Raw genomic sequence first — 112143 nt, forward strand, 5'->3', positions numbered from 1 at the left:
CCGCCAGCACACAGCACACCGCCAGCCCCAACCAGCCAACTGATCAACCCAGCTCAACACACCAGACACCGATCAAGAAGAACGAACGGCGACACCACCGAGCGCTAGGTCGGGCTGGTCGCCACTACACCGAACGCCCGTTCATTCCAGCCGGGCCCTGCTGCTCCGACCTGGGATAGATCTCCTGGCCCGGGCCGGAGTGGCAGGCCGGCGTCGTGGTCGAGCCAGAGGATGGCGTTCGGATTGGCGGCGAGGTAGTCGCGCAGGGCGTCAGCGACGCGGTGTCCTCGTACGGGTCGGCCTGTTCCTGTGCGGATTGCCGGGTGTAGAGGGCCCGTACGAGGCGGGCGCTGTTCTGGACGCAGCGGGCGGTGCCCTCCAGCGTGGCTGACAGGCGGCCGTCGGCTTCGCGGAGGACGACTTCTGCGAGGGCGCCGCGGCGGTCGCTCTTGGGCAGGTGGTTCCTTATGGTGCGTCCCGTCGACCGTATTGCCAGGCGCCTGCGGCGCCGATCGCAACGGTGAACACGGCATACACCGCAAGCCCGGTCCAGGGGCCGAGCCCGCTGCCCAGCAGCGTCTGCGTGAGCGCGGCATCCGTACCATCGCCAGCGTCTGGGGTGCCTGACATGGCTGCTCTTGCGGCTGCGAAAGGCAGGAAGCCAGGCAGAGCGTTAGCCCCCAGGAGCCCGCTCAGGAGAAGGCCGAAGGCGCGCTCTGGGCGCGCGGGATCCGTTGTTCGGCTGACGACTACCTGGGGGGAACAGTGCCTTCAGTGGCAGCGCACACACAACGAGACCGACCGGCACGAATACCGGAGGTCGACGCCCTGCGCGGCTTCGCGCTCATGGGCATCTTCCTGGTCAACGCGCTGATGATGGCCGGTCCGTACAGCCTCGGAGCCATCACCGATCCGAGTGCCTCTGCACTCGACCGGACCGTCGAGGGCGTCGTCCAAACCTTCGCGGTCGGCAAGTTCTACCTGATGTTCTCGTTCCTCTTCGGCTACAGCTTCACCCTGCAGCTGGCCTCCGCCGAACGCGCCGGCACGAGCCCCGTTCCCCGCCTGCTGCGCCGATCACTCGGCCTGCTCGTCCTGGGAGTCCTGCACGCCGTACTCCTGTACACCGGCGACATCCTCACGACATACGCGGTGCTCGGCCTGATCCTCATCGCCGCACGCAACTGCACACCCGGCGCGGCACTGCGGGCCGCCCGGGTCCTGTACGGATGTCTCAGCGCGTTCCTGCTCCTTCTGGGCTTGGGGACCCTGCTCATGTCGGACGCGGAAACAGCCGAAGCGGACGCCGAACTCGCGGAAGCCCTGCCCGTGCTGGTCGCCGGCTACCGCCGCGACGCCCTGTCCGTCGTGCGGGCCAACATCGGCCAACTGCCCGACCAACTCCTCGCCGCGCTGCTGATGAGCGGCTTTGTCATGGCGGCCTTCCTGGTCGGGCTGCACTGCGGCAAGCGGCGTCTGCTCGCCGACACGGGGAACCACCGCGCTCGTATGCGCCGCATCCTCGTGATCGGTGCCGCCGTGGGCCTGCCCGGGAGCCTGTTCATGGCCCTGGCCGTCAGCGGCCCGCTCGGTCCCCGATGGTCACTCTTCGGTGAGATGGTGGGAACAGTCACGGCCCCCGCCCTCACCGCCGCGTACATCTGCGGGATGCTCCTGCTCATGAAGACCGCCCGCGGCGCGCGCATCGCAGCGCTCTTCGCCCCCGCCGGCCGAATGGCCCTGACAAACTACCTGAGTCAGTCCCTGGCCATGGCCCTCGCCTTCACCGCCTACGGCCTCGCCCTGTACGACCGCCTCAGCCCAGCCGTCGTCATACTCGGCGCACTCGCGCTGTACGCCATCCAGCTCGCCCTCAGTTCCCGACTGATGGCACGACACCGCTACGGCCCCGTGGAATGGCTGCTGCGCACGATCACCCTTGCACGACTCCCGCACGACCACGACCGGTCAACAGTCACACAATGACGCACACCCGCTGACCCGCGCCGCACGCTATTGATCCGAAACGGTTTGGGTTCTGGGTCGTGGGTGGGGTGTGAGCGATCTGGTGGGGGACGCGCGGCATCTGTCGCCGGCGGCGCAGGAGGCCCTGCGGCTGCGGGCGGTGGCCGCGTTGGTGGCGGGGCGGGACCGTGAGGACGTTGCGGCGGTCTTCGGGGTGTCGCTGAAGGCCGTCGACGGGTGGGGCAGGCGGGCGGCCGGGAGGCGCTGGTCGTACGGCCGCGGGGCAAGCCGGTCGGGGTGCACCAGGTGCTCGGAGAAGCCGAGCAGGGCGCCGTGCGGCAGGCCGTCCTCGACCATCGACCCTGTGACGTGGGCTTGAGCGGGCAGCTGTGGACGCGGCGGCTGGTGGGCGAGCTGATCGCGAAGCTGTACCGGCTGCGGCTGACCGAGCCCGGGGTGGGCAAGTACCTCAAGCGGTGGGGACTGTCCTTCCAGCGTCCGGACAAGCGGGCTGTGGAGCAGGACCCGCAGGCCGTGCGCCGCTGGCACGACCTGGCCGGCGATCCGGGCAAAGGCGAAGAAGCGGTGAGGTCCTCTTCGCCGACCAGGTCGGCATCCGCTCCGACCAGGTCACCGGCCGCACCTGGGGCGAGAAGGGGAAAACTCCCGTCGTGCGGCGGACTGGCAACCGGTTCTCGGTGAACGCGATGTCGGCTATTAGCACCACGGGCCGGATGCACTTCATGGTCTTCACCGAGAGCTTCACCGCCGAGGTGATGTGCCGCTTCCTGGACCGGCTCGCCGGCCACTTCGACCACAAGATCCATCTCGTGGTCGACGGGCACTCCGCCCACCGCTCGCGGAAGGTCCGCGACTGGCTCGCCGCCCACCCCGACGCCATCGAGCTGCACTTCCTGCCCCCGTACCCGCCCGAGCTGAACCCCGACGAGCTGGTCAACGCCGACCTCAAACACAGCCTGCCCAAGCAGCACCGGGCCCGCAATCAGGCAGAACTCGCCGCTGAGACCCGCCGCTTCTTCCGCAGACGCCAGCGTCAGCCTCACATCGTCCGCGGCTACTTCGGCGGCCCACACGTCCGCTACGTCTTGAATGAGAACCCCATGAGTTGCTAATCAATAACTCGCGGATTCTGTCGCGGAGTTGTCCGGAGGTGTATTCCGATCCGCAGTCGCTGTGGATCACACAGCCGGGTTCCAGGCGGCCCAGTGCGGCGGCCATGTCCAGGGCGTCGACGACGAGGTCGGCGCGATGGTGGTCGGCCATCGAGTACCCGATGATCTCGCGTGTGGACAGGTCCAGCCACGAGGCGAGGTAGAGCCAGCCCTCGGCCGTGGGGATGTAGGTGATGTCCCCGACGATCTTCGTGCCGGGGCGGGCGGCGGTGAAGTCCCGGCCGATCAGGTCCGGCGACGGGGCGGCCTTGGCGTCGGCCTTGGTCAGGCTGCGGCGGCCCGTGCGCCGGCTGTTCCCGGCGATGCCGTTCTCCCGCATGACCCGTGCCACCCGCTTGTGGTTGACCGGCCGTCCCTGCCGGCGCAGTTCGGCGGTGACGCGCGGGACGCCGTAGTTCCGCCGGGACGCGATATGGATCACCGTGATCTGGTGGGCCAGGGCCTCATCGGCCCGCCGCCTCGCCTCGCAGGCCTCGGCTCCGGCCACCCACGCGTAGTACGTGGAGCGGGCGGTCTTCATCGCCTTGCACAGCAGCACGACCGTGAAGTTCGCCTTCTCCGCGTGGATGAACCGGCATATCTCGGCTCACCGATCGCTCTCCTTCGCGAAGAAGGCGGTCGCTTTTTTCAGGATCTCGATCGCCTTCGCCTGCTCGGCGGTCAGCTTCCGCAGCCGCTTCAGCTCTTCGTCCCGGTCGGCGGCACTCTGCCCGGCCCGCCCACGATCCTGCCTCCTGGGTGGCACGGGCCTTCTTCACCCAGCCCCGCAGGGACTCCGAACTGATCCCGAGCTCCCGGGCGACCTCGGCCACCGTCCGTCCTGATGAACGAACGAGATCGATCGCGTCCCGCTTGTACTCGTCCGAGTACCGCTTCGTGTACTTGCTTCCCACCTGGCACTGCTTCCTCTGGGCTCTCACGTCCCAGTCTCCAGGTGTCCACGATCAAGGGGAAGCTTCAAGTACATCGTCACCCTCAACACCGACACCCTCAGCACCGCCGCCCAACGCGGATTCAACCCCGAACCCCACATCCGCAGCCCCCGCCTCACCGACGACGAAGAGGGCGGCCTCTTCGGCTTCCGCTTCAAAGCCGCAGGCAAAGCGTAGCCACTCCCATAACGCGCGCCCGGCCCCGCTGCTCCACCTGCGGCTGTGGCCGGGCCCCCGCCGAACCGGGGCACGTCCTCCGTGCTCGCGTCCAGACGCAGACGCACGTACCGGATGGGGTGCCTGTAGACGCCTCTTATCAAGGACCCTGGCACTCTGCCCCTCATGCAGCATGTAGACCCCATCGACCAGGCGCGACGTCTCGTCCGCAGCCGGTTCCCCGAAGCGCTCTCCGTCGTCCTCGCAGGCTCCACGGCTACCGGAAGAGTCACTGCCAGCAGCGACCTGGACATCGCGGTGCTCATCGAGGATGGCGGCGTGACCTGCCGGGAGACGATCCGGTTTGAGGAACGTGTCGTAGAACTCTTCGTCCACACCCGTACCGGTCTCCTGGAGCTCTTCGCCGCAGACGTCGCCGCACGGCGGGCGGTGCTTCAGAACATGTATGCCTCCGGTCTCGTTCTGGTCGACTCCAAGGGTGAGGCCGGGCGCGCTCGCGCGCTGGCCGAAGCGGACCTTCGTGAAGGTCCGCCTGCATTGGAATCCGAGACAGTCGATACGAAACGCTACGGTCTGACGGATGCGCTGGACGACCTCGCTGACGCGAGGGACCCCGTCGAGCGTCTGGCCGTGGCCGGGTACGTGGTCAGCGCCGCCGCCGATCTGCTCTGCGACCACCATCACGCGTGGATCGGCGGCGGAAAGTGGTTCCCCCGCCGCCTGTTGGAAGCCGACCCAGAGCGCGGAGCCGCCCTTCTCGAAGGACACCACCACTTGTGCGGCTCAGGCGAGCCCACAGCGCTGATCAGCGCAGCGTCAAAGGTGCTCGACCTCGTCGGCGGCCCCCTCCGCGAGGGCTACCGCAAAACCTGGCACGGCACCATCGACTCGGTTGCCGCGACGCGCTAACGCAGACTGCAAACACCGCAGCGGACATCGGACAGCTGGCGACCCCGTCTGCCCCCTCTTCCGCGTTGCCGTCGCCGACGACGCCCGTGGGCATCGCGGTGGAGTCGGGGCAGGGTCACGAAAGAGGCGCCTGGCGGGCCGTCGGCCCGCCAGGCGCCTCGGTGCGCTGTCAGCGGTTCAGCAGGCGATCGTGGATCCGTCCAGAGCGGACTCCACGGTCACCACGTACTCCTTCGGCCCGTCGGCCCCCACCCGGAGCAGCGCCGGCTGACCGGCCACCTCCTTCTGGAAGCACATACCAAAGCCGCTCCGGAGCCGGTCTGGGGCCTGGGCCCGGGTGCCGACCGCCTTCCATCCTTCCTTGCCTGCGGTGTCCCAGTAGTGGGCGGCCAGAGACTGGGCGTCCAGGTCGTGGGTGTAGCCGCTGTCCGCTGCGACCCAGGGATCGCCGCTGTCGTCCATGCACTCCACGCTGGTCCGTTCTGCCACGGGCGTGGCACCGGCCGGGGCGGCGGGCGCCGCGGCCGAGACCTGGGCCATGCGCTCGGCCGCCCTCGTCTCCTCGCACGAGCCTTCCGACCCGTAGAAGAGCACGTACAGCAACCCTGCCAGCAAGGCGAGGCCGAGGGTGGCGGCCAGGCCCAGATACATCCCGCGACGCGGGGATTGTGTCGTGCTCATGGGGTTTATGGCCATCTCGTCTTCAGGGCGCGCTTGTCGATGTATACGAGCGCATAGTAGTAGAGGTTCCACCAGAAGGTGCCTGAGTAGTACCACCGCAGCATGCTCCACCAGTTCCGCACGGCGAAGCTCCGGGCGACGCTGTTGTTGTGCTGGTCGATCTTGGTGTCGTCACCGCTTTCGCCCCACTCGTGCGCGTCTCCCAGCCGCTTGGCCGCTCGCGCGCCGAAGAAGAAGGTCAGGCTGGTCTGCCACATGAAGTGCCGGATCGCGTTGTTGACCCGGCCCTTGCGGAAGGACGCGAGCAGCATCCCCGAGATCGCTGTGGCCAAGGCGCAGCCGCGCCATCCGAGCGACCTGCAGGCGTTGGCCTCGATGATCTTCTTGCGCCAGGACTTGGAGATCCGGCCGTCCAGGTCCTGCTGGTTGACCGGGTCGGCGTTGGCGTACTCGTACGCGTTCGCGCTGCCGCCGTAGACCGGGTCCGCGGAAAGGAAACGGCCGGTGGACGGGTTGTAGAGGCGGGCGCCCATCAGGGTCAGACCGCTGGGCGTCTCGCCGGAGCGCTGGTGACCGCCGAGCCAGCCGTAGCGGGCCGAGGCCTGTCCCGTACGGGGCTTGCCGTACTCGTCGGTGTCCAGCACCAGGGGCGGCTGGCTGGCGGTCAGCGGGAGCTGCATGGCGACGGAGCCCTGGATCGTCGTCAGGTGCAGGACGACGTCCCCCGTCTTGCTGGTGGTGGTCAGGCCGCCGGCGGAGGCCACGTTGCGGGTCACCGCACCGGTCGCGGTGTCCTCGACGATCCAGCGCGGGTTGTCCGTGTCGTCGCCGTAGTGGTTGACCCGGGACGCGGTCTGGGTCCAGGCCGAGCCGTTGTACGACTCCTTCGTCCACCCGCGGTAGCGCTGGGCCGCGTCGAGGCCCCAGGTCTGCCGCTGGTTGGACAGAGTCTGCTGACGGGTGCGGTCGCTGTTGTAGTAGGCGATGCTCCCGTGGCCCGGAACGGTGGTGGTGCGCCCGAACTCGTCGTAGGCGTAGCCGCTGTCGACGATCCGGTCGGCGCTGTCGTAGGTGTGGGTGGTGGTGGTTCCGCCGGTGGCCGGGCAGTCGGCGCCCGGGGCGCCGACGGCCGTGGTCAGGCCCGTGCGGTTCGAACGCCCGTCGAAGGCGTAGGTGCGACGGGTGCAGACGGTGTCCGCCGTGTCCTCGACGGAGGCCAGGCGGCCCGCCGTGTCATAGCGGAACCGCTGGTCGGAGATACCGGAGTGCGTGGTGATCTGGCCGTGGACGGATTCGTTCACGGTGTCGCTGTAGACGACGGCCGAGTCGCTGTCGCGCACGTAGCTGCGCTTCGTGGCGTCACCGCCCGGGTCCGTGCTGATGTTGAGCGTGTACCCGCCGGGCAGCTTCTCGCTGCGGACGGCGCCTGCCGCGTCGAACGACGGCCGGAACTCGCCGGCGACCGAGTCGGTGGTCTTCGTCGGAAGGCCTCGGGGTTCGGCGGCGTGGTCGTAGGTGAAGGTGACGGTCGATGGCACGTTGTCAGTGATCTTGGTCGGGCGGTCGAGCAGGTCGTACTCGGTGGTGGTGACACCGCCGTCGGCATCGGTGTAGGAGATCGTCCGGCCGAGCTTGTCGAACTGCTTGACGATGGTCCCGCCGGTGGGCGAGGTGTTCTTGAAGGCCCGGCCGGTCACCGCGTCGTACTCGGTGGTGGACTCCGGAGCGGCCGTGCCGATGGCGCCGGTCGTGGTGACCTTGGTCGTCCGGCCGGCCGCGTCGGACTCGGTGGTGGTGGTCCGCGTGGACCCGTTCACCGTCTCGATCCGTTTGGCCGGGCTGCCCCACCAGTTGTACTCGGTGGTGATGGTCGCAAGCTTGGCCGGGTTCGACCCGCCTCCGGTGATGTCGCCGGCCGGACCGACCGTGCAGACCAGGTCGGCCCACTCGGGGCGGCCCTGGCAGGTGCCGGTGCCGGTCGCCGACCAGTACGTGGTGACGCGGGTCGAGGCGTCGCTGCCGTTCGATCCGTGGAGGAGCTGCTTGGAGACCCGGTTCTTGGCGTCGTACTCGGTCGTCTCCGTGATGGCCAGGCCACCGGGGTCCCTGACGGTCCGGATCGGCAGGCCCCTGAGCCAGTCATAGACGGTCTCGGTCGCGCGGGGCTCACCGAGTACTGTCGGGTGCTCGCGGACCTGGGCGCCGACGGTGGCCTTGGTGACCTGGTCCTTGACCCTGGCGGTGCCGTTGGTGGGCCGTCCGGCGTCGTATTCGAGGATGGACCGGTCACGGGCGGTGACCGAGGTGCCGGCCGGAACCAGCAGGGTCGCTCCGTTCTTCAGGTCGGCGGTCAGGTCTACACGCCGCAGCGGGCCGAGCCTGCCGAGCTCCCGCACTCCGGCCGCGTCGAACGTGGTCGCGGTGCTCAGCTGGTGGGCGCGCTCTGCGCTGGTGAGCTGGCCGATGCCCAGGTTCGCCTGTGCGGCCTGGTCCGCGGGGCTCGTGCCCAGCGCCAGGGCCCGGTTGGCGGCCGAGAGCTCGCGGACGGTGTTTCCATACCGGTCGTACTCGGTGGTGGTGATGTGACCGCCGGGCGACGCGCTGTTGACAGGCCGACCGGAGGCGCCCAGGTAGGTGACAGACGCCCGCGTGTAGGCCGAGGCGGCGAGTGCCGAACCGGAGTGGGACGAGGGGACTGCGTCGGCGGGGAACAAGGCGGTCGCGTCGGTGGGTGCGCTGGTCTGCCCCCATGCCTTCACGTCGGCCGTGCCCATCGGGTACGGGGCCGCGCCGCCGGTGAGCGGGACGCCGTAGACCACGCTGGTGGCCGAGGTGCCCTGCTCCTCGCCCGCCGTGCCCGGCTTCAGACCGGCCCGGGAGGCCTTGAGCAGCATGCCGTCACCGGCCGTGGGCGAGGATCCCGCCTGGCCGTACGTGAATGACCAGGGCAGTTCGGACTTGGTCTGCAGCCAGTCGATGCGGTCCGCGGCGTTGTACGCGTACTGCGCCTGGGTACTCTGCGCCAGGTTGGGGTCCCACTGCTGGCGGAGGTTGCCGCCTGCGTCGTAGCGGTAGGTGGAGACCGCCTTCGAGGTGGCATTCGCGGCCCCGGGCTCCGTGGACCACAGCCGGATCTCCTTCACCTGGCCAGCGAAGTCGCCGAAGTCGGCGGAGGTGCTGTATCCGGTGGCGGTGGTGGCAGTCGCGTAGACGAACTCCAGCGAGCGGCATCCCTTGGTCTGCGGGGTGGTGGCGCAGACCGACGTGGTCACGGCGGAGGTCGGAGCGATGACCCGCTTGGGGCGGGCCAGCTTCTTGGTGTCGACGGTGACCGTTTCCGAGACCACGGTGGTGGTCGAGTTCTCGACTCCGCTGACCAGGGTGCTGGAGACCTGCCAGGTGGTCATCGCCGGGTCGCCACGGGTGAACTCGGTGACCGTGCCGCCGTCGTCGGTCAGCGTGAACGAGCCGCTGAGGCCACCGGTCAGCGTTATGCTGCCGGCGCCGGGCTCGGAGACCCAGCCGGTGCGTGCCGCGTTGGCGGTGAAGTGCAGCGCGTCACCCGAGGTGGTCACGACGTCCACGGCCGTGTCCGAGACCCGCGCGACGTGCGAGTAGTCGGACTGGACGATCTCGGCCGCCGTGCCGGAGGCCCACTCCTGGCCGAAGATCGCGGCCTGGCCCTCCTGCTTGATGCCCTTGTGAGGGTCGCGCGAGGACGTGGTGCGGGAGACGGACATGCCGAAGGCGGACACGTCGGTGGCCGACACCTCGTAGTCGCCGGTCAGCAGGTTGAGCGTGCCCGGACCGACCGGACTGGTGGCGGCGCCGCTCGCGTTGCGGTCGACGACTACGGCGAGGGGCTGGGTGGCGCCGGTGGCGCTCGCCGGGCCGGTGAAGTCGGCCTTGATCTGGACGCTGCCGTCCGGGTCGACCGTGTCGGTGGTATTCCAGACCAGTGCGGGAGTGCGCCCCGAGGTCATGGACACGGGCCAGGCCGTCAGCGGCGTGCCGCCGTTAGTGACGTGCCCCGGCGGAATCTGGACCCAGGGGTCGGCCTCGGAGCGGCGCCAGGAGAAGGACGCCGCGTTGAAGGCGGCGCCGTCCGCTTCGGCGGTCAGGGGAAGCCGTCGGGCCGTACGCTCGCCGTCCTCAGGCTGGACGAAGCCGCCCGGCCCGGCGTGGAACTCGTACTCGACGGCCTCCGACTCGTTGTCGGCCTTGTCGACGGTGCGCACATGGAGGGTGTGGGTTCCGTTCGACGGCGGGGTGACGGACAAGGTCCGGGTGCCGGCGGCGCCGTCGGTGGGCACGCGCGTCCACTCGGCGGCGTCCAGGGACCATTCGAGCCACTGGTGGTCCGTGCCGGCGGGCGGGGAGACGGTGAAGTTCCCTGCCTGCCCGGCGCCCTTGACCCAGGCGTTGGACGGGTAGTCCGTCGAGATCAGCCCGGTGGGGGCGGAGGGGGCGGTGGTGTCGACGGTGAACGTCTTCCAGGCCGACCAGCCAAGGTTGTAGTGGGTTCCGTCGTACGGGTTGGAGCGGAACTTGTATGTCTTGCCGTTGGTCAGCACACCTGCCGGAACGGTGACCGAGGCAGCCTCGCCGGAAGCGACGAAGGGCGACACGACGACGTTGCCGACCTGGGTGTTGGTGGCCGAGTCGAAGATCTGGAAGGTGCCGTTGACCTGGTCACCATTGGCGTCGACGAAGGTGTCGCGCAGGGTCGGGGTCAGGGTGTTGACGGTGTAGGCGCCGCCGTAGGAGAAGAACGGCGGGCCGGCCTCCTGCTTGGTGCCCGTCCGCGGCCGGTAGTTGTAGGTGACGGTCAGCTTAGGGACATTGGAGGCGGCGTTGGAGGAGTTCACCCGCTTCCACTGCTTGATGTTGTTCTCGTCCGTGGCCCGCAGGCCCATGCCCGAGACCGCCCACTTGTTGTTGGACCAGTGCTGGACCAGGCTGGTGACGTCGGCGTTGATCCAGCCGTCGGGCTGGGTGGCGCAGCCCGGGTTGCCCTTGGTCTCGGTGGAGGTGGCCATCTTGGTGACCATCGCCGGCTGATTGGTCCAGCGGGAGGCGGTGGAGGCGTTGTTGGCGGTCCACACTTCCCAGGGCTGAGCAGTGCAATCCGTGTTGCCGGAGTGGAAGTTCCACAGCGACAGTTTCGCGTCCGAGATCAGCGCGTCGGCGACCGGGGCGGTGTTCCAGGTGATGAAGGAACGCGCCGTGCGCCAGGTTCCGTCACCGTTCTTGGTACCGGGGTTGCCGAGGTCCAGCTCGGTGTCGTTGGACCAGTCGACGGTCTCGCCCTGCTGGACGTAGGTGTCGAAGAGGTTGCCCAGCGAGGACGTCGAGGGGTCGACGGTGACAGGGTACTTCGTCGCGGGGTCCGCGAGGAAGGCCGCGTCGGGGGTGATGACCAGGTCGACGCCGTCCTTGGTCTTGACGACCTTCATGCCGACCTTCGCCCGCCGGGTGTGCTCGCCGGAGGCGGCGTCGACGGTCGCGTCCCACATGACTGGGGCCGGCATGGTCGCGGCCTTCTGCGACTTCTTGTCGGTGAACAGCACGCTGCCGTCGGGCTGCTGCTCGACCTTCAGGCCCATGGTCTTCAGGGGCAGCGTGTAGCCGAAGCCCGCCTCGGGCTTCGCCTTCAGTTCGACGAACTGCTCGAAGCCGGTACGGGTCGCCTCGACGATCAGGTCCGCACCCGGCACGGCGCCTTCGTACGTGGCCTTCGTGCCGTCCAGCTTCGGGGCCGGCAGGCCGCCGCGCCACTGGAGCGTGATCGCCTCGTCGCCGGTGCCCAGTGTCACCAGGTCCGCGGCCGCCGTCGTGTCGCCGGCCGGCGGGGCCGACTTCAGGAAGGGCACCTTCGAGGCGGTCTTCCCGGACAGGCGCAGGCCCTGCGGGTGGGCCTTGGAGGCGACCGAACCGTCGGGCCCGGCCGCGAGGTTCACATCGACGTCGCGCCACTGGCCCGTGGCGGGGTCCTTGAACCGGATCGGGCCGGCCGCGATCTCGGTGGTCAGCGACCCGTCCTGGTTGACATACGTCGTGGACGTCTCGGAGCGCTCCGAGAGCGCCTCCACGCGGTGCTTGTACAGACGCGCGGCCACCCGGGCGGACGGTATGTCCGCCGCGGACTGCGCGGTCTGCGGGGCCTGCTTCGCCTTGTCAGCGCCGGGGGCGGGGGCGGCGATGGCGGCCTCGGCTCCGTAGATCGTCGACACGGTCATCACGACAGCCAGCGCGGCGGCCGTGGCACCCAGCCCGGCCGGTGCCCTGAACGGCGACCGGGCGCGCCCCGCAGGCCCGTCCGCTCTTCTTCGGTAACGCAAGATCCCCCCAGGGGATGACGATTCGACCACCTGCACATCGCAAATGATCACTGCCTTGAAAGTAGCCATCCCTACAAGGTCTAAAATCGTCACCAACTGCGCGAAGTGATTCTTTCCCGTGAGCGGAATGACATCTCATTTCGGCCACGAGGCGCCTGTTCGACCGAGTCGCACCTAACCCACTCAAAGTTACTGCCTGGTAAGCCCTCCGGTGCGCCGAACGGCCCACCCGAGCCCGCCTCTTGACTCCCAGGCAATTGACTCCGCCAGGGCCGGGCGACACCGGCGAGGCAGCAGGTTCTGGGGGCCCACGCTCGGCCCGAGGCCCATATCCGTCCACGCAAGCGAGGCCGATTTCCCGTGTCCGCGAGCCTGATCGGCAGCATCGCCCGTTCCGCCACGCCGCGGGCGACGCTGCGACGCTTCCTCGCTCTCGACTCCCGATCAGGGTGCAGTCCGGCCCGATCTCCGGATACACCTCCGCCCCGGCCGCTTCAAAATCATCATGGGGCGGGGCCCCGGAGGGAGATCACGCTCCCGGCGTTGGGTGTACGATGCAATCACCCCGGCGCCGAACACCCGCGAAGCACCCCAACGCCTCTGAGGCGAGTGGGGAAGGCGGGCGGGGGACCTGCACGCCGGGCGCGAGGCATCGGCGGAGCGGGCTCCGCGCGAGGCGCTGGAGTGGTAACAGCCATTCTGCGGAACTCTTCGCACGAAAGTCCGTAACTCACACACATATCACACACTGCGGCAGGCCCATGCCCTCCGGCGCCGGATGGTGGTGCAACACAGCCGGCAAGACCGGTCCTTGATGGCTGTGGGCTCGTGTTTGCGCAGGTCAGGGGACCAACGCGCAGGCATGTTGCAGTGCCGGTGTTGCACGGCCGAGCGGGACGGCAGTCTGGCTTCGTCGTAGGTCGGCGTGTTCGAAGATGAGGGCCCGTCCGGTGGGGCCCGGCGGATATCGCGTGGCGGACCAGTACCCGGGTCGGGCAGGGTGCCGGGTGATGAACGACGAGTACGAGATGTCATATGCCCTCCCTGACTCTGTGGAGGGTTTGCTGCAACGGGGGCGTGGCCTGGGTGCGGTGCGGGCGCTCCGGGAACCGCAAGGGTCTGCCGTGTCCGTGTATGACGGGATCCGCCGTGACTGGCGGTGGGACCAGTCCGACGAACGGTCTCTGTATCTGGCGCGGCTGGTCCGTGATCTGGACCTTTCTCTCATGCCGATCGTGGGCCAGCTGGCGGAGGACGAGGAGGCCTGCCTTCGGGCCTGCGAGGTACTGGAACTGTTGGCTCTAGCCGGATCGGGCGACGCCAGGGAAGCGCTTCGGGCGTATGTCGCCAAAGGCGAGCACTGGGTCCGCGTGTTGGAGTCGCTGTCAGCCTGCTGGCCACCGGAGTGGTGGGAAGACCTCGGTGACGTCGCGCGCGCCCGGATCGGCGCGGAGCCGGAGCTTCCGTGGTGCTCCGAGCCATGGACAAGGTTCGGGATCGAAGCCCAGAGCTCGCCGTTCGTTCCGCGGCCGTCACAGAACGGGCTCAGCACCGCAGAACTCCTCGGTCTGCTCGCCGACACCCGCATCGAAGGCACCACGAAGGTCGACGCGCTGCGCGCCCTGAATGCCCGAGAGCCTGCTGAGGAGCTGATCCCGCTGGTGCCGTTGTTGGGCATGTCCAACGGCCGGCGCCCCTTGCCCCTGCTTGGACGGGCCGTTGCGCGCCTGGGCACCCTCGCCATACCGGCGGCGCGCGGCTGGGCACAGGAGGACCTCCCCTGGCTGGCTCTGCTGGGTGCTGACGTCCTGGCCGACCATCCCGGCCCAGAGGCTTTGCCAGGGCTCGTGAACGAACTCGCCGAACAGTGGACGGCGCGGGCCTGGTGCGGTCCCGACCGGACGGCCCGGCGGCTGGCCCGGTTCGGACCAGGCGCCGCCGGGGCAGTTCCCTATCTGCGGCGCTTTTGGCTGCACACCCCGCACTCGTACGAGCGGACCGCGTACTTGGAGGCACTGGCCGCTATCGACCGGGACGGCCTGGAGCAGATCTACACCGAGTCCCTCTGGGATTGCGAGGAAACGACGCGGCTGTTGGGGATCACCTCGGCATCCGCGAGCCCGGAGACCCTGGGCCGGATCGCCGTACTGCGCGATGACCCGATGGAAACGACCGAGGTGAGAGCCGCGGCCCAAACGCGGCTGGCGGCCCCTTCGGCCGACTGTCCTGACCCTGTTCGAACGAGCAAGTCCGACCTTTCAGCGCGCCTCCCATTCTCGTGAACAACGGCCTCGGCCTGATCGGGGCGCCTCCCGAGCCGCTGAACAAACGCTGTCGAGACGGAGCGAGAGCGTTTGTCACCCAAGGGCAGGAACACCCCGTAGACAAGACAGACGATGTAGCCGAGTTTCAGCAACGCCCGGTTGCTTGACTTGGCCCTGATGTTGTGCGTTCCCGTGGCTGCGTGCCGCGGCTGGTCATCGTATGCACGACGGGCAAGGGATGGGGCGGCAGGATGACGCGGTGTCTGACTCTCTCCGTGAACTGTGGCTGCGCGGCATCGCCTTCAATCCGGCGGCGCCCTCCGATGTACTGATACGCCTGCTGGATCGGGCTGCCGGTGAGGCAGGCCAGCTGATGTGTGAGGGCCGTGACCTGCCCGCTGCCGTCATCGACGCAGCCCTGCAGCACCCGGCCATGGCGATCCGCGGCCGACTCGCCCGCAACCAGCACGTCGACCCCGCACAACTCGCCCCTCTGGCAACCGACCCGTCGGGGATCATCCGCGCTGGGCTTGCCGGAGGGTCCCGCCACCCCCGGCCCCGATGGGTCCGACCGCTGCCGGACGACATCCTCGTCACCTTCATGACCGCCCAGGACGGGGGCGAGGACGGCATGCTCACCGAGCACGAGATCACCTAGGAGCTCAGTTTCTCTCGGCAGATCCCTCTGTCCTTCTACCGAGCCATGGCCGGGCACGAGCACCCCGAAATGGCCGCCGCCAATCCGATCCTGACGCCCGAAGTCCTGGAGGCCCTCCTCCCCGACCCCCGCACCGCAGAGGGCGCTGCGGCCAACCCATCCCTTCCCGTCCCCCGCATGCACGCGCTCCTCGACCACTGCCTGAACAGCGCTGCCCTCCCGCCCGCGGCGGGATGCTGAGAAACGATGCCCGCGTAGCGATCACAGGCAGGGCAACCTGCGCCCGCCATCGGTCGACGCCGACGTGTCAAATAGGCGTTTCCAAGTCTCGGTTCTGGCACAGATCTTGGGGAGTCGTCGCGGAGCGTTACGGCGATGTTCGATTGTGAGGAGTCGGGTCCGCGTGAGACCGCGTACGCCTCGGCGTTGGACGGTCAGAATTGACGCTCCCTCAGGTGCCTGTCGACAGCTGATGCGGTCGGTTGTGGACGGTGATGGTGCTGATCATGCAGACCGATGCACCGTTCTGGGACTCGCTGGTGTTCGATGGAATCGACGAGGTGGATGTCGAGGCGGTCACGGCTGCTTTCGGCACGGTCGAGGTGGTGGCGAGGGGCCGCGCGGCCGGGGCGGCATGTCCGGACTGCGGCCGCTTCTCAGACCGAGTCCACGACCGTTACCAGCGCAGGCTGAAGGACCTTCCACTCGCTGAACAGGGCCTGGCGATCCGGCTGACGGTCCGACGCTTCATCTGCGGGTCGGCGGACTGCCCGCGCCGGACGTTCGCCGAACCGTTCTCCCAGCTGACCGCCCCGTACGCACGGTTCACCACGCGGCTCAACCAGGCCCTGGAGCGAGTGGGGCTCGCCCTTGCCGGGCGGGCCGGCGCCCGGCTGGCCGCCCAGCTGGGCTTCGGCGCCGGAAGGATGACCTTGTTACGCAGGGTCATGGCATTGCCCGATCCTCAGTTCAGCACGCCGCGCGTGCTGGGCGTGGACGACTTCGCGATCCGCCGCGGCCAGACCTACTCCACCGTCTTGACCAGCGTCGAAGACCATTGCGTGGTCGATGTGCTCCCGACCCGTGAAGCCGGGCCGCTGGCCGCGTGGCTGATCCGCCACCCCGGCGTGGAGATCATCTGCCGGGATCGGGCGGGCGCCTACGCCGAGGGTGCCCGCCGCGGCGCCCCCGACGCTCTGCAGGTCGCCGCCCGGTTCCACCTGTGGCAGGGCCTCGGCCGAGCCGTGGAGACCTGCGTCGCCGCCCACCGCGACTGCCTACACAACCCGTCGCCCAACGGCATGCTGCCGCAGGACACCCGCCCAGCCCCCGGCCGGTCACAGGACGACTCGGAGCCCGTCGGCCGGCGGGCCGAGCGGAAGAAGGCCGCGCACGCCCTGGTCCACGAGATGCTCGCCCAGGGCCACTCACGCCGCGCGATCGCCCGGCACCTGGGCTGGGGCCTCAACGCCGTGCTCCGATACGCGAGCGCCGCACGCTGGCAGGACACCTTCCGCGAGAACCGGCCCCGACCAAGCAGACTGGACCCCTACAAGCCCTACCTGGAAGGACGATTCGCCGAGGGATGCACCAGCGTCACCCGACTCCACGGCGAGCTGATAGCCGAGCAAGCTCCTGTCACCTACGGCATGGTCCGCGCGCACATCGCCACTTTGCGCGGGGCCCTATCCGGGGCGCCGCCCCGGCCGCCGACGGTGCGGCAGGTGACCGGCTGGATCACCCGGCACCCCGCGACCCTGAACGAGGAAGACCGCGCCGGCCTGAAGGAAGTCCTGGCGCGCTGCCCCGGGCTGGACAAGGTCGGCGAACATGTCCGCGGCTTCGGCGAGATACTCACCGACCGCCTCGGCGTCACGCTCCCCACCTGGATCGACGCAGTCGACGCCAGCCAGCTGCCCGGCCTCACCGGCTTCGCCGTCCATGCGCCGGGACCTCGACGCCGTGACCGCCGGGCTCACTCTCGACTGGAGCTCCGGCGGCGTCGAGGGCGCCGTCAACCGCATCAAGAAGATCAAGCGGCAGCTCTACGGCCGAGCCGGATTCGAACTACTCCGCAAGATGATCCTGCTTCAGTGACTCTCCGCGATCGTGACGTTTCGTCAAAAACGCCTTCTGCCCCCACTCGTCAGAAGCGCGGCCCGACACTGGGATGTGACGCCAAGGCACAGGCCGCGATCTGCAGTTGCGCTTTCCATGCCACCTCGTCGAGCCCCAGCGTGTACTCGATGCAGCACGCGCATGGCGGGAGTAGCGCCACGAATGCTTGCTCCTCGGCGGTCTCGACCTCCATTTCCGACCACTCGTCCGATGCCAACTCGGCAAGATCCACCTCCCCTGCGCTGAATCGCGAGGCCAGCCTGCGCAGCGCGTATCGTCGGGCCACGTGGTGATCGGGCAGAATGATCCCCAATTCTTCAAGGGCCTGCTCGAATGTGTCACGGATGTCCCGGGGGTCCGCATGACGCGGCAGACCGGCGAGCTCGCACAGGGTCGGCGTGTCCATTCCCATCGCGAGCGCCTGGGCAGCGGTCATCGGCAGGTCTTCCGGACACACCTGATCCGCCTGATACAGCCACGCTGCCTCCACCAGGGGCGGATAAGCGCCGCGGACAGGGCTGTCGGGTTCGGATGTGTTGTCTATCGCTGCCATGATTCATACGATGCCAGCACGGCTCGCGAGAGTGCCCGGAAATTTCGACTGTCCCGGCAAACCGCCCTACGGGCTGACCCAACCCATGCTGTTGCCCCGGTGACACTCCGCGACGACTCCCCAAGATCTGTGCCAGAACCCAAGTCTCATCAACATTCCGGGCACCAGCGACAAGCGACTGCTCCTGCAACTCGTCTACAAGCGTTCTCCGTTTCCGCCTACGCAGCCAGTCTTAATCGAGTGCGAGAGTCCCGGTCCGGGTGATACAAGGTCCGCGTGACTGATCATCTCTACTTCCCCACCCTGCTGCGGATGATTGACGAGCGTTCCGCCGCGTTCCGCGCCGCCGTCGCCGCGGCCCCCAGCCTCGACGCCGACGTCCCGTCCTGCCCGGGCTGGACCCTGTACGACCTGGCGAACCACCTCAGCGAGGGGGACCGCTTCTGGGCCTACATCGCGCTGAACACCGCGCCGGGCGACGAACGGCCGAGCAAGGACGGGCTGGCGGCGCCCAGGGAGCGCGAGGAGCTCATAACCTGGCTGGCCGACTCGACGGAGCAGCTGCTCACTGCTCTGCGCGAGGCCGGCCCGGAGCGGGGCTGCTGGGCCTGGTGGGAGCCGCTGGCCTCGCCGCACACGGTGGCCGCCGTGGCCCGGCGCCGCGTCCCGGAGTCGCTGATCCACACATACGACGCCCAGCTGGCCTCCGGTACCCCGCAGGAGCTGCCGACGACCGAGGCGGTCGACGCCATCGAGGAGTTCCTCGCCACCGTCTGCACCGGCACGGTCCCGTGGCCGGGCGAGCCCGCCACCATGGACTACCACGCAGCCGAGGCCGGCTCCTGGCGCCAGACGGTGGACGCCGCCGGTTCCCGCTTCACCCGCCTCACCGCGGCGGAGGCCGCCGAGAGCAAGCCCACCGCCGCCATCTACGGCACGGCGAGCGAGATGGCCCTGCTCATGTACATGCGCATCCCGGCCGGCTCGCTGCGGATCGAGGGCGACGCCAACCTGCTCCAGCAGCTGCAGGACTGGGGCTGAGGCCGACCGGCAGATGGATCACTTGAGGCGTCGGGTGGTGGGGCGGCCGTCCCAGCGGTAGCGGCTCGTCGAGCGTCGGATGAGCATGCGGAGCCTGACGAGAGTGGCGGCGAGGTAGAGGTGGAAGTCCACGACGCGTAGCCGGAGCCGTGGACCAGCGCGAGCACGATGTACTCGAAGACGGTCCGGTCTGGAATCCGTCGCCGGTGGCAACCCAGCGGATGGCTCTCGGCGTATCCCTTCCGCACGGCAGCAGAGCGGCGAAGTGGTCCCACAGGAGTTCCGAAAGGCATGCTGGGACCGCAGGCACGAGCCCTACGGGTGATCACAGAGCGTCAAGAACTCCATGATCCCTCAGGCTCGTGCCTGCCTTGCGTTCGGGCCCGCCTGGGCTGCCCCACCCACCATTTGCCGGTCGGTCTAAATCGAACACGTGCTTCACTTGGGGTGTGAGGCCACCGTTCCGCTTCCCCGAGGACCTGATCACGCTCCAACGGGCGTGGCAGCAGACCTACGCCGAACTCGCCCAGGCCCCTGCCGGGGCCGGCACGACCGCGCTGCGGCGCAGGCGGATCACCCTCCCCGGGACCCTGTGCATCCATCCCCACTGGGCGGCCCCCGCCGCCTGGCGGGCCGGCAGCGTCGAGCTGCGGCGCGCCGCCCGCACCCACACCTCCGCACCGGCAGAAGGGCAGGCAGCAGCATGAACGAGCAGACCACCAAGCCCCGCCCGCAGCCGCGCTGCGCTGCTGGTGCCGCTGTCGGGGGGTGATGGCGGCGGTCTGATGTCGGGGTGGCAGGGCGGTGTCCGCTGGATTTACGCGTTCACGGATGAGGAGGCGCTGGCTCGTTTCGCGGTGGCGCGCGGTGCCAGCGCTGGTGCCCGTGAGTGGGAGTACCTCTCGATCCTCGGAGCCCGCCTCGTTGACGCAGTGATTCCCACGGTCGACGGTCCGACTGGTGTGGCCGTCAATGTTGCGGATGAGGACGGTTCGGTGCTGTTCCCGCCGGTCGTGGGCATCGTGCCCGCCGCGTATGCCGTGGACGCCGAGCCCGACCGTGCGGAAGCCGTCTGATGGCGGGCGACGCGGACCTCGAGGTCTCGCCGGCAGCGGTCAAGAACATCCAGGACGGTCTGCGCAAGGCCATCGCCGAGTTGCGCGAATCCGGGGACGCGGCCGGTGCCTCGATGGGTGCCGGTTTCAGTGATCTGTCGATGACGGGAATGGAGGCCGGACACATGGGTCTGGCCACTGACTTCGAGGACTTCTGCGAGCGCTGGGAGTGGGGCGTGCGCAGTCTCGTGCAGAACGCCAGCGCCCTCGCCGGGAACCTCGGGATCGCGGCGGGGACGGTGTGGGAGGAAGAGCAGTACATGCAGGGGGCGTTCAAGGTCGTCGCGAACGCCGCGTACGGGAATCCGCACGCGAGCGAGGACGAGATCGAGCAGAAGAGCTGGGACGACATCTGGCGGGCGGATGTCTACAAACCGGACTACAGCGATGAGTCCTTCGAGAAGAGCGACGCGGACATCAAGCAGACCTGGTCGGACACCGGCGACAAGCTGACCTCCAGCGGGTATATCGGCTCGCTGAAGGACCTGCTGGACCAGGCCTGCGGGGGCGGTAACTGATGGGCTGGCGGGACCTCGTACCGGACTCGGCGGAAGACTGGGCCGAGGACGCGGCCAAAGAGGTCGGCGACGCCATCGAGTGGGGCGGTGACAAAGTCGCCGATGTGGCGGAGGACGTCGGTCTCGACAAGGCAGGCGACTGGGTCCGCGACAAGAGCCGCTCCGCCGCCAACCAGCTCGGCGCGGACGTCTCGGAGCTGGAGCTCGGGCAGACCGAGGACCCTAACAAGCTGGTCTACGGCAGCGTGTCGAAGATCCGCGCGCAGGTCTCGCACCTGAACGACTTCAAGTCCTCCTTCACCCTGGTCGGCAACGGCCTGAAGGGCCTGGAGGACGACGGTCTGAAGGCGGCGTCGGCGGACGCGTTCCGGGAGGCGATAGCCAAGGAGCCGCCGCGCTGGTTCAAGGCGGCGGAGGCCTTCGGCAAGGCCGCCGACGCGATGGGCCGCTTCTCCGAGACCGTCGATGGGCGCAGGGCCAGGCCAAGGAAGCCCTGGAGGAGTACAACAACGCCAAGAAGGTCTCGCAGGACGCGCGCACCGCCTACGACAAGTCGATCACCGACTACAAGGCCACGGTGGAGGCGAAGAAGGACACGCTGCCGCCGAGGCCGTCGGACGATTTCACCGACCCGGGTGATTCGCTGATCAAGGCTGCCCGGGACAAGCTGGCCACCGCGCGCACGCAGCGCAACGAGGTCGCGGAGACGGCCCGCACGGCGGTCCGCGCGGCCCGCGACGCGGCCCCGCCCAAGCCCTCGTACTCCGAGCAGTTCGGCGACGGCATGGACTACCTGGAGCTCGCCGAGACCCACCTGGCGGGTGGCGTCCTCAAGGGGACGGCGGGCCTTGCCAACTTCGTCCGCGCGGTCACCCCGTTCGACCCGTACAACCTGACCCACATCTGCGCGGGCTCGTGAACGCCCGGCCGCGCGATGGAAGACGCCCCCGCACCCTTTCGCCGAGGACCGGCCAGAAGCATCACCACCCGTACGACACCTGCTGACCCACCTCACCAAAGCGCTCACCGCCGGGGGCCGGTGTGGCGCGGAACAGCGACCACGATGCCCCAGGCCGCCCTGGCCCTCACCGAAGACCGCCGCCGCTGCACCGGCGAATCCCACCAAGCCCTCCATGCACTCCTCCCGCACACCGACCAGCCGCTCACCATCCCCGCGGCTCGGCACCCGGAGCAGGCACAGCTGGAGGCCGCGGTCTTCCTCGCCTGCTGCAAGATCGGCGGACTCTCTGAACACCCCCTGGGCATCGTCCAGGTACATCCGGAGGAGGAGCAGCTCACCCTCCGGCTCCTCGACGAGCCGTACGTCGTCCACCACTGGGCCGAGTTCCTCCTCCCCGCCTGAACGACGTGGAGAGCGACCACCCCCAGGACTGTGTCGCGGGGGTGGCCGGCCTCCGCTACCGCCGCGAGGGCGGCGGCATCATGCTGCACCGCCCCGGCATGCCAGCCCGAATTTTCCTGACCGGCTTCAACCCGCGCTGGTGGGAGCGGATGGCAGAGCGGCTCACCACTGACTACGGCCTGCTCCAGAGCGAGCAGGACTGGACACCGACGGAACGGGCCGCGTACACCGCAGCCGTGAACGCCCCATTCGAACCGCCGTCGCTCTTCTCGCCCCTGCTGCGACGTATCCGGGCGACCGCCGGCCCCGGCCCGTTCAATGGCACCGACGCCTGGCACTCGGTCGGCGGCTCCTTCCGGCTGGAGACCACCGACGGCCCGCCGTGTCCCGAACTCACCCGGCTCCTCGCCGACGGACCCACCGGGCTGGGCTGGAAGATCGATCACAAGAGCTGTACCTGCCTGTGCGACCACACCCATTCCGGCATGGGCTGCACCATCGACTTCCTCGAACCCACCACGGGTCAGTTCGTGTATTACTCCAACCTCAAGTGGGGCCGCGCCCATAGCGACCGCCGCAGCCAGACCGTCACCGACCTGAATCGACTGGCCTTCGCCTGATCCCGCCAGGCCCGCGCCCGGCGATCAAAGCCACTCACCGGCCGCCGTTTCCAATGGAAACGGTGGCCGCGCCCTTCGCTGCGCGACCCTCAGGCGAGGGCGTCACCGAGCAGCCAGCGCGGGGCGCCGTCCAGATGCTGGTGGAGCAGCCGGGCGCGGGAGTGCACCAGGCCGCTCCGGTAGGCGGGCGGTAGCCGGTCGTAGACGGCGGCCGCCATCGCGGCGGCCTCGCCCGGATCTCCGTCGACCCGCAGGCAGGCGGCGGTGTCCATGGCGATCAGGGCGCGGGTCATCACCGACGGCGAGACCGTCAGGGCCAAGGCGTCGTCCTGTGCCCGGTACGCGGCGCGGGTGTCGCCGAGCAGCGTGTACGCCTGGGAGAGGTGCACCTCGTGTTTCTGGGGCGGGTACCCGAACCAGGTGTCCGCCGCCTCCGGGCCGTCGAGCTGTTCGACCAGGGTGCGGACGTCGTCCACCGCCCGCCGGGCGCCGGGCAGGTCGCCGCCGGCGGCCAGGGCGCGTGCGTTGACGGCGGCCGCCAGTGCGGCCGCCCCGGACGGGCGGGTGCCGGCCTCCCGTCGGGCCTGCGCGGCGATGCGGGCGGCCTGCCCCGGGGCGCCGTAGTTCAGGCCGACCATGGCGTGGCGGCCGAGGACCCAGGCGGTCATCCGCCGGTCCCCGGACTCACGGGCCGCCCGCGCGGCGGTGGCGAACCAGCGGTGCGCGTCGGCCTGGTCGCCGCGGTCGTGCTGGACGATCGCCACCAGGCCGGAGATCCCCGCGGCCGTACGCGCCAGCTCGGTCCGGTCCCGCGCGGGGTGGGGCCGACCCCGGCGACGTCGGTGCTCATCCAGGACGATGTGCTTCACCGTGCCGGTGCGCCGAAGAAGGTGACGCCGCCCAGGGCAACGGCGCAGGCACTGCTGCCGAAACGTCCATGGCGTCCACTGGCGGTGGAGAAGTGGCGGAGTCCAGAGGCGAAGCACATCACGAATGAGTCACTGTGGCGAGAATTATGCCCTCGTTACCCGTTTCTGGGCGAGAACTGCCTGGTCAGGGCGCTACGTTGCTCCTCTCGTACCTTGATCATCGGGTACTCGCAGAAAGACCGAGGAAGTATGGCTACTCGTTTCTCCGCGGCAAGACGCCGTGGAAGAGGGCCCTGGGGGACCACCCACTGGATAGCGGGCGGAGCGGCACTCATCGTGACCGCCACCCTGATCCAGAGCTCGCACCCCGCCGACGCAGCCCCGGCCGCGGCCGCCGGGACCAAGCCCGGCGCGGTGACCGAAGAACTGAATCTCGCGCGGGCCCGGGTGGCCGCGCGGACGGCGGGACACCGCGTGGAGGCGGTCTCGGAGCGGTCCGAGACGTCCACGACGTGGGTGAACCCGAACGGCACGCTCACGACCGAAGTGGCCGCCGGGCCGATCCGCTTCTACGACCAGCAGGCGCGCGGCTGGCGCACCGTCGACGTGACCCTGGGCCACGCCCCGGACGGGTCCGTGGCGTCGAAGGCCCACCCGCAGGGCCTGAAGCTGGCCCCGGGCAGCCTCCCGCGGATGGCCAAGGCCGCGCCCAAGGCCGCGCCCAAGGCCGCGCCGGCCATCGACTACATCAGCACCGACCTCGTCACGCTGGGCGAGGGCGACCAGCAGATCACCCTGAAGTGGAAGGGCGCGCTGCCGTCCCCGAAGCTGGACGGGGCTCGCGCCGAGTACACTGACGCCGTTCCCGGCGGTGACGTCGTCATCGAGGCCACGCGCAGCGGCTTCGAGCAGTTCGTCGAGCTGAAGCAGCGCCCGGCCGACGGGAACTACGCGTACACCCTGCCGCTGGTGGCCAAGGGCCTGAAGGTGGAGCAGCAGGCCGACGGCAGCGTGCAGTTCACCGACCGCAAGAGCAAGAAGACCGCGGTCATGCCGGCGCCGGTGATGTGGGACTCCACGGTCGATCCGGTCTCCGGCGAGCACACCCGCAAGGTGCCCGTGGCGATGAAGGTCTTCCAGGGCCGGGGCACGGTCGACCTCGTCGTCACGCCGGATGCGAAGTTCCTCGCGGACCCGGCCACCAAGTACCCGGTGACCGTGGACCCCTCGACCTCCTCGCTCGGCAACGTTTTCGACAACTACGTCCAGCAGGGCGAGACCGTCGACTGGTCGGCCGACACCGAGCTCGACCTTGGCAACCCCGGGACCAAGAACGCGAACGGTACCTTCCGTACCGCGCGTTCGTTCATCACGTGGAACACGGCGCCGATCGCGGACGCGCTGGTCTCCGACGCCAAGCTGTCCCTGTGGAACTTCCACTCGGGCAACACCGACTGTGTCGCGCAGCCGTGGGAGGTGTGGGACTCGGGCACCCCGAGCACCGCGTCGCGCTGGACGAACCAGCCCGCCATGGGCACCAAGTACGCCACCTCCACCGAGACCCGCGGCAACCCCGGCTGCGGCTCGGCACCGGACGGCTGGATCAACGCCGACGTGACCACCCTCGTCCAGACGTGGGCGTCCGCGAAGGCGCCGCTGTCCAGCATGGGCCTGCGCGCCACGTCGGAGTCGATCGTGGGGCAGTGGAAGCGCGTCAACTCCGCGAACGCCACCTCCAACCCGCCGAAGCTGACGGTGACCTACAACTACCGTCCGCAGACCGGCACCAAGCAGGAGGCCGGTCCTCCGTTCGTGCAGGACAAGACCCCCGCCTGGCGCGTCGAGACGACGACGCCGACGCTGCGGGACACGTTCGCGGACAAGGACGGCGACACGGTCAACGGCACCTTCCAGATCTTCGACGCGGCCACGAACGCCCAGGTCGGGAACAACCTGGTGTCGCCGTTTGTCCCCGCAGGCACCCCTGCGTCGGTCGTCGTCCCGGCAGGCGTGCTCCAGCACGGGCGCACGTACCGCTTCCGCACCTCTCCCTACGACGGGACGCACTACAGCAACAGCTGGTCGCCGTGGTCCAACTGGACCACCTTCACGGTCAGCCCGCTGCCCGACACCCCGCAGGACATCCAGGCCGGGGCCCAGCAGACGCTGACGCCGATCCTGTCCGCGGTCGTCACCACTCCGTCGCAAAGCCGTGTGAACGCCGAGTTCTCGGTGAAGGACTCAGTCGGGAACCCCCTCCCCAGCTTGCCCTTGCCTCCCGTGTCGGTGGAGAGCGGCAACCGGGCCGCTCTGCAGATCCCCGAGGGCAAGCTCGTGGACGGCGGCACCTACCGGTGGTCCGTCCGTGCCTGCACCGGTGTCGGGTGCTCGCCCTGGTCGGCCGAGCAGAACCTGACGGTTCGGGTCCAGCCCCTGCCCCCGATGCCCGCAAGCCAGTCCCTGGTCATAGGCGACGCCGCCTTCGCGGGTGTGTCGGCCGCCACCGACTGTGACGCGCCGGGCTGTGCCACGCCGCCGAACGGCCGGCTCCGGGTCGGCACGGCCGACGGGCACCTGTGGGCCACCCATCTGAAGGCAGACCTCGGGGCCCTCCCGAAGGGGGCGCGGGTCACCTCCGCCAAGCTGTCGCTGACCAGGTCCGACTGCACCACGTCGTGCGTGGTGCAGCAGCCGGACGTGTACGAGCTGTCGACTCCATGGACCCCCGCGCAGAGCGGCAAAGACCTTCTCACCGCCGCCGGCAATGAGACCTACGTGTCCGGCACCGCGCTGACCGAGATCGACTTCGGCCAGCTGGTGCAGTCCTGGATCGACCGCGGCGGGAACGAGGGCATGGCGCTCACCGTCCCCGGGGCGGCAGCCGGAGCGGAGTACCACTCGGGCGCGGCCTCGGACGCCTCCCAGCGTCCCAGGCTGACGATCGACTACCTGCCGCCGACGGCCCCCGGCGCGGTCGCCGACGTCGTCGCCGCAGCCGGTGATACCGGCCTGCTCGCCACGTGGAACGCACCCCTGGACGGCGGCGCGAACAGCGACGTCACGTATGTGGTGAAGGCCGAGAAAGGCGACGGCACGGTGGCTGGCACCTGGGAGGGCACAGCGCTTCGCGCCGTCTTCACCGGGCTCGACAACGCGGTCTCCTACCGGGTCGCGGTGACGCCGAAGAACGGCGTCGGCAACGGCCCGGTGTCACGGTCCGCACTGGTTCAGGGCGCCGCCGTGGCAGGGGGAGCCGCGCGCTACAACGACTACATCCAGGCGTACCTCAGCGCCCGCAACAAGGTCGTCACGGGGGTCAGCCCCACCACAGCCGACGCTGCCGCCGAATCCCCGTACGGGGCGGTCTTCAGCGAGGTCCTCGACACGCAGGAAGCCGCCATCGTGGCCGGCGCCGAGACCCTGGCGACCAAGGGCCAGTCGTACGTGGGCGCCTCTTCGGCCCTGGTGGACACCATGGCCGCCAACGGTGCCAACGGCCGCGTCCTGGTCCGGACCACTGTCGTGCAGACGGTGACCCTGCGGGTCGATGGCGTCGACCAGGTCTCGGAGGACCGGTACTCCAAGCGGTTCGTCTTCGCCGTCTCAGGCGGGGCCGTGAAGCTGGAGGCCGAGTCCGACGACGCCGAGGCCGGACAGACCCTGTCCGCAACGGCCTCGGCGGGAGCCCAGGTGGTCGCCGTACCGGCCGACAGCACGGGCGCACCGGCCGATGACGCCGGATCCATCGTTCTCGGCGAGGACGGCTTTCCCACGTCGGAGGCACCCGCGGAAGGCATCCGCACGGCCGCGTACGTCAACGGTTCGGGCACCGCCAGCTGGGCCTACAACAACGCCGGCAGGATCCGGAAGGAGTACGGCAGCAACGACTGCACCAACTTCGTGTCGAAGGCCATGTACTACGGCGGCGGCATGAAGATGCGCACCGGTTGGTACACCAAGGACAGTGTCTGGTGGCGGAACCCGACCTTCAGCTGGGTCCCGAAGAACAGCTACACCTGGGCGGCGGCCGACAACCTGCGCAAGCACTTCGACTACCGCCAGAAGTACTACATCAACCAGACCTACAACCTCCGCGCGGGAGACATCCTGCTCTTCAAGTGGCGAGGCGCGGCGCGGTACGACCACGCGGCGGTCGTGACCGGCAACAACCAGGGCGCCGTCAGGATCGCCCAACACGGTTACAGTGCCCATGACACGCTCAGCTCTGTCATCGTCAGGAACCGGTCGAAGGGCACGCCCATCAGCAGCATCATCGCTATCCGGCCTGTGGGCGCGTAGTGAGGCCGGTACCGGCCCTGCGGGCCCTCATCGCCTCCGCGCTGGCCTTCGGCGTACTGACCGGCTGCTCGGACTCGGACTATGACGCCGACGACGTGCGGTACGCCACCGGCTACGGCTCCCACGAACCGCTGGCGGTGGTCGGGTACCCGACCACCGGATCGCTGGGGATCACCCAAGAGGTGGTGTGGCAGATCGCCGACGGGAACGCCGGCGAACTGACCGACCTCGCAGCCGACAAGGACGTCAGTTCTCCCGAGAAGACCGCCGAGAACTGGATCACGGCGTTCGGCAAGGGCGCCCGCGGGAAGGTGACCGCGGAGTTCTACGACGAGGGATCGGTCCGGCAGGCGGTCGTGCTCTACTTCCACGACACCGGTCAGATCAAGCAGATCCAGGTCCGGGTCACGAACGGCGGGAACAAGGACAAGTGGCGCGTCGTCATGGCCGAGCCGGACCCCAAGGAAGCCGTCGCCGTGCTTCCTTGGGTACCGAAGAAGCCCGGCGAGCTCGGTTCGAAGACTCCGCAATGAGCTGACCGGTCCCCGCACGCTGAGAGGGGCGTCGCCCGCGTGGGAAACCACGGGGGCGGCGCCCTTCGCGCTGCCGGCCCGGCCGGGCCGGTCGTCTCCTACGGATGGTCGGATCCGCGCCATGAGGTATTCGCCGTCCTCAACGAGCGGTCCTCGGGCCAAGGGGCCAAACCGCCTGCCAGACCGTCTCCGGGCCGTGGCCACCGACCGGGGCCTGCCCGGGTGGGTGCGCGAAGTGCCGGCGGACCTTCCCGCCCAGCCTCCCCCGCGTCACCAGCGGTACCCGGGTGCCCGCCGGGGCCTCAAAACCGTGGAAGCAGTAGAAGCACACCAGCTGACCCGTGCCGCCGTACCCGAGGCGCTTCCAGCGCTCCGGTGGCCCCTCGGCGATGTGTACCTCCCGACGGCTCTCCAGATCGAACCCGAACAAGTAAGTCGTCCTGCACGCTCCGCCCCTCCCCTTCGGCTGCCCCCAGGGTTGCTGCCGTCGCCGGAGCCGGTGGAAACACGCCGCCCCGCAAGACGTGCCACACCGGCCGGAGTCCTCCGCGCGCTCCTCCGCTAGATGAATGAGTCCGATGCCTTCAGTGGTCATAGGCGATCAGGGAGCGTTTGGCTGCGGCGCCGGTGGTCCAGTTGTGCCAGATGCCGGCGGCTAGGGCGAGGAGTCGTTGTCCGGTGCGGGCGAAGACGCCGGACGGGGTTCTGCCGCCGTGCTGTTCGAGGCTGAGCTGGCCTTTGAGGGTGTCGATGACGGCCTCGATCCACTGGCGGACCCGGGCGGTCTTCCCGTGTCGGGCCGGCTCGTCCTTGCGGTCCGGTCGCACGAGGTGGGCGCCGAGGCGCTCGCTGACGAAGGTCTCGAACTCCTTCCCGGCGAAGCCCTTGTCGGCGAAGATCACCTGGCCTTGGCGGATGAGGTGGTGGTCGCGTTGCAGCAGCGCGGCCATCACCTCCCGCTCGCCGATCTTGGGGTTGGCCAGGCACCAGGTGACGGGCATGCCCTCGGCGGTGGTGACCAGGTAGAGGCGAAAGCCCCAGAAGAAGCGGGAGTGACTGCGGCAGTAGCCGTAGCCGCAGTGCCCTGCCAGGTCGGAGCGTTTGACGGTCTCGCGGGAGGCCGCGCAGGGCAGCGGGGTGGAGTCGATCAGTCGCAGGTCATCGTTCCAGGTGGGCACCTGCCGGGCCAGCGCTTCGATCACGCGGCTGATCAGGGGACCTGCGGCGTTCAGGCGCTTGTTGTAGGCGGATTGCTGGGGCAGGTAGCGGAAGAGGTGGCCCAGTCGTGCGTGGGCGAAGCGGATCCAGTGCCGGGCTGAGGGAAAGCCGAGTAGGACCTGGGCGACGGCCAGGCACAACAGTTCGGCGTCCGTCAGTTTCGGGGGTCGCCCGATCCGGCGGCAAGGCGCCACGTGGTCGTCGATGAACACGTACAGTGCCGCCAGAAGGGCGTCCAGGTTTGTCTTCACACACTGACCAACGGGCGCCCTTCGCCATGGTCGCGACCAGCACGGACATCGGACTCATTCATCTAGCGGGCGTAGCCGGGCAGCGCGACAAGGAACATCGGCTCCACGGCCCGGTTCAGGCCCCCTCCACCGTGCCCTTCAGGCGCGGGGTGTAGGAGGGCAGGTCCTCGACGGTGACGTCGAGGGCGTTGAACGCGGCGGTCACCGTCCTCGACAGGAAGTCCTTGCCCCGGTCCACACGTACCTTCTCCGGGAGCCCGCCCTGCGGCCCGAACGGCTCCTCGCGCACCACCGCGGCGCGCAGCGCGGCCAGGACCGACTCCCGCGACAGATGCCCCGGGGTGACAGCCACACCCATGATCGTGTTCGACGCACAGTCCCCAAACCAGGTGACCCACGGCCTGCGCGCGGCCCTCGACATCGACCAGGACCGGGGCCTGAACGTGATCGGCCTCCCAGACCTGGTTCCGCCAGCCCTGCGGCCGGGCCAGAACACATCATGCTTGCGGGCTGCGCGCTCACCACCGGCAAGCCCCGCCCGCTCCCCCGGCGTCAGATCACGCCGGATCCCGCGGCCCGGTGGTCGTTCACCCACCGCCGCCGCCCCGGCCCGGAGACATTGACCAGCAGGCGGCGGAACTGCGCCCAGGCGTCCGCCGGTGCGAGCCGGGCCACCAGGTCCCGCACGTACTGCCGCCGTGTCAGTCCACGGGATCGGGAGGCCGTCAGGCCGCGACGAGTTCGTCCGCGAGGAACTCCTCCACGAACTTCCGTGCCCGGCGGTCGAAATCGGTGTACTGCGCCTCCCGCTCGGCGCCGGCGACCGCTTCGCCGACCAGCAGGTTGCCCTCGGCGTCGATGCGCTGCGGTCGCTCCTCCGCGTCCAGGAGCAGGCCTACGGTGGAGCGGGAGAAGCCGCAGTAGTAGGCGATGCCGTCGCTCAGGTTGGCCTCGAGGACGGACTGCATCGACTCCGCGATGGGGTCGTCGCCGGTGGCGCCGGCCAGGGCCAGCCACAGCATGCGCTTGCCCGCCAGGCGGGGCTTGCTGCGGCCGTAGGCGAACCCGTAGTTCCATACGCGGTCGATCCATCCCTTGAGGACGGCGGGCACGCTCTGCCAGTACACCGGGAAGACGGCGACGACGACATCGGCGTCGAGGATCCGCCGCATGTGGGCGTGCGTCTCGTCCGAGTACGGCTTCTCCCGGTTGCCCCAGTCCGGCTGGTCCTCCACGTTCATCCGCGGGTCGAACCCCTCGGCGTGCAGGTCGAGCAGGTCGATGCGGTATCCGGCGGCCTCGAACTGGGCAGCCGCGCGGCGGGCGGTGTGGGCGGTGAGGGAATCGCTGCGGTGGTGCGCGACGACCACGAGGGCTGTCCTGGTGTCACTGCTGTGCTGCGGCACGGTGTCTCCCGAGGGCTCGATCTGTGCAGTGAGTCCAGTACAACCGCGGCACCGTAGATGATCCATGGGAGAAACTCTCCAGGACATAGGAGATCGTCTACGATTGCGGCGTGGATCCTCTGAGTTCACTGCTGAGCGGCATCCGGGCCGAGGGCTCTGTCGTCAGCCATGCCGTCCTGACGGCGCCCTGGAGCATCACCTTCGCCGACGATGCTCCGCTCACCATGGTCAGCGTGCTGCGCGGGGGCGGCACGCTGCTGCTGTCCGACGGCACCGAGCGGGCGATCGGCGCGGGCGACACGGCCATCGTCCGGGGCCCCGCACGGTTCCGCCTCGCGGACGAGCCTGTCACTGTCCACCGCCCCCACACCGCGTACGAGATCAACTGCTTCACCGCGGACGCCGCGTGCACCGGCCAGGAACTCGACGGCATCCACTGGGGCACCGGCCCGGAGGGAGCGACCGCGCTGATCGTGGGCGCCTACCGCGCCTCGGGGCACCGCCACGAACGGCTCCTGCGCGCCCTGCCGCCCGTCCTGGTCATCGCCGAGGACGCCGAGGTCTGTGCCTGGCTGGAGAACTCCGCCGCCGACGCCGCCCGGCTCTCCGCCGGTTCGCAGGCGCTGATGGACCGGCTCCTCGACTGGGCTCTGGTCTGCACGCTGCGCACCTGGTTCGACCGGGCGGGCGCCGACGCGCCCGGCTGGTACCGCGGCCTCGCCGACCCGGTCCTCGCCCCCGCCCTGCACGCCTTCCACGGGCGGCCCGCCGAGAGCTGGACGGTCGCGTCGCTGGCCGCTCAAGCCGGCGTCTCCCGGGCACTGTTCGCCCGGCGCTTCACCGATCTGATGGGCCGTCCGCCCCTCACCTACCTCACCGAGTGCCGCATGGACGACGCCGAGGCACTCCTGGCCGACACCGACCTCAGCATCGCCCAGATCGCCAAGACCGTCGGCTACGCCGACGCCTTCGGCTTCAGCACCGCCTTCAAACGCCACAAGGGCCTCAGCCCCAGCACGTTCCGCACCACGGCGGCGTGAGTCACGGCACGCGGCCGCATAGACACGGGCCCCGCGCTCCGGACCTCAACACGACTACGGCTTTCTTCCGGTGTCCGCGACGACGGTCAATCGGTAGGCAAGTCGGTGGCATGCCTGTGCGAGTTCGGGCGGGTGGAGGTCGGTGAGTTCGGTATCGAAGGTGGCGAGGATCCCGGCGATGCCGGCCCAGGACCAGGCGCCGAGGGTGAGCCGGCAGTGCTCGGTGTCGAGGTGTTCAACGACCGAGCCGCTTGGTGCCCAGCGGGCGACGACGCCGGCCGGCAAGTTGAGCCGGGCACTGCCGGTGCACTCCCAGGCGGCGGGGGCATCGCCGCGCTCGTGACTGCTCATGACGAAGTGAGCGAGGTCGTCATAGGGGAGCTGGCGAGGACTGAAGCGGTGTGTCGTGGGACGGGTGCGGAGCCGGTCGACACGGTGCACTCGCCACTGGTGGTCTCCAAGGTCGTAGGCGACCAGGTACCACCGGCCGGCCCAGACGACCAGATGGTGGGGCTCGATGCGGCGGGCGGGCAGGAAGTCGTCGTCGCCGGCTTCGAGGCGTGAGCCGTCGGCGCGCAGCGTCTCGGTCATGAGTACGTGGCGGTGGCGCACCGCAGCCCCCACGGCGGTGAGCACGGTCGAGCCGATGGGGGGCGCAGGGAACTCCCAGTAGTTCTGCAACTTGGTCAGGCGTAGGGATTCCATCGATTCCCGCAGCGCAGCGGGCATGGCCTGTTCCAGGGTGACCAGCGCCCGCGCCGCGTCGTCTCTCAGGCCGAACACCGTTCCTGGCGCGGTTTGCAGGGCCACCGCGACCGCAAGGGCCTGATCGTGGTCGAACACCAGCGGAGGGAGGGTGTGCCCTGCCCCGAGCTGGTAACCGCCATCGGGCCCGTGGACGGTGGTGATCAGATATCCGAGCTGGCGCAGGGTCTCGATGTCACGGCGGACGGTGCGCTCACTGACCCCAAGCGCGGTGGCGAGTTCGCGCAGTGGCCACAGACGGCGCGATCCGAACAGGGACAGTAGACGCAATGCCCGTCGTGAGGTGCTCGCCATCGTCCCATCATGCCCGGTGGTGGCCACTCGGTGTCCACTACCGGTGTCACTGTTGAGTTCCTGTGCGGGCAAGCAGTGGTGGAAGAGGACGGTCAGGTATGCGTGTTGTCGTGGTCGGTGGCGGGATCGGTGGACTCGCACTGGGGGCGGGGTTGCGCCGCAGGGGGTTCGAGGTGGCGGTGTTCGACCGCGACACCGACGTGGCGGCGACAGGCGGTTACCACATCACCCTGGACGAGCGGGCCCAGTCGGCGCTGAGGGAGCTGGTGGCGCCGCAGATCATGCAGCGGCTGCTGGCGTCGGCCTCGGCGCTGCGGCTGCGCGACCGCGACGCGTTCTGGGATCGTCGCGGCCGGCTCCTCGGCCGCGGGCCGGATCTCAGCGGCGATTCCGGCATCGATGTCGATCGCATCACCTTGCGCACGCTGCTGGCCGAGGAGGTCGGCGATGACCTGCATCTGGGACGGACGGTGTCCGACGTCGAGGGCGACGACGGCGCACCCCGCGTACGGTTCACCGACGCCGCACCTGTCTCGGCGGATCTGGTGGTGGGCGCGGACGGCACCCACTCCTTGGTTGCCCAACACCTGGCGGGAGGCCGGACCAACAGGCCGGCAGGGATCATAGGGTTCTCCGGCCGTACCCTCCGCACTGACCTGAGTCCCGGTGAACGGCAACGGCTCGGACCACGATCAGGGCTGGCGATCGGCCCATGGGGCGCAGCGCTGTATGTCGGCTTCCTCGACCCAGTCGGCAACGCGGTACTCGACGCCCCCAAGCTGCGGATGTCCGTCACCACCGGTCCCACCTACATCTGGGGCGCCATGTTCCCCGAGTCCCGCGCGACCGACTCCCTGCGCGAATTGCGCGATGTCGAGTTGCGGGCCGCGCTGCTCGGACGGTTCCGGCAGCAGGGCTGGGCCGAGCACACGCTTGAAGTCATCGCCCGCGCCGACCCGCACAGCGTGGCCGCGTACCGCTTCAATGCCGCCTCGACCCGTGCCACCGAGCTCGCGCCATGGCCTGCGGGCCGTATCACCGCGCTTGGCGACGCCGTCCACGCGACACCGCCCACCGCCGGAATGGGGGCCGGCGCGGCCATACGCGATGCTGCCGCCCTGCTTTCGCACCTGGGCCGCGTCACTGACGGCGATACGACGACGGCCGAGGCCGTGAACCAATTCGAGGCAGGCATGCGCCGGCGCGGCAGCGAAATCCTCACCCTTGCCATGAGAACGGTCCGTTTGATCCTGGCCACCGACACCACGCTCGGCGCCGCCGCTACCACCGTGATCACCCCGTTCCTGGCCGCTGCCGCCCGGCTGCGTCATCGGTGATCAATATTGGCGTACGCCGCGCGGCTCAGTCCTCGCGTCCGCCGTCATCGTCGTCCAGCTCTACCGCGTCCGGGTCACGCAGAGGCCGCAGCCCCTCACGCGGGACGGACGCGGTGAAGCTGTACCGGCCGAGCACGTTCAGATTCCGATGCTCGACGAGTGCGAGGGCATCCCGCTAACGCACCCCACCGGAGCATCCCGCAGGCGCGGGGGCGACACTTTCTGAGCTGGGATTCTATCGCCCCAGGTAGCCGTTTTCATTCAGTTGCTTCTGAGGTGCGGGCGGAACGGTCCAGCCCGTCGAAGACACCGGCACTGGCTCGCTGCCGTTCTCCGGCATCACCCCCGCTGACCCCTCATGCCCCGTACCCAGGCCCCTCAGCATCCGGTCCGCCACACCCCACCCCTCCCCGTCGCGTGGCCTGCACCGGCCGGATCGGTGCCGGCCCTGCCAGTTCCAGCATGCGGGCGGTACCCGTCCGGCCGCAGGCCGGGGCCTGGGGAAGGCGCACCCCCGAGGAGTGACTCTGTGAGCCCGGTGTCGGCCGCTCCACCCTCCACCGGACGCTGGCCGCGTACGACGAAGCCGTCGCCACCCGAGAGAGCCCGTAACCGAAGCCGACCAACCGACCTCTACTGACTTCGGCTTGTCAGGGTGAACCTCGGCGAAGTGCCTGGTGGGCTTGAAGTGGTGGCTGTATGGACGACCGTGGCAACGGGGTCGCTCGGCCACCCGTCCTGCCGATGTCCGGCAACCGGACCGGCTCATGGGTGCCGCCGGCAGCCCGTGTCGCCGCCGCGGAGCCCCACATACCGTTGCCCCGTACGTGAGCTGGGCATACGGGGGCAGGGGACATGGTGGACGAGACGGTAGGTGCAGGCGCCAGGCACCGTACGGAAATCTTCGTGTGGCTGGGTCTCGCGCTACTCCTGGGCGCACTGTCGGCACTGGTACTGACTCCCCAGGCCCAGCATCTGCGCTCGCTCCGCGACGGTGTGCGCGCCGACGCCACGATGCATACCCGCGGCACGTGCGTGCTGGGACGGTGCGAGGTCGCCTTCGAGGCACAGGGCCGCACCGTCGTGGCGGCCTTGCCGCCGGGCAGTGGTGGCAGCAGACACCCCGTGGGCGCGCACGTCACCGTCCGGTACCGGGCGGACGATCCGCAGGTAGTCGCCGACGCGGCCGACGTGGAGGGCGGTGGGGCGACCTTGCTGGCCGCCTCGACTGGCGCGGGCGCCGTATTGTTCCTGCTGCTGCCGGTCATGAAGACGGTGGCCCGAGCACGGCGGCGGCGCGCGGCGTCCAGCGCCGTTGGATGACGTGCCCGCCCCACATGCCGATCACCGTGCTACTGACTTCGACTCGTCAAGGTGATGCCGGGGCGTCGAGCGTCAGGCCGGTGCCTGCTATGAAGCCGTCGAGGGTGTCGGGCCGGTATTGAAGCCGTTTAAGACGGTTGCGGACGAGGGTTTCGAGTCGGTCGAGGGCCATGACGGCGAGGTTGGCCAGGCTGCGCTTGACGTGCGCCCAGACGCCTTCGACTGGGTTCAGGTCGGGCGCGTAGGCGGGCAGCAGGAACACTGTCAGCCACGTCCGCTCGGCGACGAGGTCCCCATCTTGCGCGAGACATGGGTGTTCAGCCGGTCCCAGATCAGCACGATCGGCGCCTTGACCAGCTGATGGACGCCGTCGACCAGCACGATGAAGTCCCGCCCGTCCATGCTGCGGCGCTTGCCCTTGCCTGGGGTGGGTCCGCAGCCGGTGGCACAGCCGGGTCCGGGAGCCGGGCCGCATGGCGATCAGGCCGGCCACCGACAGCCGTCCCGAGCGGCGCCCGCTCACCGTCACGACCGGGGTGCGGCCTCGCCTGCCCCAGGTCCGTCCCCGGGGCGGCCGACGGGTGAAGCCCGCTTCGTCCTCGAAGCAGACGTAGCCCCCGCAGGCCGCCCGGGCCCTTTTACCTCCGCCCAGGTCGCCTCCTTCCATGCATGACGGCCTGCTCGTCACGCTCGGCGACACGCCGCGCGGGAACCTGCGGGCTGAAGCCGAGCCGGTGCATCAACCGGGTGGCACCCGAGACGCTGTAGGAGACGTGGAACTTCCGGCCGATCAGCGTGGCCACCCTCGACGCGGTCCACACCTGGTCCTCCACCCAGCCGTGCGCCGCCGGACCTTCCTCCAGGAACCTTGTCAGCTTCTCGAGGCAGTACGGCGACAGCCGGCACCGCGAACCACTCGGTCCACACGAGACCAGTGCCGCAGCCCCGCCGTCGCGCCAGAGTCGGTGCCATTGGTAGGCCGACTTCAGGCTTACCCGCAGGCGCCGGGCGACCTCCGACGGCTTGGCCTTCTGCTCGAACAGCCCGACCGCCTGTATCCGTACCGATTCACGGCGCTGACGCCCTGCAGGGGTCAGCCCGCCCCCATCCGCATACCTCACACACCACGGGATACAGCCACAGCTCCAAGCCCAGCAGGCACTTCACCAAGATTCACCCCGACGAGCCGAAGTCAGTAACGGCTTCGGGCCACGCACAGATGCCTCACTCGGGGTCGCGCTAACGGGCGATGATCACGACGGAGGTACGCCCCGTGGCCCTTTCGTCTGCTGCGGGATTTCGCGGGGCGCGTGGGGTCGATGAGGCGTGTCTTCAATTGAAGACACCTGGGTCGATACTGCGCCCGCGAAGGGGAGGGCGTCGGCCGCCGGGCGGCGTTCGCTCGGTGGATCGTGTGTGGCTGGGGCCGGTGGTTCCGGGGGCCTTCGCCGGCCAATACAGTTGCCTTTCCCCTCCACTCAAGGTCAACGGCGCTTGACGTGTTTGGCCCGGATGGCGGGCCGAAGTGTCCCGAGCGGGGGTGATGGGTGCGGCGCTGGCCGACCCACCACCGGATGGGGTGGCGGCAGCGGCCTGTTAATAGGAGGGGCTCAGGTCTGAGCTGGTGTTGGGGAACGGCTGGTGCAGCCACATCTGCCTCACCCCATCCTTCGTGGGAACGGCTACCGGGCGGAAGTCCTGCGCCGGGATGCCCACGCGGTTATGACGAACGGCTCCCTGGTAGACGCCCTCTGACAGGCCTAGCGCGTAGTTGCTCTTTCCCTCACGCATCACCATCCGCAACACGTCAGCATCAAGCAGGCGGCAGGCGTCGTTGAGATCGGTGCCCATCCAGGCGTCGTGCTTGCCCACGACCACCCTGCCCGAGGCCAGGACCAGTTTCAGACGCAGGCGGGCAGCGCCCGAGGCGAGCCGGTTGACCGCGTTCAGTTGCGCGGGCATGTCACTGAGCAGGGTGCGCAGGAGGGTGGCCACGGGGAATGCCGCATCGATGAGCTCGATGACGCTGTCGCCCCGGTCTGCTTGCAGCCGCGCTGCGGGGGTGATGCCAGCGGTCCTGGCGACGCTGTCCAGGAGGCTGGTGAGCATGCGGCGCTTGTACGCCTGCTCAACATCGTCTCGCCTGTGGAAGCCTTCCAGCTCAAGAAGGAGGATGCTCCGAAGCGCACCGGCCGTCGGCGAGTGAGACGACGACACAGCCTGCGGAGGCAGTGGTTCAATGCCGGTGTCCGTCAGATCGGCCTGCGCGGCCTCGTCCCACAGAGTGTGAAGCCGCTTCACCTCGGCTGCCGCATCAGCGCCGGGTGTCCGGCTCGCGAGTTCGACCACCAACATCTGCACGAGCCCCCATGTGGGCAGCCGGGGCTTGGTGAAAGCGTCGTGGATGCGGCTGGAGCTCACCACCGCGGTACCGAGCGCACGGGCCAGCTCCCGCACCGAGGGCCATCCCGCCCGGCGATGAACCGAGTGGAGTTCATCGCTCAGCCTTTTGCGTGGCCCGGGCGGAAACGTCGGAGCCGTGAGCCGAGCCATGCATCTTCCCCCGCAGAGTGTCCAGAAGCGTCCAACGACGTCCGACGGGCAACGTACCGCGTCCGAACTCGTAAATCTCTGCCTTAAGTTGTCAGGGGGCGTCAGACCACGTCAGCGGGCCTGAGGCCGGGGCGAACCTGGGTGAGACCGATTGGAATCGCACCGGGAGGCACCATGATCGACGCGGCACTCGCCCTCGTAGCCCAGGGCCTGCTCACCGAACTCCCCGCCAGCCTGATCACGGCCGCATGCACCGCGTTCGCCGTCTGGGGAGTACGCAAATGGGACACACAGCGCAACAAGTAGACGGATCACCGGACCATCTACGCGGGCCGGTCGGGACATCGGCGGCCCATCGCCGTCGTGGTCACCACCGCAAGCCGGTGCACGTCCGGGCAGCGGGCGCCGGCCCTCCAACCGCAGCCCGTATGGGGCCGGGCGCCAGGGGACAGGCGTGGCCGGGGCGAGTGGGACTGCAGCGAGGCCCTGCGGACCGGGACCGCGTGCACGCTGAGTGGGGCGCACCTTCTGTGGCTGGCGTCCAGGCCGGGAATGACAGCGCCCCCGACACGACGGACGTGCCGGGCGCGGAGCCCGTGTGTGACTACGACGGCCACTGTGGCAGGCGGAGCGGACAGTGTCGCGGGCTCAGTCCTCGGGTTCGAGGAAGCGCGCGGGGATGCGGGCGGTGAGCCGCTTGTCGATGGCCTCGGCGTGGTTCTCGACGGCGTCGGCGTCCTGGGCCGCGGGGAGCCCGTTCCCTTCGGGTCAGTGAGCTGGTCGAGGGCGGACTGGGGGATGGCCACTGTCAGGCTTATGCCGGTAGCGCTGCGGAAGTGCGCGACGCGTGGGCGGTGGGCATCGAGCACACGGTGCAGCTGCAGGTCCTCGCCGGAGGCGCCGACGACGGAGCCTTCAGGCGTCGAGGCGTTGCTATCGCAGCTGGCTCCGGTGGTAGGCGGCCATCTCCACCTCGTGCCCGGGGTCGCGGTACCTGAAGGACCGCCAGCGCGCCGTATTGAAGTCGGGGTGCTGCCGCCACGGCAGTGTGGGCATCCACAGATCGGTCAAGTTCCGGTCCTTGAGGTCGAGGACCTCGCGGGAGCCGTCGTCGTAGCCGAACGCCTTGCGCAGCCGCGTGAGCGGGCGGTCGAGCGAGATCCACAGGCACCTCGCCATCTGGTGCTCGGTACTCCCGAAGGGGCGGCGCTGTTGGACCTCTTCGACGCGGGCGCGCAAGAACGCCGCCAGGGCATCGACATCGGCGGAAATGGCCCTGTTCTCGTGTAACTACGGCGAACGGACATGTAGCGCAGGGTGATGCCCGGCCAGCCGTGCAGAGGCGTATCCGGTGACGCTTGCTCCCCCTGCGTACCGGCGAAACTGGGCTGCTGGCCGCCTTGGGTGCGCCCTCATATCGAAGAGGGGCCCCAGCTCACTCGTAGTGGTCTTCCATATGCGACGGGGTGTTGACGCGCGGGTACCTCGATCAGGTGGGAAATCTGCCGGGTTGCCGGAAAGTCGCCTGCTTTCCTGATCAGTTCTGCCGTCCACAGAGGAATGAGGACCCACCCATGAAGCGACTCGCTGTCTACGTCGCTGCGACGGTCTCGGCTATCGCTCTTGCTGCCGGGCCGACCGCAGCAGCGGATCCCTCCCCGGGGAAGCACGGAAAAGCAGCCCGGCACCACGCACCCGCGAAGCCGGCGAGCGAGTCGGTTCGGCTGGCCCGTTCCATCCTGAACACGAAGGGCATCACCTACGCCAAGGCGCACGTGGGCGGTACCGACAAGGCGTCCCTCCCGCGGCAGAATCTGGCTGATGTCGCCAACGGGCGCCTGGCCAAGACCAGCCCGTGGGGCCACAAGAAGGGTGCGCGGGTCGCGCTCGATACGCGGATGCTCAACGGTGTTCTGAAGCTCAACACCCAGCGCCACTACAAGTTCGAGATCTCCGAGCTCGTCGGCGGAGAGCACAGTCGTACATCCAAGCACTAGCACCTCCACCCCCATGCTGCTGGCCCGTTCCCGGCACGCCTCTGTCCGCTCCCTGGAGCAGTACGCCCGCCCCCGCGTTGACGTGGTCGCCCGGCACGTCGCCGAGCGCGACCCGGCAGCCCGCCGTAGGAGCTGAGTTGTGACCCTCCGGGCCTGCGGCACGTTTCCTACGTATTCCGGCTGCCCTCCTGCCTGTCCAGCGAAGTGCGTGATCTTGCCCGGCGGCACCCCCTCCAGCCACATCCCCGTCCGCCCCAGCAACTCCAGACCATCCAGGTACTTCAGGTGCTCGCGCAGATGCGAGATGGTCGGGGACTTCGCCGGCCGCTTCAGCTCGTCAAAACGGCTCCGTGCCCCAGCAGGTACCCGCAGCAGTCCCAGCAGCCGGGCCTTCTCGACCTCGTCCATCCGCGACACGATCGCCGCGAAGAACTCCTCGTTCACCTCGGTACGAATCGCTGAGGTCATCTCGTCCAGGGTGGTGTAGCCGGGCAGTTCCAGCCTCGCCTTGACCAGCTTCGCCAGCGCTACATTGATCAGGTCCGCCGGGTTGTCCTTGGTCTGCACCGCCCCGTAGAGCGCCGCCGCGGCGACCTGGCGGCTCTTTTCAGGGTCGTAGACCACGCCGAGCCGCTCCCGTACGAAATCCCGCTGCCGCGCGGCCGTACGCGTCGAATCATGCCGCGGCTCCACCTCGTCGCCCAGCTCCAGCAGGCCACGCACATGCTCGACCACCAGTTTCGGCACCTCATCCAGGTCCGGAAAACGGCTGCCCTCCAGGTAGGTGTCCATGTGGGTGCCGTCCGCGGCGACCGCGGAGCCGTCGCCCCAGGCCTGTCAAGTCCCGATATTCAGGGGCATGCGAGGTTGATTGAGCAGGGGCTTACTTGAAGCACGGGTCACGGCAACCGGGCTGAACTGTCCGGAAAGGGCCTGGCTGCGTGATTAACCAAGAAGGGGAGCGCATGCTCCCATGGCAATCTCTGATCGCACCATAGGCGAACAGAGAGAAATAAATCGGAGGAAATATAATGGCTGCAGAAGTTAGGTTCGTGAGGCTCGAATGTCTGGAAACAGAGGACTTTGGAAACGATGAGGCGTATCTGCATTACAACGGTAATTTCCTAGCTGGCATCCAGGACATATCAAATGGACAGAAGTGGCAACTCGACCTCGTCAAACCTATCGACGGCTCGGCTGTGGTGTCCCTCTTCGACGAAGACGACATCGATGAGGATGACCACCTTGGCTCCATCCTGATCGAAGAGTCGGAATTGAATCAGGGGCTGCGCTTTCAGTCATTCGCCGGGGATGAGGCCAACTACATACTCTTCTACCGAGTGAACCCCCTCCCCCCGCAGGACTGATCACTTCCAAGTGGTTTTCCCGCGGCTTGGGCGGTGCTGGGCCGCGCCTGGCCGAAGAGCCACAGCGCGGCCAGCGACCGTCCACGCTCGGCTGGCCGCCGCCAGGGGCGCTTTCTCACAACTCGCCCAGCAAGGGGGAAAGAGACGGGGTGGTCACACCGGGCCTCAGACATCCCGGAGCTACTGAGACAGGCCGGGATGGAGAACGCGGAAGACTTCGACTTCACGCCCAGCGAGTTCGTGGAGTGGCGTGGTGGCGAGCCGGAGACATGGGCGGAGTAGCCGCCCTAACCGTGCCCTGACGCAGCGAGGGCCCCACCGGAAGCTTCCGTTCTAGTGGTCGTTGCAACACCCCAGCTCAAGGGGTGCGATGGACTTCGAGATCCGGACGGACCGGCGACCGCAGGGGCCCAGGAAGCTGATCCGCGAGCGGGAGCAATACTTCCGCCTTGTGGATCAAGGAGTCAGCTTCCCGGAAGCGGCCCGCCTCGTCGGGATCAACCCGCGGACGGGCAAGCGGTGGCGTAACGGCCGGAATGCCTCCGGCAGTAAAAAGGCGGTGCCGCCGGTCGATCCGGCGGCACCGCACCGTGAGCTGGTCATCGTGCCTCCAGCTCCGCCGGAGCCGGAAGCACCTGACCGGTACCTGCGCGAGTCCGACCGCATCCACATCGCCGACCGGCTGCGGGAGAAGGCCACGATCCGGCAGATAGCCGCCGAGCTGGGCCGCAGCCCGTCAACCGTCAGCCGCGAGATACGCCGCAACGGCGCCCTGTGGTCGAACGGCCAGTGGACCTACCGGCCGCATGCCGCCCACCGCCGGGCCGAGCAGCGCAGGCGCCGGCCGAAGCCCGGCAAGATCGGCCAGAACCCCGAGTTGCGTGAGTTCATTCAGCAGCCCTTCCACGAGGACGCCTCCAAGATCCGCACCCGGCACCTGCCTCGCATCATGGCCGGCCTGCGCAACCTCGCCATCGGCGTCCACCGCCAGGACGGCCACACCAACATCGCAGCCGCCCTCCGCCGCACGGGCCGCGACCACCAGCGGCCCCTCACCGCCCTCGGCCTGACCTGACGAACCCGGACACAAGATCACTTCTCAAAAACCCTGGCCGGCCGCCCCACAGGAAGCGGCGTCCCCTCAGGACGCGACCGCGCCCACTACGAACGGGCCCTCGAAGACCGTGAAGGTCATGGCGATCCTCATCGCCGTTCTCTCCGGAGCTGTCGGCGCGCTCATCGCCCTCCTGCTCACCCGCCACCTCGGAGCGACCGCACTCATCGCTATCGGCTCGGCCGGCGTCACCTTCCTCGGCGTCACCACCACGGTGAAGCACATCGAGGAGAAGCTCGGACTTCTGTAGATAGCCCTGTCCTCCCGAAGCTGCCACGAAGTGACAAGTTTTGAGGAGCCGCTCGGCGACGTTGCTCCGGTCACGAAGACCGGAGGGAGTGCGGGGTGCGGGGTGCGGCAGGAGTGGGAGCCGGATGACTTGATCGAGGTCTGGACGCTGTTTGGAGGAGGACCAGGAGCGGCTGCGGAGCAAGTCGGGGGCGGCGAACCGGCTGGGTTTCGCGCTGTTGCTGAAGTTCTTCGGCTTCCGAAGAACGCCGAGGAACACGGAACGGATCGGGGCGCCCCATACGTTGAGCAGGGCGGGGCCACGCCGTGCGCACCCGACGAGCACCGAAGCGATGGGGGACGCGTGCCGCAAGGGAGCCGCTCCGCGCGTCTGGCCGCGTCCGCGCTGACCCTCGTCGTCACCGTCCTCGCGCTGTTCGTCCCGGTGGCCGGGGCGCAGGGCATGCTCATGCCCGCCGACAGGCCGCTCGCCCACCACACGGTGGCGGGGCACGTCGGACAAGGGGCAGGACCGGACGACGACGTCCCGGCGCGGCATGTCGCGGTCACGCACCGACCTGACGCCCACATCCCGGGCCCGCAGCCTGCGGGCCTCGCGCGTACGGCCGTCGACACGGCCCCGCGCCGCGCCCTGGGCGGGCCCGACACGGGCCCCGCCACCGCACTCGCGCCGCCGCGCAGGCCGGCCGAGTCCGCCGCCCCGCGCGGCCCGCCCCACCGATGAGCACGCAGACCGTCATCGACGCCTGACCCTTCTGCCCCGGCGCACACCGCGCGGTGCCGGTCACGCGTCCCTCCGTCCTGCCCTCATCGTGGAGTACGCATGTCTCGCGCACCCTTGTCCTGCCCACCCTTGTGGAGGGCGATCGTCGCGCTGGCGGCCGTCGCGCTGTCCCTCTACATCGCCCTCACCCAATCCGCCCGCCTCGGCCTGGATCTGCGCGGCGGCACCCAGATCGTCCTGGAGACCCGGGACTCACCCACCGTCAAGGCCGACGCCGCATCCACCGACCGCGCTCTGGAGGTCCTCAGGCAGCGCGTCGACGCCCTCGGCGTCTCCGAACCCGGCATCGCCCGCTCCGGCGAGAAACGGATCATCGTCGAACTGCCCGGAGTGCAGGACCCACGCAAGGCCGCCGAGGTCATCGGCCGCACCGCACAGCTCACGGTCCACCCGGTGACGGGGGCGACGGCCGACAAGGGCTCCGCGAAGCCCGAGGCCGACGGATCGCGCACCCTGCCCGACCCGGACCAGCCGGGCAACCACCTGAAGCTGGGTCCCACCGCCCTCACCGGCGAGGGGGTCAAGGACGCCGAGGCGGTCCTGGACCAGCAGTCGCTGGGCGGCTGGATGGTCTCCCTCGACTTCCGCAAGGGCGCGGACGACACCTGGGCGAAGATCACCTCGGACGCGGCCTGCGCGCCTCAGGGCGCTCCGGAACGCCGCGTCGTCATCACCCTCGACAACAAGATCATCTCGGCGCCCGGCGTCACCGCGGACGTGGTGTGCGGGACCGGTATCATCGGCGGTTCCACGCAGATCAGCGGCGACTTCGGCCGGGCCGAGGCGCGCGACCTGGCGGCGCTCGTGAAGGGCGGCGCGCTGCCGGTGCCCCTCGACGTCGTGGAGCAGCGCACGGTCGGCCCGACGCTCGGCGCCGACGCAATCGAGGCGAGCACCAAGGCCGCGCTCATCGGCATCGCCCTGACCGCACTGTTCATCACCGTCGTCTACCGGCTCCTTGGCGCGCTCGCCGCCTTGGCTCTCGCGCTGTACGGCCTCATCTCGTACGCCGCTCTGGTGGCGCTCGGCGCGACGCTCACGCTGCCGGGGCTCGCCGGGTTCGTCCTGGCGATCGGCATGGCGGTGGACGCGAACGTCCTGGTCTTCGAACGGGCCAGGGAGGAGTACCTGGGCGTCCGTTCCAAGGACTTGGCGAAGCCGGTGAAGACCGGCTTCGCGAAGGCATGGAGCGCGGTGATCGACTCGAACGTGACGACGCTGCTCGCCGCGGGATTGCTGTTCTTCTTCGCCACGGGCCCGGTCAAGGGCTTCGGGATCACCCTGTGCATCGGCGTCCTGGCATCGATGCTCACGGCGCTCGTGATCACCCGCGCGCTCGCGGACTTCGCCGTCGCCCGCAGCTTCGTACGCAAGCGCCCCGGTCTGACGGGCATCGCCTCGACGGGCCGAGTCCGCACATGGCTGTCCCGCCGCAACCCGAACCTGGTCCGCCACCGTCGCCGCTGGCTCGGCGCGAGCGCACTCCTGGTGGCGGTGGCCGTCGCAGGAATCTTCATCCGCGGCCTGGACTTCGGCGTGGAGTTCACCGGCGGCCGCCTCGTCGAGTACAGCACCAGCAGGTCCGTCGACGCGGACACGGCCCGGAACGCCGTGTCCGACGCGGGGTTCCCGCGCGCGGTGGTGCAGGAGTCCGGCGACGGCGACATCACCGTACGCACGGAGAAGCTCACCGACGACGAACAGCATCGCGTCAAGGCGGCCTTGGAGGAGCCCGGCGGAACCGTCACGGTGGAACGTGACGAACAGATCGGCCCGAGCCTCGGCAGCGAACTGCGCCACAAGGCGCTCCTGGCCCTGGGCATCGCGGTGGCCGCCCAGCTGATCTACCTCAGCGTGCGGTTCCGCTGGACCCTGGCGGCAGCGGCAGTCTCTGCGATGGTCCACGACGTCCTCCTCGTGGTGGGCCTGTTCGCCTGGCTGGGCAAGCCGGTGGACAGCGTCTTCCTGGCGGCGCTGCTCACGGTGATCGGCTACTCCGTGAACGACACGGTGGTCGTCTTCGACCGCGTCCGCGAAGCGCGCCGCCGAGACCCACGAGGCAACCTGGAGAAAGCGGCCAACCACGCGGTGGTCCAGACACTCCCGCGCACGGTGAACACGGGCATGGGAGCCCTGTTCATCCTGACCGCACTGGCGGTGCTGGGCGGCGACTCGCTGGCGGACTTCTCCGTGGCGCTGATCGCGGGCGTCCTGGTCGGCATCGCCTCGACCATCTTCACCGCGGTCCCGATCGCGATCGCCCTGGAACACCGCAACCCGACCCCCCCACCGGCACGGGACCGCCGCGCCGCGAAGGAAGTCCCTGACGGGTACATCCCGTTGGACGCGCGGAGGAAGAAGGAGAGGGGGACGGGGGCGGTCGTCTGAGAGGGCGTTAAGTCCGATCTTCCTCGGTTCGTGATCGCTCGATCGTGGTACTGATCGCCACGCCGGCCACCTGCTGGGCATGTTCATGCCGAGATGCGGGCCATGGAGAGAAAGCCGTACCCCAGCGACTTGTCGGGCGAGCAGTGGGCGTTGATCCAGCCGATGATCACGGCGTGGAAGCAGGACCGGGTGGCACGGTCGGCGACCGGTGATCCCGGGGCCTGCGACCTGCGGGAAGTCGTGAACGCGATCTTCTACCAGAACCGAACGGGCTGCCAGTGGCGCTACCTGCCCCACGACCTGCCGGCCTGGTCAGCGGTGTTCTACTACTTCACGCTGTGGCGCCAGGACGGCCTCGACCAGCGTATCCAGGAACTCCTGCGCTGCCAGGTGCGGGAGAGAGCCCGGCGGTTAGAGGACCCGTCCCTCGTGATCATCGACACCCAGTCCGTCCGCGCGGCCGCCGGTGTCCCGAAGACCACGACGGGACTGGACGCCAACAAGAAGGTGTCGGCCGCAAGCGGGGACTGGCCGTCGACGTCCTGGGGCTGATCATCGGCGTCGTCGTGCTGGCCGCCTCCGCCCATGACAACGCCGCCGGCACCGCCCTGCTCGACCAGGCCGCCGAGCGGTGCGGCAACCGTCTGGAGAAGGCCCTGGTGGACCAGGGCTTCAAGGACGAGGTCCTCATCCACGCCGCCCTGGCCGGCATCGACATCGAGATCGTCCGCCGCAACCCCGCCGACCAGGGCAAAGGCTTCATTCCGCAGCCCAAGCGGTGGATCGTGGAGCAGGTCAACGGCACATTGATGCTGCACCGCCGCCTCGCCCGCGAGTACGACCACCGGCCCGACACCTCCGCCTCGCGCGTCTACTGGGCCTCAATCGCGAACATGGCCCGCCGCCTCACCACGCCGAGTCCGGCCTGGCGCGACACCCTCAAGCTGGCCGCGTGAACGTCACCGAGCTCCTGGTCGACCTCCAGTCGAAGAGGCACCTCACGTCATCCCGCAGAAGATCAGCACACCGCCATGCTGCCTGGCCGTTCGATCCAACGCAGCCCCGTTTCCCTTGACCAAAGAGATAGGGGCCCCGCAGACCTCAAGGGCATGCCGCCGCGCGCCACCGTTTGCGACCATCCGCGCCCGGACCGAGGCGCACACCCCTTCCTCGCCGACGTCGAGGAGCTCGCGGATCTCCTCCAGGGCCAGGCCCAGCAGCTTGGCCGAGGAGATGGAGGCCAGGCGCTCCACCGCGTCCTCGTCGTACATCCGGTACCCGGACGGCGTGCGGTCCGCGGGGAGCAGTCCGGCGTGTCGACGGTCATCCAGTTCCCCGCTCCCGGCAGCTTGGGCGTCGCCCAATTCCCCACCCTCGTGGTCACGTTCCCCCATGGGGCGGTGACCGTGGTCGGCCGGTGACGGTCCGCGGTTCCGGGCCAGCACCCTGATGGTCGGCCAATGCGCCGTGTCACCGGGCAGACCCGAGCGAGGGCCCGCCTGCCCACGACCGATGGTCGTCAGAGGGGCACTGCGACATCCGTTTCAGCGGACGGCGGGGCGGTGGCCTCCGCTGAGCGAGTCATTGCCGCGACGGTGAGCGCGGCGAGGAAGGCGCCTTGGACGCCGAAGACGAGGTAGGGGCGACTGGATGTCACGGGCATGTCCAGGGCCACCGCGAACAATGTGCCAAGCGCCATGCCGATGAGGGCTGACGCGACGGCTGCCCGCCGCAAGGGGTGAGGGGAGGAGATTGCTGCGACGGCGCCGACCACGGCTGGCACGCCGGCCAGCAACATCCCGTCGGACAGGGGGCTGAGCGCTGCCTCCCACACCACGTCGAGGTACCCCCGTAATGCCCACCACAAGGCGGCATAGGTCAGACCGCCGACGAGGAAGGCGGCCCCGCAGCTGGGCAGCCGGACGGGCAGGGCCTTGCCCGAGAAGACCACCGCCGGACGCCGCGGCCGCCAGAGCCGCCCTGCCATTGGGGCACCGAACAGCAGGGCCGCCATTCCCAAGAACCACGGCATGTGCTCGAAGCAGGCGTCGAGGGCGATCGTTTCGGCCACGGCGAACACGAGCAAGGGGCCGGGCAGGTCGCTCAAAGCCGTGCCGTTGTATCGCGTGAGGATGAACCCCGAATGCATTTCGAACACCGGCCGGGCAGTGGTCAGGGCGACGGCGACGATGGCGGCGCAAGGCAGGAAGGCGATGAGCAGCGGCCGGCGGGCCGCCGCAACCGCAGGTGCCCATGCCGCGGCCAGGTACTCGCACCAAAGGATCAGCAGTCCCAGGAGGGTGCCGCGGAGCAGTAAGTTGCCCACCTCGATGCCGAGAGAGGTCGGCATGGTCAGCCAGTTGAGGAGCAGCATGGGTGAGACAGCGGTGCCGGCCACCAGGCCGAGGGGAATGCCCCAGCGTAGTGCGTGCAACCGAGGGAGGCTCTGATGCAGAGCAGCGCGTAGGACCGACAAGCCGAGGAGCACCATCAGTAGTGCGGTTACGGGCTCGGGCCACCACAGCTTCCAGATCGCATCGCTACTCCACAGCGCTGCCGGAGCCGTACTCGGGTCCCAGATGAGCACCAGGCATGCGCCTAGCACCAGCGCGAAACCGAAGCCGGGCGCCAACAGCGGAGCCGGGTTCTTCACTGCCCATACCCGCGACGTCATGGTGGGGTGCGTGTCGCTCAGCCGCCGCACTAACGCCCACGCGCCAACAGCGGAGCCCTTCTTCCCGTCGGAGCGGAGGAGCCGCGTCAAGGGCTCGGTTCGCTCCTGCCACTCCAGGACGCGTGCATCGGCCTGAAACTCCCTGCTGCGTAGCACCTGGGCCCGCGCCACCACGAGCAGTAGTGCCAGTCCCGACATCTGAACAAAGCTCGCAGCGTAGAGGCGTTGATGCACGCCGAATGCCACGTACAGGAGCGACTGGAGGGCGACGGGTGCGAACACGAGTACCGAATAGACCCGGAAGAACCCGAGCGTGATCATCGTCAGGTCTACGTCGCGGTTGCGCAGGTGCGCCAGCTCATGCAAGACCAAGGCTTCGAATGCCTCTTGGTCCCGGTCGAGCAGCGACAACACACCTCGCCCGAGGATCACGTACCGCTGACCGATCCTGCCCAACGCCACGCCGTTCGCCGCTGGGTCGAGCAGGTCGATCAGAAAGTGCACCCGCCGACCGGGGATCACACGATCGGCCAAGCGCAACAGCTCGGCGTCGAGGCGCGGCAAGTTGTCTGCGGTGATGGGCCGCACGCCACGACGGCGGGCCTGCCTGGTCGCGCGAAGCCAGTAGTGCAGCCCTGTGGCGGCGACCAGCAGGCCCGCGTTGTACAAGAACGCCTCGGAGTGCAACGGCTTGGGGGCATCGCGAGAGCACTCGGCCACGCCCGGCAGCCGTCGGCCGCTTGCCCACACGTCCATCGCCGCGGCCGGGCCGCCGACGCTCGCGATGCCCTGCCGCACGCACGAGTGGAGCGGATCGCTCGGGAGGTCCCTCCAGCCTCCGGTGAAGAGCAAGTAGTAGGCTGGCTGTCTGATCACGCTGAACGCCAGAACTGCGACGATCAACAAGACGAACGCGGTCAGCGTGGCGGACGGCAGCAGAAACGGCCGCCCCGGCGAGGGCTCCGGATCCGTCGCAGTGATCGGCATCGGGCATCATTCCTCCACGGCGGTTCAGGCGTCGTCGCCGGTGGGCTGGCGCAGGTACGCCACCACAGCCTCCGCCAGAAGCTCTGCCCGGTCCTGCGGGAGGCCGAGGAGGACAGCACGACGATGCGCAAGTCCCCGGACGCCGGCCAGGGTGTCCTCCGACAGCGGTGCCAGGTCCTCGCCTGCGGCCTCGTCAGCCAGAGCTCCTTGCCGCTGGCCCGGCCTCAGGCGCCGCAGCCAGCCCCGCGTGCGGTCGGCGACCCGCCGCCCGGCGTCCTCGGCAAGGCTCTTGGCTACTTCGCTCGCCACACCGCATGCCACGGTGGTGAAGAGCACTGCGGCAGCATCAGCTACACCGAAGCCGAGCGGGTCGTCGCGACGGCGATGCTTCCGCCTCCCCCGGCGCGGAACGGCGGCCGCCGTCTCGTCGAACAACGCCAGCTCGTCGGGTGCCAAGCGCGCAACCAGGTAGCGAGCCATACCAAGCTCGTCGCGTTCTCCCCGCCGGCCTCTGTCGCCCATCGCCCTCTCCCCCATACACCTGTCACAGTAACTCCCAGACTAGCGAGTCGAGTTGGATGCCCACTCACCTTGGCCGGGAAGAACAGCAGCAGGCGCCACCAGGTCTCCGAAGCACGTCTGGCCGACCTGGAAGGGCAAGCCGACCACCTCGCTCACACGCTCGAAGAGGCCGGCCCGTACCGCGGAGGGCGCCCGCGAGGTCCCCAAACATGCATCGAGGAGCAGGACGAGCGGCTGCGCCAGGCCAGCACCTGGGGAATTGCGTGAAGTTAGCCCTTGGGAAGTGAGCGACCGTCCACAGACCCGGGCACGCTGGGGTGGACGGTCGACTGGAGCGGCACTACGCCTACCTCGCACAGCTCCTCGCCGACGGTGCGCGGCCGGCCGCGATCGTGCCGGGAGTGACCCGGCACGGCGAGGACATCGGGCGGTGGCTCGCTTCACAGCGGCGGAACTGGGACCGGCTGAACGCCGAACAGCAACGCCGACTCGCCGAACTCGGCGGGAAGAAGGCCCCGCACGCCCGCAAGGCCCCGGCGAAGACGACTACGGCCGGCCGGGCCACGCGCCGCGCCGCCGTCCACGCCGACGCCCCAGCTACCCCGGCCGAAGAAGCGCCTGGCCTAGCACCCATCTCGGCGTCCAACGGATGCCCTGTGCCCGACACCGCGGCGCAGCGCGTGTAGATGTCGCCGACCGCCGCGAGAGCGCCGGCGCCCAAGGCCGGCAGGGGCACCGTGGTGCGCGAACTGGGCCATGCGGGTGGTATCCGCCCCGGTCACACGTCTGCGGCGGCGTCGGCTGCGAATCCCGGTCGAGCCTGCGGCCGTCTGGCCGCGGTACCCGATTCGGGAGCAACCATGCGAAAGCACACCTTCACCGTCGCGTCCGCCGTCGTCCTCGCGGCCCTGTGCGCGGCGCCCGCGCTGGCCGCCGCCGCTGCCGGCGCCCCGCCGCAGGCCAGGCCTGCGACGGAGGGCCAGGGCGGCCTGACCGCGATCGGCCTGACCGGCGACCAGCGCCTCGTCGAGTTCGACGTGGCCAAGCCGTCCAAGACCTGGTCGCTGGGCAGGGTCTCCGGACTCTCCGGCGACACGAAGCTCGTCGGCATCGACTTCCGGGTCCAGGACGAGAAGCTGTACGGCGTCGGCAACAGGGGCGGCATCTACACCCTGAACACCACGAACGCCAAGGCGGTCAAGGTGTCGCAGCTGACCGTGGCGCTGGCCGGGACCGCGTTCGGCGTGGACTTCAACCCGGCGGCCAACCGGCTGCGGGTCATCTCCGACACGGGCCAGAACCTGCGCCACAACATCGACGATGCGGCCGCCCCGCTTGTGACCACCGTCGACGGCACCCTGACCAACCCCACCACGCCGCCGTCGACCGCCATGGGCGTCACGGGCGCCGCCTATACCAACAACGACCTGAACGCCGCGACGGCCACCACGCTGTTCGACCTCGACACGATGGCCGACCGGATCTCCCTGCAGTCCCCTGCCAACGCCGGCACCCTCGCCCCCACCGGCAACCTCGGCGTCGACGCCGCCCTCGATGCCGGCTTCGACATCCACTACAGCCCGGCCACCGGAGTGAACCGCGGCTTCGCCGCCATCGGCACCGCAGGCACCTACCGCCTCTACGCGGTCGACGTGCTGACCGGCAAGGCAACCGACAAGGGCGCCTTCCCGGCCCGGTACCAGGTCACCGACCTGGCCCTGCCCATCAACCAGAAGTAGCGGCCAGGACCTCTGCCGGGTCCGGCCCGCGCGCTGCTTCCGTGACAACGACGGGGCATCGGGCGGTCGTGTCGTCGGTCAGGCCGGTGGCCCCGCCCCCTTGGGGCGGGGCCACCGGCCGTTCCCGTCGCCGCTCGCGCGGGCTCTTGAGAGTGTCGACGAGACCGGCCTGCCTGACCGCGGCGACCAGCGTGGCCAGCGCCGGGTTGTTCGAGGCGGCGGTGGCGACCGGGTTCAGCGCCGAACGGCTGATCGCCGGTCGTCGAGTCGTCCATCGGGTTGCTCGTACCGGTCTTGGCCTCATCACCGGCGGCCGCGGGGGCGGCCTTGGTCTCGCCGGAGTCGGAGCAGGCCGCGAGGGAGAAGGGCAGCACGGCGGCTGCGGCGACGGCGATCGCGGTACGGCGGATCTGCACGGTGTTCATGATCAGTTGCTCCTCTTTGAGCTTCTGTCGGTCTGTCAGGGTTGTGGGGTTCAGGGGTGGTGCTGCCGGGCCGGGAACCTGTGGTGGGGCCGGGCCTGGGGAGATTCAAAGAGCGCCATCAGGGTCTATGGGACGGTGGCGAAGACGCTGCGTCGCCGCTCGCCCGTCGGGGATCGTCCGCGCGCGCTGGTCGGTCTGTCTGGACCTGGCCGGTGCCGTCGGTGGCGCGGACGGTGACCGTGTGCCCGCCCGGGGGCGGCAGGCCGCCCGGCGCCTTGCCGGTACGGCCGCGGTGGCGGGTACGCCCGCAGCGGTTGAGAAGCCGCGCCGGCTCCACCCTGTTCGCCCGCCTCGCCCCGCCGGCTTGCCGCGGGCCGGAGCGGGTGGATCACCGCGCTACCCACCACCGGCATCGGCCCGGCGGACGGCCGCACCGGAGAGGCGACCAGCTCGGCCACGGCGGGCGCCGTGACAGCGGCCGGAACGTCGGCCGCCGCGCTCATGGCGGCGCGGGGAATGGTGCTGCGGGAGTGGTTCACGTACCGGGTTCGGCAGCATCCACCTGGCCGATTGGCCGGAGACCCGAAAGAGTGACCTGCTCGTCTCCGGCGCCTTCGCGGCCGGACGCGAACGCCGCGGTTCGGCCCGGAGCCGCCTGCTGCCGGAGCTGAGCAGGAAGCACCGTCGAGGATCCGGTCGCGCAGACGGGTGGGCCACCGGGCACGGCGCCCAGACGGGATGAGAGCGGGGACGAATCCGTCGGCCAGGCGGCGATGCAGCACGCTGCACCAAGGCCGAGGGCTACCCCGACCACGAGAGCATCGCACCTGGAGATCAGAGCATCCCGGCGGGAGGTGCTGTGGGTGGCTGAGCCGACAGCCACCCACAGCCGACCCGACGGCTCAAAGGGGGGCGCGCCCGAGGCGCGCCCCGGTCCTGTGGCCGGGCGGGTCACGGTCCACGCCGTCGCGTCTACTCGGCAGCGCGGACCGGGGCCTTCGAGGTGGTGCCGGATCAGACGTTGACGCAGGTGTTGCCGAACGACGGGTTCAGCAGCCCGATGATGCTGACGGTGTTACCGCAGGCGTTGACCGGAATGTGGATGGGCACCTGGATCAGGTTGCCCGAGCCCACACCCGGCGAGTACGCGGCCACGCCCTGCGCACCCGCGTCGGCCGAGGCCGCCGACGCACCTCCGACCACCACCGCACCGGCTGCCAGCGCCACCGCCAGACCTCGTCGCACACGAACCATGTGAACTACCTCCCGAAAGGGTGCCTCGGCTACGCGAGGACCCCGCGCGGCCGGCGCGGGAACGGGACCTTCCGGTATCCCCGCACACACCGTCTTCGCCGCTGCCCGCCCACGGGCTTGGCCACCACAGCCTGGTTCCCCCGAACGAGGCAATGCGCGCGGTGCGGCTTGACGAAGCGCCTTCCCCTCCGCCGACCTGATCGCCCGGGCTGCGCGGCGAAGATGGTGCTGCCGCGTGGAAAGACACAAGGGCCCCGACCGGCCCGGGGGGGGCGGACAAGGCGGTCAAAGTGTAGGGCGGAAAGGGCAGTCGCCTCACGGCGGCTTGGTCGGCCGCGTCCCGGGCTAGAGGACCGGGGACGGTGACTGCTTCTGGGCCGCGTAGAGCGCTGGCCGCTCCTGCTGGATCCGCTTCAGGAGGTCGCCGCGGCGCTGGATGGTGCGTACTTCCAGCGCCGCGGCGAAGCTCCGCCTGTACAGAGGCGAGGGTGGTGGCGTCTGAGCTGGCCGATACAGCTCTCCCCCGGGCCGCATGAGCAGCTGATGGCACCGAGAACGAGGTCACGATTCCTGGACTCCTCGCGGACGCGGTCGTGGGCGGTCGAAGTACGCGTCAGCTGACCCGAGGACCGACTGCCAGCGTCAGTTCAAGGACCCGGTGTGGCGATGCGAGATCCGGAAACAGCTCCCGCAGCTGCGACATCCGGTACCGGACCGTCTGGGGATGGACGAACAACGCCGCCGCCACCTCGTCCCGCCTGCCCTGGTGCAGCAGCCACGCTCGCAACGTCTCCTCCAGCCGCCGTGCCGTCGCGACAGGCAAGGTCCGCAACGGTGCGAGGGCTCGGGCACGCAGGTCTGCGAACGCGTCCACGTCGGCGCTCAGCACCAGCTCGGGCAGGTGGTCCTCGGTGTCGCGAATATCGCAGGAGAGGGAGCGCGCGCGTACGGCTCGTGCGTACGAGGCGGACGCACGAGTCCATGGCCGGGCCGGGCCGACCACGGCGGTGCGGTCGGTCAGCTGCCGCAAGAGATGTGGCCGGTCGGCGTCGGGGACGAGCAGCACACCGGTGGCGTCCGGCAGATCGTCGAGGACGAGGGTGCTCGGGTCGAGCGCGCGGTAGGCAGGCCGGGCCTGGGCGGCGGGCAGAAGGACCGCGGTCAGCGAAACCGGAGGCTGCCACCCGGCCCGTTGAACAGAGGCCAGCAGCACCTCCGGGCTCGCGCCGGCGAGGAGGTCGCGGGCCAGGTGTTCCAGGTGGCGCTCGTGGGCCCTGCCCCGGGCGGCGAGTTCGTCGGCGTGGCCCGCGGCGCTCGCGGCAGAGAGCTCGTCGATGTAGGCGAAGGTCAGCTCGGCGAACTTGGCGACCTCGGCGGCGGGCAGACCTACGGGTACGGCACCCGCTGCCAGGCATCGCCAGGCCACGCGGGCGCCGACGCGGTAGGCGCTGAGTAGGGCGTCCATCGAACGGCCGTCGCGCACCTCGCCGCGGCCCAGCTCGTAGGCTGCGTCACCGGCGTCGCCGCCTGTGGCGTTCCCGCTCGCGAGGTCCAGGTAGTGCCCCAGGGCGGTACGGACGGCTCGGCGGATGGTGGCGCCCATGCGGCCCGCAAGGGCGTTGGCATAGGGAGGGACCTCGTCGATGATCGCCTGGACGACCTCGTCGGCGGTGGTCTTCAGCGCGGCCCGGAGTGCGGTGACCGTCGTCTCATCCAGGGCCAGGTCGGTGACCCTCCGGATGGGGTGGCTCATGGTTTATTCCCTGCGAACAATTCAGCCGACCAGATTTACGTCTTGCGGTCAGGACTTTACGCCTTGCAGCGCATCAAGCTGGTGTCATGACGAGTGCAGCCCTCCGCAGTAGGGCGTGGAAACTGCTGGAGATGGTCACGACGCCGCTGCTGCCGTCGGACTACCTCGACCTGGTCAGCCCGCTGCGTGCGGGCGCTGACCTGCGTGGGCGCATTGAGGCCGTGCACCCCGAGACGGGTGACGCCGCGACCATCGTGATCAGGCCGGGACGAGGCTGGCGCGGCCACACAGCCGGTCAGTACGTGCGGATCGGGGTCGATGTCGACGGGGTGCGCCTGTGGCGTGCCTACTCCATCACCTCGCCGACGAACCGCCAGGACGGCCGCGTCACGATCACCGTGAAGGCGATCCCGGACGGCAAGGTCAGCAACCACCTGGTCCGCAGGGCGAAACCGGGCACGCTGATCCAGCTCGACCAGCCGACCGGTGACTTCGTGCTGCCGCAGGCCAAGCCCGCCAAGGTGCTCTACCTGACGGCCGGCAGCGGCATCACGCCCGTGATGGGCATGCTGCGCGACATCGTGTTCGACGACGTCGTCATGGTCCACTGCGCGCCACAGCCGCAAGACGTGATCTTCCGCAACGAACTGCACGACCTGGTCGCGGGCAAGAAGCTGCGGCTCACCGAGGTGCACACCGACACAGACGGCATGCTCGACATCGCCCGTCTCGACGAACTCGTGCCGGACTGGGCCGAGCGCGAGACCTGGGCTTGCGGGCCCGCGGGCCTGCTGGACGCCGCCGAAGAGCACTGGACCGGGCACGGCGTCCAAGAGCGCCTGCATACCGAACGCTTCCGCCCCGGCATCGTCGTCGCCGGCGACGGCGGCGAGGTCACGTTCAGCGCCTCCGGCAAGACCGTCGACGCGGACGGCGCCACGCCGTTGCTGGACATCGGCGAGGAGGCCGGCGTGCTCATGCCCTCCGGGTGCCGCATGGGCATCTGCTTCGGCTGCGTCACGCCGCTCAGGGCGGGCGCCGTCCGCGACCTGCGCACCGGCGAGATCACCGAGGCCGAGCCGGGCGTCCTCATCCAGACCTGCGTGTCCGCCGCGGCGGGCCCCTGCGACATCGAACGGTAGGAGCACCTTGACCGCCATCGACCCCACCGCCCACCTGACCGCGGAGCAGATCGAGGAGCTGGGCCGCGAGCTGGACGCGATCCGCGACGAGGTGATCGCCGGCCGCGGCGAGGAAGACGCCGCGTACATCCGTAAGGTCATCTCGGCGCAGCGCAAGCTCGAACTGGTCAGCAGGGGCGTGCTGCTGTTCTCGATCTTCCCGCCCGCGTGGCTGCTCGGCACCGCCGGTCTGTCCGTGGCGAAGATCATGGACAACATGGAGATCGGCCACAACATCCTGCACGGCCAGTGGGACTGGATGCGGGACCCGAAGATCCACTCCACCACCTGGGAGTGGGATCACGTCTCGCCGGCCGACCAGTGGAAGCACTCGCACAACGAGCTGCACCACACGTACACCAACGTGATCGGCAAGGACAACGACCTCGGCTACGGCATCATGCGCGTCGACGAGGACCAGAAGTGGCACCCGTTCCACCTCGGCCAGCCGCTGTGGAACTTCATCAACGCCTGCTTCTTCGAGTACGGCATCGCAGCGTACGACCTGGAGCTCGGCAAAAACCTGCACAAGCGCCGCCGCAAGAACCCGGAGTTCCGCGCGCGGGCCAAGGCCGTGGGCCGCAAGATCCGCAAGCAGGTGCTCAAGGACTACGTGATCCACCCGCTGCTGTCGGGCCCGTCGTTCCTCCCCACGCTCGCCGCTACGTTCACCGCGAACCTGGTCCGCAACATCTGGTCCCACTCGGTGATCATGTGCGGGCACTTCCCCGAGGGCGTACAGGTCTTCGAGCGGCGGTCGATCAAGGACGAAACGCGCGGCCAGTGGTACCTGCGCCAGATGATGGGCTCGGCGAACATCAGCGGCAGCAGGGCCATGCACTTCATGACCGGCAACCTGTCGCACCAGATCGAGCACCACCTGTTCCCGGACCTGCCCAGCAACCGGTACGCCGAGGTCGCGGTGAAGGTGCGCGCGCTGTTCGAGAAGTACGAGCTGGAGTACGTCACCGGGCCGCTCCCCAAGCAGGTGTTCTCTGCGTGGCGCAAGGTCTTCCGGCTCTCACTGCCGAACAAGAAGCCCAAGGTCGAAAGGCCGGACCGCGAGCAGGAGCTCGTCGCGGCCTGATTCCCGGTATTGGTTCGGATCTTTCGGCCGGACCGGCGGCACCGCCGGTCCGGTCAGCCGCGGTGGAACAGGTCTGCGCCTGCCGGCCGGTGCCTTCCTTTCGGCGCGGTTCCTTCGCCGCCGGGAACCTCCCGGCCTTCCTGGCGCCACTGCCGCTCGACGGCGTCGTAGATCGGAGAATCCGACACCCACCCGCCGCCCGCCCGCACGTCGGCGAAACTTCTCTGCGCTGGAACGTTCCTGTGGTCCATAAGCAGCCCAACGGCCCCGCGCCGGGCTTCGTGGCGGCCCGTATCCCGACCGTCACCGGGAGACCCGCAGCGGGGTGGCGGGTATGCCTGCCCCGGGTGCCGGCGGTGGGGGGGTCAGGATCCGAGGACGAGCAGCACGCAGGATGCGTTGGGCAGGTCTTCGGGGACGGTGGCGGTGCCGGTCAGGGGCATCAGATGCCCGTTGGCGCAGTCGCCGGGCTGCTGATGGTCGATCTCCCAGTCCCAGCCGGCCGGAATCGCGGGGGAACTGGTGGCGTAGAGGGGCCCGCGGCAGGAGCGACACCAGTAGAACGACCGCCCCCTCACCCCGGCACCCCTTGACGCGGACGCGCCACGACTGCCACCGCGGACGCTGGGACCCAGCCCGGCATGCTGGTGTGGACCGGACGGCGGAAGCCCGGAACGAGAAAGCGGAATACATCATTCACATCAGCTGAAACGATCCGGCAGCCTCCGCGTCACCCCTCCACAAGAGAGTCGGCCTGCTGGCCCAGCACCCCGGCGTAACCGGCACCGCGAAGCGAACTGCGGCCTCCAGGCGCAAACGGGAGCGTGGTGTTCGGGCGCAGGCCCGTCGTTGCGCGCAGTGTGGTGTGCAGGCGGGTGCGCAGGTGTATGAGGGCGTGGAAGTCCGCGAGGTGCGTGAAGCGGGTCAGCAGTCGGTCGATCAGGATGTCGTCGCCGGCTCCCACCGCCCGCACGATCGCCTCGACCGTCTCCCGTACCGCGGGAGACAGTCGCGCTGGACCGGCTGCGTGCGCGCCGAAACCGGGGCGGGCCCCCGCGGACGGCACCGTCACCTCGTCACACACGGGCAAGGTCCCGACGAACCTGCACGCATGATTGCGACCACGAGTTGGCGCTGCTCGATCACGGCTTGATCCTGCGCTCCTCCGAGGTCAGGCAAACTCAGGAACGCCGGTTACAGACCAGCCTGGGCAGCGCCCTGGCACTGCGCTGACCGCCCACCGCACCCTCTGGTGGATCAGCGGCACCCTCGCCCTGATGTGAGCCCTGATGTGCTTCCTGCCCAAGCGACCGAGCAGTCAGGCAGGCTGAGCTCCTCTGCACGGCGGCGGTAACCGGCCCCCTGCTCGATGGGGCGACCGCGCGGGAGGTGGCGATGCACCACCACGGACGAGGGCCGCGCGCAGTCGCGCAGCCCTCGTCCGGTGCGTGTCCATTGCCCCTGGGGCGCCGGCCGGGGTTCCGCCGTTCGGGTCGCCCGCTACCGGGCGGTCGGGAAGCCGGGCCGATCTCGGTGCCTGCAGGCGGGGGTGGGGAGGGTCAGGCCGGGTTGATGTTCTCGGCCTGGGGGCCCTTCTGACCCTGGGTGACGTCGAACGTCACGACCTGGCCCTCCTGGAGCTCACGGAAGCCCGAGGAGTTGATCGCCGAGTAGTGGGCGAAGACATCCGGGCCGCCGCCGTCCTGGGCGATGAAGCCGAAGCCCTTCTCAGCGTTGAACCACTTCACAGTTCCCGTAGCCATATCCATGCCTTCCAGTCGATGAACGCCTCCCACACCCTGCGGGAGGCGGAGGTGATCGCCCTGGTTCCTGCGGCACAGCACAGCAAAACACCCACGCCGAAGGCGTGGGCAAAGGGGAACGTCCGAACCACGACAGCTGACCCAGACGGTACACGCCCGCACACCCTGTCACCAGAGGAAACGACTCGGTACACCCGTGCGCGAGCCGGCCCGGGCCCGCCAGGTGTCCGGCGGGCATGGGTACGGACTCAGGCCGCGACCGCCGGGTTCGCCGAACCGGCGGCGCGGCGGTACTCGGCGTTGATGCGCTGGGCTTCCTCGAGCTGGTCTTCCAGGATGACGATGCGGCAGGCCGCCTCGATCGGGGTGCCCTGGTCGACGAGCTCCCGGGCGCGGGCCGCAATGCGCAGCTGGTAGCGGGAGTAGCGGCGGTGCCCGCCGGCGGAGCGCAGCGGGGTGATCAGGCGGGCTTCTCCGATGGCGCGCAGGAAGCCCTGGGTGGTGCCGAGCATTTCGGCGGCCCGGCCCATGGTGTAGGCGGGGTAGTCGTCGTCGTCGAGACGGCCCAGCGTGTCTTCTGCGGTCATTTCACCTCTCTGCGGAACGCGTGGAGGGGCCCGGGTGCCTGCTGGCACCCGGGCCCCGAAGGAACTGCTACACCATCTGCCGGCCCTGGTCTTGCGCCGGCCTTCTGTTTCCGCCGACCCGACCTGAGCTTCGTCGGGGATGCGGGGATCGCGGATGCGTGACCGGAGACCACCTCGCTGACGATGTCCTGCGGTACCCGGACTCGCGTGGCGTCCGGGCGATCCTGATGGCGCCTCAACTCCTCCGTTCTTCCCTCTGGTGGTCAACTACTTACCTGCGGGAACTTCTGTACTGCTGGTAATGCGAACTGCGGGTACTGCTCCACTCGGTACTACTGGTGATGCGAACTGCTCAGTGGCCTGCAGTAGCGCCACTCTTCGGCAGCCAGCCCCGTCGCCCATCCTGCGTCTGCTCTGGCTTAGAACCCCACTGCCGAACTTCCCGGTGCGCGCGCCCGCAGCTGACGCCTTCACCGAGGTACCGCTCACTCACTTCACTGCTGGGGTACTGCGAACTGCACTTACTGCGGGTACTGCATCACTGCGTCAACTGCGGTACTGCTGATGGCGGCCCCTGATGACTGCGGGCCACCCGGTCCGGTCGTCAGTCCCGTCGCCGTCCTGCAACAACCCTGGCTTCGGAACTCCACCACCGAACCGTCCTGCGTACGGCAACTACCTGTACTACGGGTACTGCTGCCCGGCAGTTCGTCTCTGCCGGACCCTGCGGTCTCTCTGCGTTACGAGAGAAACCATAACCACCTCACCAGCGAATGTCTACTCCGGCCGTTATAGATTTTCGTGTGGCCGGTTAGCAGGTTATCGGTCCTGTCCGTGACGATGCAGGCGCGCGACTCTCGGGTCCGGGTTGAGGCCCGCAGCCCGGGGGACGAGCACGTCGCAAGCAGGACCCGGCAGGTCGCCGTCCACGACCCCAACCCGCAGCCACCCCGCATGCGCACCCCCGACCTGACGGACGGCACCGGAGGCTTCGGCTGGCCCATGGTCAACCACCTCGCCCACACCACCACTGTGCGTCTGCCGAACCTCCAGAGAGACCGGAGGCGATTGCCGGATGGGCCGGCTGGTCGCCCGCGCGGGGCCTAGCAGGGGGCGGGACCCAGGTTGCGCGCTCGACCGGGGCTCGCCCCCATGGTGTTTCGGCGGACGTGCCGTCTCGCGCAGCGCGTCGCCCGGATCGGTCGGCTGTGGGACGTGCGATCCGTCGGCGGCGGTGATCCGGCGCCTGGACGACCTCGCCCCGGTCGGCCCCCGCCCGGCGACGCCGGCACGCCGCCCGCGCCGGATCAGCCTTTAGGGTTTGCCCATGAGCTTGACAGCAGGTCACGGGGAAGGAACCCGGCCCGGTCCGACGGCATCGGCGCGGGGCTGGCAGGCGCCGAGCGCGGTCGAACGGGGGCTGTACGAGGCGAAGGCGCGCGGCGACTGGCCCTCGTACTACGACCTCGTCGCCCGGGCCGACCTGTACATGATGCAGTCGCGGGCCTACGCCGACGCGAACGCGGGCAACACCCGCTTCCACCCCTACTGGAACGCGCAGACCCAGACCATGTGCCTGGCCGTCTACACCGGCGGCATGCTGCCGCCGCCCGTCGCCGACCCGGTCTACAACTGCTACGACCTGGGCTGGTTCGCGGAAGTCTGGAACGAGAACGACCCGCCCTACCTCGTCGTCAACCCGGGAAGTCCCTGCGAGGGCGTCCTGCCGGCCGGGCCGGAGGGCCGCGCCCTGTGGCAGCGTCACTGCGCCCCGGTCGAACGGCCGGGGCTGGCCCAGGACGTCGTCCACACCCTGGAGGTGGGCGGCCCCCGTACCGGCCCCGTCGCCTTCGGTCTCGCGGTCGGCGCGCACATCAACGTGCACAACGGGCGTTACTGGAACTCGATGGCCTACCACGGCTGCGGATACCGCGACGAGAAGCGCACGCTGGAACGCTGGTGGGGCGTCACCACCCGGGGGGACTGGCAGGACGCGCAGGAACGGCTGCTGCGCGCCGGAATGGTCAGCGGGGTCTGGGAGTTCGTCCTGCAGCTTCGCCGCTCCATGGCCCTGGACTTCGCGGGCCCCGTCGACGTCGACCACTGGCGCCAGGCCGCGGAGAACGTGGTGCGCCGGCGCGCCGAGGCCGCCGCCGAGCCCCGCCTGACCGCGGACGGCGTCAGCCCGGGCCGCGCCGTCACCGCCGCGGAGCTGGAGGGCCAAGTGGCCGGCCTCCAGCGGCTGATCGGCCGCATCGCCCGCTACGAGGCGCGGTTCCGCGCCGACGGCCTGCTGCCCGAGGGGGGCTTCGTCCGGAGTGTCGAAGCCTGGGACTACGGCCGAGCCTCCGGCATGGCCCGCTGGGGACTCGCCGCCCGCCTGTGCTCCCTGCAGGAGGCAGAGGCGGCCGTGGTCCGGGCCAGCCGTCTCGTCCAGGTCAACTACCGTTCGTGGGAGGACTTCTCGGCCGCCTACGTCCTGGGGCCGCTGTCTCCACTTCGACGAGGAGGAGTTCGGCGAGTGGTACGAGACGGTCCTCGCGACCCACCGTGTCCTGACCACGGACCCGGCCAGCCCGTGGCGCACGCTTCACTGGACCTGAGGATCCCGCTTCAGCGCCACGGTTCGGCGCCGGCGTTCCTCTGCGGCGCGGCAGGGCCTCCGCGATCCGCCGGCTCGTCCTCCAGGCACCGGGCCCCGCACGTCCTGGCCATCCCGGGCACGGGCGACCCGGAGCGGCGGGTCCCGGCCCCTGCGGCCGTGTGTGGGGCGTCAGTTCTTGACGGGCTCCATGCAGAGGACGGCCTTGTCCGTGTCGAGCTGCTGCGCGAGAGCGATCTCGGCCACGCCCTCGCACGTGTCGAGGTCGAAGGTGTTGTCGACGACCTTGACGACCGGCACGAAGAGGCACGTCGTAAGCCCCTGCCACCTCGAAGGCGTTCGTCACAGCGATGCGGCCGTCGGCGCCGCAGCCCGCGGCGAGCAAGCGGTGGAGGGCGGCTGGGGGAAATTCAAGTGACCGGCGTGGACAGTCCTCCTTACGATCGGGCGCCGCGCAATCTGCCCTCCTGCCTCGAAACGGCCACCGCATGAAATCCCTGATCCCTGGCGTGCTGCGTGATGAGCCGCAGTTCGCCCGCCTGTTCATAGGGCAGTCCCTGTCGGTGCTGGGCGACCGTGTGTCGCTCGTGGCCGTGCCCTTTGCCGTGCTCTCGGTGGGCGGGTCCGCCTCTGACGTCGGCTTGGTGGCGGCCGCGGGGCTGGTGCCCATGCTGCTGTTCACCCTGGTGGGTGGGGTATGGGCGGACCGCCTCCGGCGGCACCGCATCATGCTGATCTCTGACATGGTGCGGTTCGCCGTACAGGGGCTCATTGCTGTACTGCTGCTGACCGGTGTCGCCGAGGTTGCGCATCTGGCCCTGCTGATGCTCGTGTTCGGCACGGCGGATGCGTTCTTCATGCCCGCTTCCACAGGACTGATGCCGCTGGTAATCGGGCCAGACCGGCTGCGGGAGGCCAATGCCCTGCGCGGGTTCGTCCAGTCGTCCGGGCTGGTGCTCGGTCCGGCCCTGGCCGGTGGACTGGTCGCATTGGCCGGCCCCGGCGGCGCGCTGGCCCTGGACGCCCTGACCTTCGCCGTCAGTGCCGCGTTCCTGGCCCGGCTGAGGCCCCGCGAGACGGCATCGGAGACAGTGGACGGCGCTGCTGGGGGGACCTTCCTCGCGGAACTGCGCGCTGGCTGGGTTCAGGTGCGCAGCCGGACGTGGGTGTTGTCCGGCCTGGCCGGCATGGCGGTCTACCACGTTGTCGTGCTGCCGTCGGTCTATGTGCTGGGACCCGTGCTTGCCGCGCGTGAGTGGGGCGGTGCGGCGAGCTGGTCAGTGGTGGTCGCAGCCTTCGGTCTCGGGGCCGTCGTCGGCGATGTATGCGCCTACCGGCTCAGGATTACGCGGCCCATGGCCCTGGCCGCTGCGGCGCTGGCTGTGGCCTCCTGTCAGGCGATCATCATCGGCTCCGGCGCATCGCTCGTCGTGATCGCGGTCCTCGAAGCGGTCACCGGCGTTGCTGTCTCTCTCTTCTTCGTCCTGTGGGAGACGGCGCTGCAGACGCACGTGCCCGAGAAGGCCCTGTCCCGCGTGAGCTCTTACGACCATTTGCTGTCGGCAGGACTGATGCCGGTAGGCCTGGCGCTCGCCGGCCCGGTGTCCGAGTCCTTCGGCGTGCGGCCCACTCTGTACGCGATGACGGCCATCGCGGTCCCGGCCACTCTCGCGCTGCTCTGGGTCCCGGCCATACGACGCCTACCGGCGCATGCCCCGGGCACTGCGAGCGGCAGTGGCAGCGTCCACGCTGCCTCAGAAGCCAGCCTGCCGTGAAGCAGGACAGCGGCTGCAGCCGCCGAACTGAACTCCTTATGGCTGAACGTTCACGGTGCCGGCATGAAGCGGTCCGCCGGTCCGGGAGTACTCGCCCCCCGGCGGGCCACCCGATGGGCACAGACCTCCCGACCCCGACCGGAACCGGTCGACCCCCCGCACCTCGCCCGGGACGTCGTGCGGCCGTGTCCCGGGTGCGGCCAAGTGCTTGACAGTCACTCCGGCGGACCCGCAGGAGAGTCGAGAAGTCGTACGGGCATGTGCCGCACGCCGTTCCGGCGTGGCGGGAGTACGACCAGACGTTTGTGTGGGCGAGATCGTTGACACCAACCACTGGTGATGAACCGGAGAGCAAGTTCACTGGTAGAAGCAGGACGGGCGCCCAGCTCCACGTCGGGCCGTGGCGCTGACCGGCCGAGCCCGACGGGGGCCGCAGGTGATGCTGCGACCCCCGCACCTGCACCGCAGCCTCCTGCGGCAGACGGGCAAACGCATCTGGCCACCGGGTTGGTCCCCCCTTCAGGGGCAGGGTGACTTTAGTGGGCGGTGGCGGCGGGAGATCAGGGCTCACGGTCGACACCACGCCGCCGCGCCACGTTCGCGATTCGCTCGGCATCGGGCTCGACTCGACCCGCCTGTGCGCCCGGTCGCCAGGTCCGAGAAGGTGAGGGGGAGCGCACGCCCACACCTCTGCGCCCGGTCCTCGTGGGAAGGACGGGAGCCTCTCGCGACTTCGCCGAGGCCCTGGCTGACGGCGGGCCGGCGTGGGGTGCGCGGAATCGTGCTCGTGAAGGGGCAGGTGGTTACGGCCAGCCTTGCTTCACTTTGGCGGGTGCGGTGTTCCAGTTCTTGGGTATGAAAGTGATGATGTAGGTTCCACGGTCGAAGTCTGTGTATCCGGAGGACCAGTTGCGGAACTTGCTCTCGTATACCTGCATGGGTCCCATGCCGCCTTCCGGTGAGTGATAGTGGTTGGCGTGGGTCCATATGGTGTTGTCAGGGTTTGTTTCTTTTTGGTCCCCGAACCAGCCGTAGTCGAAGTTGACATAGCTTTCGCCGGGCTTGCCGGGGCTGCGTGAGGTGTTCCTGTCCTTCGACATGTCGACGAGTCCTGTGTTCTGGCTGGGGCGGAAGGCGTCGGGGTCGCCGTACTTCCTCTTTTCGGAGGGGCTCCAGGGGTCTTGCCCGCTCCAGAAGTGCTTCGAGTAGATGACCGCCTTCATCTTGGACGGGTCATGGTTGCCCCCGTTCCTGTCCCTGAAGGACGGGGTGTTCCTCAGAGCCGAGTAGAAGTTGGAACGGCTGTCTTCGCCGGCGAGGGCGTCGTTGTTCTTTGTGAGCTCTGCCTTGAGGTTGCTCAGGTAGACACTCTCGTCGTGGGCGTTTTCCAGGGCCCTGTTCATGACGGCTGCCACATCACGAGCCCGGTTGAACCCCTTTGTTTCGTCAAAGCTTTGCTTGGCGATGCGCCCCTCGAACTCGGCCCGCGTCTCGCCCGGCCGGGGGCTGGTGTTCTCCAGAGCGTTCCTGTGCTTGTTCTCGTCGAAGGACGCGAAGGCCAGTTTGTTCGTCGGGTAGGGGCCTGAATTGACCCAGGTGACGCCGACGCATCCGTAGGACAGTTGCTCTCGCTGCTGTTCGGTCATCTGCTGCGCTTGTCCGTCGCGGTGGCTGTAGGCCTGCTGCCACTTGCGTATGTAGTTACTGATGCCGGTAGTGGCCCTGTCTCCATGGGCCCGGTATGCGTCCGGCAGGCGGTTCAGGGGCTCGGCAGGCGGAGTGACCCTGCCACCGGCCGCGGCGGAGGCCCGGAGGGACTCGGTCGCGTTCGGCAGGGCCTCCCCCGGGGTCTTGTCCGGCCGGCCCAGATGAAGGGCCTTGTCGTTCAGTGTGTTGATGAGCCTGATGTCATCCGCTGTCAGGCCGTTCTTCGCGGCATAGGAACCCTTCCCGTCGCCTGTACCGCCGGCTGCCTGGCTGACGGACGGCGTGAGACCGGCGGAGCACAGCACTATGCCCACTGTGGTGAGGACAAGAAACTCCGAACGTTTGTACATGAAAGCTAAGATTCCTTTGCATTGAAAATTGGCATGGCGGAACGAGAAACGCCTGTGCGGCGGCAGAGAAGAGGCGCCGCCAAGCCGGCAGGCTCCCGGCTCCCGCTTTCCCCCGAGAGGCGGCGAATTCGAGGGGCAAGGGGGTGGTGCGGCCTCTGCCGGTTGCGTCGGGCCACGAGGCTGCAGTGATCAGAGCCCGGCCATCCTGGCCCGTTGAGGCCGAGCCTGCTGTATCAGGCGACGGTGTTGGCGCCGTGCGCCGGCCGGGCGGAATAGCTCCGTCTCCATCTCGTGGCAGGGGTTTTACTGCTCATATCGCGACTCCCAGATGAATAGTCAGGTTGCGCGAGAAGTGATCATGTCCTGACGTCCGATTCCCCGACAACACGGCGGCTCCAAAACCGGCCAGCTGCCCAATGGGGCGGTATTCGGTCATGCGGACCGGGCCTGCCCTACACCGGTACGTGCAGCGGCAGCGGTCTCCTGCCTCCTGTCGCACGATCCCGCGGCGTGACCGGTACCCGTTGCCTCGCGAGTTCCGTGGAATGGTCTGTGGCGGCGCCCAGCCGGGCCGAGGAATGTCATGCGCCGGCGGTGGTACGGGCGCGGGAGCTCCGGCCGACGCGTGCGGAGTTCCCGTACGGTGCGCCCACTGCCCGCCGGGAGGACCGCAGAATCTTCGCCACTTCTCCCTTCGAGCCTCGGTCGGCTCGCCGCCTGGCCCAGCTCTGTCGTGAGCCGTCGTCTTCCGTAGAACGGCTGGTAAAGCCCTCTCGGCACGGAGGACTTGGCGGGCCCGCCGTGAAACCCGCCCGTACGTTCACGTTCGTACCGGGGGGCAGCCGCCTCGCTCGTGCCGAGCGCGGTCTCGACCGTCTCCATCGGGATCCGGCCGACCTGCACCGCCATCGCCGCGTCCCTCAGCAGTACCCTCACCGAGCCGGCGTGCGCAGCCCCAGGTCCCTCAGCATCCGATCCACCAGACTTGGCCCCTTCCCCCACTCCACGACGGCCCGTGCCCGCCGGATCTGGTGCCGGCGCTGGCCGGTTCCAGCGTGCCGCACCCGCCCGTCCGCATCCGGTGAAAATCGACGGGTGGCGCGCCGCTGTACCTCCTCCGAGCGCCGTACCAGCGGCCTCGGCCGACGGTCGAACGGACCTGGCCGGGCGACGCCGCTGCGCAACAGGGCCATGGCGGTCGGTCCGACCAGGAGCGCCAGGACCAAGTCCGCCCGCATCATGGCCAGGCAGCGGGCCCGCCGGACGCCCGTCAGCACAGCTGCGGCGACAGGGGCTGCCCCGTCTGATTCCCGGGGCTCTTGTCAGAGGGGGCTGACAGCATCGCGGCCATGATGCGATTCGAGTGGCGTCCCTTTCTCGAGCGGTGGAGCGCGGAGTGGGCGGACGCCTACGATCCGGAACGCGACGGACCTCGGGGCGGGGAAGGGTGCGCTGCGGCCGGGTGGTTGGGCCGTGAGGCGGCGGCCGCGGCCGGGATCGCCGCGGCCGAAACCCGTCTCGGCGTCACGCTTCCCCCGTCCCTGCGGTCCTTCCTCGCGGTCACCGACGGCTGGCACCACGCGGGCACCTTTGTCTGGCGGCTCGCCGGTTGCGAGGACCTCGACTGGTGCGGTGATCCGCATGACATGAGGGACATGTGGCTGGACGGGGCCGGAGACGACGCCGACGAGGACCTCGTCCGCATGGCCGGCACATGGTCACGCTCCCTTCAACTGGCCACCGAGTCCGACATGGTGGACGTTCTCCTGGATCCCGGGGACGTGGACGCACGGGGGGAGTGGGCCGTGTACACCTGGGCCCCCTGGTGGGCGAGCCCCGCGGAACGTCACCCGTCCTTCCGTCACTTCATGGAGGACATGTACCGGCAGTTCCACTCCATGGCCTCTGACCGGCCCGGCTTCTCGAACGACACCACCCGGGCCCTGGACGAACAGGTCGAGGGGGCGCGGCGTGCTGCCCTGCGCGGTGAGTACGAGGAGGCGCGGGCATCCCTTGCTGATGCCGTCGCGTTCGGCCGGCCGAGGGCGTCCCGGCTCCTGGGCCAGATCGACGCTCTGTGCGGGACGGCAACCGGAGCCGAGGAAGGGGGCTCGCTCAGCGACCCGTACATCGCCCACGAAGCGGTGCCGCTGTCCTGTCGGGCGCAGCCGCAGTACGGCATCCACCGGGAGGAGTCGCTGACGCGGCGGTATCCCGATGTGGACCGGCCCGCGGTTGCCGAGACCCTGCGGGCGATCGAGAAGGGGACGTTCCGGTACCGGGCGGACGGTGTTTTCGGGGAGGCCGTGGAAACGGCGCGCGCGTTGGCCCGGCGAGCGGAACCGGAGGCGGCCTGGCGGACATTGGCTGCCGCGGTGCACGCGTGGACCCCTCGCTCCGCCGAACACATCGCCCCCGTCGGTCTGCTGGCGGATCCTTACCTGGGGCCGGTCCTCACTCCGGAACGCGGCCGCCTTCTGCTGTCCACCCCCCGCGGCCCGGCGGCCACCAGGTATGCCCCGCAACCCGTCGGGGCTGCCCCCGCCGACGGTCTGGGCTGGCTCGCGGGCGCATCTCCTCACGGCTTCCGGATCGTTCTGATCGCCGGCGTGGAACTGTCGGAGGTCCCCCGGCTCCTGGGTGCCGACGACACGACGACCGTCCAGCCGGCCTTGACGGTGGGCGAGGCGTGGCAGGCCCAGCCGGGTGGAGAGCCCTGGGAGGCCCGGACAGTCGTCCGGTTCGGTGCGGCGGGTGAGGGCTGGGTCTTCGCCCATTCCAGCCGGGGCACGGACGCCGTCCAGGACCGCTTCCAGCCCCCCGCCGCACAGGCCTCCTGCGGGACACGGGCCGTGATCGTGACGTACGAACCGCAGGGAGGTTTCGAAGACACCTCCACATTCCACTTCTCCTACGCGGAGAAAGGAGAGCAGCGCTACGGCGCAACCATCCGGGGTGACTCGTGGACGACGACCGGGGAGATACCAACAGAACTCACACCCGCCGGCCTCTTCGCGGGGCGGACCGTTCCCGAAGGCCTCCGTACAGCGCTCGACTCGATCGCCTCATACTTCGGGGTCTCAGTGTCACAGGAGGCGGTGTGCCACGGCCGCCTGGACGGCGTCGAGACCCGCAGCTGGCTCCGCGAGCCGCGTTCCGGGGAGGGCTGGGCCTACTGGACCCGGTCCTGAAGCCGAACCGCTGGGCCCGCCGTGACACGAAGTCCTGCTCCTGCGGGCCATCCGAGCCCGCAGGCCAGGACGGGCCGGACCGGGCACCGCCCCCGGCGGGAGAGGCTCGTCCATGACCGCAGCCACGGTCAAGGCGCACGCCAGCCGGTGTGCGGGCGCGTCGGCGGGCCGACCCGATCGCGGGGCGCCGTCCGGACGCTCGTACGCTCCTTCCGACCTGCTCCCCCATTGAAGAGAGTCTTCGTGCACACCGCTCACCGCTTGATCGCCGCCGTCGCCCTGACCGGTGCCGCGGCCCTCGGGCTCACCGGCTGCCTGTCGTCCGAACCGTTCCCCGGCCAGCCAGGCTCCCGGGTGCTGAACGACTCCGTGACCGCGCTGCGCGGCGCGTCCACGTTCACCGTCAGCGGGACAACGTCCAGGCAGGGTGTACCCACGCAGGTGAACCTGTCGATCAGCGGCACCGGCGAATGCAAGGGCACGATGTCGGCCCCCAGCGGCGGCACCATCGACGTGGTCCGCACCCGGGACCACACCTTCCTCCGGGGCGACGAGGCCTACATCCTCGCCCAGACCAAGGACATGCCCGACGATGAGGCGAGCCGGGCCCGCAAGGAGATGTCGGGCCGCTGGATGCGGACGGAGGCTTCGGACCCTTCCATGAAGGGACTGACCGCTCTGTGCGACCGCGACGGCCTGCTCAGGGAGATCTACAGCATCCCTGACGCGGAGAAGGGCGCACTCACCAAGATCGACGGCCAGGAAGCGGTCACGATCAACACAACCCAAGGGGTCTTCCTCGTCGCCACCGAAGGCGAACCGTTTCTTCTCAAGGTGACCACCACCATCGGCCCGAACCCGTTCGACCTCGCCTTCACCGCCATCAACAAGCCCGTACAGGTGGACATCCCGGCCGACAAGGACGTCTACGACCCCGACGACCTCGGCTGACATCCGCCCAGGCGAGCCCGCACCGCTCGGTTCCGGGCTCGCCAGGCGGAGCCCCATCCGCGCCTGCTCTCACCGTCGCGTTTGATGCGCTCGTTGACCTTCTCGTCCAGCGGCAAGAGCAGGCGCGCGAAGCGCGCGGGTCAGCCGGCCACCGCCTCGATCAGGGAGTACGGGGCGGCGTCGGCGAGCGGGGGTCCCGGCTTCGACGGCCACCTCGGCAGCCGTGCGCGGGCCGTCGCCGATCAGTTCCACGACCTCCGGGCGGACCGCCGCCCGCAGGCGATCGGCCTGGGATACGGGGCAGTCAGGGCTCGGTGGACGTGGTCAGGCCGGCCAGTGCACCGGGCGTGCACCCGGCGAGGGCCTGGACGTCGCGGTGAAGATGGGGCGGGCGGCCGTCATGTGGCCCATCTGCGGCAGTTCAGGCCGACACCGGCCTGACTCTTGTCGACTGTGGCCTCGCTTTCAGCCAGGCCTCGATGTCGATGCGTCTTCGGCCTCTCTCCAGTGCTCCCTGGTCGTTGACGGACTTACGGCGTAGCGAGAGTTGGGAGAGCGGTCAATCGGTGGGACGAAGGTCGGTGATCAGGCGAAAGCGTTGCAGAACCGCCGGTGTCGCGTCGTTCACGGTGAAGTCGGGGTCCTCCAGCGCCGCACGCATCTCTTCGCTGTGCCAGAACCGCTCGTGGCCTGCCCGCCATGCGGCCACGCTGGTGTCCCCTTCCCCTTCGTCCACGACGTGCGCGAGGTCCACCTGCGCGAGCGGGACGACGCGCACGGCGGTCACCTCGATGATCGCGACCGGTCGATCGTCCGAGTCGATGACCACCGAACGGCTGCCGACTTCCGGCAGGGGCTCCCCCTCATGCTCGTAGTCGGCGACGAGTGTTGTCGTGGAGGTCTTGGAACCGTCGAGGATCGCTGCGACGAGCTGGTCGCGAAGTGGCCCGGGGAAGGCGAACTCCGCCCTGTCCATCGAGGCGAGGTCTGCGGATGGTGAGGTCGGGTCAGACGTCATGCGATCACGGTAACGACGTATTCCGCGCAAACCGACAGAAGCGGACGTGTCGCGGCAAGGTCGCGGGGTGCCTCCGCGCCGGCTCTGGACCGAGGGTGTCGGCTCGCGGGAGCATCCACGCGCGGGTCCGACCAGCTTCGTCCGACCGGTCGGAGATCGCTTCCCGCATCGCGGGTGGTCGCCTCCCGGCAGGTGCTCTTTCGCTCCTGGTGCGTTCCACGGCTCGGGCGACGGGTTCGAGGCTGCGGCCCCCGCCGCATCCGCGGCGGGCGTCCGCGGGAGACTCTCCGAGGGTGCGGCTATGCGGCGCCCACCGCTGCGAGCACCGCCACCGGCAGGAGCAGAATCCACTGCGGCAGCCGGAGTAGTGGTCTGGGCCAGCCGACGGACAGCGTGACGACCAGGAAGACTGCCGCGTACGCGATGAAGTGCGCGGTCACGAACCATGCCACCAGGCCCCTCTCCGGCGTACCGTCCGTCAGGGAGAGGTAGAGCAGAGCGAGTCCGGAGAGCACCAGGTCGACGCTCACCATGTGCCACACGGCGTGCAGGACCCGCTTGGGTTCGTCCGCGAGCCCGCAGGAGAGCAGCGGGCGCACCACATCGCGGTGCCCGCCGGCGATGTGCACCGCGGCCACACCGAGCGCGGTGGTCCCTGCCGCGAGAAGCCAGCCGTTCACCGGACCTCGATCCCCTTGGCCACGACAGCGGCCAGTAGTGCGGCCAGTTGCGGGTCAGGGTGTTCCCCGACCAGCCCCACGTGGAAGAACACGGCTCCTGCCAGCGTGTCCAGGACCAGGTCCACGGGCGTTTCGGCCGCGATCTCCCCGCGCAGGACGGCGCGTTCGAAGACGACCAGCAGCCGTTCCTTCGACGGGGCCAGGAAGTCGGCGCGGATGCGCGCCTTCAGTTCCGGATCGGCGGCGAAGTCGGCGAGCAGCCCCGGGAGTGCCGCCGCGGCGGCAGGTGCGCGGAACTCGTCGACCAGGCCCTGCAGAAGGGCGGTCAGATCCCCGGCCAGCGTTCCGGTGTCCGGGGTCGGAGCATCGTCAGTGGTGGTGAAGACGGCCTCGAAGACCAACTCCGGCTTGCCCGACCACCGCCGGTAGATCGTGTCCTTGCCGACACCGGCCCGCGCGGCCACCGCCCCGATCGATGTCGCGGCGTAGCCGGCCTCGACCACCAGCTCTGCGGTCGCGCCGACGATCGCTTCGTGTGAGCGGGGATCTCGGGGACGCCCTCTGGAGGGCGGGGAGGAACTCATGGCATTTACCTTACGGGTCGACCCGTAAAGTAATCAAGGGGCTTGCGGCTTCCTGCCGCGGCGGCGTCTTCGAACGGCGGCTGATCGTCGATGCGATCAGTGCGGTGAAGTCGGTGCGTGGCATCAGGCCGGCGGTGTCGAGTGGGGGCACGAGGCCGTGGGCGGTGGGCCGTGGAGACTGCGCCGCAAGGAGTCGCCGAGGGCGGGCTGCTGCTGCGGCGCCCTCTCGGCCACGCTTGCGGTTCAGACCCGAGAAGCCGACCAGGGGGCCCTCTGCTCCACCGCGCTGTTGAGGCAGCCCGCTCGCGTCGGTGGCCCGGCGACTCCGGTCTCGGAGGCGCCGGGCCACCGGGTGTTGCGCTAGCTCACCCGCGGGTTCTGCGCCGGTCGGCGCCTGCGGGGCTACTTGGGCATCAGGACGGTGTCGACGATGTAGACGTTGGCGTTGGCGGTCTTCACGTTGCCGCAGACCACGTTCGAGGTGTCGTTGACCCTGTAGGACTCGCCTGCGCCGGAGGTGTTGACCATGCCCTTCTGCAGGGTCTCGAAGCTGCCGTTCTCGAGCTGCTTGGGCGTGAGCTTCTGGCCGACGACGTGGTAGGTGAGGATCTTGGTGAGGGTTGCCTTGTCTGCGAGGACCTTGTCGAGGTCGGCCTTCGGGATCTTCGCGAAGGCGTCGTCGGTCGGCGCGAAGACGGTGATGTCCTCGGCGTTGTTGAGGGTGTCGACGAGACCGGCCTGCTTGACCGCGGCGACCAGCGTGGACAGCGCCGGGTTGTTGGAGGCGGCGGTGGCGACCGGGTCCTTGGCCATGCCGTCGAAGGAACCGGCGCCCTCCTTCGGGACACCGGCACACGCAGCGCCGAACGGCTGATCGCCGGTCGTCGAGTCGTCCATCGGGTTGCTCGTACCGGTCTTGGCCTCATCACCGGCGGCCGCGGGGGCGGCCTTGGTCTCGCCGGAGTCGGAGCAGGCCGCGAGGGAGAAGGGCAGCACGGCGGCTGCGGCGACGGCGACGGCGGTACGGCGGATCTTCAGGCTGTTCATGATCAGTTGCTCCCCTTGAGCTTCTGTCGGTCTTCTGGGGGTGGTGCTGCCGAGCCGGTCCCGAGGTGGGCCCGGGCCGGGGGTCTAGGGGACGGTGACGAAGACGCTGTGCCAGCCGCTCGCCCCGTCGGGGGTCGTCCGCGCCCGTTGCTCGGTCTGGATCTGGCCGGTGCCGTCGGTGGCGCGGACGGTGATCGTGTGTCCGCCGGGGGTGGCCTGCCACGGGTAGGACCACTGCCGCCAGGTGTCCAAGCCCGCCTGGACGGCGAGGTCGGCGTCCTTCCAGGGGCCGTCGTCGATGCGGATCTCGACGCGGGTGATGCCGCGGCGCTGGGCCCAGGCGACGCCGGCGATGGCGACGGGGCCGGCGGCGGGGCGGGCGAAGGCCTTGGGGGTGTCGATGCGGGACTGGGTCTTGATCGGCGCGCGGCGGGCCCACTTCCGCTTCACCCAGTACGGGTCGTAGGCGTCGAAGGTGGTCAGCTCGATGTCGGTGATCCACTTGCAGGCCGACACGTACCCGTACAGGCCCGGCACGAGCATGCGGACGGGGAAGCCGTGGTCGAAGGGCAGGGGTTCCCCGTTCATGCCGATGGCGAGCATCGCGTCCCGGCCGTCCATGACGTCCTCGACCGGCGAGCCGAGGGTCATCCCGTCCACGGACCGGGCCACCAGCTGGTCGGCCGTGCCGCCCTGGGACGGCGGTCGGACCCCCGCTTCCCGAAGGAGCTCGGCCAGGGGGACGCCGAGCCAGCGGGCGGTGCCGAGGTAGGGGCCGCCGACCTCGTTCGAGACACAGGTCAAGGTGATGTCGCGCTCGATGAGCGGGCGGGCCAGGAGCTGGTCGAGGCTGTAGGTGCGCGGTCCGATGACGCCCTGGCCGTGGAGGCGCAGCCGCCAGGTGCCGGCGTCGACCATGGGGACGGCGAGTGCGGTGTCGACGCGATAGAAGTCCCGTACGGGTGTGGTGAAGGCGCTGATGCCGTCCACCTTCAGCTGGGCGCCGGCCGGAACCACGGGGGCAGGAGAGGCGGGGGCGGGCAGGCGGAGGGAGTCGCGCGAGGCGACGGCTCCCTGCCCCCGCTCTCCGGACAGCACGCGGCCCAGTGCTCCGGCGGTGGCGGCAGCGGCCGCGGTGGCGGCAGCGGCGTTGAGGAACTTCCGCCGGCTCCAACCGCCCCCGCTGCGCTGGGCCCTGTTCGGCGAGCCGGCCCGGTCGGCTTGGCCCGCCAGGACGTAGAGCACCGCGGCGCCTGCCACCGCGCCCGCCACGGAGGGCAGGACGTCCGCGGCTCCGGCGCTGTCGGGCCGGCTCAGGGCGGCGGCCCCGCCGAGGATCCCGAACAGCAGCACCCCGGCCGCCCCCGCCCGCCGGTAGCGGAGGGCGAGGATGCCGAGGGCGATCGCGAACAGGGTCAGCAGGACGAGGATGCCGAGTTGGAGGGCGAGCCTGTCGTTCTCTCCGAAGGTGCGGATCGCGAAGTCCCTCGCCGATGCGGGGGCCCGGTCGATGACCGCGCCTCCGACCACCGTCACCGGTCCGGACGCGGGCCGTACCAGGGCGGCCATCAGCTCGGCCACCGCCAGCGCGGCGAACCCGGCCAGCAGGCCGGACAGGGCCCCGAGGCCGGCCGGGGTGACGGTGGTGCGGAAGCTGCTCACATGCGGCATTCGGCGGCACCCATCAGGCGGATTGGCCCGTCACCCGAACGAATGAGTCCCGGTGTCGGGAGGGGTCAGGCGTCGCGCACGGGAACCTCGCGGGCTGCTGTGCAGGGCGCGCGCTCACGGCCGGCCGGGGCAGTGGAAGCCGCTGAGTGGGCACACCGGGCGCCGACTGCGTCACCGGGAAGCCGCCGCAGCGTTCCACTGGCGGGCAGCCGCAGCCGGCACCCGTCACACCCAGTACGAGCTGACCGGAATGCCGGCAGAGGACGGCAACCTCGACGGCCCGGCCATCGAGGGAGCCGCTGGTCGCGTTGAAGGCTCCCGCCGGCCTTGCGGGTACGTCGTCGCCCAGACCGGCGCGGACGCGGCGTGCGAGCTCGGCGCCCGCGAGGTGCCGTTCAAGGCGGTGGCGACCGCCCTCGGTACGAGCGAGGCCGCGGCCCGCAGCCACCTCAACGGCTACCGCCACCCCTGGCCCCCGCCCGACATCGCTCACCACAGCGCCTGTCTCGCGACAGGGTCGATGCCGTCGGGTGTGAAGGGGCCTCCGGCCGCCTGCACCACCACAGCTCACCGCCCCGATCGGGGTACGGAGCGTCCCGAGTACGGAGCGTCCCGACGAGATCGATCACGATCAGCTGACGGTCAGCCCTCGGCCGACTCGCCCGGGGCGGGACGGCACGCCAGATTCGGACATCCCCCTGTACGGTCTGACCGCATGTTAGGGATATGAGCGGAAAGATCCACTAAGCAGGAGGTATGCCAGGATGCGTGCGACTCTTCTTCGTGTGGCGACCGTGCTGGGCAGCGCGGCAGTGCTGGCAGCCGTCGGCGTCGGTACGGCCGGCGCCGACGGCGTGGGCAGCTCAGGCATCGGCAACCACGGCGTCGGTAACGCCGGTGTCTTCAACGACGGCGTAGGAAACGCCGGTGCCTTCAACCACGGCGTAGGAAACGCCGGCATCGCCAACTGGGGACTGGGCACCGCCGGCATCGCGAACTCAGGCATCGGCAGCCACGGCATCGGCAACTCGGGCATCGGCACCGCCGGCATCGGCAACTGAGACGGCCCGCGGGCCCGCACGACCGAGCGAGACGACGCGCCCGGCTGGTGGCCGGGCGCGTCCGCCTGAGCCCCGCCCCTGAGCGGTGGGCTGGAGACGTGCGGGCTTCGGGGTAGGCCCGTCCGGTCCGCGGCGGCGCCGCGGCGCCCTTGTGCGGCGGTTACGGCGTGTGGGGCGAGAAGCGGGGCAAGGGCTGTCGGAGGCAGGCCTTGGGCGAGTCCTGGGTCTCATTCCAGGCAGCTCAGCGTCTGCATGGCCTCGCGCTCTATACGGGAGAGGTCGCCGAGGACCGAGCCGGCCTGGACGAGGCACTGCGCATCGCCCGCTTCACCGGCCTTCTTGATCAGGGCTGCTGCGTGCGTCCACAGGGTGGCTGCCTCGGTGTACAGCGTGTGGCCGGTGCGCAGGTGGTTGCTGTCGAGCAGGTCGGTGCATTCGGCGAGGAAGTCGCGGTAGAGGTTGCGGAAGAGGGCGCCACCGGTGCCGGCTTCCTCCATCAGAAGGGCGGCCTGCGGCAGGTCCAGTTGTGGGTTGCCGGTGCGCTGGAGCCATGTGCGTACCAGCCGGCCGGCCTTCTCGATGCCTCGGTGTCCGAGGTTGGCGATGGGCGGGTTGAGGAAGGCGTCGGCGCAGGCGGTGATGGCGGGGACCATCTGTTTATGGGGGGCGGGCAGGTTTCTCGGAGCGGTGAGGGTGAAGGAGCGGTGCTTGGCGGTCATCGGGCCTGGCGCGGCTCTGGCCCGGGCGAGGCTGGCCAGGGTGGTGGCGACTGCTCCGCCTTGCCGGTCGGTGTCCACCAGGTAGGCCTTGTGGTCGTCGTAGCCGTATAGGGCGACGATGTGGCCGCCGAAGTGGATCTTCGAGTCGAAGTAGTCGAGGTGGTGGCTGTCGAGCTGGAGTCCGACGGGGTGGCCGGCGTCAACAGCGGCCGCCGCGTTGTCCCATGCCTTGCGCGGGGAGGTGGTCTCCTGGATCAGGAGCTCCAGTCCGAGCCTACTGGCCAGGTTTCTCGTGAGGTCGAAAGGTCTGACCCGTCCCCCGAGGAAGGGGAAGCCCATGTTCTTGCCGTCCCAGTAGATGAAGGACAGACCGGAGCCGAGGCCGAACAGCATGGGCTCGGACAGGTCGAGTCCTTGGTGCCGCAGCAGCACCCCCAGGGCTGTCGTCTCGCAGTGCTGCATGCCGCGGGCATCGATGTCTGTGACCGTGGTCATGTCGTGCTCTCCTGGACGGGGATGATCAGTCGGGTCGTCAGTTCTTCTGGCGGTGCCTGTGCCGGTCCGACGAGGTACGCCTCGCGTACGGGTGCTTGCGGGCGCAGTCCGCGCTCGTGGATGGCGGCGAAGAGTGCGTGGTAGGCCAAAGGCAGTTGTGTGTAGGGCCCGATGTGCATGGTCTCGGCAACGAGTCCGCCGGGCAGCACCTCGAATTCCAGGCCGGGCATGTCTTCCTCCTGCGGGGTCTGCGCTCCGACGGAGATCTCCATCCGCTCTTCCAGGTCCAGCGGGTACAGGCCCCACAGCGGCGGCTCCCATGCGGTTCCCGTCCTGCCGAGCACGGGCAGCAGTCGGCCTGCGCACTCTTCGACCCTGGTTCCGATCTCCGCGGGGGTACAGACCGCTCGCGCCACCGCCAGCCGTCGCTCCGGCTCTCTGCCCAGGCGCACCTCGTAGCCGGGCAGACCGCCCTGGGCCAGCCGCTCCAGCAGCTCCAGCCGGGCTTGGTCCCTGCTGATCCGCTCGGCCAGCCGGTCCCGCTCGGCGCGCATGATCCCGGCCCTGCGCTCAGGCCCGGCGGCCAGTGCCTGGGCGATCACGGCCAGGGGGAGATCCATTTCGCGCAGCAGGGCGATGGTCAGGGCATCGCGCGCCTGTTCGGGTGCGTAGTAGCGGTAGCCGGAGCCGGCGTCCACGCGGATCGGAGCCAGCAGCCCCATGTCGTCGTAGTGCCGTAGCTGCTTCACGCTGAGGCGGCACAGGCGGGCGAAGCGCCCGATGGTGAGAAGTTCGTTGCGCACGCCGCCATGGTGGACTCTCCCACCGTGGGAGAGTCCAGCTTCCATGGGCACGCCGGCAGGGGTTCCGCACGGCACCGGCCGGCCGGTGCCGTGCGGTGCGGTGCCGGGGGTCAGGCGGCCGGGGCGGGGAAGCGGGCCCAGACGCGGTGGGTCCCCATCTGTTCGGTGAGCCGGCGCAGAGCGGCCGGGCCGTCGTCGGCGAGGACGACGCCTGCCTCTGCGTTGTGGATGCCGGCTGCTTCGAAGAGGTGCTCCGCGCCGTTCCAGCCTCCGACGGCCTTGCCGTGCCGGTACGCCTCGGCGAGCAGCGCCAGGACGCGTGGGTCGGCGGCGGCGGGCCGGGGGTCGCCGGCCTTCGCGTCGCGGGCGCCGTAGGCGTCCGCTCCCGCTGCGGGCACGCCGGCGAACAGCAGTGCGTCGAACTCGACGGATCGTGCGGCCGCGTAGGTGCGCTGCACGGTGACCGGGCCTGCGTCGCCGGCCAGGCGTCCGCCGACGGGGGCGACCACCAGCGGCACCATGCCCGCGTCGAGGACGGCCTGGCGGACCTCGGCCACGCCGGCCAGGTCGCCGGCCGCATCGGTGACGATGGCGATGGTCCGCCCGTCCAGCGGCCAGGTCTGTCCGATCTGGGACAGGCGCGGGCTGGGGTGGGCGTCCACGAGCGGTTCGGTGGCGGCCGGTGCGGGCAGTCCCAGCCCGGCGGCGACCTCGGCGCACAGCCGGCCGTCGATGTTGGCCAGCGTCTGCAGGACCCGTTCCTTGACGGTCTGCTCGTAGCACTTGGACAGTTCGAAGGTGTAGGCGGCGATGATGTGTTCGCGTTCCACCGCGTTCATGCTCAGCCAGAACAGCCGTGGTTGGGAGAAGTGGTCGTCGAAGGAGGCGGGTGCCTCGCGGACCTTGCGTGCGGCCGGGAGTTCGACGGGGACCTCGATGAAGGCGCCGGTGTCGGCGCCGGCGAGGAAGGGGCAGCCGCCGTCGAGGCTGTTGGGGTGGTACGGCGCCACGCCGCGGTGCACGGCGCTCTGGTGCATGCCGTCGCGGAGCATGTCGTTGACGGGCGCGTGGGTGCGGTTGACAGGCAGCTGGGGGAAGTTGGGGCCGCCGAGCCGGGTGATCTGGGTGTCGAGGTAGGAGAACATGCGCCCGGCCAGCAGCGGGTCGTCGGTCGGGTCGATGCCGGGGACGAGGTGGCCGGTGTGGAAGGCGACCTGTTCGGTCTCGGCGAAGAAGTTCGACGGGTTAGCGTTCAGGGTCAGCAGGCCGAGCGGCTTCACCGGTGCCAGCTCTTCGGGAACGATCTTCGTCGGGTCGAGGAGGTCGATGCCTTCGAACGTCTGCTCCGGGGTGTCGGGGAAGGTCTGGATCCCCAGTTCCCACTGCGGGTACGCGCCCGACTCGATGGCGTCGGCCAGGTCGCGCCGGTGGAAGTCGGGATCGACACCTCCGAGGATCTGGGCCTCCTCCCACACCAGGGAGTGCACGCCCAGTCGGGGCTTCCAGTGGAATTTCACCAGCGTGGTGGCGCCCTGGGCGTTGACCAGGCGGAAGGTGTGGACGCCGAAGCCCTCCATCATGCGGTAGGAGCGGGGGATGCCGCGGTCGGACATGTTCCACAGTGTGTGGTGGGTGGCTTCGGTGTGCAGGGAGACGAAGTCCCAGAAGGTGTCGTGGGCGCTCTGCGCCTGCGGGATCTCCCGGTCGGGGTGCGGTTTGCCGGCGTGGATGATGTCGGGGAACTTGATCGCGTCCTGGATGAAGAAGACCGGGATGTTGTTCCCGACCAGGTCGAAGACGCCTTCCTCGGTGTAGAACTTCGTGGCGAAGCCGCGGGTGTCGCGCACCGTGTCGGCCGAGCCGCGGGAGCCGAGCACGGTGGAGAACCGTACGAACACGGGCGTCTCGGCGTCGGCGGCGAGGAACGCCGCCTTCGAGACGGCCGCGCCGGTGCCGTAGGACTGGAAGACGCCGTGCGCGGCCGCGCCGCGGGCGTGGACCACGCGCTCGGGGATGCGCTCGTGGTCGAAGTGCATGAGCTTCTCGCGCAGGTGGTGGTCCTGCAGCAGCACCGGTCCGCGCGGGCCGGCCTTGAGCGAGTGGTCGGTGTCGTGGAGCCGCGTGCCCTGGGCGGTGGTGAGGTACGCGCCGCTCTGTGCCGTCCGGGCCTGCTCGTCGCCGGTGGGCTGCCCGGTGGGGCTGACGGTCTCCGGGCCCCTCTGGTCGGCCTTCGGCGGCAGCGGCTCGACAGGCTGGACCGGCTCGGTCAGCTGCGGGGACGTGGAGGCCGGCTTGCCCGGGATCCCCTCCTCGGGACCGTGCTCGGCCCCTCCCCCCTGCACGGCGTCGGCGATCTTGTCGGTCACGGCTTTCAACGGGTTCTTCTCGGGCATCACATCTCCAGGACGCAGGAGCCGGGCGATACACGTGTGACCCCATGCCCTGCCTCCCAAACGGAGCTATAGCGGCAAAGGGGACGGGGGTGTAGGTGGTGTCGTCCGCCCCTCTGCCGCATCGTGGGGCTCAATGGTGCGGGTGAACGAGTCACCGGACGATGCGCACCAGGTACCCGACGGGGTCAGCGAGAAGACCGTCGCCGCACTGGGCGCCCTCTCCAAGGCCCTGGAGACGACCGAGCGGGCCCGAGGGCACCTGTACGGATTCCACCAGCTGACGGGAACCGCGGACTTCCAGCTGGACGACGCCGTCAGGCTGCTGCGGGAAGCGGGCCACGAGGCGCAGGCGCGCCTGGTGGAGCAGGAGGTCCTCGGCCGGAACGTCATCCCCGGGCACTGGACCTTCCAGATCGTCGAGGCGTACAACGAAACCTACTACAGGCCTTTCGCCGTGATCGAGCAGGACATCATCGCCCAGCTGGGCAGAGGCCGCGACCATCTGCACGAGGCGCGTCTGAAGGAGCGCCGGCGCACGCCCGGCCACCCCGACCACGGCTTTTGACATCCTCCCCCCTTGTAGGGGGGAGATTCCCGCCTACCGCGCCGCTGGAGGCTGCGGTGTCGAGCGTGTGCGGGCGCCGGGCCGCCGCAGTCGGCCGCCTGGCCACTTCACGCAGCCGGGTTCAGGCAATCTGCAAATTGCAGAAGTCTGCAATTTCATAGATGCTAATGATGGCTGTGTTCGCAGGTAGCCGCGGGCACAGCGCCAGGCGTGTGCCCCGCTCGGGGTGGTGAAGAAGGGTGCGAGACCGTGCCGGTTCCGCTGTACCAGGCCAAGGCCGAGTTCTTCAGGATGCTCGGGCACCCGGTGCGGATAAGGGTTCTGGAGCTGCTGCAGGACGGTCCGATGCCGGTGCGGAGCCTGCTGGCGGCGATCGAGGTCGAGCCGTCCGCGCTGTCGCAGCAGCTCGCGGTCCTGCGCCGTTCGGGGATCGTCACCTCGACCCGTAACGGCGCGACGGTCGTCTACGAGCTGGCGGGCGGGGACGTCGCGCAGTTGATGGCGGCGGCACGGCGGATCCTGACCGAGGTCCTGACCGGGCAGAGCGAGCTGCTGGAAGAGCTGCGCGAGTCCGAGGCTGCGGCCTCGTGAGCGTGCACGCCTTCCTGGCTTCCGCGCTCGGGCGGGTCTGCTCGGTGCTGCCGGACCGGGCCGACTTCGCGGCGATGGGGCGCAGTCCCCGCCGGGACCTCCTGGCCGGGCTGACCGTGGCGATCGTCGCGCTTCCCCTCGCGCTCGGCTTCGGTGTCTCCTCCGGGCTCGGCGCCGAGGCGGGACTCGCCACCGCTGTGGTCGCCGGCGCGCTCGCCGCGCTGCTGGGCGGGTCGAACCTCCAGGTGTCCGGTCCGACCGGTGCGATGACCGTGGTCCTGGTGCCGATCGTCGCCCGGTACGGGCCCGGCGGTGTCCTGACCGTCGGCCTGATGGCCGGCGTGCTCCTGATCGGCCTCGCGCTGCTGCGGGCCGGGCAGTACATGCGGTACGTGCCGGCGCCGGTGGTGGAGGGGTTCACCCTCGGGATCGCCTGCGTCATCGGCCTCCAGCAGATACCCAACGCACTCGGGGTCGACAAGCCCGAGGGTGAGAAGGTCGTGCCGGTGGCGTGGCAGGCGCTCGTGGAGTGGCTGGCGTTCCCGAACTGGTCCGCGATCGGCCTCTCGGCCGGGGTCGCGGCGGTGATGCTGGCGGGTGCCCGGTGGAAGCCGGCGATCCCGTTCTCGATCGTCGCGGTGATCGCGGCCACCGTGGTCGCACAGGTCTTCCACCTGGACGCGGCGGCCCCGATCGGGGACCTGCCCTCCGGGCTCCCCGCCCCCTCCCTCGCCTTCCTCGACGCCTCCGCCCTCGGCTCACTGCTCGCCCCGGCGGTCGCAGTCGCGGCACTCGCCGCGCTGGAGTCCCTGCTGTCGGCGACGGTCGCGGACGGGATGACGGTGGGGCAGCAGCACGACCCGGACAAGGAGCTGTTCGGGCAGGGCATCGCCAACCTGGCCGCCCCTCTGTTCGGCGGCGTCCCCGCCACCGCCGCCATCGCGCGCACGGCTGTCAACGTCCGCAGCGGCGCCTCCTCCCGCCTGGCCGCACTCACCCATGCCGCCGTCCTCGCGGTGATCGTGTTCGCCGCGGCGCCCCTGGTCTCGAAGATCCCCCTCGCCGCGCTGGCCGGCGTGCTGCTGGCGACCGCGATCCGCATGGTGGAGGTCGGCTCCCTGCGCGCGATGGCGAAGGCGACCCGCTCCGACGCCGCCGTGCTCGTCCTCACCGCCGCGGCCACCCTGGCCCTCGACCTCGTATACGCGGTGATCATCGGTCTGGTCGTCGCGGGCGCCCTGGCCTTGAAGGCGGTGGCGAGCCAGGCCCGGATGGAGCAGGTCGACCTCCGCCCGGACCTGCCCGGCGAGCACAGCGACGAGGAGCACGCCCTGCTGGCCGAGCACATCGTCGCCTACCGCATCGACGGGCCCCTCTTCTTCGCCGCCGCCCACCGCTTCCTCCTGGAACTCTCCGAGGTCTGCGACGTCAGGGTGGTCATCCTGCGCATGTCGAGGGTGACCGCCCTGGACGCCACCGGCGCACTCGTCCTCAAGGACGCGGTGGAGAAGCTGAACCGGCGCGGCATCGCCGTCCTCGCCTCCGGTATCCGGCCCGGCCAGCGCCAGGCCCTCGACGCCGTCGGCGCCCTGGAGCTGCTGCGCCCGCAGGGCCGCGAGTACGCCACCACCCCGGAGGCGATCGCCGGCGCCCGCGAACACCTGGAGCAGGCGGGCCTGCTCCCGCTCGAACACCGACCGCACCGTTTCCGGAAGGCCGCACGATGACCGTCCCCGCCGACCGCCGCATCCTGCTTGAGGTTTCCGGCACCGAGGCCCTGTGGCTCCTCGAAGGCTCCGCCCAGGGCCGACTCGTCTACGTCCAGCGGGACCTGGCCGTCGTCCGGCCCGCCGCCCACGTGATGGAGTACGGGCGCCTCGTCGTCCGCGCCCCCGTGCAGGCCGCGGCCGTCCCCGGCCGGGCGATGCTGACCTACCAGGTGGATGAGATCCGCAGCCCGGCCGGGACCGGCTGGACGGTCAGCGCCCACGGCCCGGCGGACGTCATCTCGGACCCGGACGAGGCCGCCCACTACCAGCGCACCCTGCCCGGCTGGGCCCACGGCCCGCACGACACCCTGCTGCGCCTGCACCCGCAGCAGGTGTCCGGGTTCCGCCTGGCCCGCACCGTGACAGAGGCGAGCCGGTGAGCGGGCCGGCCCAGACGACGCCCCACCGGCATGTGCCGGACGTGCCGGCCATGGGCACGGCCGTCCGCACCGCCCGCGAGACCACCGACAAGCCGAGGACATGACGATGACGATTGAATGGCGCTACACCACCGGCCAGGAGCTGGGCGTGCTGTCCCTGGCCGGGTATCTCGGCGCGGACGCCACCGACCGGTTCACCGGCGCGATCGGCTGGGCGCTGGCCCGGGGCACCGGCCCGGTCATCCTCGACCTGACGGGGCTGCTGGGCTGGTCCGCCGGCGGGCAGATCGCCGTCGCCCAGGCCGCCCGTCGCCTCGCCGAGAACGGGCGCCGCCTCGAACTCGCGGCGATCCCCGCGGACGGCTCCCTCGTCCCGGACGCCACCTGCCCGCCCGTCCCGGTCCACTGCGACCTCGGCGCCGCCCTGGCCGCCCACGGGGCGCAGGGCACGGGCAAGTACTGGAGCACCGATGACTGGCCCGCCCCGCAGGCTCCCGGGGAACCCGCCCTCGCCTGAGACCGGCCCCCTGCTCCCCCTGCTCCCCCTGCTCCCCCTGCTCTCCCTGCGAGAGCAGGGAGAGGGCCTGGAGACCCGATTTCCGCGGAAGGGGCCGGCCCGCGGGCGGCCGGCCGCGCGCCTCGAAGGGCGCCCGCACGGTCCCGCGAGTTGCAGGGATCTGCAATTGTGGAGGTCACAGGTGTGAGGAGGGGCGAACGGATGCCCCACGAAGGAGCGGTTCCGGGTGGATGAGATGGGCAGTCAGGGCAGGGCTACGCAGGCGAGCACGCCGCTGTACCAGCTGAAGTCGGAGTTCTTCAAAACGCTGGGGCACCCGGTCCGCATCCGCGTCCTGGAGCTGCTGTCGGTGCGCGAACACGCGGTCGCCGAGATGCTGCCGGAGGTCGGGGTGGAGGCTGCCAGCCTCTCCCAGCAGTTGGCCGTCCTGCGCAAGGCCAACCTGGTGGCCACCCGCCGGGAGGGCTCGAACGTGTACTACTCGCTGACCGACTCGCAGATCGCCGAGCTCCTGGCGGTCGCCCGCGGCATCCTCTCCGGGGTGCTGGAGGGCCAGGCCGAACTCCTGGCCGACCTCCGAGCCAGCCGCACCCGGTAGAAGAGGGGCCGGCTCCACGGCGGAGGGTGCCGGCCCTGCGCGGGCCCGCCCCCCGTGTGGCGGCCGCGCCCTCCCGCGCAACCCCCGTCGGCCTGGCCCTCATCGTGGTCACTTCTGGGCGTGCTGGCCCAGGTAGAACAGCAGCCAGATGAACCCGGCGAACGCGTGCGTACCGAAGATGTAGAAGAAGGCACGCATCGCGACGCCCTTCTCCTTCCACTTCTCGTGGTCCGCCGACTCTTCGGCGGAGGTGTCAGCCGTCATGGTGTGCTTCCGTCTCGGGTCGATGGTGCGGGTGGGTGGTGGGGGCGGACCAGAACCTGCATGCCGTGCTCGTCGGCGTACGCGATGACGGCCGCGACCTCCCCGGCCTCGACCGTACGGGCAGCCTGCTCGGGGCCCGCGCCGAGGTAGGTGATCTCATACAGCCGCCCCGCCCCGTGGCCGCCGCTGGTCATGGTGTGCCCCCCGGCAGGGTGAAGCGGACGGCCGGCATTGCGGGGTCCGGCCCGGCTGTCACCGAGGCCTCGCGGGAGCCGGTTGCGCTACAGGCTTCATCGGCCGTCCCCGCCGGTGGCCACGCCGTGATCGCGGGCCATCCGCAGGGCGTCCTCCAGTTCCTCCGCGGCCTGCGCCTCCTCGAAGGCATCGCGGGTCTCCCGCGCAGCCTGGAGACGGGCCCGTGCCCTACGGACACGTTCCCGTGCCGCTTCCTCGAACCCGGACACACCCCGACCCCCGTCCACCAAATCCAGAACTTGCAAATTGCATAACTCTGCAAGTCTAGCGCTGCGGGTCCGGCGGCCGGCCGTACCGGGTCGCCGGTCACGGCCCGGCGCCCCCCGCGGCCGGCCTTGGACGCCGGAGCCAGCCGGCGTCCGCCGCGCGGATAGGCTGACCGCGTGGTCCGGCCCCCTCGTACGGGCCGGCCGGAAAAGACGAGCCGGCAGGGCGAGCCGTCCTCCACGTCGCAGGAGGTGTCCATGCGGTTGGCACGCCTCCTCCTCGGCGCCGCCTTGGCCCTCGCGGTGCCGCTCGCAGGGTGCACCGGCGCCGACGAGCCGGCCCGCCTGTCCGGGGTGATCACGGTGGCCACCGGCAACCAGGGCGGTGTCTACGCGGAGTACGGCGCCGGTTACGCGGGCCTCATCGAGCGCCTGCCGGACGTGTCCGGCCGGGCGCTGCACACCGGTGGCAGCGTGGAGAACCTGGCTCTGGTGGACCAGGGGAAGGCGCAGGTGGCGTTCGCCCTCGCGGATTCGGCCGCGGACGCGGTCGCCGGGCGCCCGCCCTTCTCCGGGCGGTCGCCCGTGGTGGCCCTCGCGGCGCTCTACGACAACCACGTGCAACTCGTGGTCCGCGCGGACAGCCCCGTCCGCAGCGTGAAGGAGCTGCGCGGGGCGCGGGTCTCGGTGGGCTCCGAGGGCTCTGGAACCACCCTGATCGCCGAACGCATTCTGAAGGTCGCCGGGCTCTCGCGGGACGAGGACGTGAGCACGCAGCGGCTCGATGTCCGTGAGTCGACGCGTGCTCTCGCCGAGGGGCGCATCGACGCGTTCTTCTGGAGCGGGGGCCTGCCCACCGCAGCGATCACCGAGTTGCGCGGGTCGACCCCGATCCGTCTGGTGGACCTCGCCGAGGTGGTCCCGCCGCTGACCCGGGACTACGGCGAGCTGTACACCCAGACCACGGTGCCCGCCGTTGTCTACGGCGCGCAGAGCGCGGTGACCACGGTGAGCGTGCCGAACTTCCTGGTGGTGCGGCAGGACATGCCGGACGCGCAGGCGTACTGGCTGACCCGGCTGCTGTTCGAGGGGCAGCCGCAGTTGATAGGCGCCCATCCGGAGGCCCGCCGTCTGGACCGCCGCACCGCGATCGCCAGCCATCCGCTGGACCTGCACCCGGGTGCCGCCCGCTGGTATCGCCAGTCGCATCCCTGATGCTTCAGGGCCGGGGTGCGCCGGCCTGGGGGGCGGGGGCGGCCGGCAGCCGGACCGTCGCGGCCAGACCGTGCGGATCGGCTGCTGCCAGGTGCAGTTCGCCGCCGCCCGCCTGCGCCAGCATCCGGGTGAGGGCGAGGCCGAGGCCGTTGCCGGGGACGTTCTGGTGTCGTGTGCTGCGCCAGAACCGGCCGCCCGCGAGGGCGAGTTCCTCGTCGGTCAGTCCGCGGCCCCCGTCCCGTACCGTCACCTCCACCGCGGTGTCCGGCCCGTCGGCGCCGTCCCCGTGCGGGGGCCGGGTGACGGTCACGGTCACGGTCACCGGGGTGCCGTCGCCGAACTTGAGCGCGTTGTCGAGCAGGGTGTCCAGTGCGTGGTCGAGGCAGTCGGGCAGGGACAGTGCGCCGACCCCGTCGGGAATCCGTGTCGTGAGCGGTACGTTCCTGGCGTCGAAGGCCGCCTGCCAGGCATCGACCCGGTGCGCGACGACCGCCGAGACGTCGACGGGCGTGCGTTCCGCCTCGGACGCCTCGGCTCTGGCCATCCGGAGCAGGCCGTCGAGGATCTCGCCGAACCGGCCGGTCTCCTCCACGGCGAAGTTCAGTTCGCGCAGGCCGCGGGCGTCGGTGACGAACTCTTCGAGGTTCTCCACCCGGAGCCGCAGCGCGGTCAGCGGGTTGCGGAGCTGGTGGGAGGCCTGGGCCACGAACGCCCGCTGCTGCTCCCGGGAGGCGTGCATGCTGTCCGCCATCACGTTGAAGCTGTAGGCGAGGCGGCGCAGTTCCGGTGCGCCGGCCCGTTCCGAGACCCGTGTCTTCAACTGCCCCGAGGCGACCTCGTGGGTGGCCCGGTCCAGGTCGTGTACCGGGTGCAGGACCCAGCGGACGACCGGAGCGGCGATCGCGACGAGCATGGCGGCGAGGGCGGCCAGGCTTGCGAGTACGAGGAGGGTCAGGTGGTCGGCGATCTCGGATCGTACGCGGTCGGTGGGCGAGATGATCAGTACGGCGCCGAGGATCCGGCCGTCGCGTTTGACGGGCTCGGCCAGGACGAAGGGGCGGTCGTCCCACGGCCACACCACGCCGGGCCGCTGTGCGGGCCGGTCCGCGAGGGCCTGGAGCAGCGCTGACCGTGTGTGCGGTTCCGTGAGGTCGACGGGGGTGGGTGCGAGGACGGTCTCGCTGTCCGCGTCGACCACCGCGACCTGTGAGTCGTAGAGCTCGGCGTAGCGTTCGGCGGCGGCTTTCAGCCGTCCGGTGCGTCCTGTTTCCAGGGCGGTGGCGGCCATGTCGGCGAACCAGGCGCCGTCCTCGACGCGTCCGATGAACGAGGTCTGGATCGTGCGCTCGGCGGTGGCCCGGACCAGGGGCAGGCTGAGTGCGGTGATCAGGCCCGCCACCAGGGCGAAGACGATGACGAGGAGCCGGCGGCGCATCCGGTGTCTCCTCAGCCGTCGGCCGGCGTGGCCGGCTCGGCCGGGCCCGGCGCCGCGCCGGCAGCGGTGACGGCAGCGGTGTCAGGAGCGGTGACGGCAGTGGTGTCGGCAGTGGTGACGAGCCGGTACCCGAAGCCGCGTACGGTGCGCACCATGGCTCCCGCCGGCCCGAGTTTGCCGCGCAGGGTGGCCACATGGACGTCGAGGGTGCGTGACATGCCGTCGTAGGTCGACTGCCACACCTCCACGAGGATGCGCTCGCGGGGTACGGCGGCGCCGCCGGCGCGCACCAGTACGGCGAGGATGTCGAATTCCTTGCGGGTCAGGGGGATGGGACGCCCGTCCAGGGTGACGGTGCGCTGCCCGAGGCAGATGGTGAGGCCGCCCAGGTTCAGGATCCGGTGGTCGTGGGCGCGCTGGCTCACGCTGCGGCGCAGGACCGCCTCGATCCGGGCCAGCAACTCGGCGGTCCCGAACGGTTTCACCACGTAGTCGTCGGCGCCGCTGCGCAGGCCCCGTACACGGTCGGGTTCGGCTCCCCGGGCGGTCACCGCGATCACCGGGACTGCGTCGCGGGCCCGTAGTTCCCGGCAGACCTCGATGCCGTCCCGGTCGGGCAGGCCCAGGTCGAGGAGGACCAGGTCGACGGCGGGCGCGGCCAGGGCGTCGGCGGCGTTGGCCGCGCGCCGCACCTCGTAGCCGTTGCGGCGCAGGGCGCCCGCCAGGGCGTCCGCCACGCGGTCGTCGTCCTCCACCAGCAGGATGCGCACACCGTCTCCCGGATCCTCATACGCCGGGCCCGTGCCCTGGGGGGCACGCGGACCGGGGCCGCAGGAACGGCACGAGCCTAGTGCTGTGACCGCAGTCGTTCACCGGGTCACAGCGCCCGGCACGGACCGGTGAACCTTTCCGGCCACAGCGCGAGGAGCGCCCGCCGCGCGAGAACCCTAAACCCAGGTTAAGACCATGGGCATTCTCTGTTTCCGGCTCGTCACGACTGCCACCGTCGAAGGGCAGAGGCAGGCACCGACCCCGGGGTGGCAGAGATGAGCATGGCGCAGTCGCCTTCCGAGCCGAGGCAGCGCACAGCCGAGGAGCTGGTGGCCGAGTTCGAGCAGGAACGGCCGGCCCGCAGGCTCTCGCCCCGGGTGTCGGGGCCGGTGTCCGCGGTGTGCGCCGCGATGTCGGTGTTCGCGTTCTGGGTGGTCTTCTTCCCGGTGGCCAAGGGCGGCCAGTACTACCTGACGGTCTTCCTCGCCGCGACGCTTCCGCTGGTCTTCCTGACCCATCGCGGGACCGTGCGGGTGCCGGCGGTGCTGCTGCCGTGGCGTCGTGGCCGCGGGGCCGCCGAGGGGGCCGCTCGCCGGGACGACCCCGGGTGGTGGGACTGGCTGCTCGCCGTGTCGGCGATCGCCGTGTGCGTGTATCCGCTGCTGGAGTTCGACGCCTTCATCGAGCGGCGGCAGCTGCCCACCTCCCTCGACGTGGTGGCCGGGATCGTGCTCATCGTGCTCGTCCTGGAGGCCTGCCGCCGCACCACCGGCTGGATCCTGCCGGCGTTCTGTGCGGCGTTCCTCCTCTACGCGCACTACGGGGGGCTGCTGCCCTACGACTGGTCACTGGCGCACGGCGGCTTCGACGTCGACGCGATCGCCGCCCACTTCTTCATGGGCACCGACGGCGTGTACGGCGTGCCGCTGAACGTGGCCGCCACCTACATCGTCCTGTTCACCATCTTCGGTGCGGTCCTGGAGGCTTCCGGCGCGGGGAAGTTCTTCATCGACCTGTCCTTCGCGGCGTTCCGCGGCTCGCGCAGTGCGCCCGGCCGCACCGTGACAGCGGCCGGTTTCCTCCTCGGCACCGTCTCCGGTTCCGGCACGGCCACCGCCGTCAGCCTGGGGTCGGTGGCCTGGCCGGTCCTGCGCCGGGCCGGCTACAGCAGGGAACAGGGCGGCGGGGTCCTCGCCGCCGCGGGGATCGGCGCGATCCTCTCCCCGCCCACCCTGGGCGCCGCGGCGTTCATCATCGCCGACTACCTGAGGCAGAGTTACCTCACCGTCCTGCTGTACGCGCTGGTGCCCACGCTCCTGTACTACCTGGGCATCCTCCTGGCGGTGGAGATCGACTCCCGCAAGCACCGGACGCGGCCCGTGGTCGGGGAGCGGGGCACGTCGGCGCTGCGGCTGCTGGGCCGGTTCGGCTACCACTTCCTGTCCCTTTTCATGATCGTCGGTTTCATGGCGGTGGGGCTGCCCCCGTTCAAGGCGGTGGCCTACGCGACGGTCCTGCAGTTCCTGCTGTCCTTCCTCGACGCCCGGCACAGGATGACGCCACGCCGGCTGTACGCGGCGCTCGTCGAGGGCATCAGGTCCGTGCTGCCGGTGGTGGCCACCTGTGCCGCCGCGGGCATCATCGTCGCCGTCGTCACCCAGACCGGGCTCGGTCTGAACCTGGCCTCGGTCATCGTCGACGCGGCCGCGGTGTTCGGCGACAACGCCACGGTGCAACTGGTCGTGACGGTCCTCTTCGCGGCGCTGTCGGTGTCCCTCCTGGGCCTCGCGGTTCCCGTCACCGCTTCCTTCATCATCGCCGCCGTGATCATCGCGCCGGCGCTGCTCTCGCTGGGGGTGGCCACCCACGAGGCGTACATGTTCATCTTCTACTACGCGGTGCTGTCGGAGGTGAGCCCGCCGACGGCGCTGGCGGCGGCGGCCGCCGCCGCCGTCACCGGCGGCAATCCGATGCGGACCATGGTGGCGACCTGGAAGTACTCCCTGCCGGCGTTCCTGGTGCCGTTCGCGTTCGTGCTCACCGACAACGGCGGGCAACTCCTGGGCACGGGGAGCCTGTCGGGCATCGTGTGGACCACTGCGGTGTCCGCGCTGGCGGTCGCGGCGCTGGCCGCGGCCACCGGTGGCCGGATCGTCGGCCCGGCAGGGCCCGTGGAGCGGACGCTGTGCGCCGTCGCCGCGCTCTGCCTGCTCTATCTCGAACCTGTCGCGATCACCGCCGGTCTCGTGGCACTCGCCTGCGCGGTCGGGGTGCATCTCGTGCTCCGCCGGCATCCCAGCCGTGCGCCTGCGACCGCCGATGAGGTCTGCACGGCGCCCACCCTCACGGAAGGACGACTATGAAGTACCGGATCCGGGCCTCGCGCCTGGCCGTCGCCGCCCTCGTCACCGCTCTGGCCGTCACCGCCTGCGGCGGCGGGAAACAGACCGGGAAGGCGGGCGCCGGCAACGGGAAGGGAGGACGCCTCACGATCGCGACCGGCCCCACCACCGGCGTCTACTACCAGATCGGTGGCGGCCTCGCGAAGCTGATCTCCGACGACCTCGACGGCTACCGGGCCACCGCCACCACCACCGGTGCGTCGGTGCAGAACATCCAGGGCCTGGGGGCCGGCACCTACGACATCGCCTTCTCCCTGGCGGACACCGCCGGCGACGCGGTCAACGGCAAGGAGTCGTTCTCCTCCCCGCAGCAGATCGAGGCCCTGACCCGGCTCTACCCCAACTACACCCAGGTCCTGGTCCGGGCGGACTCCGGTATCAACTCCCTCCAGGACATGAAGGGCAAGCGGGTCTCCACCGGGGCGCCCGGCTCCGGCACCGAGGTCATCGCCCAGCGGGTGCTGAAGGCCGCCGGCCTGAACCCCGCCACGGACGTCACGGCCGAGCGTCTGGGCCTTGCGGAGTCGGTGGACGCGATGAAGGACGGCACCGTGCACGCGCTCTTCTGGTCCGGGGGCCTGCCCACCGGCGGCATCACCGACCTCACCACCAGCCTCAAGGACGAGGTCCGCTTCCTGGACGTCACCGCGCAACTGCCGTCGCTGAACCAGCAGTACGGCGACGTCTACCAGAAGGCCTCCATCCCCGCGGCCGTCTACCACCAGCCGCAGGACGTCCCCACGATCGCGGTGCCGAACGTCCTGCTCGTCAAGAAGGGCTTCGACCCGGAACTCGCCGAGAAGATCGTCACCCTGCTGTACGGGAAGAGGAGCGATCTGGAGAAGGTGAACGCGGCGGCGAAGGAGATCGAGCCCGCCAAGGCCGACGCCGTCGCCCCCGTCCCCCTGAACGCCGGCGCCCGCACAGCACTGAAGGCCCTCGCCCAGAAGCCCTGACGCGTCCGGGCGGAACGCACCACAGGTCGGGGGCTCATCCGGTCCGGGGCGAGCGGCACGGTCCGCCGCTCGCCCGCCCCGGTCGCGCATCAGCCGGCCTCCCACGGCGCGGCGCGCGTCGACCCGGTGCACCATCGCCCGCGGGAGGCATGCCATGTCGCAGCCGGCTTGCCTCCGCAGCCGGTCGACACGCGCCGAACGCCCCCACAGCGCCTGGCCCCCCGCGGCGCCGGAAAGGCGGTCCGGGCGGTTCCGCGGCTGCCGTGACCTGCCGGCGGCCGGTTCCCCGCAGCCCGGCAGGGGCCCGCACACTTGAGCGGATTCCGGTCGGGCGGTACCGTCCCGCCCTCACCCACAACCACCTCCGGGTCATCAGGAATCCACACGGGAGCACGTGTTGAGCACTCCGGGCACTGCCCGCCAACAGCATCTGCGAAGCCTCAGCGACGGGGAGCTCTGCGCCCTGCTGCGTGAGTACACCTCGGAACCCGACACGGGGGTCAGCGACGTGATGGGGGAGATCTTCACCCGTCACCATCCCTCGGTGCTCGCCTACGCCCGTACCTGCTGCCGGGACCTGGCCACCGCCCAGGACCTCGCCGCAGAGGCCTTCGCCCGGACCTACCGGGCCGTCGCCTGGGGTGCCGGACCCGAGCATGCCTGGCGGCCGTACCTGCTGACCTGCGTGCGCCGGCTGGCGGCTGCCTGGGCGCGGGAGGGCGCCCGTACGCGGCTGTCCGACGACTTCGAGGAGTGGGCCGCCGGCCTCTCCGACGGCCACGATGCCGAGGACGCCGTCCTCTCCGCGGAAGAGGGGTCGCTGGTCCTGCGTGCCTACCGGTCGCTGCCGGAGCGCTGGCAGGCCGTGCTGTGGCACTCCGTGGTCGAACACGAGCCGGCGGCCGAGACGGCCGGTCGCCTGGGGATCTCGGCGAGTGGCGTCGGCTCGCTGGTCGCGCGCGCACGGGAGGGCCTGCGGGAGGCGTACGTGCGCGCCCATCTGGACCAGAGTGCGAGTGAGGAGTGCCGCCACTACGGGGGGCAGATCGCCGCCGTGCTGAGCCGGCCGGGCAAGCGCCGCACGCGGGACCTGGGCCGCCACCTCCAGGCGTGCGACGGCTGCGCCCGTGCCGAACGCGACCTGCGGGACGTCAACAGCCGTCTGGGCGTGCTGCTGCTGGGCGGGATCCTGCTGTGGAACCCCGCCTCCTTCCTTTCGGCCCTGGGCGGGAACGGCACGCAACTCGCCGCGGCCACCGTGAGCGGGACGCAGCTGGGAGCGAAGGCCGGCGGCGTCAAGTGGGCCGCTGCGGCAGCCGTCGCGGGGACGGCGGCCACCGTCGTCGCCCTGCTGCCGGCCCACCCCGGCGACGACAGGCCCGGCCCCTCCCCCGCCCCCGCCCCCGCCGCCACGGCCGCGCCGCCGCAGGGCGCCCTCCCGGAGATCGCTCCGATCGTGGCCATCGGCCCAGCGATATCCGCCACCGCCGCGCCGCTGCCCTCCCCCTCCGCGCCGGCTGCGGCCGGTGCCTCCGCCGCGCCCGGTGCGGCGTCGCCCTCGCCGGGTGGCGGCGGCACCGCCCTGGTCAACGTGGCCTCGGGGCTGTGCGTCGGCCTCGGCGCCGGTTCGACGGGCCCGTTGCAGCTGGAGAAGTGCACCGGAAAGCCCGCCCAGGCATGGCAGCGGCTCCCCGCCCAGCAGAGCACCTTCCAACTCCGCAACGCCGGCACCGGCACCTGCCTCGAAGGATCCACCGGCGGCGGGAACCTCGCCGAAGTCGCCCTGCGTGCCTGCCGGACGGGCGCGGACCGCGCCACGCAGTTGTGGCGGTTCGAGCCGGATGCACGACCGGGCACCTACCGCGTCTGGTTCGTGCCCAGGGTGGCGCACAGCGACTACGCCGACCACGTGCTGGGCCCGCGGAACTGGCCGAAGGCCGACCCGCCGCGTCCGGGCTCGCAGATGGTCCACCTGCCCAACTACTACAACTCGGCCAACCTGCTCTTCGCCCTGAGGTGAGGGGCCACGGCCGACCCGCCGGTCCGCTGCCCGCGCACCGGGCGGTCCCGCCGCGGGGGTTCGCGCCGGCGCCTGTCCGGCGGGGGTGTCGCAGGGGCGTGGCAGGATCGGATGACGGATCTTGTCGTGCCGCTTCCGCCCGGAGGGCGGCCCGGCCGCCTGGCTCGCCCGCTACACCCGCTGCTACTCCCACCGCCCGGTTCCGTCCGCGCCGTGACCGGGTTCGCGCTGCCCGAGGACGCCGTCCGCCACGTCGTGCACTACGCGGGCGGGCAGTTCCTGGTGAGCTGGTCCACCGGCCCCGGCCACAACGCCGGGAGGCGGGCCTTGTGGTCCGGCCGCCCCGAGGAGGTGTTCGTACCGGAGCGGAGCTACGGTCTGCGCCCGTACGGGGCAGTATCCAGGGCGGTCTGGGGTACCAGTTCGAGACCGGGGACGGCGGTGGCCGCCACGACGGGGAGCGCGTCCTGCGGGCCGGCGGCGCAGACGGAGGCGGCGGCGGTTCTGGTGGGTCCGGACAGCCCAGTTCAGCGCGCCGCCGCCGGGCCCTGTCCCTAGCGTGGCGCTGTGGAGAGAGCCGATGCCCCAGCACCTGCCGCCTGGCGGAACCTGATCGTGGCCACGGTCGGTTTCACCCTCACCTTCTGGGCCTGGAACCTGATCGCCCCGCTGGGCAGCGACTACCGTGACCGGCTCGACCTGACCTCGGTCCAGCAGTCGCTGCTGGTCGCGGTACCCGTGCTGGTCGGCGCCCTGGGCCGGGTCCCGGTCGGTGCGCTCACCGACCGCTACGGGGCCCGGCGGATGTTCCCCCTGGTGTCCGCGCTCACCGTGGTGCCGGTGGTGCTGCTGATTCCCACCCGTGACTCCTACGTGGCGACGCTGGCCGTCGGCTTCCTGCTGGGGCTGGCCGGCACGACGTTCGCCATCGGGGTGCCGCTGGTCAACTCCTGGTTCCCGCCGGCCCGGCGCGGGTTCGCGCTCGGGGTGTTCGGCATGGGGATGGGCGGGGTGGCGCTCTCCGGCTACTTCACCCCGCGCATGGCGCAGCGCGGCGAGCATCTGCCCTTCGTGGTGGTGGCGGTCGCGCTGGCCGTGTACGCCGTGCTGGCGGCGCTGCTGCTCCGGGACCGGCCGGACCGGCCCCTGCCGACCGAGTCGCTCGGGCAGCGGCTCGCCGCGGCCGGGCGGCTGCGGGTGACCTGGGAGCTGTCCGCCCTGTACGCGATCGGGTTCGGCGGGATCGTCGCCTTCGGGGTGTACCTGCCGACGTATCTCAAGAGCGGGTACGGGTTGCCGCCGACCGATGCGGGGACCAAGGCCGCCGGGTTCGCGCTGCTGACCGTGGTCGCCCGGCCGTTCGGCGGCTGGCTGGCCGACCGCGTCCACCCCGCCGTGGTGACGGCGGCTGCCCTGGGGTTCGTGGCCCTCCTCGCCATCGTCCAGGCCTTCGATCCGCCCCTGGTCCCGGTCGGCACCGTCTGCCTGCTGTGCATCGCGGCCGGGCTCGGCACGGCCAGCGGCAGCGTGTTCGCCCTGGTCTCCCAGGTGACTCCGCAGGCGCAGGTCGGCAGCGTCACCGGCATCGTCGGTGCGGTCGGCGGCCTGGGCGGTTTCGTACCGCCCCTGGTCATGGGCGCCGTCCACAGCGCCAAGGGCTCCTACTCGATCGGGTTCATGCTGCTGTCGGACCTGGCCCTGGCCGGCTGCGTGTACGCGTACGTGCGGATGCGCACGGTACGGCCGTCCGCCGTCGGCGGTGCCACCGGGCCGGGGGGCAGGGCTGTCACGGTGGGCGGGCCGGGACCGGGGCCCTCGGTCCGCGGCGGCGGGGGGTGAACGCCGGGCCCCGCGCCGGGAGGGCCGCCGGACGGGAGGCGGGCCGGGGGCTCTCACCAAGCTCGCCGGTGAGGGCCCCCGGCCCGTCGTTTCAGGAGGTGTCAGGTCAGCACTCGCGCAGGCCCGGCGCGGGGTCGACGGAGGTGTGGACGTCCACGGCGGCGACGTTGCCCCACTGGCCGTTGTCCAGCTGGGTCCAGTACCAGACGTTGTTGCCGCCGGCGTGCTGGTCGCCGCGGCCCCAGCACTGGAACCAGCTGGGGCTGGTGTTCAGCGGCCCGCGCACCGCGGAGTTGTAGCGGCGGTGCTCGTAGCCCTTGGCGCCGACCCGGTTGCCGCACCACAGTTTGCCGTCGGCGCGGACACCGCATTCGGCGGCGGCGCTCCGGCCGGCGGCGGGCGTCGCGGCGGCGGGCCCGGTGACGGTGGCCGTGCCGGCCGCCAGTGCGACGGTGGCGAGGCCCAGGGCGATCTTCCTGGCTGCGTACATGTCTCCTCCTCGGAAGGCTCCCTGTCCCGGGGGCGGGAGCCGGGGTGGCGGGTGTGCGGACGGATGGTGTTCAGGGGTGTTCAGGGGCAGGTGCGTACGCCGTCCAGCCAGGCCGCGCCCTTGATGTAGATGTTGGTGATCCAGGCCCCGTACTCGGGCAGGTAGGACCAGGCGTCGTTGGTGTAGCCCTCGGCGGTCACCGGTTCGGCGTGCTTCTGGCACTCGATGCGCACCGTGGTCGGGCCGGGGAACTTGTGTACCCGCGGGCTGGTGGTGGACGGCTCCTTGTGGGTCCACACGTCCGTGCCCCAGGTGCTGAACGTGCCGGGTGCGGCCGCCGGCGGGGCGATGCGGACCGCTCCCGCGTAGTCGCCGCCCAGGCGTACGTCGCTGACGGTGATCCGGGTGCCCGATTCGCGGGCCTCGACCATCTTTCCCGCGCCGAGGTAGATCGCGATGTGGTGGATGGAGCCCCCGGAACCCCAGGCCAGGAGGTCGCCCGGGAGCAGCGGGCCGGTCGCCTGGGCGGCGGTGAAGCGCTGTTGCACCTGCGGCGAGTGGAACTGGTGGTAGGCGTTGCCGGTCAGCGGGTCGCCGCCGGCCGCGCGGGCATAGGCGTAGCGGACCAGTCCCGAGCAGTCGAAGCCGAGCCGCTCGGGGTCGTGTGCGCTGTCGGGGTCGCTCGGGTCGACCTGGCCGTAGGTCGGCCCGGGCTGTGGTCCGTGGCCGCCGCCCCAGGTGTACCAGACGCCGATCTGTTCGCACGCGGCTGCCACGGCCTTCTCGGCCACCGCGGAGGCTCCGGGGGCGAGGACGGCGCAGGTGCCTGCCGCGTTCGCCGCGTTCGCCGTCTTCGGGGCCGGGGCGGTGGGGGCCGCGGTGGCGCTGTGGGCGCCTCCCCACGTGGTCAGGAGGGTGAGCGCGGTCACCGCTGCCGCCAGTGCCGTTCTCCGCATCGTCATCGTCTGGTCCCCCGTTTCCGCCGCGCGGTCTCCCGCGGGTCGTCGTGCGCGTCGTCCTCGTCGTGCCCGTCGTGCCGGTCGTGCCGGTCGTGCCGGTCGTGCCGGTCGTGGTGTCCGCGTCGCAGGGGGCACGGACCGGCTGTCTGTGGGGCGCTTCGAGACTGTTCCCCGGCACCCTCGCGTGTCGAGGAGGCGCGGGTCGCCCACTGCGACGGGCAACGGGAAACTCCTGGGAAACCCCGCTCCCACCAGGCTTTTTGAGCATCCGTCAACAGGGGTCCGGGGGCGGGGGCCGCCCGGGCGGGGCCGCTGGAACCCGGGCGCGGCAAACCGCATCACCTTCAAGGGGTGGCGGCGGCGGTTGCCGTCACCTGCCGGGCCCCGCCTTCGACTCGACCTGGAGAGTGCCCCGATATGAACCCTCCGTCGCCGTCGGGTCCCCCGGGCAGAGCGCTCCGCGCCCTGTGGGGGTACCCGCGCCGTGCGCCGCTGACCTTCGCCTATGTCTGCCTGCTGCTGGCCACCCATGCCTGGGTCGGCTACGGGCTGTCCGCGGACCGGTCGGCCGGGGTGTTGGGCTACGTCAGCACCAATCCGGACAACCTGCAGGATCATCCGCTGTCCGCGCTGGTGGGCAGTGTGCTGTTCTTCGACGGCACGCTCACGGATGTCGCCTCGACGGGGTTCGTGGGCACGTTGATCACTTTGGGTCTGGGGGTGGGCTGCTTCCTGGCCTGGGCGGAGCACCGGTGGGGAGCGCCGCGCGCGATGGCGGTGTTCCTCGGGGGGCATGTCGCGGCCACCCTGCTCACCGCGGTCGTCATCGCCGTCGCGCTGCGGCAGGGCTGGTATCCGCCGGCTGTGCGGCAGGGCTTGGACTTCGGGGTCAGTTACGGTGCGCAGGCGGTGCTGGCGGTCGGCACGCTCGCCCTGCCGCGGTGGGGGCGGCTGCCGTGGGCCGTCTTCGTTCTCGGGTGGCCTCTGGGGGGTGCCGAGTGGATGGCCGGGCCGTTGCCGGACTTCACCACGGTCGGCCATCTCGTGGCGGCGGGCCTGGGCTTCGGGCTGTCGGCCGTCCCGGCTTTCAGGCGGCAGCGGGTCCGTGCCGGGGGCGGGTCGTCCCCGGCTGCGGGCGGCGTCGAGCCGCACCGGGGCCGTGCCCCGCAGTCGGCGTCACCGGCAGCCGGTCAGAGGCCTCCGCCGGTGTGAGCGCCGGCGAACGAGGCATCCGTGTGGCATTCGTGTGGCATCCGCGTCAGGTCTCACCGTTCGCCCGGGGTCCCGCAGGGCGGCGGGCGGCGGTCCGGTCGGGGCGTGGGCACGGAGGACGTGCCGAAGGGCCGCCATCCCTGCAGATGGCGGCCCCTTTCAGCCGGCGGTTCGGTCGGCGCCCGTCGGCGGGTACGGATGTGCACTCCGCGCCGTGCCGCCGCCGGGTCCTGCCCCGCCTCACCGGCTGCCGTGGTCATGGGTGCACGGCCGGCCGGGAGCGGCGGGCCGTGCGGTGCGGCAGCGTCAGACGACGGGGGTGTCGGACAGGGGTGCGAAGCCCGCGCCGCATGCGGCCGGAAGGTTCGCCGGGGTGAAGGGGGTTCCGGAGGAGGTGCTGCAGACGGCCTGGCGGATCACTCCGTTGCTGGCCAGGAGGGTGATGTAGAGGTGTCCGGGGTCTTCTTCGGTGACCGACACGGCAGTGCCCGACACGCACCGGGGCGCTCCGGCCAGGAGCCCGAGGTTGATCCACACGCCGGGGTTGCGGCTGTCGTTGAGGAAGGCGTGGCCCTTCCGGTCGGTCGCGGCGCGGAAGACGGTTTCGAACAGGCCGCCGGCTCCGGAGTAGTCGACGACGGTGGAACTCACGTCCCGCTTCACCGAGCATTCCTTCGACGTGTCGGCCTGGGCCTGGGTGTCCTTGGGGGTGGGGTCGTCGTTCGCGAGTGCGGACGGGGCCACGAGCGCCCCGGCGAGCAGGGCACCCGCGACCGCAGCGGTACCCCGGGCAGCCCAAGCAAGCTTCCTCATGTGTTTCCTTCCGTGGGTGCGGGCCGGCCGCGTCGACGGGGCAGCGCCCGGGTCGACTTCTCGCACCGCGGGCCGCGTGGGTCATCCCGCCTGTGCTCAGCCGGCTCGCCGAGTGGTGAGGCCGTCGCGCGTCCGTGGCGGCCTCCTTTTCGGGATCGAACATTCCGCGCCCGACCCCCGCACACACGCACGGCTACCATTCGTCACTCTAAGGAATGGGCTTCAGGTCTGGTCCGTGTGGGGGCCGCGCCCGGCGCCATACGGCCGGCCTGCGCGCGGGGGTACGCCCGCCGGTGTGGCGCGAGGCGTACGGCCGCCTCCCGCCGGTTCCCGTGCCCCGGCTCCCTCTGTCGGGCCGCGCCGGGCCGCGGGCGGCGGCGTCAGATGTCGGCGGTCCACACCTCGGGGCCGCCCCCCTCCCAGCGGATCGGGCCGTCCTCGGACAGGTCCACGTCCTCCAGGCCGGCCCGGCGCAGGAACTCCGACACGTCCCCGGGCGTGAACGCCCGGCCGAGGTCGGCGTCGACGCCGAGCGCGTGCACGGTGACCTTGCGCCCGCCCTGCGGGGACACGGGATGGATCACGATCTCCGTCTGGTCCGCCATACCTCCACGGTGCGGGCACCCGACGCGTACGGCATCCGGTGCCCTCCCTCGCCTCGCCGGGGGGCTGCGTACGGCACGGCGGGGAAAGGACTCCGTCCGCGCCGTCCGCTCTCCGTCCGACCGCGCGGGAGAGCGCGGTCCGGGTGACGGCTGTTCAGAATGACGGGAGTACAGGGGGTTTGGGGGCCGGTACTGCGGACAGACGCGTGGATACCGGAAGCGGACACCCTGCGGATGGGGCGCTTTCGGAGCGGGTCCCGCCGCATGGCGCCTTCCCTCCCCGTCATGCGGCAGGCCCGCCCGTACGACGGGCTGCCGCCCGGGTCCGCCCGGCACCCGGACACCCTGTCCCCCGGCCTCCTCCCCGGTCGGGGCCGGGGGACGTCCGGCGAACCCCCGGCGCCGGCGCTCAGACCGCCGCCCCCGGGCAGCGGGCCCGACGGCAGAGCCGGCAGGCCGCGCCGTGGGCGGGGCGCAGGCCTGCCGTGTGGGCGGTCGCGGCCCCGGGGCGTCTGATCCCCGCAGGCAGGGGTGCGGGTCAGGGGCGGGGCGTGGGCGTCGGCGGCACGGGCCGGCACGGGCACATCGTCATCTAAGATTCAGGCTGGCCGCGGGGCCGCGGCTCGTCGCTGGCGTGGCGGCCGCGGAAGGGCCAGGCCGGCCGGTCGATGAGAGCGGCCCGTGTCAGGGGCTTTTCGTTCCGGTCCGGTCCGGTCCGGGCGGGGACCGTCTGACGCTGATCATGAAGCTCCCGGGGAATCGCGTGCCGTCGGCGTGCGTCTCAGTGGTGTGAGATGCCCAGCCCGCACGCCCACGCGCATAAGACCGCCAGGGAGAAGTGAGGTATGGCAGTGATCTGCGTCGGAGGCATGATCGGCATCGGGAAGACGAGCGTGGCCGAGCTGCTCGCCAAGGAGCTGGGCAGCGAGGTCTTCTACGAGAGCGTGGACGACAATCCGATCCTGCCGCTCTTCTACACGGCGAGCCCCGAGGAGATCCAGGCCAGGCGCTACCCCTTCCTGCTCCAGCTCTACTTCCTGCAGACGCGGTTCGCCGCGATCAAGGAGGCCTACAAGCAGGGCGACAACGTCCTGGACCGGTCCATCTACGAGGACTGGTACTTCGCCAAGGTCAACCACGACCTGGGCCGGATCAGCCCCCTTGAGATGCAGGTCTACGAGGGGCTGCTCGGGGAGATGATGCGCGAGATCGACGGCCTGCCGTACCGCAAGGCCCCCGACCTCATGGTCTACCTCAAGGCGGACTTCGAGACGGTGCTGCACCGGATCGGCCTGCGGGGCCGTGATTTCGAACAGGACGAGAGCCTCGTGGAGTACTACCGGACGCTGTGGTCCGGCTACGACGACTGGGTGCACAAGCACTACTCGGCCAGCGAGGTCCTCATCGTCGACATGAACCGCACCGATGTGGTGAACAACCCCGACGACGCGGCCCGCGTGGCGCAGGACGTCAAGAACGCCCTGGCCGCGGTCAGGCGGGAGGCGGCGGCCGGCGTCTGAACGGCGGCCTGCAGCCAGTCGAAGACCCGTGAGATCCGCCGTTCGGTACGCACCTTCGGGTCTCCGTGCGGCGGGGTGGCGCGTATGCGGGATCTCCTCCGGGCCGTGGCGGCCGGGGGCCGCTTGACCTCTTTCGGCGCCGTGGCCGGTGGCCTTGGCGGGCCGAACGGCGGGGCCTTCCCCGGCGTGCGGGGTCGAGGCGCGCGGCCGCGCCGCAGGCCCGGCGGTGCGAGGTGCGGGCCTCTCCGGCCTTGTGGGGCAGGTCACTTGGGCGGGGCGATGATTTCGGCGGTCGGCGGCGGTCACAGGTGTGTCGAGTTGTGAACGAGGAAGGCCTGCCATGACCGTGCCCCGGACGCTCAACGCCCGCCCCCGCGCCGCCCGCACGGCTGTCGGCGCCGTCCCACGTCCGGCGGTAGGCGCCGCGACGGGGTGCGTCGTCGCCGCGGGGCCGCTGTTCCTCGTGGCGGGCATCGCGCAGGGGGCGGTGCGTGAGGGCTTCGACTTCACCCGGAACGCGATCAGCCAGCTCGCGCTCGGTTCGGCGGGCTGGGTCCAGACGGTGAACTTCCTCGTCACCGGTGCCCTGTTGGCCGTCGGAGCGGCGGGTGCTGGGGGCGGGGTGCGGGGGGAGTGTGGGGTCCGGTCCTGGTCGGGGCCTTCGGTGGGTCGTTCTGGGTCGCCGCCGCTTTCCCGGCCGATGCCGGGGCGGGGTTTCCCGCGGGTGCCCCCGAGCGGCGGTGATGAGCGCGCACGGCGCCGTCCACGTGGCCGCCGGCGTGGTCGGCTACCTCGCCCTGTGCGCCGCGTTCCCGGTTCTGGCCCGGTCCCTTGCGGCCCGGGGCCTTCGCGGCTGGGCGGTCTGCTCCCGTCTGGCGCCTGTGGTCGTCCTGTCGGGGTTCGCGGCTTCGGCCGCCTCCGTCCTGGCTTTCACCGCCGGCACGGGCCTGGGGCTGGTGTGGCTGGCCGCCCTGGCGCTGCGCCTGGGCTCCGCTGCGGCGGTCCGCTGAAGGCCGAGCCCGTGGAACGGACGCACTGGTTCTGCGTAGACACCGTCTCGACCCCGTGCTGCTGCCGGGGGCCGGGCGCCGGGGCGGGGGCGCGGCGTCGTTAAGATCGCTGGGTTCTGCCGTCAGAAACGTACCGGTGTCGCGACACCGCAGGATCAACCAGAGGTGTCATGTCCGACAGGTTTGCCCTTGCCGGGGACCGTGTCCCGGTGACTGCCGAAGCACCGCCGGAAGCCCCCGACCGGGCGCGGCCGTGGAAGGTGTTTCGCAGGGCCGGCGGGGCCGGGTCCGGCCGTGCGCCGCGTATCGCGGTGCTGGACGGGCTGCGGCTGCTCGCCGCGCTGTCGGTGGTCCTGTTCCACTACCTGGCCGGCTACGGGACGATCCCCTGGCAGCGGACCGCGGGCGAGCTCTTTCCTGCGCTGCACCGGATAGCCCAGTTCGGCTGGCTGGGCGTGGCCTTCTTCTTCATGATCAGCGGATTCGTCATCTGCATGTCCGGCTGGGGCAAGTCGCTCCAGCATTTCTGGCAGGGGCGGATCCTGCGGCTTTTTCCGCTCTACTGGGCGGCGGTCGTACTCTCCTCGGCAGCGGCCAGGCTGGGTCCGCACGTTCCGGGTGAGCCGAGGGTCACCATCGGCCAGATGCTCACCAACCTCACGATGCTGAACGAGCCCTTGGGCGTGCACCACGTGGACAACGTCTACTGGACGCTCTGGGTCGAGCTCCGCTTCTACCTGCTGTTCTCGCTGGTCGTACTGCTGGGAAGCAGCTATCGCCGGGTCGCGACGTTCTGCTGGGTCTGGGCGCTGGGCTCGGTCATGGCACCGGCATCAGGCATTCCGCTGCTGGACCAGCTCCTGATGCCGCGCTGGGCGCCGTTCTTCATCGCCGGCATCGCCTTCTACCTCGTGCGCCGGTCCGGTCGGCTCGAAGGTGAGGTTGTGGGAATCCTGGCGCTGTCATGGCTGCTGATGCAGCACCGCCTTCCGGAGATCATGGCGGGCGAGGGGCACGGGATCAACTGGAAGGTCTGCCTGACCGCGATCACGGTGATGTACGTGGTGATGGGACTGATCGCGCTCGGGAAGCTGGACTGGATCCAGTGGGGCTGGCTGCCGGTCGCAGGCGTGATCTCCTACCCGCTCTATCTCGTGCACCAGTCGCTGGGCGTGCGGGTGATCTGGCGGTGGAACGAGCAGTGGGGCGCCTGGCCGACCCTGCTCGGCGTGATCGCGGGAGTGGTGGTGATCGCCTGGCTCATGCACCGCCTGGTCGAGCGGCCGCTCACCCCGCTGCTGCGCCGCGCGATGGCCCCGCGGGCCGAGCGGTCGCAGAAGCTCGCCGCATAACGGAACGAGCCCGACCTCTCAGCAGGTTGTGGCTGCGCGTAGTGCTATAGAGCCCGTCCCGGGAACCGGTCCCGGGACGGGCTCTATGGCGTTCTGTTACGGGGCCATGACACTCCACGCTTGCAGTGCTTCGGGCTTCGGCCCGGTGGTGAAGTGATTCTCGGAAGTGCTGTGACCTGCAGGTCACAGCGGACGGTTCTGCTGCTCGATGTACTGAGGGACGAGCGACAGCGGAGCTCCGCCGGCCGATCCGGGGAAGTACGAGCCGGACCAGAGGCGGGCCCCGCCCGCCCGCCCCGTCGGCGTCCGTGGGCCCGCGGCGCGGTCCGGGGCGAGCCGCGGCGGGGTCGGGCGCGGGCGGGGTCAGGCTGCGGCAGGCTCGGGCCGGCGCAGTTGCGCCTGCCCGAAGAGGAGGGCGTAGCCGTCGGGGAGCCGGTTCAGGATCCGGGCGAGGAGGTCGGGGCCGGCGAGGCGGGCGACGACGGCGAGGACGGCTCCGGTGTCCCAGCGGGCGATGGCGGGGGTGGTGCCGGTGCGGGCGGCCAGGTCCTTGACGAAGCCCCAGCCGGTGAGCTGTTCGATGTCGGGGATCTGGGCGGTCAGTGCGAGGGCGGCCTCGACGGGCAGGGCCTGGGCGAGGTCGACGCGTTCGTCTCCGGTGACCTGCCGGCCGAGGGCGGCCAGGACGGCGCGGACGGCTTCCTCGGCGCGTTCGGCGGTGGGGTAGGCGCCTTCGTAGCGCACGCGCTCCAGCATCCGGTCGAACGTCATGGCGGGTGGCGCCTGGTTCGGGCGAGGCTGGTCGTACATGGTGCTGCGGTTGCCTTTCTCTTTCGAAGGTCCGGCTTCGGGACGGCTGGCACGGCAGGGGCGGCGGGAGCGGCGGGAGTGCGGGTTGGCGGGAACGCGGGGAGGGCGGGGGTGGTCAGGTGGGCTGCGGGTGGCCGAAGAGGACGTCGTAGCCGACGGGGAGCTGGAGCAGGACCTCGCGGGTGAGGGTGTCGCCGGCCGCGGCGGCGACGGTGGAGAGGACCGCGCCGATGTCCCACAGGGCTGTCTTCTCGGTGGCGCCTTCGATCCAGGCTGCGGTCGCGCGGACGAAGCGTTCCGGGGAGAGCGGTTCGGCGGCCTGCAGCGGGTTCAGCAGGATCAGGGCGTAGGTCTCGGGGAGCCTGGCGGCCAGCTCGGCTCGCACGGTGCCCACCAGGTGGGCGCCCAGCAGGGCCAGGACGACGCGGGCCGCCCGTTCGGCTTCGGCCCGGGTCCGGTACTCGCCGCGTTCGCGGACGTGGTCCAAGAACGCATCCGGGCGCATCGGCATTCACATCACCTCCGGGGGCAGGGCCAGGGCTGGGGTGAGGTGCGAGAGGAGCGCGGAGGACGGGGGGCCGGAGGGGATCGGTCTCCCCGTCCTGCGTCGCTGGTGCGGGGTGTTCAGCCGGAGATCTGCTTGCGGCCGGACTCGCCGCCGATGGCGATCTTCCGCGGCTTGGCGCGCTCGGCGATCGGGATCCGCAGGGTCAGGACACCCGCGTCGTAGTCGGCTTCGATGCGCTCGGTGTCGAGGGTGTCGGCCAGCATGATCTGGCGGGAGAAGACGCCCAGGGGCCGCTCGGAGAGCTCCATCTGCACGGTGTCGCCCTTGGCGGCCGGACGGCGCTCCGCCTTGACGGTCAGCATGTTCCGCTCGACGTCGATGTCGATCGCCTCGGTGCTCACCCCGGGCAGGTCGAAGGCGATCACGTACACGTCGCCCTCGCGGTAGGCGTCCATCGGCATGACGGACGGCTTCGACCAGGTCCCGGACGTACCCGACAGCTGCTGGACGATCCGGTCCATCTCGCGGAACGGGTCGGTGCGCATCAACATCGCGAAACACCTCCAGTTGGTTCAGGCAGGAACTGCCAATGCGCTTCAACGTGCTTCCGTTGTAACATGTCATCGAATCGATGACAAGTAGAATGTCACCTGATGGATGACATGTGCGGTGATGCGTGTCGTGTCGGGCGACGAGCCTTCGGAGGGCGCCGTGAACGAGACTTCTCCCCCCGTGCCACCGGTCCGTGCCCCGGCAGCCGCCGCGGCACTGCAGGCCATCCACCAGGCCGTCGAGGACGCGCACCGCTCCTCCGACGGCGCGGGGGCGGGCACGGCGGCGGGCGCCCGCGGCCCGGAGCAGGCCCTGGCCGCGCTGCGCAGGCTCCGCGAGGTCCGTGAGCGGCTCACCGGATGGGAGAGCGTCCTGATCGAAACGGCCCGCGGTCAGGGCGCCAGTTGGGCGGAGCTCGCCGGGCCCCTCGGGGTCGCCAGCCGCCAGGCCGCCGAACGCCGCTACCTGCGGCTGCGTCCCGGCGCCGCCGGGAGCACCGGCGAACAGCGGGTGCAGGCCACCCGTGACGCGCGGGCCGCCGACCGCACCGTCACCGCCTGGGCCCGCGACAACGCAGCCGACCTGCGCCGCCTCGCAGGCCAGGTCACCTCGCTCACCGGCCTCCCCCCGGGCGCCGAGGGAGCCGTCGGCGAGCTCAACCTGGCCCTCGGCGGCGACGACGCCGCCCGCCTGGTCGGGCCGCTGGCCGGCACCCGGCCCCATCTGGGACCCGGCGACGCCGAACTCGCCGACCGCATCGACGCCATGACCCGCCACGCCGACCGGCTCCGCCGGAACAGCAACGACCAGCGCAGCTCCTGAGCCCCGTGTGCGAACGACCATCGCCCACGGGCCGCGATCCGAGGAGGGACCCCATGGCCGAACACCCCGACCGGGAGGCCGGCGCAGAACCCGTCGTCGAGATCGTCGGCCGCGTGGTCGCGGTCCGGCCCGCAGGTGAGATCGACATCGTCACCGCGCCGTTCCTGAGCCGCGCCCTGTCCCGGGCCCTCGCCCACGTCGACGCCGCACAGGCCGACCGCATCGTCACCGACTGCAGCCGCGTCACCTTCTGCGACTCCTCAGGACTCAACGCGCTCCTCGCCGCGCGGCTGCGGGCGGTCGAGGCCGGCACCGCGATCCATCTGGCGGATCCGGCGCCGCAGCTCCAGCGCCTGCTGCAGATGACCGGCGCGGCGCCCCTCTTCCCGCGGGAGGACGGGCCGCCCGGCCCGGCCGGCTCGCGTGCGGCCGGCCCGCACCCGCCGCCTCCGCGCTGACGCACACGCGCCCGCCGGGAGGACCACCGGGCCGGGCGGCGGGCGGCGCCCGGCGGAAGCAGGCCCTCTCCGCACGGAAGGGCCGCCCCGGGCAGGGGCGGCCCTTCCTGGACGGCGGTACGTCACACGCCGGCCCGGGAGGAGATCCCCGCGCCGTCCCTGAGTGCGCGCATCACGCCGGCCGGCTCCCTCGGTTCGGGAGAGGCGTCGGCCCTGATGGGGCTGGTCCGGCTCACGGCGAGGGGGCCTCGGTTTCGGGGCCGGTTTCGGCGTCGGGGTCGGGGGCGGGGGCGGGGGCGGTTTCGGGGCCGGTTTCGGCGTCGGGGTCGGGGGTGTGGAGGATCGCCCGGGCCTGTTCCGCGGCGCGGACAATGCTTTCGGAGACGAAGTCGGCGAAGCGGGCGATGTTCTCCAGGCGGGTGGCGGCCGGTGTGCGGGGGCCGAGGACGCCGACGCCCTCACGGGCGATCTCGACGAGGTGGGCGGTGGCGCGGGCGCTGGCCATCATCGACTGGTACCAGACGTCATTGTCGACGACGTAGCGCTCGCGGCGGCGTCCGTCGCGCTCCCGGCGGACCAGGCCCTGGCTGTCGAGGAACGCGACCGCCTTGGAGATGGACGCCGGGCTGACCTGCAGGTGCCGGGCGAGTTCGGACGCGGTGAGGCTGCCGCTGTCGGTGAGGGTCAGGCAGGCCATGACCCGGGCCGTCATCTTGGGCATGCCCGAGGCCATGAGGACGGTGGTGAGGGTCTCCTCGTACGCGTGCACGGCCTCGGCGTCGCGTCCGTGGGGCTGCGCGGACGCTTCCGGCCCGCGGGGGGCGGGCTGCCTGCGGCGCCGGGCGCGGTGTTCGGTGGCGCGGTGGGCCAGGTCGGCGCGGTAGGCGGTGGGGCCGCCGTTGCGCAGCACCTCGCGCGTGACGGTCGAGGTGGGGCGGTCCAGGCGTCGGGCGATCTCCGCGTAGGCGAGGCCGTCGGTCAGACCCAGTGCGATCTGCTGGCGTTCGGGCTGGGTGAGCCTGCCTCCGGGCATCGCGTGCTCCTTCGTTCCTCTTCGACGTTGCACCCCACCTTAGCGTTCACCCCCATTTCATTGCAACGCATGACCGCCCAACGTTGCGTTAAACGGGAGAATCGTTGCAACGAAACTTCGCATTTGACCTTGCGTTATTGAAGCTGGACGCAATGAATACGTTGAAGTGATCTGGAATGCAACGTAGCGTTCGAGTCATCAGAAACAATGAGTTCGAGGAGAGCGCGATGCAGCAGTTCGACACCCCCGCCGCGATCACCGCAGTCCTGGACATCCCCGCGGGACACGTCCGGCTCATCGCCGCCGACCGCGCCGACACCGTGGTCGAGGTCCTCCCCGCGGACCCCTCCAAGGACCGTGACGTGAAGGCCGCGGAGCGGGCCACGGTCGCGTACGGCGACGGCGTCCTGCGGATCGGGGCGGCACCGGCGAAGAACCGGGTCCTGGGCGGCTCCGGCTCCGTGGAGGTGACCGTCCAGCTGCCCGCCGGCTCCCGCGTCGAGGCGAAGACGGCGGCTGCCGAGTTCCGCGGCGTCGGGCGGCTCGGGGAGGTCGCCTTCGAGGGCGCGCAGGGATCGGTCAAGCTCGACGAGACCGCGGACGCCCGCCTCACCCTCCTCGCCGGCGACATCTCGGTCGGCCGCCTGGGCGGCTCCGCGCAGATCAGCACCCAGAAGGGCGGCCTGCGCATCGCCGAGGCCGTGCGCGGCACGGTCGTCCTGCGCACCGAGGCCGGCGACATCTGGGTCGGCGCGGCCCGCGGGGTCAGCGCCTGCCTGGACGCCGGCACCTCCTACGGCCGGATCCACAACGCGCTGGACAGCACCGGGGGCGCCGCCGACCGGCTCGAGATCCGTGCGACCACCGCCCACGGCGACATCACCGCCCGCAGCCTCTGACGGGCGGGCCCTTCCCCTGGCCCCAGCCTTTCGAAGGCCGTCGAGGAGATCGCCGCCTCCGGTTTCACCGGGGTGCGGCGGCGCGTGCACGGCGGGCGCGGCGAGCGGGTCGGCGCCGCCGGGGTGGCCGGGCTGGGCAGCAGCGCCGGGCCGACGGCCGACGGGCCGGCTCGGACCGGAGGACCCGGTGGCCGGCCACCCGCCCCCGTTCGGGCCGGACCGGCGGATCACGGTACGGATGCTGCCGCAGCACACCGGCGGCACGACCGCACACGCCAGACACCCCGGCCGGGATCTCCCGGCCGGGGTGTCTTGGCGTGTGCGGCGACTGCCCGTCGGCGGCTTAGTACCAGTGGTTGGCCTGCCAGAACTTCCAGGCGCCGACGGGGCTGCCGTAGCGCTCGTTCATGTAGTCCAGGCCCCACTTGATCTGGGTGGCCGGGTTGGTCTTCCAGTCGGCACCCGCGGAGGCCATCTTCGAGGCCGGCAGGGCCTGGACCAGGCCGTACGCGCCGGAGGAGGCGTTCGTGGCGGTGTGGTTCCAGCCGCTCTCGCGGGAAACGATGTTGTTGAAGGCCGCGAACTGCGCCGGGTCCTTGATCATCTGCTGGGCGATCGCCTTGGCGCTCGTCGGGGCCGCCTGGGCGGGAACCGCGGCGAGCATGGAACCGGCGACGCCCAGGGCGAGGACGGAACCCACGAGGGTCTTCTTGGAGGCGGCGATGCGGCGGATGACGGCGTTGGACACGGATGAACCTTCCGAAGGGGACAAGGGCGGTCGCGGCATGCCTGGGGCATGCGTGAGCCACTCACGCGGTGGAGAGGGGTTCGTCGGCGGCGGGTGAGGACCCGTGCCGCCCGGCGACTCATCCAGTTCTACCGACGCCCCCACGCCCTGGCAACGACCGCCATTACTAGGGCGCTTCGCAGTCGGGGACCGCCGGCCCGGGGGTGGGCGAAGCGGGATCCGCGCAGGTGGGAGCCGCATGCGAGGGGCCGGTCCGAGGCCTTTGCGGTCTACTATCGCGGTTCGTGTGTGACGTGAGTCCTATGGGGCGGCTCACCTCCGGGACCCCCGGATCTCACCGAACGTGACCGCGCGTACCCTTCGGGAGACCGGACCGAATGCCCGAATTGCACCGAAATCCAAGGAGATGGGCCGGTTGGGGTTCGTCTTCCCCGGCCGCCACCCCGGAAGCCGGGCGGGGCCCGGGGCCCGGGTCAGCGGGTGCGGCGGATACGGATCGGGCCGCGGGCCTTCGCCGGATCGACGCAGCGGCCGCCCTGGGTGATCTCGACCTTCCCGGCGGCGGCCAGCCGCCGGGCCGCGCGGCGGGCCGGCTCCATGAGCGCGCGCCAGCCGTCGCCGTCCCCCTCGTACACGGCCCGCGCGGCGTCGGAAGGGCAGATCGTCGCGGTCGGGGCCCTGCGCTGGAGGAGTTCGAGGATGGCTCGCTCCAGTCGCCGGTCCGTCTGCCGGCCGGTGCCCGTCACGGCGCCAGTCTCGCACCGCCCACCACCCACCGCCCCGCTCCCTTGGGCCGGGGCGCCGCGGGGTCCGGCCGGTGCGCCACGAGCACGCGGGGCTGCCGCACGTAGGGCACACCACGATGCGGCTGGGGCCGGGGCCGGGTGCGCGGCCGGTGCCGTACGTGCCGCTGGACGGGCAGACGCTGGAGCGGCTGGAGCGGCTGGAGGAGCCGGGGCCGGGGCGCGGGGGCGGGGGGCGGGGGGTGCCGTGGAGGGGTGAGGCCCCGCCCGGGGCGGCTTGCCCGGAGGGCAGGGATCCTCTTGAGGGTGTTTGCCTTTTTCGGTCAACTGGGTTGGGTTTTCTGGTCGTTTACCGGTGGATGGTCCGGTTTCCGCGGCGGGGGCGGCGCAGGCTGGGGGCACGTGACCGGGACGCGCGGGGGGGGAAGCAGGCCATGGCAGTACGTACGAGGGTGCGCGGGGGCTGTGTCGTGGCGGGGGCGGCGGTGCTGGCTGTCGCGGTGGGGTCGGGTCCGGCCGCGGGCGCCGACCCGTGGCGGCCGCGGCCGGGGAGCCTGTACATCTCCGACCTG

At 70.5% G+C, this 112143-nt stretch carries 100 protein-coding genes and 13 pseudogenes (1 of these 113 only partly in view); 59 read left to right on the forward strand and 54 right to left on the reverse strand.

Going from position 1 to position 112143, the window contains the following annotated elements:
* The first annotated feature begins 774 nt into the window (after positions 1-774).
* The 3 genes from ACFWFZ_RS27035 (at position 775) to ACFWFZ_RS27045 (ending at position 3098) form a co-directional block, all read left to right on the forward strand.
* Entirely contained in the window at positions 775-1986 is a 1212-nt protein-coding gene (locus tag ACFWFZ_RS27035) for a DUF418 domain-containing protein (RefSeq protein WP_387125583.1), read from the forward strand.
* Between the two features lie 216 nt (positions 1987-2202).
* Positions 2203-2667, forward strand: a complete 465-nt coding sequence (locus tag ACFWFZ_RS27040) for a winged helix-turn-helix domain-containing protein (RefSeq protein ID WP_387125584.1) — start codon at positions 2203-2205, stop codon at positions 2665-2667.
* Positions 2580-3098, forward strand: a complete 519-nt coding sequence (locus ACFWFZ_RS27045; RefSeq protein ID WP_387125696.1) for an IS630 family transposase — start codon at positions 2580-2582, stop codon at positions 3096-3098. The genes ACFWFZ_RS27040 and ACFWFZ_RS27045 overlap by 88 nt, the downstream gene beginning before the upstream one ends.
* 46 nt (positions 3099-3144) lie before the next feature.
* On the opposite strand, the pseudogene ACFWFZ_RS27050 reads toward ACFWFZ_RS27045, so the two are convergent.
* The 3 genes and pseudogenes from ACFWFZ_RS27050 to ACFWFZ_RS27060 form a co-directional block, all read right to left on the reverse strand.
* Positions 3145-3678 (reverse strand): annotated as a pseudogene (locus tag ACFWFZ_RS27050) (IS3 family transposase); the annotation flags it as partial.
* A 66-nt stretch (positions 3679-3744) separates the two neighbouring features.
* On the reverse strand, positions 3745-3903 hold the full coding sequence (locus ACFWFZ_RS27055) for a hypothetical protein (RefSeq protein WP_387125701.1): 159 nt from the start codon (positions 3901-3903) through the stop codon (positions 3745-3747).
* Positions 3904-3946: 43 nt separating this feature from the next.
* Positions 3947-4078: pseudogene (locus ACFWFZ_RS27060) on the reverse strand (transposase); the annotation flags it as partial.
* A gap of 354 nt (positions 4079-4432) precedes the next feature.
* Here ACFWFZ_RS27060 and ACFWFZ_RS27065 point away from each other — a divergent pair.
* A complete protein-coding gene (locus ACFWFZ_RS27065; RefSeq protein WP_387125585.1) occupies positions 4433-5176 on the forward strand; it encodes a nucleotidyltransferase domain-containing protein in 744 nt (247 codons plus the stop codon).
* A gap of 177 nt (positions 5177-5353) precedes the next feature.
* Here the strand turns inward: ACFWFZ_RS27065 and ACFWFZ_RS27070 are convergent, their stop codons facing one another.
* Together ACFWFZ_RS27070 and ACFWFZ_RS27075 are read right to left on the reverse strand one after the other, a co-directional pair.
* The gene (locus tag ACFWFZ_RS27070) at positions 5354-5857 is read right to left on the reverse strand and encodes a hypothetical protein (RefSeq protein ID WP_387125586.1); all 504 of its coding nucleotides are present in this window, start codon (positions 5855-5857) and stop codon (positions 5354-5356) included.
* A 5-nt stretch (positions 5858-5862) separates the two neighbouring features.
* Complete coding sequence (locus ACFWFZ_RS27075) at positions 5863-12096, reverse strand: DNRLRE domain-containing protein (protein ID WP_387125587.1); 6234 nt, start codon at positions 12094-12096, stop codon at positions 5863-5865.
* A 1112-nt stretch (positions 12097-13208) separates the two neighbouring features.
* On the opposite strand from ACFWFZ_RS27075, the gene ACFWFZ_RS27080 reads away from it, so the two are divergent.
* From ACFWFZ_RS27080 to ACFWFZ_RS27100, 5 genes are all read left to right on the forward strand, one after another.
* On the forward strand, positions 13209-14480 hold the full coding sequence (locus tag ACFWFZ_RS27080) for a hypothetical protein (RefSeq protein WP_387125588.1): 1272 nt from the start codon (positions 13209-13211) through the stop codon (positions 14478-14480).
* A gap of 241 nt (positions 14481-14721) precedes the next feature.
* Positions 14722-15120 carry a hypothetical protein gene (locus tag ACFWFZ_RS27085; RefSeq protein WP_387125589.1) on the forward strand — a complete coding sequence of 133 codons (399 nt, stop codon included), beginning with the start codon at positions 14722-14724 and terminating at the stop codon, positions 15118-15120.
* A gap of 45 nt (positions 15121-15165) precedes the next feature.
* Entirely contained in the window at positions 15166-15360 is a 195-nt protein-coding gene (locus ACFWFZ_RS27090) for a hypothetical protein (RefSeq protein ID WP_387125590.1), read from the forward strand.
* 254 nt (positions 15361-15614) lie between these two features.
* A complete protein-coding gene (locus tag ACFWFZ_RS27095) occupies positions 15615-17531 on the forward strand; it encodes an ISL3 family transposase (protein ID WP_387125591.1) in 1917 nt (638 codons plus the stop codon).
* A 536-nt stretch (positions 17532-18067) separates the two neighbouring features.
* Positions 18068-18832 (forward strand): maleylpyruvate isomerase family mycothiol-dependent enzyme, encoded by a 765-nt coding sequence (locus ACFWFZ_RS27100; RefSeq protein WP_387125592.1) that lies wholly within the window; start codon positions 18068-18070, stop codon positions 18830-18832.
* An 18-nt stretch (positions 18833-18850) separates the two neighbouring features.
* Here ACFWFZ_RS27100 and ACFWFZ_RS27105 read toward each other — a convergent pair.
* Positions 18851-18976: pseudogene (locus ACFWFZ_RS27105) on the reverse strand (IS5/IS1182 family transposase); the annotation flags it as partial.
* A pseudogene (locus tag ACFWFZ_RS27110) lies at positions 18970-19142 on the reverse strand (IS5/IS1182 family transposase); the annotation flags it as partial. The pseudogenes ACFWFZ_RS27105 and ACFWFZ_RS27110, both read right to left, overlap by 7 nt.
* Before the next feature lie 139 nt (positions 19143-19281).
* On the opposite strand from ACFWFZ_RS27110, the gene ACFWFZ_RS27115 reads away from it, so the two are divergent.
* The 6 genes and pseudogenes from ACFWFZ_RS27115 (at position 19282) to ACFWFZ_RS27140 (ending at position 22448) form a co-directional block, all read left to right on the forward strand.
* Positions 19282-19539: a hypothetical protein gene (locus ACFWFZ_RS27115; protein WP_387125593.1), complete on the forward strand. Its 258-nt coding sequence runs from the start codon at positions 19282-19284 to the stop codon at positions 19537-19539.
* A 39-nt stretch (positions 19540-19578) separates the two neighbouring features.
* A complete protein-coding gene (locus tag ACFWFZ_RS27120) occupies positions 19579-19908 on the forward strand; it encodes a hypothetical protein (RefSeq protein ID WP_387125697.1) in 330 nt (109 codons plus the stop codon).
* Positions 19908-20465: a hypothetical protein gene (locus ACFWFZ_RS27125; protein ID WP_387125594.1), complete on the forward strand. Its 558-nt coding sequence runs from the start codon at positions 19908-19910 to the stop codon at positions 20463-20465. Before ACFWFZ_RS27120 ends, ACFWFZ_RS27125 begins: the two co-directional genes overlap by 1 nt.
* A pseudogene (locus tag ACFWFZ_RS27130) lies at positions 20465-21384 on the forward strand (putative T7SS-secreted protein). Before ACFWFZ_RS27125 ends, ACFWFZ_RS27130 begins: the two are co-directional and overlap by 1 nt.
* 144 nt (positions 21385-21528) lie before the next feature.
* Positions 21529-21828, forward strand: coding sequence for a hypothetical protein (locus ACFWFZ_RS27135; RefSeq protein WP_387125595.1), 300 nt, complete (start codon positions 21529-21531; stop codon positions 21826-21828).
* 5 nt (positions 21829-21833) lie between these two features.
* On the forward strand, positions 21834-22448 hold the full coding sequence (locus tag ACFWFZ_RS27140; protein WP_387125596.1) for a hypothetical protein: 615 nt from the start codon (positions 21834-21836) through the stop codon (positions 22446-22448).
* Between the two features lie 89 nt (positions 22449-22537).
* Here ACFWFZ_RS27140 and ACFWFZ_RS27145 read toward each other — a convergent pair whose 3' ends face one another.
* Positions 22538-23317, reverse strand: coding sequence for a hypothetical protein (locus tag ACFWFZ_RS27145; protein WP_387125597.1), 780 nt, complete (start codon positions 23315-23317; stop codon positions 22538-22540).
* Positions 23318-23653: 336 nt separating this feature from the next.
* On the opposite strand from ACFWFZ_RS27145, the pseudogene ACFWFZ_RS27150 reads away from it, so the two are divergent.
* The 3 genes and pseudogenes from ACFWFZ_RS27150 to ACFWFZ_RS27160 form a co-directional block, all read left to right on the forward strand.
* A pseudogene (locus ACFWFZ_RS27150) lies at positions 23654-25450 on the forward strand (DNRLRE domain-containing protein); the annotation flags it as partial.
* A 309-nt stretch (positions 25451-25759) separates the two neighbouring features.
* Positions 25760-27616 (forward strand): amidase domain-containing protein, encoded by a 1857-nt coding sequence (locus ACFWFZ_RS27155; protein WP_387125698.1) that lies wholly within the window; start codon positions 25760-25762, stop codon positions 27614-27616.
* Positions 27616-28149, forward strand: a complete 534-nt coding sequence (locus ACFWFZ_RS27160) for a hypothetical protein (protein ID WP_387125598.1) — start codon at positions 27616-27618, stop codon at positions 28147-28149. The genes ACFWFZ_RS27155 and ACFWFZ_RS27160 overlap by 1 nt, the downstream gene beginning before the upstream one ends.
* Before the next feature lie 584 nt (positions 28150-28733).
* Here the strand turns inward: ACFWFZ_RS27160 and ACFWFZ_RS27165 are convergent.
* From ACFWFZ_RS27165 to ACFWFZ_RS27180, 4 genes are all read right to left on the reverse strand, one after another.
* Positions 28734-29618, reverse strand: a complete 885-nt coding sequence (locus ACFWFZ_RS27165) for an IS982 family transposase (protein WP_387125599.1) — start codon at positions 29616-29618, stop codon at positions 28734-28736.
* Positions 29619-29733: 115 nt separating this feature from the next.
* Complete coding sequence (locus ACFWFZ_RS27170; protein ID WP_387125600.1) at positions 29734-29970, reverse strand: hypothetical protein; 237 nt, start codon at positions 29968-29970, stop codon at positions 29734-29736.
* Between the two features lie 200 nt (positions 29971-30170).
* Complete coding sequence (locus ACFWFZ_RS27175) at positions 30171-30305, reverse strand: hypothetical protein (protein WP_387125702.1); 135 nt, start codon at positions 30303-30305, stop codon at positions 30171-30173.
* A gap of 38 nt (positions 30306-30343) precedes the next feature.
* A complete protein-coding gene (locus ACFWFZ_RS27180; RefSeq protein WP_387125601.1) occupies positions 30344-31024 on the reverse strand; it encodes an NAD(P)H oxidoreductase in 681 nt (226 codons plus the stop codon).
* A gap of 110 nt (positions 31025-31134) precedes the next feature.
* Between ACFWFZ_RS27180 and ACFWFZ_RS27185 the strand changes: the two genes are divergently transcribed.
* Positions 31135-32064, forward strand: coding sequence for an AraC family transcriptional regulator (locus ACFWFZ_RS27185; protein WP_387125602.1), 930 nt, complete (start codon positions 31135-31137; stop codon positions 32062-32064).
* Positions 32065-32118: 54 nt separating this feature from the next.
* Here ACFWFZ_RS27185 and ACFWFZ_RS27190 read toward each other — a convergent pair whose 3' ends face one another.
* Positions 32119-33123 (reverse strand): helix-turn-helix transcriptional regulator, encoded by a 1005-nt coding sequence (locus tag ACFWFZ_RS27190; RefSeq protein ID WP_387125603.1) that lies wholly within the window; start codon positions 33121-33123, stop codon positions 32119-32121.
* A gap of 98 nt (positions 33124-33221) precedes the next feature.
* On the opposite strand from ACFWFZ_RS27190, the gene ACFWFZ_RS27195 reads away from it, so the two are divergent.
* Both ACFWFZ_RS27195 and ACFWFZ_RS27200 read left to right on the forward strand, forming a co-directional pair.
* Complete coding sequence (locus ACFWFZ_RS27195) at positions 33222-34460, forward strand: FAD-dependent oxidoreductase (protein ID WP_387125604.1); 1239 nt, start codon at positions 33222-33224, stop codon at positions 34458-34460.
* Between the two features lie 855 nt (positions 34461-35315).
* Positions 35316-35783 (forward strand): hypothetical protein, encoded by a 468-nt coding sequence (locus ACFWFZ_RS27200; protein ID WP_387125605.1) that lies wholly within the window; start codon positions 35316-35318, stop codon positions 35781-35783.
* 46 nt (positions 35784-35829) lie between these two features.
* Here the strand turns inward: ACFWFZ_RS27200 and ACFWFZ_RS27205 are convergent, their stop codons facing one another.
* From ACFWFZ_RS27205 to ACFWFZ_RS27220, 4 genes and pseudogenes are all read right to left on the reverse strand, one after another.
* Entirely contained in the window at positions 35830-36045 is a 216-nt protein-coding gene (locus tag ACFWFZ_RS27205; RefSeq protein ID WP_387125606.1) for a transposase, read from the reverse strand.
* Positions 36046-36047: 2 nt separating this feature from the next.
* On the reverse strand, positions 36048-36185 hold the full coding sequence (locus ACFWFZ_RS27210) for a hypothetical protein (RefSeq protein ID WP_387125608.1): 138 nt from the start codon (positions 36183-36185) through the stop codon (positions 36048-36050).
* A gap of 123 nt (positions 36186-36308) precedes the next feature.
* Positions 36309-36841, reverse strand: a pseudogene (locus ACFWFZ_RS27215) (transposase).
* 538 nt (positions 36842-37379) lie between these two features.
* Positions 37380-38240 (reverse strand): hypothetical protein, encoded by an 861-nt coding sequence (locus ACFWFZ_RS27220; RefSeq protein WP_387125609.1) that lies wholly within the window; start codon positions 38238-38240, stop codon positions 37380-37382.
* A gap of 270 nt (positions 38241-38510) precedes the next feature.
* Here ACFWFZ_RS27220 and ACFWFZ_RS27225 point away from each other — a divergent pair, with 270 nt between their 5' ends.
* Entirely contained in the window at positions 38511-38642 is a 132-nt protein-coding gene (locus ACFWFZ_RS27225; protein ID WP_387125610.1) for a hypothetical protein, read from the forward strand.
* A 627-nt stretch (positions 38643-39269) separates the two neighbouring features.
* Here the strand turns inward: ACFWFZ_RS27225 and ACFWFZ_RS27230 are convergent.
* Together ACFWFZ_RS27230 and ACFWFZ_RS27235 are read right to left on the reverse strand one after the other, a co-directional pair.
* Entirely contained in the window at positions 39270-39515 is a 246-nt protein-coding gene (locus ACFWFZ_RS27230; RefSeq protein WP_387125611.1) for a hypothetical protein, read from the reverse strand.
* Positions 39516-39748: 233 nt separating this feature from the next.
* Positions 39749-41125: a DUF4158 domain-containing protein gene (locus tag ACFWFZ_RS27235; RefSeq protein ID WP_387125612.1), complete on the reverse strand. Its 1377-nt coding sequence runs from the start codon at positions 41123-41125 to the stop codon at positions 39749-39751.
* A 239-nt stretch (positions 41126-41364) separates the two neighbouring features.
* Between ACFWFZ_RS27235 and ACFWFZ_RS27240 the strand changes: the two genes are divergently transcribed.
* The 6 genes and pseudogenes from ACFWFZ_RS27240 (at position 41365) to ACFWFZ_RS27265 (ending at position 47191) form a co-directional block, all read left to right on the forward strand.
* The gene (locus ACFWFZ_RS27240) at positions 41365-41700 is read left to right on the forward strand and encodes a hypothetical protein (RefSeq protein ID WP_387125613.1); all 336 of its coding nucleotides are present in this window, start codon (positions 41365-41367) and stop codon (positions 41698-41700) included.
* Between the two features lie 370 nt (positions 41701-42070).
* Positions 42071-42607, forward strand: a pseudogene (locus tag ACFWFZ_RS27245) (helix-turn-helix domain-containing protein); the annotation flags it as partial.
* Positions 42608-42893: 286 nt separating this feature from the next.
* Positions 42894-43064: a hypothetical protein gene (locus tag ACFWFZ_RS27250; protein WP_387125614.1), complete on the forward strand. Its 171-nt coding sequence runs from the start codon at positions 42894-42896 to the stop codon at positions 43062-43064.
* 342 nt (positions 43065-43406) lie between these two features.
* Positions 43407-43787, forward strand: a complete 381-nt coding sequence (locus tag ACFWFZ_RS27255; RefSeq protein WP_387125615.1) for a hypothetical protein — start codon at positions 43407-43409, stop codon at positions 43785-43787.
* A gap of 99 nt (positions 43788-43886) precedes the next feature.
* Positions 43887-46235, forward strand: a complete 2349-nt coding sequence (secD, locus tag ACFWFZ_RS27260) for a protein translocase subunit SecD (protein ID WP_387125616.1) — start codon at positions 43887-43889, stop codon at positions 46233-46235.
* Between the two features lie 102 nt (positions 46236-46337).
* Positions 46338-47191: pseudogene (locus tag ACFWFZ_RS27265) on the forward strand (IS5 family transposase).
* A 42-nt stretch (positions 47192-47233) separates the two neighbouring features.
* Here the strand turns inward: ACFWFZ_RS27265 and ACFWFZ_RS27270 are convergent.
* The 3 genes from ACFWFZ_RS27270 to ACFWFZ_RS27280 form a co-directional block, all read right to left on the reverse strand.
* Positions 47234-47629, reverse strand: a complete 396-nt coding sequence (locus tag ACFWFZ_RS27270; RefSeq protein WP_387125617.1) for a MerR family transcriptional regulator — start codon at positions 47627-47629, stop codon at positions 47234-47236.
* Positions 47630-47754: 125 nt separating this feature from the next.
* Entirely contained in the window at positions 47755-49896 is a 2142-nt protein-coding gene (locus ACFWFZ_RS27275) for a M48 family metallopeptidase (RefSeq protein ID WP_387125618.1), read from the reverse strand.
* 24 nt (positions 49897-49920) lie between these two features.
* Entirely contained in the window at positions 49921-50376 is a 456-nt protein-coding gene (locus ACFWFZ_RS27280; protein ID WP_387125619.1) for a hypothetical protein, read from the reverse strand.
* 359 nt (positions 50377-50735) lie between these two features.
* Between ACFWFZ_RS27280 and ACFWFZ_RS27285 the strand changes: the two genes are divergently transcribed.
* Entirely contained in the window at positions 50736-51104 is a 369-nt protein-coding gene (locus ACFWFZ_RS27285; protein WP_387125620.1) for a helicase associated domain-containing protein, read from the forward strand.
* A 174-nt stretch (positions 51105-51278) separates the two neighbouring features.
* The gene (locus ACFWFZ_RS27290; protein WP_387125621.1) at positions 51279-52157 is read left to right on the forward strand and encodes a DUF4394 domain-containing protein; all 879 of its coding nucleotides are present in this window, start codon (positions 51279-51281) and stop codon (positions 52155-52157) included.
* 142 nt (positions 52158-52299) lie between these two features.
* On the opposite strand, the pseudogene ACFWFZ_RS27295 reads toward ACFWFZ_RS27290, so the two are convergent.
* The 3 genes and pseudogenes from ACFWFZ_RS27295 to ACFWFZ_RS27305 form a co-directional block, all read right to left on the reverse strand.
* Positions 52300-52582, reverse strand: a pseudogene (locus ACFWFZ_RS27295) (fasciclin domain-containing protein); the annotation flags it as partial.
* Positions 52583-53596: 1014 nt separating this feature from the next.
* On the reverse strand, positions 53597-53836 hold the full coding sequence (locus ACFWFZ_RS27300; RefSeq protein ID WP_387125622.1) for a chaplin: 240 nt from the start codon (positions 53834-53836) through the stop codon (positions 53597-53599).
* A gap of 613 nt (positions 53837-54449) precedes the next feature.
* Positions 54450-55589, reverse strand: coding sequence for a PucR family transcriptional regulator (locus ACFWFZ_RS27305; RefSeq protein WP_387125623.1), 1140 nt, complete (start codon positions 55587-55589; stop codon positions 54450-54452).
* Between the two features lie 86 nt (positions 55590-55675).
* Here ACFWFZ_RS27305 and ACFWFZ_RS27310 point away from each other — a divergent pair, with 86 nt between their 5' ends.
* A complete protein-coding gene (locus ACFWFZ_RS27310; RefSeq protein ID WP_387125624.1) occupies positions 55676-56731 on the forward strand; it encodes a ferredoxin reductase in 1056 nt (351 codons plus the stop codon).
* A gap of 7 nt (positions 56732-56738) precedes the next feature.
* Positions 56739-57857 (forward strand): fatty acid desaturase family protein, encoded by a 1119-nt coding sequence (locus ACFWFZ_RS27315; RefSeq protein WP_387125625.1) that lies wholly within the window; start codon positions 56739-56741, stop codon positions 57855-57857.
* A gap of 365 nt (positions 57858-58222) precedes the next feature.
* On the opposite strand, the gene ACFWFZ_RS27320 is transcribed toward ACFWFZ_RS27315, so the two are convergent.
* The 4 genes from ACFWFZ_RS27320 to ACFWFZ_RS27335 form a co-directional block, all read right to left on the reverse strand.
* Positions 58223-58435, reverse strand: a complete 213-nt coding sequence (locus ACFWFZ_RS27320) for a hypothetical protein (RefSeq protein WP_387125626.1) — start codon at positions 58433-58435, stop codon at positions 58223-58225.
* 152 nt (positions 58436-58587) lie between these two features.
* Positions 58588-58941, reverse strand: a complete 354-nt coding sequence (locus ACFWFZ_RS27325; RefSeq protein ID WP_387125627.1) for a hypothetical protein — start codon at positions 58939-58941, stop codon at positions 58588-58590.
* A gap of 475 nt (positions 58942-59416) precedes the next feature.
* The gene (locus ACFWFZ_RS27330) at positions 59417-59620 is read right to left on the reverse strand and encodes a cold-shock protein (RefSeq protein ID WP_008735947.1); all 204 of its coding nucleotides are present in this window, start codon (positions 59618-59620) and stop codon (positions 59417-59419) included.
* Between the two features lie 248 nt (positions 59621-59868).
* Positions 59869-60207: a MerR family transcriptional regulator gene (locus ACFWFZ_RS27335; protein ID WP_387125628.1), complete on the reverse strand. Its 339-nt coding sequence runs from the start codon at positions 60205-60207 to the stop codon at positions 59869-59871.
* Positions 60208-61122: 915 nt separating this feature from the next.
* Between ACFWFZ_RS27335 and ACFWFZ_RS27340 the strand changes: the two are divergent.
* Positions 61123-61314 (forward strand): annotated as a pseudogene (locus ACFWFZ_RS27340) (hypothetical protein); the annotation flags it as partial.
* Positions 61315-61534: 220 nt separating this feature from the next.
* Positions 61535-62810 (forward strand): annotated as a pseudogene (locus ACFWFZ_RS27345) (DUF1266 domain-containing protein).
* A gap of 170 nt (positions 62811-62980) precedes the next feature.
* Here ACFWFZ_RS27345 and ACFWFZ_RS27350 read toward each other — a convergent pair.
* Complete coding sequence (locus ACFWFZ_RS27350; protein ID WP_387125629.1) at positions 62981-63109, reverse strand: hypothetical protein; 129 nt, start codon at positions 63107-63109, stop codon at positions 62981-62983.
* Between the two features lie 188 nt (positions 63110-63297).
* On the opposite strand from ACFWFZ_RS27350, the gene ACFWFZ_RS27355 reads away from it, so the two are divergent.
* Positions 63298-64584 carry an MFS transporter gene (locus tag ACFWFZ_RS27355; protein WP_387125630.1) on the forward strand — a complete coding sequence of 429 codons (1287 nt, stop codon included), beginning with the start codon at positions 63298-63300 and terminating at the stop codon, positions 64582-64584.
* An 803-nt stretch (positions 64585-65387) separates the two neighbouring features.
* On the opposite strand, the gene ACFWFZ_RS27360 is transcribed toward ACFWFZ_RS27355, so the two are convergent.
* Positions 65388-66641, reverse strand: coding sequence for a protein-glutamine gamma-glutamyltransferase (locus ACFWFZ_RS27360; RefSeq protein WP_387125631.1), 1254 nt, complete (start codon positions 66639-66641; stop codon positions 65388-65390).
* A gap of 1349 nt (positions 66642-67990) precedes the next feature.
* On the opposite strand from ACFWFZ_RS27360, the gene ACFWFZ_RS27365 reads away from it, so the two are divergent.
* Together ACFWFZ_RS27365 and ACFWFZ_RS27370 are read left to right on the forward strand one after the other, a co-directional pair.
* Positions 67991-69832 (forward strand): SMI1/KNR4 family protein, encoded by a 1842-nt coding sequence (locus ACFWFZ_RS27365; protein WP_387125632.1) that lies wholly within the window; start codon positions 67991-67993, stop codon positions 69830-69832.
* Positions 69833-70075: 243 nt separating this feature from the next.
* Positions 70076-70783: a hypothetical protein gene (locus tag ACFWFZ_RS27370; protein ID WP_387125633.1), complete on the forward strand. Its 708-nt coding sequence runs from the start codon at positions 70076-70078 to the stop codon at positions 70781-70783.
* A gap of 559 nt (positions 70784-71342) precedes the next feature.
* On the opposite strand, the gene ACFWFZ_RS27375 is transcribed toward ACFWFZ_RS27370, so the two are convergent.
* The 5 genes from ACFWFZ_RS27375 to ACFWFZ_RS27395 form a co-directional block, all read right to left on the reverse strand.
* Complete coding sequence (locus ACFWFZ_RS27375) at positions 71343-71801, reverse strand: ASCH domain-containing protein (protein WP_387125634.1); 459 nt, start codon at positions 71799-71801, stop codon at positions 71343-71345.
* 299 nt (positions 71802-72100) lie between these two features.
* On the reverse strand, positions 72101-72481 hold the full coding sequence (locus ACFWFZ_RS27380) for a hypothetical protein (protein ID WP_387125635.1): 381 nt from the start codon (positions 72479-72481) through the stop codon (positions 72101-72103).
* Positions 72478-73065, reverse strand: coding sequence for a TetR/AcrR family transcriptional regulator (locus tag ACFWFZ_RS27385; protein ID WP_387125636.1), 588 nt, complete (start codon positions 73063-73065; stop codon positions 72478-72480). The genes ACFWFZ_RS27380 and ACFWFZ_RS27385 overlap by 4 nt, the downstream gene beginning before the upstream one ends.
* A gap of 402 nt (positions 73066-73467) precedes the next feature.
* Positions 73468-74112 (reverse strand): fasciclin domain-containing protein, encoded by a 645-nt coding sequence (locus tag ACFWFZ_RS27390; RefSeq protein WP_387125637.1) that lies wholly within the window; start codon positions 74110-74112, stop codon positions 73468-73470.
* An 84-nt stretch (positions 74113-74196) separates the two neighbouring features.
* The gene (locus ACFWFZ_RS27395) at positions 74197-75783 is read right to left on the reverse strand and encodes a molybdopterin-dependent oxidoreductase (RefSeq protein WP_387125638.1); all 1587 of its coding nucleotides are present in this window, start codon (positions 75781-75783) and stop codon (positions 74197-74199) included.
* 785 nt (positions 75784-76568) lie between these two features.
* Between ACFWFZ_RS27395 and ACFWFZ_RS27400 the strand changes: the two genes are divergently transcribed.
* Entirely contained in the window at positions 76569-76844 is a 276-nt protein-coding gene (locus ACFWFZ_RS27400) for a hypothetical protein (protein ID WP_387125639.1), read from the forward strand.
* Between the two features lie 227 nt (positions 76845-77071).
* Here the strand turns inward: ACFWFZ_RS27400 and ACFWFZ_RS27405 are convergent, their stop codons facing one another.
* The 3 genes from ACFWFZ_RS27405 to ACFWFZ_RS27415 form a co-directional block, all read right to left on the reverse strand.
* Entirely contained in the window at positions 77072-78058 is a 987-nt protein-coding gene (locus ACFWFZ_RS27405) for a BtrH N-terminal domain-containing protein (protein WP_387125640.1), read from the reverse strand.
* Positions 78055-78861: a MerR family transcriptional regulator gene (locus ACFWFZ_RS27410; RefSeq protein WP_387125641.1), complete on the reverse strand. Its 807-nt coding sequence runs from the start codon at positions 78859-78861 to the stop codon at positions 78055-78057. The genes ACFWFZ_RS27405 and ACFWFZ_RS27410 overlap by 4 nt, the downstream gene beginning before the upstream one ends.
* A 110-nt stretch (positions 78862-78971) precedes the next feature.
* Positions 78972-81254, reverse strand: coding sequence for a catalase (locus tag ACFWFZ_RS27415; RefSeq protein ID WP_387125642.1), 2283 nt, complete (start codon positions 81252-81254; stop codon positions 78972-78974).
* A 133-nt stretch (positions 81255-81387) separates the two neighbouring features.
* Between ACFWFZ_RS27415 and ACFWFZ_RS27420 the strand changes: the two genes are divergently transcribed.
* From ACFWFZ_RS27420 to ACFWFZ_RS27445, 6 genes are all read left to right on the forward strand, one after another.
* Complete coding sequence (locus ACFWFZ_RS27420) at positions 81388-81819, forward strand: hypothetical protein (RefSeq protein WP_387125643.1); 432 nt, start codon at positions 81388-81390, stop codon at positions 81817-81819.
* Positions 81820-82068: 249 nt separating this feature from the next.
* Positions 82069-82410, forward strand: coding sequence for an ArsR/SmtB family transcription factor (locus tag ACFWFZ_RS27425; protein ID WP_387125644.1), 342 nt, complete (start codon positions 82069-82071; stop codon positions 82408-82410).
* A gap of 74 nt (positions 82411-82484) precedes the next feature.
* On the forward strand, positions 82485-84137 hold the full coding sequence (locus ACFWFZ_RS27430) for a SulP family inorganic anion transporter (protein WP_387125699.1): 1653 nt from the start codon (positions 82485-82487) through the stop codon (positions 84135-84137).
* The gene (locus tag ACFWFZ_RS27435) at positions 84134-84559 is read left to right on the forward strand and encodes a pyridoxamine 5'-phosphate oxidase family protein (protein WP_387125645.1); all 426 of its coding nucleotides are present in this window, start codon (positions 84134-84136) and stop codon (positions 84557-84559) included. Before ACFWFZ_RS27430 ends, ACFWFZ_RS27435 begins: the two co-directional genes overlap by 4 nt.
* A 106-nt stretch (positions 84560-84665) precedes the next feature.
* Positions 84666-85076, forward strand: a complete 411-nt coding sequence (locus tag ACFWFZ_RS27440; RefSeq protein ID WP_387125646.1) for an STAS domain-containing protein — start codon at positions 84666-84668, stop codon at positions 85074-85076.
* Between the two features lie 235 nt (positions 85077-85311).
* On the forward strand, positions 85312-85674 hold the full coding sequence (locus ACFWFZ_RS27445; RefSeq protein ID WP_387125700.1) for an ArsR/SmtB family transcription factor: 363 nt from the start codon (positions 85312-85314) through the stop codon (positions 85672-85674).
* A gap of 108 nt (positions 85675-85782) precedes the next feature.
* Here the strand turns inward: ACFWFZ_RS27445 and ACFWFZ_RS27450 are convergent, their stop codons facing one another.
* From ACFWFZ_RS27450 to ACFWFZ_RS27460, 3 genes are all read right to left on the reverse strand, one after another.
* Positions 85783-85938 carry a DUF6126 family protein gene (locus ACFWFZ_RS27450; protein WP_387125647.1) on the reverse strand — a complete coding sequence of 52 codons (156 nt, stop codon included), beginning with the start codon at positions 85936-85938 and terminating at the stop codon, positions 85783-85785.
* A complete protein-coding gene (locus ACFWFZ_RS27455) occupies positions 85935-86132 on the reverse strand; it encodes a hypothetical protein (RefSeq protein ID WP_387125648.1) in 198 nt (65 codons plus the stop codon). Before ACFWFZ_RS27455 ends, ACFWFZ_RS27450 begins: the two co-directional genes overlap by 4 nt.
* Positions 86133-86228: 96 nt before the next feature.
* Positions 86229-86402, reverse strand: a complete 174-nt coding sequence (locus tag ACFWFZ_RS27460) for a hypothetical protein (protein ID WP_387125649.1) — start codon at positions 86400-86402, stop codon at positions 86229-86231.
* Between the two features lie 255 nt (positions 86403-86657).
* On the opposite strand from ACFWFZ_RS27460, the gene ACFWFZ_RS27465 reads away from it, so the two are divergent.
* Entirely contained in the window at positions 86658-87614 is a 957-nt protein-coding gene (locus ACFWFZ_RS27465) for a TAXI family TRAP transporter solute-binding subunit (protein ID WP_387125650.1), read from the forward strand.
* 4 nt (positions 87615-87618) lie between these two features.
* On the opposite strand, the gene ACFWFZ_RS27470 is transcribed toward ACFWFZ_RS27465, so the two are convergent.
* Complete coding sequence (locus tag ACFWFZ_RS27470) at positions 87619-89049, reverse strand: ATP-binding protein (protein WP_387125651.1); 1431 nt, start codon at positions 89047-89049, stop codon at positions 87619-87621.
* Between the two features lie 11 nt (positions 89050-89060).
* On the reverse strand, positions 89061-89819 hold the full coding sequence (locus tag ACFWFZ_RS27475; protein ID WP_387125652.1) for a response regulator transcription factor: 759 nt from the start codon (positions 89817-89819) through the stop codon (positions 89061-89063).
* Positions 89820-90095: 276 nt separating this feature from the next.
* Between ACFWFZ_RS27475 and ACFWFZ_RS27480 the strand changes: the two genes are divergently transcribed.
* From ACFWFZ_RS27480 to ACFWFZ_RS27500, 5 genes are all read left to right on the forward strand, one after another.
* Positions 90096-92183, forward strand: coding sequence for a TRAP transporter permease (locus ACFWFZ_RS27480; RefSeq protein ID WP_387125653.1), 2088 nt, complete (start codon positions 90096-90098; stop codon positions 92181-92183).
* On the forward strand, positions 92180-93178 hold the full coding sequence (locus ACFWFZ_RS27485) for a TAXI family TRAP transporter solute-binding subunit (protein ID WP_387125654.1): 999 nt from the start codon (positions 92180-92182) through the stop codon (positions 93176-93178). The genes ACFWFZ_RS27480 and ACFWFZ_RS27485 overlap by 4 nt, the downstream gene beginning before the upstream one ends.
* Positions 93179-93572: 394 nt before the next feature.
* Entirely contained in the window at positions 93573-95198 is a 1626-nt protein-coding gene (locus tag ACFWFZ_RS27490; protein WP_387125655.1) for a sigma-70 family RNA polymerase sigma factor, read from the forward strand.
* Between the two features lie 213 nt (positions 95199-95411).
* The gene (locus tag ACFWFZ_RS27495) at positions 95412-95756 is read left to right on the forward strand and encodes a hypothetical protein (protein ID WP_387125656.1); all 345 of its coding nucleotides are present in this window, start codon (positions 95412-95414) and stop codon (positions 95754-95756) included.
* Between the two features lie 9 nt (positions 95757-95765).
* Positions 95766-97037: a nitrate/nitrite transporter gene (locus tag ACFWFZ_RS27500; protein ID WP_387125657.1), complete on the forward strand. Its 1272-nt coding sequence runs from the start codon at positions 95766-95768 to the stop codon at positions 97035-97037.
* A gap of 106 nt (positions 97038-97143) precedes the next feature.
* On the opposite strand, the gene ACFWFZ_RS27505 is transcribed toward ACFWFZ_RS27500, so the two are convergent.
* Both ACFWFZ_RS27505 and ACFWFZ_RS27510 read right to left on the reverse strand, forming a co-directional pair.
* The gene (locus tag ACFWFZ_RS27505) at positions 97144-97527 is read right to left on the reverse strand and encodes a hypothetical protein (RefSeq protein WP_387125658.1); all 384 of its coding nucleotides are present in this window, start codon (positions 97525-97527) and stop codon (positions 97144-97146) included.
* Between the two features lie 80 nt (positions 97528-97607).
* Positions 97608-98489 carry a C40 family peptidase gene (locus ACFWFZ_RS27510; protein WP_387125660.1) on the reverse strand — a complete coding sequence of 294 codons (882 nt, stop codon included), beginning with the start codon at positions 98487-98489 and terminating at the stop codon, positions 97608-97610.
* Positions 98490-98903: 414 nt separating this feature from the next.
* Here ACFWFZ_RS27510 and ACFWFZ_RS27515 point away from each other — a divergent pair, with 414 nt between their 5' ends.
* Positions 98904-99698 (forward strand): rhomboid-like protein, encoded by a 795-nt coding sequence (locus ACFWFZ_RS27515; protein WP_387125661.1) that lies wholly within the window; start codon positions 98904-98906, stop codon positions 99696-99698.
* Positions 99699-100004: 306 nt separating this feature from the next.
* Here ACFWFZ_RS27515 and ACFWFZ_RS27520 read toward each other — a convergent pair whose 3' ends face one another.
* Together ACFWFZ_RS27520 and ACFWFZ_RS27525 are read right to left on the reverse strand one after the other, a co-directional pair.
* Complete coding sequence (locus tag ACFWFZ_RS27520; RefSeq protein WP_387125662.1) at positions 100005-100511, reverse strand: hypothetical protein; 507 nt, start codon at positions 100509-100511, stop codon at positions 100005-100007.
* Positions 100512-100891: 380 nt separating this feature from the next.
* Positions 100892-101116, reverse strand: a complete 225-nt coding sequence (locus ACFWFZ_RS27525) for a hypothetical protein (RefSeq protein WP_387125663.1) — start codon at positions 101114-101116, stop codon at positions 100892-100894.
* Positions 101117-101961: 845 nt separating this feature from the next.
* Here ACFWFZ_RS27525 and ACFWFZ_RS27530 point away from each other — a divergent pair.
* The 4 genes and pseudogenes from ACFWFZ_RS27530 (at position 101962) to ACFWFZ_RS27545 (ending at position 104998) form a co-directional block, all read left to right on the forward strand.
* Positions 101962-102636 (forward strand): deoxynucleoside kinase, encoded by a 675-nt coding sequence (locus ACFWFZ_RS27530; RefSeq protein WP_387125664.1) that lies wholly within the window; start codon positions 101962-101964, stop codon positions 102634-102636.
* Between the two features lie 340 nt (positions 102637-102976).
* A pseudogene (locus tag ACFWFZ_RS27535) lies at positions 102977-103189 on the forward strand (DUF998 domain-containing protein); the annotation flags it as partial.
* Between the two features lie 190 nt (positions 103190-103379).
* On the forward strand, positions 103380-103646 hold the full coding sequence (locus tag ACFWFZ_RS27540) for a hypothetical protein (RefSeq protein ID WP_387125665.1): 267 nt from the start codon (positions 103380-103382) through the stop codon (positions 103644-103646).
* A 209-nt stretch (positions 103647-103855) separates the two neighbouring features.
* A complete protein-coding gene (locus ACFWFZ_RS27545) occupies positions 103856-104998 on the forward strand; it encodes an acyltransferase family protein (RefSeq protein WP_387125666.1) in 1143 nt (380 codons plus the stop codon).
* Between the two features lie 363 nt (positions 104999-105361).
* Here ACFWFZ_RS27545 and ACFWFZ_RS27550 read toward each other — a convergent pair whose 3' ends face one another.
* The 3 genes from ACFWFZ_RS27550 to ACFWFZ_RS27560 form a co-directional block, all read right to left on the reverse strand.
* Entirely contained in the window at positions 105362-105808 is a 447-nt protein-coding gene (locus ACFWFZ_RS27550; RefSeq protein WP_387125667.1) for a DUF2267 domain-containing protein, read from the reverse strand.
* Positions 105809-105923: 115 nt separating this feature from the next.
* Positions 105924-106319, reverse strand: coding sequence for a DUF2267 domain-containing protein (locus ACFWFZ_RS27555; RefSeq protein WP_387125668.1), 396 nt, complete (start codon positions 106317-106319; stop codon positions 105924-105926).
* A 113-nt stretch (positions 106320-106432) separates the two neighbouring features.
* Positions 106433-106867: an Hsp20/alpha crystallin family protein gene (locus ACFWFZ_RS27560; protein WP_387125669.1), complete on the reverse strand. Its 435-nt coding sequence runs from the start codon at positions 106865-106867 to the stop codon at positions 106433-106435.
* A 160-nt stretch (positions 106868-107027) separates the two neighbouring features.
* On the opposite strand from ACFWFZ_RS27560, the gene ACFWFZ_RS27565 reads away from it, so the two are divergent.
* Complete coding sequence (locus tag ACFWFZ_RS27565; RefSeq protein ID WP_387125670.1) at positions 107028-107690, forward strand: HSP18 transcriptional regulator; 663 nt, start codon at positions 107028-107030, stop codon at positions 107688-107690.
* A gap of 53 nt (positions 107691-107743) precedes the next feature.
* Positions 107744-108148, forward strand: coding sequence for an STAS domain-containing protein (locus ACFWFZ_RS27570; RefSeq protein WP_387125671.1), 405 nt, complete (start codon positions 107744-107746; stop codon positions 108146-108148).
* A gap of 232 nt (positions 108149-108380) precedes the next feature.
* On the opposite strand, the gene ACFWFZ_RS27575 is transcribed toward ACFWFZ_RS27570, so the two are convergent.
* Positions 108381-109181: a helix-turn-helix domain-containing protein gene (locus ACFWFZ_RS27575; protein WP_387125672.1), complete on the reverse strand. Its 801-nt coding sequence runs from the start codon at positions 109179-109181 to the stop codon at positions 108381-108383.
* Between the two features lie 227 nt (positions 109182-109408).
* On the opposite strand from ACFWFZ_RS27575, the gene ACFWFZ_RS27580 reads away from it, so the two are divergent.
* The gene (locus ACFWFZ_RS27580; protein WP_387125673.1) at positions 109409-110080 is read left to right on the forward strand and encodes a DUF4097 family beta strand repeat-containing protein; all 672 of its coding nucleotides are present in this window, start codon (positions 109409-109411) and stop codon (positions 110078-110080) included.
* Positions 110081-110423: 343 nt separating this feature from the next.
* Here ACFWFZ_RS27580 and ACFWFZ_RS27585 read toward each other — a convergent pair whose 3' ends face one another.
* Together ACFWFZ_RS27585 and ACFWFZ_RS27590 are read right to left on the reverse strand one after the other, a co-directional pair.
* Positions 110424-110867 carry a transglycosylase SLT domain-containing protein gene (locus ACFWFZ_RS27585; RefSeq protein WP_387125674.1) on the reverse strand — a complete coding sequence of 148 codons (444 nt, stop codon included), beginning with the start codon at positions 110865-110867 and terminating at the stop codon, positions 110424-110426.
* 434 nt (positions 110868-111301) lie between these two features.
* A complete protein-coding gene (locus tag ACFWFZ_RS27590; RefSeq protein ID WP_387125675.1) occupies positions 111302-111574 on the reverse strand; it encodes a DUF3253 domain-containing protein in 273 nt (90 codons plus the stop codon).
* Between the two features lie 431 nt (positions 111575-112005).
* On the opposite strand from ACFWFZ_RS27590, the gene ACFWFZ_RS27595 reads away from it, so the two are divergent.
* Positions 112006-112143, forward strand: the 5' end (the start) of a protein-coding gene (locus ACFWFZ_RS27595) for a hypothetical protein (protein ID WP_387125676.1). It continues 483 nt past the right edge of the window; the window shows 138 of its 621 coding nt (coding positions 1-138); the start codon lies at positions 112006-112008; its stop codon lies off the right edge, out of view.

Source organism: Streptomyces sp. NPDC060232 (assembly GCF_042726555.1).
In the GTDB taxonomy this organism is placed as follows: domain Bacteria; phylum Actinomycetota; class Actinomycetes; order Streptomycetales; family Streptomycetaceae; genus Streptomyces.

What these genes read in the sequence shown, in the direction of transcription:
- ACFWFZ_RS27065 (WP_387125585.1), top strand. Translation starts at nt 4,433, where the DNA reads ATGCAGCATGTAGACCCCATCGACCAGGCGCGACGTCTCGTCCGCAGC.
- ACFWFZ_RS27070 (WP_387125586.1), bottom strand. Translation starts at nt 5,857, where the DNA reads ATGAGCACGACACAATCCCCGCGTCGCGGGATGTATCTGGGCCTGGCC.
- ACFWFZ_RS27075 (WP_387125587.1), bottom strand. Translation starts at nt 12,096, where the DNA reads ATGACCGTGTCGACGATCTACGGAGCCGAGGCCGCCATCGCCGCCCCC.
- ACFWFZ_RS27080 (WP_387125588.1), top strand. Translation starts at nt 13,209, where the DNA reads ATGAACGACGAGTACGAGATGTCATATGCCCTCCCTGACTCTGTGGAG.
- ACFWFZ_RS27090 (WP_387125590.1), top strand. Translation starts at nt 15,166, where the DNA reads ATGGCCGGGCACGAGCACCCCGAAATGGCCGCCGCCAATCCGATCCTG.
- ACFWFZ_RS27095 (WP_387125591.1), top strand. Translation starts at nt 15,615, where the DNA reads ATGGTGCTGATCATGCAGACCGATGCACCGTTCTGGGACTCGCTGGTG.
- ACFWFZ_RS27125 (WP_387125594.1), top strand. Translation starts at nt 19,908, where the DNA reads ATGGCGGGCGACGCGGACCTCGAGGTCTCGCCGGCAGCGGTCAAGAAC.
- ACFWFZ_RS27135 (WP_387125595.1), top strand. Translation starts at nt 21,529, where the DNA reads ATGCCCCAGGCCGCCCTGGCCCTCACCGAAGACCGCCGCCGCTGCACC.
- ACFWFZ_RS27155 (WP_387125698.1), top strand. Translation starts at nt 25,760, where the DNA reads ATGCCCGCAAGCCAGTCCCTGGTCATAGGCGACGCCGCCTTCGCGGGT.
- ACFWFZ_RS27190 (WP_387125603.1), bottom strand. Translation starts at nt 33,123, where the DNA reads ATGGCGAGCACCTCACGACGGGCATTGCGTCTACTGTCCCTGTTCGGA.
- ACFWFZ_RS27195 (WP_387125604.1), top strand. Translation starts at nt 33,222, where the DNA reads ATGCGTGTTGTCGTGGTCGGTGGCGGGATCGGTGGACTCGCACTGGGG.
- ACFWFZ_RS27200 (WP_387125605.1), top strand. Translation starts at nt 35,316, where the DNA reads ATGGTGGACGAGACGGTAGGTGCAGGCGCCAGGCACCGTACGGAAATC.
- ACFWFZ_RS27210 (WP_387125608.1), bottom strand. Translation starts at nt 36,185, where the DNA reads ATGGACGGGCGGGACTTCATCGTGCTGGTCGACGGCGTCCATCAGCTG.
- ACFWFZ_RS27225 (WP_387125610.1), top strand. Translation starts at nt 38,511, where the DNA reads ATGATCGACGCGGCACTCGCCCTCGTAGCCCAGGGCCTGCTCACCGAA.
- ACFWFZ_RS27230 (WP_387125611.1), bottom strand. Translation starts at nt 39,515, where the DNA reads ATGGCGAGGTGCCTGTGGATCTCGCTCGACCGCCCGCTCACGCGGCTG.
- ACFWFZ_RS27235 (WP_387125612.1), bottom strand. Translation starts at nt 41,125, where the DNA reads ATGGACACCTACCTGGAGGGCAGCCGTTTTCCGGACCTGGATGAGGTG.
- ACFWFZ_RS27240 (WP_387125613.1), top strand. Translation starts at nt 41,365, where the DNA reads ATGGCTGCAGAAGTTAGGTTCGTGAGGCTCGAATGTCTGGAAACAGAG.
- ACFWFZ_RS27250 (WP_387125614.1), top strand. Translation starts at nt 42,894, where the DNA reads ATGGCGATCCTCATCGCCGTTCTCTCCGGAGCTGTCGGCGCGCTCATC.
- secD (WP_387125616.1), top strand. Translation starts at nt 43,887, where the DNA reads ATGTCTCGCGCACCCTTGTCCTGCCCACCCTTGTGGAGGGCGATCGTC.
- ACFWFZ_RS27270 (WP_387125617.1), bottom strand. Translation starts at nt 47,629, where the DNA reads ATGGGGGAACGTGACCACGAGGGTGGGGAATTGGGCGACGCCCAAGCT.
- ACFWFZ_RS27275 (WP_387125618.1), bottom strand. Translation starts at nt 49,896, where the DNA reads ATGCCGATCACTGCGACGGATCCGGAGCCCTCGCCGGGGCGGCCGTTT.
- ACFWFZ_RS27280 (WP_387125619.1), bottom strand. Translation starts at nt 50,376, where the DNA reads ATGGCTCGCTACCTGGTTGCGCGCTTGGCACCCGACGAGCTGGCGTTG.
- ACFWFZ_RS27290 (WP_387125621.1), top strand. Translation starts at nt 51,279, where the DNA reads ATGCGAAAGCACACCTTCACCGTCGCGTCCGCCGTCGTCCTCGCGGCC.
- ACFWFZ_RS27300 (WP_387125622.1), bottom strand. Translation starts at nt 53,836, where the DNA reads ATGGTTCGTGTGCGACGAGGTCTGGCGGTGGCGCTGGCAGCCGGTGCG.
- ACFWFZ_RS27305 (WP_387125623.1), bottom strand. Translation starts at nt 55,589, where the DNA reads ATGAGCCACCCCATCCGGAGGGTCACCGACCTGGCCCTGGATGAGACG.
- ACFWFZ_RS27310 (WP_387125624.1), top strand. Translation starts at nt 55,676, where the DNA reads ATGACGAGTGCAGCCCTCCGCAGTAGGGCGTGGAAACTGCTGGAGATG.
- ACFWFZ_RS27330 (WP_008735947.1), bottom strand. Translation starts at nt 59,620, where the DNA reads ATGGCTACGGGAACTGTGAAGTGGTTCAACGCTGAGAAGGGCTTCGGC.
- ACFWFZ_RS27335 (WP_387125628.1), bottom strand. Translation starts at nt 60,207, where the DNA reads ATGACCGCAGAAGACACGCTGGGCCGTCTCGACGACGACGACTACCCC.
- ACFWFZ_RS27355 (WP_387125630.1), top strand. Translation starts at nt 63,298, where the DNA reads ATGAAATCCCTGATCCCTGGCGTGCTGCGTGATGAGCCGCAGTTCGCC.
- ACFWFZ_RS27360 (WP_387125631.1), bottom strand. Translation starts at nt 66,641, where the DNA reads ATGTACAAACGTTCGGAGTTTCTTGTCCTCACCACAGTGGGCATAGTG.
- ACFWFZ_RS27365 (WP_387125632.1), top strand. Translation starts at nt 67,991, where the DNA reads ATGATGCGATTCGAGTGGCGTCCCTTTCTCGAGCGGTGGAGCGCGGAG.
- ACFWFZ_RS27375 (WP_387125634.1), bottom strand. Translation starts at nt 71,801, where the DNA reads ATGACGTCTGACCCGACCTCACCATCCGCAGACCTCGCCTCGATGGAC.
- ACFWFZ_RS27385 (WP_387125636.1), bottom strand. Translation starts at nt 73,065, where the DNA reads ATGAGTTCCTCCCCGCCCTCCAGAGGGCGTCCCCGAGATCCCCGCTCA.
- ACFWFZ_RS27390 (WP_387125637.1), bottom strand. Translation starts at nt 74,112, where the DNA reads ATGAACAGCCTGAAGATCCGCCGTACCGCCGTCGCCGTCGCCGCAGCC.
- ACFWFZ_RS27395 (WP_387125638.1), bottom strand. Translation starts at nt 75,783, where the DNA reads ATGCCGCATGTGAGCAGCTTCCGCACCACCGTCACCCCGGCCGGCCTC.
- ACFWFZ_RS27405 (WP_387125640.1), bottom strand. Translation starts at nt 78,058, where the DNA reads ATGACCACGGTCACAGACATCGATGCCCGCGGCATGCAGCACTGCGAG.
- ACFWFZ_RS27415 (WP_387125642.1), bottom strand. Translation starts at nt 81,254, where the DNA reads ATGCCCGAGAAGAACCCGTTGAAAGCCGTGACCGACAAGATCGCCGAC.
- ACFWFZ_RS27420 (WP_387125643.1), top strand. Translation starts at nt 81,388, where the DNA reads ATGGTGCGGGTGAACGAGTCACCGGACGATGCGCACCAGGTACCCGAC.
- ACFWFZ_RS27430 (WP_387125699.1), top strand. Translation starts at nt 82,485, where the DNA reads ATGGGGCGCAGTCCCCGCCGGGACCTCCTGGCCGGGCTGACCGTGGCG.
- ACFWFZ_RS27435 (WP_387125645.1), top strand. Translation starts at nt 84,134, where the DNA reads ATGACCGTCCCCGCCGACCGCCGCATCCTGCTTGAGGTTTCCGGCACC.
- ACFWFZ_RS27440 (WP_387125646.1), top strand. Translation starts at nt 84,666, where the DNA reads ATGACGATTGAATGGCGCTACACCACCGGCCAGGAGCTGGGCGTGCTG.
- ACFWFZ_RS27445 (WP_387125700.1), top strand. Translation starts at nt 85,312, where the DNA reads ATGGGCAGTCAGGGCAGGGCTACGCAGGCGAGCACGCCGCTGTACCAG.
- ACFWFZ_RS27450 (WP_387125647.1), bottom strand. Translation starts at nt 85,938, where the DNA reads ATGACGGCTGACACCTCCGCCGAAGAGTCGGCGGACCACGAGAAGTGG.
- ACFWFZ_RS27455 (WP_387125648.1), bottom strand. Translation starts at nt 86,132, where the DNA reads ATGACCAGCGGCGGCCACGGGGCGGGGCGGCTGTATGAGATCACCTAC.
- ACFWFZ_RS27465 (WP_387125650.1), top strand. Translation starts at nt 86,658, where the DNA reads ATGCGGTTGGCACGCCTCCTCCTCGGCGCCGCCTTGGCCCTCGCGGTG.
- ACFWFZ_RS27470 (WP_387125651.1), bottom strand. Translation starts at nt 89,049, where the DNA reads ATGCGCCGCCGGCTCCTCGTCATCGTCTTCGCCCTGGTGGCGGGCCTG.
- ACFWFZ_RS27480 (WP_387125653.1), top strand. Translation starts at nt 90,096, where the DNA reads ATGAGCATGGCGCAGTCGCCTTCCGAGCCGAGGCAGCGCACAGCCGAG.
- ACFWFZ_RS27485 (WP_387125654.1), top strand. Translation starts at nt 92,180, where the DNA reads ATGAAGTACCGGATCCGGGCCTCGCGCCTGGCCGTCGCCGCCCTCGTC.
- ACFWFZ_RS27505 (WP_387125658.1), bottom strand. Translation starts at nt 97,527, where the DNA reads ATGTACGCAGCCAGGAAGATCGCCCTGGGCCTCGCCACCGTCGCACTG.
- ACFWFZ_RS27510 (WP_387125660.1), bottom strand. Translation starts at nt 98,489, where the DNA reads ATGACGATGCGGAGAACGGCACTGGCGGCAGCGGTGACCGCGCTCACC.
- ACFWFZ_RS27515 (WP_387125661.1), top strand. Translation starts at nt 98,904, where the DNA reads ATGAACCCTCCGTCGCCGTCGGGTCCCCCGGGCAGAGCGCTCCGCGCC.
- ACFWFZ_RS27520 (WP_387125662.1), bottom strand. Translation starts at nt 100,511, where the DNA reads ATGAGGAAGCTTGCTTGGGCTGCCCGGGGTACCGCTGCGGTCGCGGGT.
- ACFWFZ_RS27525 (WP_387125663.1), bottom strand. Translation starts at nt 101,116, where the DNA reads ATGGCGGACCAGACGGAGATCGTGATCCATCCCGTGTCCCCGCAGGGC.
- ACFWFZ_RS27530 (WP_387125664.1), top strand. Translation starts at nt 101,962, where the DNA reads ATGGCAGTGATCTGCGTCGGAGGCATGATCGGCATCGGGAAGACGAGC.
- ACFWFZ_RS27540 (WP_387125665.1), top strand. Translation starts at nt 103,380, where the DNA reads ATGAGCGCGCACGGCGCCGTCCACGTGGCCGCCGGCGTGGTCGGCTAC.
- ACFWFZ_RS27550 (WP_387125667.1), bottom strand. Translation starts at nt 105,808, where the DNA reads ATGTACGACCAGCCTCGCCCGAACCAGGCGCCACCCGCCATGACGTTC.
- ACFWFZ_RS27555 (WP_387125668.1), bottom strand. Translation starts at nt 106,319, where the DNA reads ATGCCGATGCGCCCGGATGCGTTCTTGGACCACGTCCGCGAACGCGGC.
- ACFWFZ_RS27560 (WP_387125669.1), bottom strand. Translation starts at nt 106,867, where the DNA reads ATGTTGATGCGCACCGACCCGTTCCGCGAGATGGACCGGATCGTCCAG.
- ACFWFZ_RS27570 (WP_387125671.1), top strand. Translation starts at nt 107,744, where the DNA reads ATGGCCGAACACCCCGACCGGGAGGCCGGCGCAGAACCCGTCGTCGAG.
- ACFWFZ_RS27575 (WP_387125672.1), bottom strand. Translation starts at nt 109,181, where the DNA reads ATGCCCGGAGGCAGGCTCACCCAGCCCGAACGCCAGCAGATCGCACTG.
- ACFWFZ_RS27580 (WP_387125673.1), top strand. Translation starts at nt 109,409, where the DNA reads ATGCAGCAGTTCGACACCCCCGCCGCGATCACCGCAGTCCTGGACATC.
- ACFWFZ_RS27585 (WP_387125674.1), bottom strand. Translation starts at nt 110,867, where the DNA reads ATGCCGCGACCGCCCTTGTCCCCTTCGGAAGGTTCATCCGTGTCCAAC.